The sequence below is a fragment of the Streptomyces sp. NPDC051740 genome, assembly GCF_044453165.1.
GTDB lineage: Bacteria > Actinomycetota > Actinomycetes > Streptomycetales > Streptomycetaceae > Streptomyces > Streptomyces atrovirens.
The window spans coordinates 173,015-288,357 of record NZ_JBITCL010000010.1 but is presented as its reverse complement, the minus strand read 5'-3'; the positions used below and the strand labels follow the sequence as shown (position 1 = coordinate 288,357).

Sequence of the window (115,343 nt, the reverse complement as noted above, 5' to 3'; positions counted from 1 at the left end):
GCGCGAGTCCCGGACGAGGGGGTGGGTGAGACGGGTGTAGGTCTTCGGGCTTCGGTCGCGTTGCCTGCGGGCGGGTTTCCTCATGCGGCGCTCCTCAGCGCGAGCAGGTCCGACAGGGCGTGCACGGTGCGCAGGGTGGGCACCGGGACACCGGTGATCCCCGCCAGCTCGACGACGGCCGCGAGCAGGACGTCGAGTTCGAGCGGCTTGCCGCGCTCCAGGTCCTGGAGCGTGGAGGTGCGGTGGTCGCCGACCTTCTCCGCGCCCGCCAGCCGGCGCTCGATGGAGACGCCGACCTCGCAGCCGAGGGACCCGGCGACCGCCAGCGTCTCGGCCATCATCGTCTCGATGACCTGCCGGGTGCCGCCGTGCAGGCACATCTGCCGCATGGTGGCGCGCGCCAGGGCGCTGATCGGGTTGAAGGAGATGTTGCCCAGCAGCTTCAGCCAGATGTCGCCCCGCAGATCCGGTTCGACCGGGCACTTCAGGCCCCGGCCCGCATCGCCTCGCCCAGGGCCAGACAGCGCGCGGAGACACTCCGGTCGGGCTCGCCGATGGAGAAGCGGGTGCCTTCCACATGGCGTACCACGCCGGGCTGTTCGAGTTCGGTGGCCGCGTAGACGACGCAGCCGACGGCCCGTTCGGGGGCGAGCACCGCACTGACCGCGCCGCCCGGGTCCACACTCTCCAGGCGGCGGCCGTCGTAGGGTCCGCCGTGCCGGTGGAAGTACCACCAGGGGATGCCGTTCTGGGCGGCCACGACGGTCGTGGTGTCGTGCAGCAGCGGCTCGATCAGCGGCCCGCACGCCGCGTACGAGTTGGCCTTCAGACCCAGGAACACATGGTCGACCGGGCCGACTTCGGCCGGGTCGTCGGTGGCACGGGGGTGCGCGGTGAAGTCACCGCGCGGACTGCGCACCCGTACTCCGTACTGCCTCATGGCCGCCAGATGCGGTCCACGGGCGATGAGATGCACGTCGGCGCCCGCACGGTGGAGCGCGGCACCGACGTAGGCGCCGATCGCCCCGGCGCCGAGGACTGCGACTTTCATGGCGAGGGTAGCTCCGTCCGGTCGAGGGACACCGAGGACCACGGGAACCGCCGAATCTCTGTCGACGAAATATTGTCTACAGTATGGAGATGGCCCCAGCAAGGGTTTGTGCAGTACCAGTGGTTGTCCGCTCAACCGTCTTCTCAACGGCCCCAGCCGTCCCTACGGTTGGGGACTCATGAGTCCCCCCGTCGCACCGCCGGGCTGGAGCCGCTGGCTCGTCCCGCCCGCCGCGCTCTCCGTCCACCTCTCCATCGGCCAGGCCTACGCGTGGAGCGTGTTCAAGCCGCCGCTGGAGTCCGCGCTCGACCTCAGCGGCACCCAGAGCGCACTGCCCTTCCAGCTCGGCATCGTCATGCTCGGCCTGTCCGCCGCGTTCGGCGGCACCCTCGTCGAACGCCGGGGCCCGCGCTGGGCGATGACCGTCGCCCTGATCTGCTTCTCCTCCGGCTTCCTGCTCTCCGCACTGGGCGCGGCCACCGAGCAGTACTGGCTGATCGTCCTCGGCTACGGCTTCGTCGGCGGCATCGGTCTCGGCATCGGCTACATCTCGCCCGTCTCGACCCTCATCAAGTGGTTCCCCGACCGGCCCGGCATGGCCACCGGCATCGCCATCATGGGCTTCGGCGGCGGCGCGCTGATCGCCTCGCCCTGGTCGGCGCAGATGCTCGACTCCTTCGGCGCCGACAACGCCGGCATCGCCCTCGCCTTCCTCGTGCACGGGCTGACGTACGCCGTGTTCATGCTGCTCGGCGTGGTGCTGGTGCGGGTGCCGCGCAGCGCGCGCCCGGGGGGCGGCGGGCCCGCCGTGGTCACGGGGCCGCAGGTCTCGGCCCGTTCGGCGGTGCGCACCCCGCAGTTCTGGCTGCTGTGGATCGTGCTCACCATGAACGTCACCGCGGGCATCGGCATCCTGGAGAAGGCCGCCCCGATGATCACCGACTTCTTCGCGGACACCTCCGCACCGGTGTCGGCGACCGCCGCCGCGGGATTCGTCGCCCTGCTGTCGGCGGCCAACATGGCGGGCCGCATCGGCTGGTCGACCACCTCCGACCTCATCGGCCGCAAGAACATCTACCGGGTCTACCTCGGCGCCGGCGCGCTGATGTACGCGCTCATCTGGCTGCTGGGCGACTCCTCCAAGCCGCTGTTCGTGCTGTGTGCCCTGGTGATCCTCTCCTTCTACGGCGGCGGCTTCGCCACGGTCCCGGCGTATCTGAAGGACCTCTTCGGCACTTACGAGGTCGGGGCGATCCACGGCCGGCTGCTCACCGCCTGGTCCACGGCCGGTGTGCTCGGACCGCTGATCGTGAACCGGGTCGCCGACCGCCAGGAGGAGGCGGGCCGGCACGGTCCGTCCCTGTACGGGCTGTCACTGGTCATCATGATCGGGCTGCTCGTCGTCGGCTTCGTCGCCAACGAACTGGTCCGGCCCGTCCACCCCCGCCACCACGTCCCCAGCCCCGAGACACCGAAGGAGGCCGCCGATGACCGGCGAGAGCAGCCAGAGTCCGCCTAGCAGCCCCGGCCGCCGCGGGCTCGTCACCTTCTCCTGGCTGTGGGTGGGAGTGCCGCTCGCCTACGGACTGTACGAACTCGTACGCAAGGCGACGCAACTGTTCACCGGGTGACCGCGGACGGCCGGGATTGTCCTTCGAGAGCTGATGGAAGCCGACAAGCGCGGCGCCCGTTTCCTGTCACTTCACCTGTCCTCGTACCCGTGAGTCACTGATCAGACTGGTGCATCCCGCAACCGAACCACTAGGGGGATCACCCATGATCGGCTCGCGCATCGTCGCCGTCGGCCACTACCAGCCCGCCCGGGTCCTCACCAACGAGGACCTGGCGGGCATGGTCGACACCAGCGACGAGTGGATCACGAGCCGCGTGGGCATCCGCACCCGTCACGTCGCGGGACCCGACGAACCGGTCGACGAGCTGGCCGCGCACGCCGCCGCCAAGGCACTGGCGGCGGCCGGCCGGACCCCCGCCGAGATCGACCTGGTCCTGGTCGCCACGTCCACCGCCATCGACCGCTCGCCCAACATGGCCGCCCGCGTCGCGGCCCGCCTCGGCATGCCCGGACCCGCCGTCATGGACATCAACGTGGTCTGCGCCGGCTTCACCCACGCCCTCGCCACCGCCGACCACGCCGTACGGGCCGGCGGCGCGAGCCGGGTGCTGGTCATCGGCGCCGACAAGATGTCCGACGTGGCCGACTGGACCGACCGCACCACCTGCGTGCTGGTCGGCGACGGGGCGGGGGCCGCCGTCGTGGAGGCCTGCGCCCCGGGCGCGGAGGCGGGGATCGGCCCGGTGCTGTGGGGGTCGGTGCCCGAGATGGGCCACGCGGTGCGGATCGAGGGGACACCGCCGCGGTTCGCGCAGGAGGGGCAGAGCGTCTACCGCTGGGCGGCCACCCAGCTGCCGGTCGTCGCCCGCCAGGCCTGCGAGAAGGCGGGACTGGCACCCGAGGACCTCGCCGCGGTGGTGCTGCACCAGGCCAACCTGCGGATCATCGAACCCCTCGCCCGCCGGCTCGGCGCCGTCAACGCCGTCGTCGCCCGCGATGTCACCGAGTCCGGCAACACCTCGGCCGCCAGCATCCCGCTCGCCTTCTCCAAACTCGTCGAACAGGGCGCGGTGACGGCCGGCGACCCGGTACTGCTCTTCGGCTTCGGCGGGAACCTGTCGTACGCGGGACAGGTCGTGCGCTGCCCCTGAGCCCGCCGCGAGTGTGACGAGGCCGACTCCCCGTTCCCCTGGTACCTGTGCGCCGTAGACTGTAGACGAAAGACAATCACTACGGGCGTTGCGGTGCACCGGTGTTCGCGGCGGTGCACGGCGCCGCCGAGGAGGGGGACCGCGATGCTGTCGACCGGACTGCCCCAGGGGGCGGTGCCCAAGCTCGAACGGCCGGGACCGCTGCGCGACCGGGTCTACGAGGCGCTGCTCGAACTCATCACCACCCGCGCCCTCCAGCCCGGCCAGCATCTCGTCGAGAGCGAACTCGCCGGCCACCTCGGTGTCTCCCGCCAGCCGGTGCGCGAGGCGCTGCAGCGGCTCGACACCGAGGGCTGGGTCGATCTGCGGCCCGCGCAGGGCGCGTTCGTGCACGAGCCGACGGAGGAGGAGGCCGACCAGCTCCTCACCGTCCGTACGCTGCTGGAGGCCGAGGCGGCCCGGCTGGCCGCGAGCAACGCCGACGGGGCGGGCGTGGCGGCCCTGGAGGAGATCCTGGCCGAGGGGCTCGAGGCCGTCGACGCCGACGACGTGGACGCCGCCGTCGCCCTCAACGCCCGTTTCCACGCCAAGATCATGGAGCTGGCCGGGAACGCCGTGCTCGCCGAGCTCGCCGCCCGGGTCGACCGGCGCGTGCGCTGGTACTACACACCCGTCGCCCGGCAGCGCGGCGGGCAGTCCTGGGTCGAGCACCGCGAGCTGATCGCGGCCGTCGCCGCCCATGACGAACAACTGGCCACCCGGCTCATGCGCGAACACACCGAGCACACCCGGCGCTCGTACCACGCCCGCACGAAGTCCTGAGTGCGCCTTTCCGGTTGCTTTGTGATGTCTCTCCCCGCACCCTCACGGGCTCCTTTGTCCTGTGAGTGGAAAAAGTAGGGGGCAATTCCTGCGCGACTTCTTCCCACCTCCGGCAGGCGCTGCTACTTTCCCATCCGAAGGAACGCCACACACGTGGCCGGAATCCGGCGCGCACAGACCGATCGGGGCAGGGAGGGGCTCGTGAGACGTATGACAGCGCGACCCGCCAACGCCCACCAGGCACGACTGCTCAGACTGCTGCGCGACGGCGGACCCAACTCCCGTGCCCAGCTGGGCGACCAGGTCGACCTCTCGCGGTCGAAACTGGCCGTGGAGGTGGACCGGCTGCTGGAGACGGATCTCGTCGTGGCCGACGGACTCGCCGCCTCGCGCGGCGGCCGGCGCTCCCACAACATCCGGCTCAACCCGCACCTGCGTTTCCTCGGCGTAGACATCGGCGCGACCTCGGTCGACGTCGCCGTCACCAACGCCGAGCTGGAGATCCTCGGGCACATCAACCAGCCCATGGACGTACGCGAGGGACCGGTCGCGGTCTTCGAGCAAGTACTCGCCATGGCGGCGAAGTTGAAGGCCTCGGGGCTCGCGGAGGGGTTCGACGGCGCCGGCATCGGCGTCCCGGGCCCGGTCCGCTTCCCCGAGGGCATCCCGGTGGCTCCGCCGATCATGCCGGGCTGGGACGGCTTCCCCGTGCGGGAGGCGCTCAGCCAGGACCTCGGCTGCCCGGTCATGGTCGACAACGACGTGAACCTGATGGCGATGGGAGAGCAGCACGCGGGCGTCGCCCGCACCGTCGCCGACTTCCTCTGCGTCAAGATCGGTACCGGCATCGGCTGCGGCATCGTCGTCGGCGGTGAGGTCTACCGCGGTACGACGGGCAGCGCGGGCGACATCGGGCACATCCAGGCCGTGCCCGACGGCCGCCCGTGCGCCTGTGGCAACCGGGGCTGCCTGGAGGCCCACTTCTCCGGCGCGGCCCTCGCCCGGGACGCCATGGAGGCCGCCGAACAGCGGCTCTCCGCCGAACTCGCCGGCCGGCTGGAGGCGAACGGCACGCTCAGCGCCGTCGACGTCGCCGCCGCGGCCGCGGCCGGTGACGCCACCGCCCTCGATCTGATCCGCGAGGGCGGCAACCGCACCGGCCAGGTCATCGCCGGCCTGGTCAGCTTCTTCAACCCCGGCCTGGTGGTGATCGGCGGCGGGGTGACCGGCCTCGGCCACACCCTGCTCGCCGCGATCCGCACCCAGGTCTACCGCGGCTCGCTGCCCCTGGCCACGGGCAACCTGCCCATCGTGCTGGGGGAGTTGGGACCCACCGCCGGAGTCATCGGCGCGGCCCGGCTCATCAGCGACCACCTGTTCTCACCCGCGTAAGCAGCCTTTCCCGCTCCTCCGCCTGCTCCTCCGCCGCACCCGCTCCAGGCACTACCGCATCCGCGTCACGGCACCTGCTCCGAGTACTACCGCACCCGCTCCAGGCACTACCGCATCCGCGTCACGGCACCTGCTCCGAGTACCACCGCACCCGCTCCAGGCACCACCGCATCCGCGTCACGGCACCTGCTCCACCGCACCGGCTTCCACCGCATCCTTCTCCGCACCGGAACAGCCCACCCGTACCGGGCACCGCCACCGCCCTACCCCGCCCTGCCTGAAAACGCCTGCCCCGCAAGGGGATCGCCCTGACACCGGCCCGTACGCCCGCCGAGGGGAATCCGCATGGCACCACAACCACCGCTGCTCAGCATGTCCGGCATCACCAAGTCGTTCCCCGGAGTCCGGGCCCTGGACGGCGTCGACCTCGACGTCCAGGCCGGCGAGGTGCACTGCCTGCTCGGCCAGAACGGCGCCGGCAAGTCCACCCTGATCAAGGTGCTGGCCGGCGCCCACCAGCCCGACACCGGCACCATCCGCTGGCGTGGCGAGGACGTCACCCTGCGCTCGCCCATCGCCGCCATGCGCCTCGGCATCGCCACCATCTACCAGGAACTCGACCTGGTGGAACACCTGTCGGTCGCCGAGAACGTCCACCTCGGCCATGAACCCACGGCCGCCGGTTTCGTCGTACGGGGAAGGGCCGCGAGGTCGTCGACCGCCGAACTCCTCAAGCGGCTCGGCCACCCCGAGGTCGACCCGGCCCGGCTGGTCGGCGAACTCTCGGCGGCGCAGCAGCAGATCGTGTCGATGGCGCGGGCGCTCTCCCACGACGTACGGCTCATCGTGATGGACGAGCCGTCCGCCGCCCTCGACCCGGACGAGGTCGACAACCTCTTCCGCATCGTCGGTGACCTCACCGCCGACGGCGTCGCCGTCGTCTACATCTCGCACCGCCTGGAGGAGATCCGGCGCATCGGCGACCGGGTGACCGTGCTGAAGGACGGCCGGGCCGTCGCCGGCGGGCTGCCCGCGAAGTCGACGCCGACCCGCGAGGTCGTCGCGCTGATGACGGGACGCAACGTCGAGTACGTCTTCCCGGAGCGGCCCACCACCGCCCCGCGGGGCGAACCGGTGCTCACCGTCGAAGGACTGTCCCGCAAGAGCGAGTTCGCCCCGCTCGACCTCCAGGTGCGGCCCGGGGAGATCGTCGGGCTGGCCGGACTCGTCGGCTCCGGGCGCTCCGAGATCCTGGAGACCGTCTACGGCGCCCGCAAGCCGGACACCGGCCGGGTCCTCGTCGACGGGCGCCCCCTGAGGCCGGGCAGCGTACGGGCCGCCGTGCGCGCCGGACTCGGGCTCGCCCCCGAGGAACGCAAGGCGCAGGCCCTGCTGATGCTGGAGTCCGTCACCCGCAACGTGTCGGTCTCCTCCATGTCCCGCTTCGCGAAGGCCGGCTGGATCGACCGCGGCGCCGAACTGGGGGCGGCACGCGCGGCGGTCCGCGAACTGTCGCTGCGGCCCGACAACCCGGACGTGCCCGTGCGCACCCTGTCCGGCGGCAACCAGCAGAAGGCCGTGCTCGCGCGCTGGCTGCTGCGCGGCTGCCGGGTGCTGCTGCTCGACGAACCCACCCGCGGCGTCGACGTCGGCGCCCGCGCCGAGCTCTACGCGGTCGTCCGCCGGCTGGCGGACGAGGGCCTCGCCGTGCTGCTGGTCTCCAGTGAGGTGCCCGAGGTGCTCGGCCTCGCCGACCGCGTCCTGGTACTGCGCGAGGGCAGCGTCGTCCACACGGCGCCCGCCCGCGAACTCGACGAACACCGTGTACTCGACCTGGTCATGGAAGGAAGCCCGGCGTCATGACGCAGCCCGTCTCCCCGCCGCGGGACAGCGCCCCCAAGGTGCCGTCGGCCGCCGAACCGCCCGCCTGGCGCGCCGTGTTGTTCCGCGCCGACGTCCGCACGCTGTCGCTGCTCGGCGTGCTCGCCGTACTGATCCTCATCGGCGGCATCACCAAACCGGACCAGTTCCTGGACACCCGCAACCTCCAGCTGGTCCTCACCCAGGCATCCGTCATCGGTGTCGTCACCGTCGGCATGACCTTCGTCATCATCTCCGGCGGCATCGACCTGTCGGTCGGCGCGATCGTCGCCCTCGCCTCGGTGTGGGCGACCACGGTCGCCACCCAGGAGTTCGGCTTCGCGGGCATCCTCTTCACCGCCGTCCTCGTCGGACTGGGGTGCGGGCTGGTCAACGGGGTGCTCATCGCGTACGGCGGGATGGTCCCGTTCATCGCCACCCTCGCCATGCTCGCCTCGGCCCGCGGTCTCGCCCTGCAGATCACCGACGGGCGGACCCAGATCGTCACCGTCGACGGCGTCCTCGACCTCGGCGAGCGCGACTCCTACGTGCTCGGCATCCCGCCGCTGGTCCTGGTGTTCGCCGCGGTCACCGTCGTCGGCTGGCTGCTTCTCAACCGGACCACCTTCGGCCGCCGCTCCGTCGCCGTCGGCGGCAACGCGGAGGCCGCCCGGCTCGCCGGCATCGACGTACGCCGCCAGCGGCTCTACCTCTACCTGCTGTCCGGGCTGTGCTGCGGCATCGCCGCCTTCCTGCTGATCGTGCTGGCCGGCTCCGGCCAGAACACCAACGGCAACCTCTACGAACTCGACGCCATCGCCGCCGCGATCATCGGCGGCACCCTGCTCACCGGAGGCCGCGGCACCATCGTCGGCTCCGTCCTCGGCGTCCTGATCTTCACCACCATCACCAACATCTTCGCCCTGAACAACCTGCAGAGCGACGTCCAGCAGATCGCCAAGGGCGCGATCATCGTCGCCGCCGTGCTGGTCCAGCGCCGTACCGCGAGCACGACCTGAGGAAAGGGTTCACCGCCATGCCAGAGACACCTTTCGCAAGCCGCAGAGGACTGCTCTTCGGAGCCGCCGCCGTATCCGCCGGCGTGTTCGTCACCGGCTGTACGAGCAACGAGTCCAGTGACGACGAGCCCGCTGCCAACGACCAGCCGGCCGCCGACGACAAGCCCGGCAAGCAGGTCACCATCGGCTTCGCCGGACCGCAGGCCGACCACGGCTGGCTCAACGCCATCAACGACAACGCCAAGAAGCGGGCGGAGAAGTACTCCGACGTCACCCTGGAGATCACCGAGGGCTCCAACGACACCGCCCAGCAGATCGGCCAGATCGAGACCCTCATCAACAAGAAGGTCGACGTCCTGGTGATCCTGCCCGCCGACGGCAAGGCCCTCACCCAGGTCGGACTGAAGGCGATGCGCGCCGGCATCCCCGTCGTCAACCTCGACCGGATCTTCAACTCCCCGCAGGCGTACCGCTGCTGGGTCGGCGGCGACAACTACGGCATGGGCCTCAACGCCGGTCACTACATCGGCGAGAAGCTCAAGGACAAGCAGGGCGCCAAGGTCGTCGAGCTGGCCGGACTGGACAACCTGGAGCTGACCAAGCAGCGCACCCAGGGCTTCGACGACGCGCTGAAGAACTACCCCAACATCCAGAAGGTGGCCCGCCAGGCCGCCGAGTTCACCGTCGAGTCCGGCCAGGCCAAGACGGCCCAGCTGCTCCAGGCGCAGTCGCGGATCGACGCGCTGTGGAACCACGACGACGACCAGGGCGTGGGCGCGCTGCGCGCCATCGAACAGGCCGGGCGCGACGAGTTCCTGATGGTGGGCGGCGCGGGCGCGCTCTCCGCGTTCGAGGCCATCAAGGCCGACAACGGTGTCCTGAAGGCCACCGTCCTGTACCCGCCGACGATGGCCGCCTCCGCGATCGACCTCGCCCGCGCCCTCGGCCAGGGCAAGGGCGTGAGCGGCCTCGCCGAGTTCGAGATCCCCTCGTCGGTGACCTGCTATTCGGCCGTCGTCGACAAGGAGAACGTGGACCAGTACATGTCCACGGGCTTCAAGTGAGGAGCCCCGCCCCACGGGCCTGACCAGCCCCCCGGGCGGGGCCCACCCCCGCCCGCCACGACGACGAGGAGGACATCCGAATGGCACAGCCGCAAGCGTCCGACGGGGCGGAGACGGGGAAGCCACCGCTGCGCATCGGCATGGTCGGTTACGCCTTCATGGGCGCCGCCCACTCCCAGGGCTGGCGCACCGCGCCACGCGTCTTCGACCTGCCGCTGAGCCCCGAACTGGCCGTGATCTGCGGCCGGGACGCCGACGCCGTGCGCGCGGCGGCCGACCGGCACGGCTGGGCGGAGACCGAGACGGACTGGCGCGCCCTGGTCGAACGGGACGACGTCGACCTCGTCGACATCTGCACCCCCGGCGACAGCCACGCCGAGATCGCCCTCGCCGCGCTCGCCGCGGGCAAGCACGTGCTGTGCGAAAAGCCCCTCGCCAACACCGTCGCGGAGGCCGAGGCGATGACCCGAGCCGCCGAAGAGGCGGCGGCACGCGGGCAGTTGGCGATGGTCGGCTTCAACTACCGCCGGGTCCCCGCGACCGCGCTGGCCCGGCGGATGGTGGCCGAGGGCCGGATCGGGAAACTGCGGCACGTGCGGGTCGCGTATCTGCAGGACTGGCTGGTGGACCCGGAGTTCCCGCTGACCTGGCGGCTGCGCCGCGAGCAGGCCGGCTCCGGTTCGCTCGGCGACCTCGGCGCGCACATCGTCGACCTGGCGCAGTACCTGTCCGGCGAGCGGCTCGCGGGGGTCTCCGCGCTCACCGAGACGTTCGTACGGGAGCGGCCGCTGCCCACCGCGCCCAGCAGCGGCCTGGCCGCCGTCACCGCCGCCGGCACCGGACAGGTCACCGTCGACGACGCCGCCCTGTTCACCGGCCGCTTCACCTCCGGCGCCCTCGCCTCCTTCGAGGCCACCCGGTACGCCACCGGACGCAAGAACGCCCTGCGCATCGAACTCAACGGCGAGCGCGGGTCGCTGGCCTTCGACCTGGAGCGGCTCAACGAGCTGGAGTTCCACGACGGCACCGAGCCCGGGACGCACGCGGGCTTCCGCCGCATCCTGGTCACCGAACCCGACCACCCCTACCTCGAGGCCTGGTGGCCGCCGGGCCACGGCCTCGGCTACGAGCACACCTTCGTGCACCAGGCCCGCGACCTGGTCCACGCGGTCGCCGAGGGCCGCGGTCCCGAACCCTCCTTCGCCGACGGGCTCCAGGTGCAGCGCGTCCTGGCCGCGGTGGAGGAGAGCGCCGAGAAGAACTCCGTCTACACACCGATCGCCGCCTGAGAGGACGGATACGCATGCCGCGCAACTTCACGCTGTTCACCGGCCAGTGGGCGGACCTGCCGCTGGAGGAGGTCTGCCGACTCGCCCGCGACTTCGGCTACGACGGCCTCGAACTCGCCTGCTGGGGAGACCACTTCGAGGTGGACAAGGCGCTCGCCGACCCGTCCTACGTCGCCGGCCGCCACCAGCTCCTGGAGAAGTACGGCCTCAAGTGCTGGGCCGTCTCCAACCACCTGGTCGGGCAGGCGGTGTGCGACGCCATCATCGACGAACGCCACCGGGCGATCCTGCCCGCCCGCATCTGGGGCGACGGCGAGGCCGAGGGAGTACGGCAGCGGGCCGCCGCCGAGATCGAGGACACCGCGCGCGCCGCGGCCCTCCTCGGCGTCGACACCGTCATCGGCTTCACCGGCTCCGCCATCTGGCACCTGGTCGCCATGTTCCCGCCCGCCCCCGAGTCGATGATCGAGCGCGGCTACGAGGACTTCGCCGAGCGGTGGAACCCGATCCTGGACGTCTTCGACGCCGAGGGCGTGCGGTTCGCGCACGAGGTCCACCCCAGCGAGATCGCCTACGACTACTGGACGACCGTACGCGCCCTGGAGGCGGTCGACCGCCGGCCGGCCTTCGGCCTCAACTTCGACCCCTCCCACTTCGTGTGGCAGGACCTCGACCCGGTCGGCTTCCTGTGGGACTTCCGCGACCGGATCTACCACGTCGACTGCAAGGAGGCCCGCAGGCGCCTCGACGGCCGCAACGGCCGCCTCGGCTCCCACCTGCCGTGGGGCGACCCGCGGCGCGGCTGGGACTTCGTCTCCGCCGGCCACGGCGACGTCCCCTGGGAGGACGTCTTCCGCATGCTGCGCTCCATCGACTACCGGGGCCCCGTCTCCGTCGAGTGGGAGGACGCCGGCATGGACCGGCTCCAGGGCGCCCCCGAGGCGCTCACCCGCCTCAAGGCGTTCGACTTCGAGCCGCCCAGCGCGTCCTTCGACGCCGCGTTCAACAGCTGATCCGCGCGCCCGACGGCAGGTCGGGGACGGGGACCGGAACATCCGCCGGTCCCCGGTCCGGCCTGCCCGGATCCCGCTTTGTCCTGAGTTGGGAAAAAGTTCAACCGGTCCTGTTCCAAGGGGTGTTCGCCCCGGAAGAACGCGGTTACCGTCCCTGAAGTGTCCAGGACACCCACGCCTCCGGGGTGACGGCGCACCCCGGCGCCCGCACGCACCGCACGTCTTCGCACCCGTTCCGTACGGCCCACCCGTTCCCGGAGGGACTTCGTGCACAGAAGCAGACTCACATCCACCCGGACCACGAGGCGTCCCAGACTCCGCACCACCCTCGCCCTGTTCACCGGCCTGTTGCTGGCCGTGGGCACCCCGGCGACCGTCGCCGGCGCCCACCCGGGCCACCCGGAGCATGACGGGACGGCAGCCGCCGAAGGGCAGTTCCAGCAGGTACCGCTCGCCAAGGGCGAACCCGAGATGGGCGAGCCGATGTCGCTCGCCGTGCTCCCGGACCGCAGCGTCCTGCACACCGCCCGCGACGGCACACTGCGCCTCACCGACCAGGGCGGTGTCACCAAGGTCGCCGGCAAGATCCCCGTCTACAACCACGACGAGGAGGGTCTGCAGGGCGTCGGCATCGACCCGGACTTCGAGAACAACCGGGCGATCTACCTCTACTACGCCCCGCCGCTCGACACCCCCGCCGGGGACGCCCCGGAGACCGGCACCGCCGAGGACTTCGAGAAGTTCGACGGCGTCAACCGCCTCTCCCGGTTCGTCCTCAACCCCAACGGCACGCTGGACCCGGCCAGCGAGAAGAAGGTCCTGGACGTCGCGGCCTCCCGCGGCACCTGCTGCCACGTCGGCGGCGACATCGCCTTCGACGCCGAGGGCAACCTCTACCTGTCCACCGGCGACGACACCAACCCCTTCTCCTCCGACGGCTTCACGCCGATCGACGAGCGGGCGGACCGCAACCCGGCCTTCGACGCCCGCCGCAGCTCCGGCAACACCAACGACCTGCGCGGCAAGATCCTCCGCATCAAGGTCGCCGAGGACGGCTCGTACACCGTCCCGGAGGGCAACCTCTTCGCCCCCGGCACCGAGAAGACCCGTCCCGAGATCTACGCGATGGGCTTCCGCAACCCGTTCCGGATGAACATCGACAAGAAGACCGGCACCATCTACGTGGGCGACTACGGCCCCGACGCCGGCGCCGCCGACCCGAACCGGGGTCCCGGGGGACAGGTCGAGTTCGCCAAGGTCACCGAGGCGGCCAACTTCGGCTGGCCGTTCTGCACCGGCGACAACGACGCCTACGTCGACTACGACTTCGCCACCGGCGCCTCCGGTGAGACGTTCGACTGCGCCGCCCCGAAGAACACCTCGCCGCACAACACCGGCCTGGTCGACCTGCCGCCCGCGCAGGCCGCCTGGATCCCCTACGACGGCGACTCCGTGCCCGAGTTCGGCACCGGCTCCGAGTCCCCGATGGGCGGCCCGGTCTACCGCTACGACCCCGAGCTCGACTCCAGCGTGAAGTTCCCCGAGGCGTACGACGGCGACTTCTTCGCCGGCGAGTTCGGCCGCCGCTGGATCAAGCGGATCGAGCAGAACGAGGACGGCACGGTCGCGACGATCAACGACTTCCCGTGGACCGGTACCCAGATCATGGACATGGAGTTCGGCCCCGACGGAGCGCTCTACGTCCTCGACTACGGCGTCTCCTGGTTCCAGGGTGACGAGAACTCCGCGCTGTACCGGATCGAGAACGCCGAGGACGGCTTCTCCCCGATCGCCGGGGTCAGCGCGGACAGGACGTCCGGCGCGGCCGGCCTGAAGGTCGGGTTCACCGGCACCGCCCATGACGCCGACTCCCCGGACCTCACCTACAGCTGGGACTTCGGCGACGGCACCACGGGCGAGGGACTCACCCCCACCCACAAGTACAAGAAGGTCGGCACCTACACCGCGACCTTCACCGCGAAGGACCCCGAGGGCAACACCGGCAGCGCCAGCACCCGGATCGTCGTCGGCAACACCGAGCCCACGGTGAGGATCACGGTGCCGGGCAACGGCAGCCTCGCGGCCTTCGGTGAGCCCGTCCCGTTCAAGGTGACCGTCACCGACCCCGAGGAGACCATCGACTGCTCCAGGGTCAAGGTCGCCTACAGCCTCGGCCACGACTCGCACGCCCACGAGCTGACCAGCGAGATGGGCTGTGAGGGCACCCTGAAGCCGCCCGCCGGGGACGGCGGTCACGACCCCAACGCCGACATCTACGGTGTCGTCGGTGCCAGCTACACCGACGGCGGGGCGAACGGCCAGGAGGCGCTGACCGGCACCGCGCGCACCGTGCTCCAGCCGCTGCACCGCCAGGCCGAGCACTTCTCCACCCAGCAGGGCGTGTCGGTGATCGACAAGACCGGCGCCAACGGCGGCAAGACCGTCGGCGACATCGACGACGGCGACTGGATCTCCTTCAGCCCCTACCTGTTCAAGGGCCAGAAGAAGATGACCGTACGGGCCTCCTCCGGCGGCGCGGGCGGCTTCATCGAGCTGCGCACCGGCTCGCCCACCGGCAAGCTGCACGGCTCGGCGTACATCCCGCCGACCGGTGGCTGGGAGACGTTCCAGGACGTCGACGTGCCGCTGCGGTCCCTGCCGAGGAAGACCACGGAGATCTACCTGGTCTTCCGGGGCGGCGACGGCGCGCTGTACGACGTGGACGACTTCGAGTTCTCCACCGAGCCGTTCAAGAAGGGCAAGAAGGTCCTGGTCTTCTCCAGGACGGCCGGCTTCCGCCACGACTCCATCCCGGAGGGCGTCGCCGCCCTGAAGGAACTCGGCGCCCCGGCCGGCATCTCGGTCACGGCGACCGAGGAGGCCCGGCAGTTCACCACCGCCAACCTCGCCAAGTACGACGCGGTCGCCTTCCTGTCCACCACCGGTGACGTCCTCGACGCCGACCAGCAGAAGGCGTTCGAGAACTACGTCAGGAACGGCGGCGGCTACATGGGCATCCACGCCGCCGCCGACACCGAGTACGACTGGGAGTTCTACGGCGGACTCGTCGGCGCCTACTTCGACTCGCACCCGGCCATCCAGAAGGCCACCGTGCGCGTCCACGACCACGACCACCCGTCCACCGCGCACCTCGGCGACACCTGGGAGCGCACCGACGAGTGGTACAACTACCGCACCAACCCGCGTGAGCAGGCCAAGGTCCTCGCCACCCTCGACGAGACCACCTACGACGGCGGCACCATGAAGGGCGACCACCCGATCGCCTGGTGCCAGAGCTACGGCGGCGGCCGCTCCTTCTACACCGGCGGCGGCCACACCAAGGAGTCGTACGCCGACGAGGCCTTCCGCACCCATCTGCTCGGCGGCATGCAGTACGCCACCGGCCAGGTGAAGGCGGACTGCAAGCCGGACAAGGGCTACCGGGAGATCTTCAACGGCCAGACCCTGGACGGCTGGAAGCAGGCCGGCCCCGGCACGTTCGACGTCAAGGACGGCACGCTGGAGTCCAAGGGCGGCATGGGCCTGCTCTGGTACCAGGCCAAGGAACTGAAGTCGTACTCCCTCACGCTCGACTGGAAGATGCGGGGCGACGACAACTCCGGGATCTTCGTGGGCTTCCCGGCCTCCGACGACCCCTGGTCCGCGGTGAACAAGGGCTACGAGATCCAGATCGACGCCACGGACGCGGCGGACCGCACCACGGGCTCCGTCTACTCCTTCAAGTCGGCGAACACCAAGGCCCGTGACCAGGTCCTGCGGCCGCCCGGCCAGTGGAACTCCTACGAGATCAAGGTCCAGGGCGAACGCCTCCAGGTGTTCCTCAACGGAGTCAAGATCAACGACTTCACCAACAAGGACCCCGAGCGGAGCCTGACCGACGGCTACATCGGTCTGCAGAACCACGGCGCCGACGACCAGGTCTCCTTCCGCGACATCCAGCTGAAGGAACTGCCCTCCTAGGGCGCCCCGCCCCCTGACGAGGGGGCGACCGGAACGGCGGCGGGCGGAGGACGCCGGACCTCCGCCCGCCGTCCCGCCGGGGCCGACGCACCCGGCACCCCGCTCGTCCCCCTCCGGCGCTCGCACCAGGTTCGCGTACGACAAGGAGGCTGCCCATGTCCGCCGAACCTTCCCTCCCCACCCCCTCCCCGGCCCCCCGCTTCGGCGTCTGGCTCATCGGGGCACGCGGCTCCGTCGCCACCACCGCGATCGCGGGCTGCGCCGCCGTCGCCGCCGGGCTCCACCCGCCGACCGGCATGGTCACCGAGACCGCTCCCTTCACCACATGCGGTCTGCCCCCGTTGTCGTCCCTCGTCTTCGGCGGTCACGACACCGTCGACTGCCCGCTGCCCAAGCGTGCCGAGCACCTCGCCGACGGCGGTGTCCTGCCGCACGGCCTGCCGTCCGCCGTGCACGCCGAACTCGTCGCCGCCGACCGGGAGATCAGGCCCGGCGGCCCCCCGCCCGGTGACACCGGCCGCACCCAGGACCAGTGGATCGACGTGTTCGCGGCCGACATCCGCGACTTCGTGCGCCGCCAGGACCTCGCGGGCGCCGTCGTGATCAACGTGGCCTCCACCGAGCCGGCCCCCACCGACGGCACCCTGCCGCCCAGCTCCCTCTACGCGGCGGCCGCCCTGCGCGCCGGCTGCCCCTACGTCAACTTCACCCCCTCCACGGGCCTGCACCACCCGGCGCTGGCCGCGCTCGCCGCGTCCTCGGGCCTGCCGTACGGGGGCCGCGACGGCAAGACCGGGCAGACCCTGCTGCGCTCCGTCCTCGGCCCGATGTTCCTGCAGCGCGCCCTCGCCGTGCGCGCCTGGTCCGGCACCAACCTCCTGGGCGGCGGCGACGGCGCGGCCCTGGCCGACCCGGCCGCGGCGGCGGCGAAGAACGCCGGCAAGGAACGCGTCCTCGCCGACACCCTCGGCACCGCCCCCGAGGGCGAGGTCCACATCGACGACGTACCGGCCCTCGGCGACTGGAAGACCGCCTGGGACCACATCGCCTTCGACGGCTTCCTCGGCGCCCGCATGATCCTCCAGACCACCTGGCAGGGCTGCGACTCGTCCCTGGCCGCCCCCCTCGTCCTCGACCTGGCCCGACTGACCGCCCGCGCCCGGCAGAAGGGCCTGACCGGCCCGCTGAGCGAGCTGGGCTTCTACTTCAAGGACCCGGTCGGCGACGGCCCGTCGTCACTGGCCGAGCAGTACACGGACCTGAGGCACTTCGCCGAACGACTGCGGCCCGACGCCACCGACCCCGAGGCCCACCGATGAGCCGCCCGACGCCCGGCGCCCCGGACACGCCCGCACGGGGGGAGCCCGCGCGGGACGTGCGCGGGCTGGGCGACTCCCCAGGGGCGCGGGGAACTGCGCGAACAACCACGACGGACCCGCACGGGCCCATGACGGGACGCGCCTACGACATGCCCGCGCGGGACGTGCGCGGGCTGGGCGACTCCCCAGGGGCGCGGGGAACTGCGCGAACAACCACGACGCACCCGCACGGGTCCACGACGGCACACGCACGGGGCGGGCCCGCAACCGCGTGGGCGGAACTGCTTCGCCTGCCCGCGCTGTTCACCGTCCCCGGCGACGCCCTGGCCGGTGCGGCGGCGGCCGGTGTGCGCCCCGGGCCCCGCACCCTGCTCGCCATCGGATCCTCGCTGTGCCTGTACGAGGCCGGCATGGCCCTGAACGACTGGGCGGACCGCGCCGAGGACGCCGTGGAGCGCCCGCACCGCCCGCTGCCGTCCGGCCGTGTCCGTCCGGCCGCCGCCCTCACCGCCGCCGGTGCCCTCACCGGCGCCGGACTGGCGCTCGCCGCCGGTGCGGGACGCCCCGCCCTCGCGGTGGCCGCGCCCCTGGCGGCGACCGTCTGGGCCTACGACCTCGTCCTGAAGCACACGCCCGCCGGTCCCGCGGCCATGGCCGCCGCCCGCGGACTCGACCTGCTCCTGGGCGCCGCGGCCACCGGCGGCGGCACCCGCGCCGCACTGCCCTCCGCCGCGCTGCTCGGCAGCCACACCCTCGCGGTCACGGCCGTCTCCCGCCGGGAGACCACCGGCGGCTCGGCCCTGGCCCCGCTGGCGGCCCTCGCGACGACGGGGGTGCTGACCCGGCTGGTCGCCCACCGCCGCACCCGACTCCCGGCAGGCCGGCGGGCAGCAGCCGCCCCCGGCCTGCCGGGCTCCGGCCCCGCAGGCGCCCTCGCCATCGCCCTGGGCGCCGCCTACGCCGCCACGGCCGCCCGCCCCTACTTCCACGCCACGCTCAACCCTTCACCTCCCCTCACCCAACGCGCCGTGGGCGGCGGCATCCGCGCCACGATCCCGCTCCAGGCCGCACTCGCCGCCCGATCCGGCGGGACCGCCACATCCCTCCTGGTCGCGGCCCTGGCCCCGGCCGGCCGGATGTTCGCGAGGAGGGCCGGTATGGGGAAGGTGAGCATCACATGAGCCGGAACCCGAACCAGGGCGCGAGCCGACAGGTGACCGAGGACGCTCGTGTCCCGGCCCCGGAGGCGAGCCGGGGCACGAGCGGCGACCCGGCTCGGTACGTGAGCCGGGACGCGACCGGGGACGGTCGTGTCCCGGCCGCGGAGGCGAGTCAGGACGTGGCGGGTCGCCCGGCCCGGCATGCGGGCCGGGAGGGGAGCGGCGACGGTCATGGCCTGGGCCGGGACGTGAGCCGGGCCGCACACGCGGACGGGGCCCGGGACGTGAGCCGGGCCGCACACGCGGACGGGGCCCGGGACGCGAACCGGAGCGCCCGCACCCCCCTCCGTTTCGGCTACGGCACCAACGGTCTCGCCGACCTCCGTCTCGACGACGCCCTCGCCCTCCTCGCCGACCTCGGCTACGACGGCGTGGGCCTGACCCTCGACCACATGCACCTCGATCCGCTCGCCCCGGACCTCGCCGCCCGCACCCGCCGGGTCGCGCACCGTCTCGACGAGCTGGGGCTCGGCGTGACCGTGGAGACCGGCGCCCGCTATGTGCTCGACCCCCGCCGCAAGCACGGCCCCTCGCTGCTGGACGCCGACCCGGACGACCGCGCCCGCCGCGTCGACCTCCTCCTGCGTGCCGTCCGCGTCGCCGCCGACCTCGGCGCGCACGCCGTGCACTGCTTCAGCGGCATCGTTCCCGACGGCACCGACGAGGCCACCGCCTGGAAACGCCTCGCCGAAACCCTCACTCCCGTCCTGGACGCCGCCGCCACCGCCGGCGTCCCCCTCGCCGTCGAACCCGAACCCGGCCACCTCCTCGCCACCCTCGCCGACTTCCACCATCTGCGCCGCACGCTCGGCGATCCCGAGCCCCTCGGCCTCACCCTGGACATCGGCCACTGCCAGTGCCTCGAACCCCTCCCTCCCGCCGACTGCGTACGCGACGCCGCCCCCTGGCTGCGCCACGTCCAGATCGAGGACATGCGCCGAGGCGTCCACGAACACCTCCCCTTCGGTGACGGCGAGATCGACTTCCCGCCCGTCCTCGCGGCCCTCGCCGCCACCGGCTACCAGGGCCTGACGGTCGTGGAACTGCCCCGCCACTCCCACGCGGGGCCCCACTTCGCCGCCCACTCCCTCCCGTTCCTCCGCCACGCCGCCCCTTCCGTCCCCGTCCCACCGCACGGCGATCCCTCCGCCACCCCCGAAGGGAGCAGAACCCCGTGACCCGCCCCCATGCCACCCCGGCCACCCCGGAGGCAGACACCACCGGCGGGCCGACGACCCCCGGTGACGGCACCACCCCCGCCCTCACCCCACCCGCCGAACTGCGCAGCCGCCTCGCCGGCCGGCTGGGCGGAGCCGCCCGAGCCTGGCTCGACCAGGCCCTGGACGAGGCCGCCGCCCACCCCGGCACCCACGGGCCCATCTCCGTGTGGGAGCTGCGCCTGGCCGAGGCCGGCCGCCGCTGCGGCCCCGCCCACGCCGACGCCGCCCGCGTCCTCATCCTGCACGCGGCCGACGCCGACGCCGACGCCCTGACCCGGGTCTACTTCCAGGGCACCGCCGACGAGCGCCGCGCCGTCCTGCACGCCCTGCCGCACCTCGTGCCCGACGAACCCGACGCCCTCCCGCTCGTCGAGGACGCCCTGCGCACCAACGACACCCGGCTCGTCGCCGCCGCCCTCGGCCCCTACGCCGCCCGGCACCTCGACGCCCACGCCTGGCGGCACGCGGTCCTGAAGTGCCTGTTCACCGGCGTCGGCCTCGACCACGTGGCGGACCTGGCCCGGCGCGCCCGGGGCGACGGCGAACTCGCCCGCATGCTCGGCGACTACGCCGCGGAACGCACCGCCGCCGGCCGCACCGTCCCCGAGGACCTGCACCGCGTCCTGGCCCTGACCGAGTCCGCCCCCGCCACCCCGCCGCACGGCACGGACGACCCCCACGGCAAGGAGTCCTGATGCGCATCTTCGACCCCCACATCCACATGACGTCGCGCACCACCGACGACTACGAGGCCATGTACACCGCGGGCGTCCGCGCCGTCGTCGAGCCCTCCTTCTGGCTCGGCCAGCCCCGCACCTCCCCGGCCTCCTTCCTCGACTACTTCGACGCCCTCCTCGGCTGGGAACCCTTCCGCGCCGCCCAGTACGGCATCGCCCACCACTGCACCCTCGCCCTCAACCCCAAGGAGGCCAACGACCCGCGCTGCACGCCCGTCCTCGACGCGCTGCCCCGGTATCTCGTCAAGGACAACGTGGTGGCCGTCGGCGAGATCGGCTACGACTCCATGACCCCCGCCGAGGACACCGCCCTCGCCGCCCAGCTCCAGCTCGCCGCCGACCACGGCCTGCCCGCGCTGGTGCACACCCCGCACCGCGACAAGCTCGCCGGGCTGCGCCGCACCCTGGACGTGGTCCGCGAGTCCGCCCTGCCCACCGACCGCGTCCTGGTCGACCACCTCAACGAGACCACCGTCAAGGAGGCCAAGGACAGCGGTGCCTGGCTCGGCTTCTCCGTCTATCCCGACACCAAGATGGACGAGGAACGGATGGTCGCCATCCTGCGCGCCCACGGCCCCGAACAGGTCCTGGTGAACTCCGCCGCCGACTGGGGCCGGAGCGACCCCCTCAAGACCCGCAAGGTCGCCGACCTGATGCTCGCCGAGGGCTTCACCGAGGACGACGTCGACCGGGTGCTGTGGCGCAACCCCGTCGCCTTCTACGGGCTCAGCGGCCGTCTCAACCTCGACGTCGACGCCACCGACGCCACCCACGAGGGCAACTCCGTCCTGCGCGGCGCACCGAGGGACGAGCCCCGGCCGGCCGGCGTCCCCGCCACGGAGGCGTGAGCCATGCGCTTCCGCCACCCCGACGGCTCCACCGTCCACCTCGCCTACTGCACCAACGTGCACCCCGCCGAAACCCTGGACGGTGTCCTCGCCCAGCTCCGCGACCACTGCGAACCGGTCCGCCGCCGTCTCGGCCGGGACAGGCTCGGCATCGGCCTGTGGCTCGCCAAGGACGCCGCGCACGCCCTCGTCACCGACCCCGCCGCCCTGCGCGGACTGCGCTGCGAACTCGACCGGCGCGGCCTGGAGGTCGTCACCCTCAACGGCTTCCCCTACGAGGGCTTCGGCGCCGAAGAGGTCAAGTACCGCGTCTACAAGCCGGACTGGGCCGACCCCGAGCGCCTGGAACACACCACCTCCCTGGCCCGTGTCCTCGCCGGACTCCTCCCCGACGACGTCACCGACGGCAGCATCTCCACCCTGCCGCTGGCCTGGCGCACCGCCTACGACGAGCAGCGCGCGCAGACGGCCCGCACCGCCCTGCGCACCCTCGCCGAACGCCTCGACGCCCTCCAGGAACTGACCGGGCGCTCCATCCGGGTCGCCCTGGAACCGGAACCCGGCTGTGTCGTCGAGACCACCCGTGACGCCATCGCCCCGCTCACCGCGATCGCCCACGACCGCGTCGGCATCTGTGTCGACACCTGCCACCTCGCCACCTCCTTCGAAGACCCGCACACCGCCCTGGACGACCTCGCCCGGGCCGGCGTACCCGTGGTCAAGTCCCAGCTCTCCGCAGCCCTGCACGCCGAACAGCCCCACCTCCCCGAGGTCCGCGAGGCACTGGCCGCCTTCGCCGAACCCCGCTTCCTGCACCAGACCCGCACAGCCCCCGCCCTCGACTCCGCTCGAGCGGGAGGGGCCCCCGTCCCGGCCGGCCTGCGCGGCACCGACGACCTCGACGAGGCCCTGGCCGGCGGCGCCCTGCCCGACACGGCGCCCTGGCGCTCCCACTTCCACGTCCCGCTGCACGCGGCCCCCACCGCGCCCCTCACCTCCACGCTGCCCGTCCTGAAGTCCGTCCTGACCCGGCTCGTCGGCGGCCCGCGCCCCCTCACCCGCCACCTCGAGGTCGAGACCTACACCTGGCAGGCCCTCCCGCCCGAGCTGCGCCCCCGCGGCCGCACCCAGCTCGCCGACGGCATCGCCGCCGAACTCACCCTGGCCCGCGACCTCCTGACGGACCTCGGCCTGAAGGAACTCCCATGACCGACCCCACCCCCCTGCTCGTCCTCGACGTCGTGGGCCTCACCTCCCGTCTCCTCGACCACATGCCCCACCTCAAGACGCTCGGCCGGTCCGGCTCCCGCGCCCCGCTCGGCACCGTCCTGCCCGCCGTCACCTGCGCCGCCCAGTCCACCTTCCTCACCGGCACCATGCCCTCGGAGCACGGCATCGTCGGCAACGGCTGGTACTTCCGCGAACTCGGCGACGTACTGCTGTGGCGGCAGCACAACGGCCTCGTCGCCGGCGACAAGCTCTGGGACGCCGCCCGCCGCGCCCACCCCGGCTACACCGTCGCCAACATCTGCTGGTGGTACGCCATGGGCGCCGACACCGACATCACCGTCACCCCCCGTCCCGTTTATTACGCCGACGGCCGCAAGGAACCCGACTGCTACACCCGGCCGCCCGCCCTGCACGACGAACTCACCGAGAAACTCGGCACCTTCCCCCTCTTCCACTTCTGGGGACCCGGCGCCGACCTGGTCTCCAGCCAGTGGATCATCGACGCCACCCGCCACATCATGCGCACCCGCCACCCCGACCTGACCCTCTGCTACCTCCCTCACCTCGACTACGACCTGCAGCGCTTCGGCCCCGACGACCCGCGCTCCCTGCAGGCGGCCGCCGACCTCGACGCCGCACTGGCCCCGCTGCTGGACGACGCCCGCGCCGAGGGCCGTACCGTCGTCGCCCTGTCCGAGTACGGCATCACCCGCGTGAACCGGCCCGTGGACATCAACCGCGCCCTGCGCCGCGCCGGCCTCCTCGAGGTCCACACCCAGGACGGCATGGAGTACCTCGACCCGATGGCCTCCCGTGCCTTCGCGGTCGCCGACCACCAGCTCGCCCACGTCTACGTGCGCCGCCCCGAGGACCTCGACGCCACCCGCGCCGCCCTCGACGGACTGCCCGGCGTCGAGCGACTCCTCGACGACGAGGGCAAGAAGGCCCACCACCTCGACCATCCGCGCGCCGGCGAACTCGTCGCCGTCGCCGAGCCCGACGCCTGGTTCACGTACTACTACTGGCTCGACGACGACCGCGCGCCCGACTTCGCGCAGCTCGTCGAGATCCACCGCAAACCCGGCTACGACCCGGTCGAACTGTTCATGGATCCCCTCGACCCCTACGTCAAGGTCAAGGCGGCCACCGCGCTGGCGCGCAAGAAACTCGGCATGCGCTACCGCATGGCGGTCGTGCCCCTGGACCCCTCACCTATTCGCGGCAGCCACGGCCGCCTCCCCGCGAGCGACGACGACGGTCCGCTCCTCATCTGCTCCACCCCCCGCGCTGTCGGAGACCGCGTCGCGGCCACCGACGTCAAACAACTCCTGCTCCGGCTGGCCGGACTCGACTGACGCACCACCCGGTACGGCCCCCGAGATCCGACTACCGAGAGTGAAACACACGGCACTGACAACGGCCGGTCCCGGCGGGACCGGAACCGGCCACGACCGAGAAGGCAGGCCACTCGTGACCCCGTACTCCGACCCTTCACGCACCGAAGCCGCCGACGCCCCGGACGAGGGACTGCGCCGCACCCTCGGTGTGGACCGGCGCCGTTTCCTCAGCACCTGCACCGCAGTGGCGGCCGGAGCCGTCGCCGCCCCCGTCTTCGGCGCCGCCCCCGCCCTGGCCCACGACCGGGGCAGAGACCACGACCACGGGCACGGACACGGGCGCGGACAGGTGCTCGTCCCGCCGCACAAGCGCGGCATCATCCTCTACACCGTCCGTGACGCCACCGCACGCGACCCCCTCGCGAGCGACCTGCCCTCCGGCTTCCGCGAGGTGTTCAAGCAGCTGGCCCGCCACGGCTACCGCCAGGTGGAGTTCGCCGGCTACCGCCAGCACGCGAACGCTCCCGGCGGCGCCGACCTGGAAACCGTCGAGGGCGCCAGGCTGCTGCGCTCCTGGCTCGACGACTACGGTCTGCGTGCCCAGGGCAACCACGGCTTCATCCCGCCGTCCTGGCCGCTGACCACCGCGGACCTGGACACCTTCAAGAAGCACCTCGAGATCGCCAACATCATCGGCATGGACCACATGGGCACCGGTGGCGACCCCACCGGCAGCTCCTACCGCGCCGACTGGGACGTGGCCGCCGACAAGTGGAACGCCCTCGGCGCGATCGCCCGCCGCGAGGGCATCAAGCTCTACACCCACAACCACGACAGCGCCTACGGCTTCCTGCTCGACGGCGGCCCGCTGGACGACCAGGGCCGGCCGACCCGCAGCTCCGGCATCCGGAAGCTGGAGTACTTCCTGAAGATCACCGACCCGAGGGCGGTCTGGCTGGAGATGGACATCTTCTGGGCGCACGTCGCCCAGTACAAGTTCCACACGTACACCGCCCACGACGGCTCCACCCAAAAGAGCGTCTTCGACCCGGCCGGCCTGGTCGCCCGCGACAACAAGCGCTACCCGCTGTTCCACGCCAAGGACGGTGTCGTCAGCACGACCAACGGCATGGGCTACGACATGGTGCCCTTCGGGACCGGCGTCATCGACTACACGACGTTCTTCTCGCGGGTCGGCGAGCGGAACTACCACAACCCGATGGTCGAGGACGACAACTCCCCGAGCGCCACCGACCCCGCGCAGTCGCTGCGCGAGGCCAAGATCAGCTACGACAACATGGCGGCCCTGCGCAAGCGGCGCCGCTGACCCGGAACACGGACCGGGCGGCCCCTCCCGCGTGCTGGGGGAGGGGCCGCCCGGTCCGTGCGGGGGAGCTTCGCCAGGTCATCCCTCGCCGAGCGGCCGGGGGTTGGGCGTGACGCGCTTGTCCTTCGGGCGTCCCGGTGGTTGCAGGAACAGCGCCACGAACCCGGCGAAGATCGAGATGCAGCCCGCCAGGGTGAAGGCGCCGTTGTGGCCCCAGGCGCCGACGACCACGGTCCCCATGCCCGCGCCCAGACCGGAGACGAGCTTGGAGCTGTAGACCATCCCGTAGTTGGTGGCGTTGTTGTCCTCGCCGAAGTAGTCCGCCGTCAGCGCCGCGAACATCGGGAAGATGGCACCGCCGCCGAAACCGGAGACGGCGGAGAAGAGCAGGAACAGCGGCAGGTTCCTGATCTCGGCCGACCAGATGATGCCGAACTGGGCGAGGCCGAGGATGGCGCACACGTGGAGCAGGCACTGCTTGCGGCCGTAGAGGTCGGAGAGCCAGCCGATGACGCCGCGCCCGGTGCCGTTGACGATCGCCTTCAGCGACATCGCGGTGGCCACGATGCCGGCCGCGAAGCCCGCGTCCTCACCGATGTCGACCTGGAAGGCGATACCGAAGATGTTCACGCCGGAGGTACAGGCGAGACAGAACCACATCAGCGCCACCCGGCCGGTCCTCCACGCCTCCATCGGGGAGTACTGCTTGACGGCCGGGGGGTTCTTCTCCAGCGAACGCCGGGCCCGCGGGTCGTCCGGCGGGTTCAGCGGGTCGACGGCGGCCGGCCACCAGTTCTTCGGCGGGTCCCGGAAGCAGAAGCCGGCGAGAGCCACCATGGCGGCGAGGAAGACACCCGCCGAGACCAGCACCCAGCGGAAGTTGGAGCCGTCCATGTAGCCGTGGAAGATGAAGACGAACGGCACCGAGCCGTAGGCGAAACCGCCGTTGACGAAGCCGGTCTTGCCGCCCCTGCGCTCCGGGTACCACTTGCCGACCATGTTGACGCAGGTCGCGTACACCATGCCCGCGCCCATGCCGCTGAACACGCCGAACCCGATGAAGGCGAACGCGACGTGCGGCGCGAACGCCAGCGACAGATAGCCGAGCAGCGTGCCGGCCGAGCCCAGCATCATCGCCCACCGCGCGGGCAGTCTGCCGCTCTCCCGCAGCCGCCCCGCCGGGAAGGCGACCGCGGCCTGGCAGAACACCCAGGCGGTCATCATCCAGTAGACGCTGCCGCTGGACCACTGGTGGGCCTCGTGGAGCGTGTCCTCGGCGGACGCGAACGCGTACTCGGCGGAGGAGATGCCCATCATGCCGATCCAGGGCAGGATCACCATCCACTTGCGCTTGCGCCCCATGATGTCGATGTCGGACTCGCCCACGCGGTAGACGCGCCCGTTCCTGTCGGTCACCTCCCGGTAGGCGGCGACCCGTGTGACATCGGTGGTTGTCATGTCGTTTGCACCCCTGGCGTCGAAAGTTCTGGCCAGCGCCCCCTGTCCAATGCCTTTCGTGCGCACGCGGGTTTCCGGGGCCGGCCGACGCGCACCCGTCGGCCGGCCCCTCGCCGCTCACCTCATGAGCCGCCCCCGGCATCCCGCCCGTCTCCCACCGCCGTCCTGGCGGCGGGGCCTTCGGCCCCCAGCTTCGACGCGGCCCGCGCCCACCGGTACTTGGCGCCCAGCACGGCCACCGGCTTCTCGGTGGTGTACGGGTACGCCACGACCCCGCGTTCGAAGAGGTACTGGCAGGCCTCCTCCACCTCCACGTCGCCCGCCAGGGACGCCACCACCGGCTTCTCGATCCCGCGCTCCCGGAACTCGGCCACCACCCGCGCGGTGAGTTCGGCGAACACCATGGGAGGAGTGACGATCGTGTGCCAGTAACCGAGCACCAGGGCGTGGATGCGCGGGTCCCCGAGACCCAGCCGGATCGTCGCCTCGTACGTCGACGGCGGCTCCCCGCCGGTGATGTCCACGGGGTTGCCCGCGGCCCCGAACGGCGGGATGAACTCCCTGAACGCCGCGTCCAGATCGGCCGGGATCTCCATCAGCGACAGCCCGTTGTCCGTCACCGCGTCCGACAGCAGCACCCCGCTGCCGCCGGCCCCGGTGATGATCACCACGTTGTCGCCCCGCGGCGTGGGCAGCACCGGCAAGGCGCGCGCGTACTCCAGCATGTCGTTCAGACCCGGTGCCCGGATGACGCCCGCCTGCCGCAGGACGTCGTCGTACACCGCGTCGTCGCCCGCCAGCGCGCCGGTGTGCGAGCCCGCGGCCTTCGCGCCCGCCGCCGTACGCCCCGCCTTCAGCACCACGACCGGTTTCTTCGGTACGGTCTCCCGCGCGGCCTCGACGAACGCGCGCCCGTCCTTGAGGTCCTCCAGGTGCATCGCGATGCACTCGGTGTGCGGGTCCTCGCCGAACCAGGTCAGCAGGTCGTCCTCGTCCAGGTCCGACTTGTTGCCGAGGCCGACGATCGCCGACACACCGGTTCCGGTAGTGCGCGCGAAGCCCAGGATCGCCATCCCGATGCCGCCCGACTGGCTGGTCAGCGCCACCCCGCCCTTGACGTCGTACGGCGTGCAGAACGTGGCGCACAGGTCCTGCCAGGTCGAGTAGTAGCCGTAGATGTTGGGCCCGAGCAGCCGGACGCCGTGCCGCTCGGCGACCGCCACGATCTCGTCCTGGAGTTCGTGTTCACCGGTCTCCGCGAACCCGGAGGGGATCAGTACGGCGTTCGGGATCCGCTTGCGCCCCACCTCCTCCAGCGCCGAGGCCACGAACCTGGCGGGGATCGCGAAGACCGCCACATCCACCTCACCGGGCACGTCGGTGACACTCCTGTACGCCTTGCGGCCGAGAATGTCATCGGCCTTGGGGTTCACCGGATGGATCTCCCCGGCGAAGCCGCCGTCGACGAGGTTGCGCATCACCGAGTTGCCGATCTTGCCCGGCTCGTTGGAGGCCCCGATCACGGCCACCGAACGCGGCTGCATCAGCCGGCGCATGGAGGCGAGGATCTCCTCGCGCGAGTAGCGGCGCCGCTCCTTCGGCTGCCCGGTGGAGAGGATCACGCGGATGTCGGCGGCGACCGCTCCGTCCGCGGTGGCGATCACCGGGTTGAGGTCCACCTCGGCGATCTCCGGGAAGTCCGCCACCAGTCGCGACACCCGCCGGATCTGCTCGGCGACCGCCCACCGGTCCACACCCTCCTGACCCCGCACCCCGCGCAGGATCTCCGCCGACCGGATCGAGTCCAGCATCGACAGCGCCTCGTCGGAGTCCACCGGCGCCAGCCGGAACGTGACGTCCTTCAGCACCTCGACGAGCACCCCGCCGAGCCCGAACGCCACCACCTTCCCGAACGTCGGATCGGTGACCGCGCCGACGATGACCTCCTGCCCCTTCGGCAGCAGCTCCTGCACCTGCACGCCCTCGATGCGCGCATCCGGGGCGTACGCCCGCGCGTTCTCGACGATCCGGCAGAACGCCGCCCGTACGTCCGCCGCCCCCTCCACCCCGACGATCACACCGCCGGCGTCGGTCTTGTGCAGGATGTCCGGTGACACGATCTTCATCACGACGGGCCCGCCGAACCGCGCCGCGTACGCCACGGCCTCGTCGACATCGGCGGCCAGCTCCTCGCCGGGTACGGCGATCCCGTACGCGTCGGCGATCATCTTGCCCTCGGGCGCGGTGAGCGCGGTACGGCCCTCGGCGCGCACCGAGTCCAGCAGCGCCCGGATCCTCGGCGCCCGGTCCTCGGCCATCACGTCAGATCACCCCGTTCGACTTGAGCAGGTGCAGCTCCTCGTCCCCGAGGCCCAGTTCACCGACGTAGACCTCCGCGTTGTGCTCGCCCAGCAGCGGGGAGGCGACCACGTCCACGGGGGAGTCGGAGAGCTTCAGCGGGCTGCCGACGGTGACGAACTCGCCGCGCTCGGGGTGCGGGACGGTGACGACCATCTCGTTGGCGACCAGTGAGCGGTCCTCGATGATCTCCCTGGTGGACAGGATCGGCCCGCACGGGATGTTGTGCGCGTTCAGCCGTTCCAGCACCTCCCACTTGGGCAGGGTCGAGGACCACTCCTCGATCAGCTGGAACATCTTGTTCAGCTTGGGCAGCCGGGCCTCCGGCGTCGCCCACTCGGGGTCGTCGGCCAGTTCCGGCCGGCCGATGAGCTCGCTGAGCGGCTTCCAGCCGACGGGCTGCACGATGACGTACACGTAGTCGTTCGGGCCGCCCGGAGCGCACTTCACCGCCCAGCCCGGCTGGCCCCCGCCGGACGCGTTCCCGGAGCGGGGAACCTCGTCGCCGAAGTCCTCGTTGGGATATTCGGCGAGTGGACCATGGGTCAGGCGCTGCTGGTCGCGCAGCTTCACCCGGCAGAGGTTGAGCACCGCGTGCTGCATGGCCACGTTCACCCGCTGCCCGCGCCCGGTGCGCTCCCGCTGGAACAGGGCGGCGAGGATGCCGGCCACCGCGTGCACACCCGTGCCCGAGTCCCCGATCTGGGCCCCCGTCGCCAGCGGCGGCCCGTCCTCGAAACCGGTGGTCGACATCGACCCGCCCATGGCCTGGGCGACGACCTCGTACGCCTTGAAGTTGGTGTACGGGCCGTCCCCGAACCCCTTGATGGAGGCGTAGACGATCCGTGGATTGATCTCCTTGACGCGGTCCCAGGTGAACCCCATCCGGTCGATCGCGCCCGGCCCGAAGTTCTCGACCATGACGTCCGAGCGCCGGATCAGCTCGGTGAGGATCTCCTTGCCGCGCTCGGTCTTGGTGTTGAGGGTGATGCTCCGTTTGTTGCAGTTGAGCATCGTGAAGTAGAGGGAGTCGACGTCCGGCAGGTCGCGCAGCTGCTTGCGCGTGATGTCGCCGGTCGGCGCCTCCAGCTTGACGACGTCCGCGCCGAGCCAGGCCAGCAGCTGGGTCGCGGAGGGGCCGGACTGGACATGCGTCATGTCGAGGACGCGGATGCCCTCAAGTGCCTTGGGGGTCATGGGCGTGCACCTCACTTGTACATGGTCTGGTTCATGGTTCCGGGGGCGTACGCGTCGGGGTCCACCCAGACGTTGATCAGCGAAGGCTTGCCGGACTCACGGGCCCGGCGCAGGGCGGGGCCGATGTCGGCGGGATCGCGGACCTCCTCGCCGTGACCGCCCAGCATCCGCGCGAACTCGTCGTACCGGACGTCGCCGAGGGTGTTGCCGACCCGCTCCCGGTCCTTGCCGTACTTGGCGGCCTGGCCGTAGCGGATCTGGTTCATCGAGGAGTTGTTGCCGACGACGCCGACGAAGGGGAGGTCGTAGCGGACGAGGGTCTCGAAGTCCCAGCCGGTGAGGGAGAAGGCGCCGTCGCCGAAGAGCGCGACGACCTCCTTGTCGGGCCGGGCCTGCTTGGCGGCGAGCACGAAGGGGACACCGACGCCGAGGGTGCCGAGCGGCCCCGGGTCCATCCAGTGCCCGGGTGACTTGGGCTGGACGACCTGCCCGGAGAAGGTGACGATGTCGCCGCCGTCGCCGATGTAGATCGAGTCCTCGGTGAGGAAGTCGTTGATCTCGCCGACCAGCCGGTACGGGTGGATGGGCGAGGCGTCCGACCGGAGCTGCGGCAGTCGCTTCTCCAGGGCGCTCTGCTCGGCGGCCCGCAGCTCGTCCAGCCACTCCTTGCGCCGGGACGCACCCCCGTTCACCCGCCCGGAGGCGGCTTCCGTCACCGACTTCAGCACCAGCCCCGCGTCGCCCACGATCCCGAGGTCGATGTCGCGGTTCTTGCCGACGGTGCGGTAGTCGAGGTCGATCTGCACGACGGTCGCGTCGGGGGAGAGCCGCTCGCCGTAGCCCATGCGGAAGTCGAAGGGCGTACCGACGATCACGATGACGTCGGCGTTGGAGAAGGCGTACCGCCGGGAGAGCTGGAAGTGGTGCGGGTCGCCGGGCGGGAGCGTGCCGCGTCCCGCGCCGTTCATGTACGCGGGGATGTTGAGCGTGCGCACCAGCTCGACGGCCGCCTCGGTGCCCCGGGTCGTCCATACCTGGCTGCCGAGCAGGATCGCCGGCTTCTCGGCGTGCACCAGCAGATCGGCCAGCTTCTCGACCGCCTCGGGATCGCCGGCCGACCGGGTCGAGGCGCGGTACGCGCCCTGCCGCGGCACGCGCGCCCTGGACACCGGCACCTTGGCGTCCAGCACATCGCGAGGGATCTCCAGGAAGGAGGGGCCGGGGGCGCCGTGGTAGCACTCGCGGAAGGCCATCGACACCATGTCCGCCGCCCGCGCCGTGTCGGGCACGGCCGCCGCGAACTTGGTGATGGGGTTCATCATGTCGACGTGCGGCAGGTCCTGCAGCGACCCCATCTTGTGCTGGGTGAGAGCCCCCTGACCGCCGATCAGCAGCATCGGGGACTCCGCGCGGAAGGCGTTGGCGACCCCGGTGACGGCGTCGGTCGTCCCCGGGCCTGCGGTGACGACCGCGCAGCCGGGCTTGCCGGTGACGCGCGCGTAGCCGTCGGCGGCATGGGCGGCCACCTGCTCGTGCCGTACGTCGACGACCTCGATGCCCTCGTCGACGCAGCCGTCGTAGATGTCGATGATGTGGCCGCCGCACAGGGTGTAGATGCGGTCGACGCCCTCGGCCTTGAGGGCCTTGGCGACGAGATGACCGCCTGAGATGACGTCCTGGGTGTCGTCGGGCATGGCGAAGTCCTTGTCCCTTCCTAGGGGGTGGGGAACGCTCTCGCGGTACATTGCATACAGTCGACGAATACTGTATGAAGCTTGTTATCCCGCATCCGATGGGTGGTGTCCAGGGGTGCGCGGCACTTTTCGGTCGCCCGTCTCCGGCCCTCCTCGGACCTTCCGGCGACTTCGCAGACAGGAGCCGAGATGGACCTGTACGAACACCAGGCAAGGGAACTCTTCGCGGAACACGGCATCGTGGTGCCGTCGGCCGAGGTCACCGACTCGCCCAGACAGGCCCGCGAGATCGCGCGCCGACTGGGCGGCCGAGTGGTCGTCAAGGCGCAGGTCAAGACCGGCGGACGGGGCAAGGCGGGCGGCGTCAGACTCGCCGTCGACCCGGCCGCCGCCGAACTCACGGCACGCCGGATCCTCGGCATGGACATCAAGGGCCACACGGTCGGCACGGTGATGCTGGCCCGGCCCGTCGACACGGAGGAGGAGTTCTACGTCTCCTACGTCCTCGACCGCGCCGCCGGACGCTTCCTCGCCATCGCCTCCGCCGAGGGTGGCATGGACATCGAGGAGGTCGCCGCGACCCGCCCCGGGGCGGTCGCCCGCGTCCCCGTCGACCCGGCCGAGGGAGTCACCCTGGCGACGGCGTCCCGTATCGCCGAGGCGGCCGGACTGCCACCACAGACGGTCGACACGCTCGTCCGGCTGTGGGACGTCCTCGTCCGCGAGGACGCCCTGCTCGTCGAGGTCAACCCGCTCGTCCGCACCCGCGACGGCCGGATCATGGCGCTCGACGGCAAGGTCACCCTCGACGACAACGCCGTCTTCCGTCAGGCACACCGGTACGCCGAGGACGACGGCCGCCACGACCCGCTGGAGGCCGCCGCGGCCGCGAAGGGCCTCAACTACGTCAAGCTCGACGGCGAGGTCGGCATCATCGGCAACGGCGCCGGACTCGTCATGTCACCCCTTGACGTGGTGGCCGGCTGCGGAGCCCGCCCCGCCGACTTCCTCGACATCGGCGGCGGCGCCTCCGCGCAGATCATGGCGGACGGACTGTCGGTCGTCCTCGCCGACCCGTCCGTGAAGTCCGTCTTCGTCAACGTCTTCGGCGGCATCACCGCCTGCGACGCGGTCGCCGACGGCATCGTCCGCGCCCTGGACACCGTACGGCTGACCAAGCCGCTCGTCGTACGGCTCGACGGCAACAACGCGGCCCGGGGACGGGCCGTTCTCGACGAGCACCAGCACCCGCTCGTCGAACAGGTCACCACCATGGACGGCGCCGCGAGCCGGGCCGCCCACCTCGCCACCACACCCTGAGGAGACCGGACGACATGGCGATCCACCTCACCAAGGAGAGCAAGGTCCTCGTCCAGGGCATGACCGGCGGCGAAGGCATGAAGCACACCCGGCGGATGCTCGCCGCCGGCACGAACGTCGTCGGCGGGGTGAACCCGCGCAAGGCCGGCCGCAGCGTCGACTTCGAGGTCCCCCGGAGCCCGAACGGTCCGGGAGGTGCCCCCGGCGCGGTCCCCGTCTTCGGCTCGGTCGCCGAGGGCATGGACGCGACGGGAGCCGACGTCACCGTCGTCTTCGTACCGCCCGCCTTCGCCAAGTACGCCGTCACCGAGGCCGCCGACGCCGGCATCGGCCTCGCGGTCGTCATCACCGAGGGCATCCCCGTCCACGACTCCGTCGCCTTCCTCGCCCACGCCCGGCACAAGGGCACCCGCGTCATCGGCCCCAACTGCCCCGGCCTGATCACCCCCGGCCAGTCCAACGCCGGCATCATCCCGGCCGACATCACCAAGCCGGGCCGTGTCGGACTGGTCTCCAAGTCCGGCACGCTCACCTACCAGCTCATGTACGAACTGCGGGACACCGGCTTCTCCACCTGCGTCGGCATCGGCGGCGACCCCGTCGTCGGCACCACCCACATCGACTGTCTCGCCGCCTTCCAGGACGACCCCGACACCGACCTGATCGTCCTCATCGGCGAGATCGGCGGCGACGCGGAGGAACGCGCGGCGGCCTACATCCGCGACCACGTCACCAAGCCCGTCGTCGGCTACATCGCCGGCTTCACCGCCCCCGAGGGCCGCACCATGGGCCACGCCGGCGCGATCGTCTCCGGATCGTCCGGTACGGCGCGGGCGAAGAAGGAGGCGCTGGAGGCGGCCGGGGTCAGGGTGGGCGCCACGCCCACGGAGACGGCCCGGCAGGTGCTCGCCGTCCTGAACGCCGACCACTGAGTCCCTTCGCCACGTCCCCTTTCTCTCGACCGTGCACCGAGAGCGGAGCGAACCACATGCCACCCACCCTCACCCTCAAGTCCGGCACCTCCTGGACCGACGCCTGGCAGCGCTGCCTCACCGTCGCCCCCGAGGCCTTCCGGGACGACCGCGTCCTCAACCTCTGGAACGCCGCCTGGCAGGCCGACGGCCGGGCGCTGCCCGCCGTCAGCCCCGTCGACGGCGGTCCCGTCGCGGGCCCGCCGCGCCTGGACCGGGTCACCGCCCGGCAGGCCGTGCGCGCCGCGCTCGACCGGCACCGCGCCTGGCGGCACGTCCCGCTGCCGGAGCGCCGCGCCCGCGTCGCCGCCACCCTCGACGCCCTCACCCAGCACCGCGAACTCCTCGCGCTCCTGCTGGTCCGGGAGATCGGCAAGCCCTGGCGGCTCGCCCGGGCGGACGTCGACCGCGCCGTCGACGGCGTGCGCTGGTACGTCGACGGCATCGACGGCATGCTCGCCGGCCGGGCCCCGCTCGACGGGCCCGTCTCCAACCATCGCGAGCTGGAACTACCCGATGAGCGTGCTCGTTCACGCATTGCTGGTACAGGCACTGGCAGGCAACGCGGTCATCGCCAAGACCCCGACCGACGGCGGCGTCGCCTGTCTCACCCTGGCCTCGGCGCTCGCCGCCCGCGAGGGGATACCCGTCACCCTCGTCAGCGGCAGCGGGGGCGAGCTGTCCGAGGCGCTGGTGCGGGCGCCCGAGGTCGGCTGCGTCTCCTTCGTCGGAGGCCGCGACACCGGCGCCGCCGTCGCCACGGCCGTCGCCGACCTCGGCAAACGGCACATCCTCGAACAGGAAGGACTCAACACCTGGGGCATCTGGAACCACTCGGACTGGGACACCCTGAGCGCGGTGATCCCCAGACTCTTCGACTACGGCAAGCAGCGCTGCACGGCCTACCCGCGCTTCGTCGTCCAGCGACGGCTCTTCGACGACTTCCTGGCCGCCTACCTCCCCGCGGTCCGCACACTCAGGGTCGGCCACCCGCTCGCCGTCGAACACCCCACCGACCCCCACCCGCGCCTGGACTTCGGGCCGGTGATCAACACGGCCAAGGCGAAGGAGCTCCACGACCAGGTCGCCGAGGCCATCGACCGCGGCGCCGTCCCGCTGCACCGGGGCACGCCGTCCGACGCCCGCTTCCTGCCCGGCCAGGACACCTCGGCGTACGTCCAGCCGGTCACGCTGCTGAACCCGCCCCGGTCCTCCCCGCTGCACCACGCGGAGCCGTTCGGCCCGGTCGACACCATCGTCCTGGTCGACACGGAGGCGGAACTGCTGGCCGCCATGAACGCGTCCAACGGCGCACTGGTGGCCACGCTCTCCACGGACGACCGGTCCACCTACGACCGGCTGGCCCCGCACATCCGCGCCTTCAAGGTCGGCCACGGCGTCCCGCGCTCCCGCGGCGACCGCGACGAACTGTTCGGCGGCTTCGGCGCGTCCTGGCGCGGCGCGTTCGTCGGCGGCGACCTCCTGGTCCGCGCCGTGACCCGGGGCCCGGCCGGAGAGCGCCTGCCCGGCAACTTCCCGGAGTACCAGCTCATGCCCTGACGCACGTGACCGCCCGGACACACACCGTGCACCCCGCCCGCCACCGCCCGGAGGGACGGAAAACGCAGGTGAAAGGCGCTGCGAAACCTTGGTATGGTTGTCCATGTCGCCGCGGGGGGAACACCCCGCCGAGGCGGCGGACACCTTGTCCGGGTGGCGGAATGGCAGACGCGCTAGCTTGAGGTGCTAGTGCCCTTTATCGGGCGTGGGGGTTCAAGTCCCCCCTCGGACACGCATTCCAGCGGTAAGCGTGCGAGGGCCTCGACCTGACGGTCGCGGTCCTCGTCGCGTTGTCGTGACTGACGGTGATCCCCAGGTCGCGCAGCAGCACGGCCAGGATGTCGCCCGGCGCCCGTGAGGTCGTGTCCGAGGCGCCGCGCAGGTCCACATACATCTGCCCGTCGGGGAAGTCGCGGGCCAGTTCATGTCCGAGCCGCACCGCCAACGCGGTCTTCCCGACTCCTCCACGGCCCCACAGCGTCACCACCCGCAGCCGGTCGGACCGTCCTGCGCCACGTCGCCTCCACCGCTTCGGCAGTCCAGGTCCCAGGACCAGCCTCCGGATGTGCTTGACCAGCTCCCATCTCCCGGTGAAGTGATCCGTCGCTGCCGGAAGCCGGCGAATCGCGGTAGGTGCCGCGTGATCGGGTGCCCCGCCGACGGCTCCGTCTCCCTGGAGCACGGTGGTCGCCGGCAGAGGCACCGCGCTCCGTTCGGGCCGCGGGAGGCCGGAGCCCGCACACCGCCGCCCCGCCGCGGCCGGTGCCGCCGGCAGGCCGGCTTCCGCTCGCCCGCAGGCGCCGCGCCACCTCGAGGGGCTTCGCCGAAGTCCACCCCGGCGAGCCGAAGTCGGTGGACACTTCCGTGATAGGTGGGGGTGCCGAACGACGGGGGGCGGGAGCGGTGCGCAGGCGGGGTGCGTGGACGGGGCCCGCAGTGGCGGGCGCTGCCGCGGTGGTGATGGCGGGGCTCGGGCTGGTGACCAACTACGCGAGTGCCTCGGTGCCCGGGTGGGCCACCGGGTCATGGGTGGTGTGGCTCGTGTTCGCGGTTCTGCTGGCAACCGCCGTGGGACTGCTGTTGTGGGGCCGGCACTTGGACGGCGAGGGGCCCGCGGCACGGCTGACGTCGGTGGACCGGCTGGCCGGGAGCCGGCACGGCTCACTGCGGTACCCGTATGTGGAGCGGGTACGCGGCCGGGAGGCGGAGTTGGCCGTCCTGACCAGGATGCTGCGCCGACCGCAGGACGAGTTCGCGGTGGTCTGTGGAGCCGGCGGGCTGGGCAAGACCACGGTGGCCGCGCAGCTGGCCGCCCAGGCGGAAGAAGACGGCCGGCAGGTGTTCTGGGTGCGCTGGCGCGACTCGGTGGATCTGGCACAGCAGATGACACGGGTGGCGGCGGCCCGCGGGCTGTCGGAGGCCGATCTGTATGGCAGCCTCCGGAGTGAGCTCAGTACCACGCCGTGACGCGCATGGGTGACGCCTGCGGACCCCAAGGCCACTGAGCAGTGGGGTGAGGACGCCCCGTTGAAGGTCGACGACCACGGCGGTGACGCCCTGCGCTCCGTCGTCCACTCCACCGCGCACGAATGGCGGAGTACCCTGCGGAACGCAATGCGCGCATCCGGGCGGACCCTCGCCTCATCCCTGACCGGGATGTGTCCCGAAGCTGAGCGAGCCCACGTTGCCGGCCTGAACCACCGGGCCGTGCTGCACGCCCCCGCTGATCACATTGCGGACATCCGCGACCTGTCGGTTTCTTCGATCGGGTGTCAACTCGTCAAGCATTGCCTGAAGTTCGGCGGCAGCGGCTGGATCGTCCAGCAGGGAACGCCGCAACCGCGTACGCCACTCCGCCTCGACATCCAAGGCGGTCCGCTCGTCGCCGGACTCCAGCGCCGCCACCAGTTCTCCGCGCGAGGTCTCCAGCTCTCCCTGGATCGCGCTCTCCTCACCGCCGTCACGGCGCGAGAGGAACGAGACGATGCGGTCGCGAGCCCGCGTCCAGGAGTCCGCCGCCATCTGCTCGACGAATGCCGTGGCGCCCGCGGCAGCGAGTGTCATCAACTCCGGTTCCACCAAACCCCCTTCGCGGCAGCTGAGGCGACCAGGGTACCCCTGGGGCCGATGCTCCACGGCGCCGATGCGCTGACGTACGTCGTGCGCTCATCGGCGCACGGGCGGCGACGCCTGCTCACCACATCCACCGGGATCGCGGAATCCTGATCGTTCGCCCCGACTCCGCCCTCTTGATGATCACGGAACAGTGGATCCAGCCGAACACGGATATGGTCGCGAACAGGAGTGCGAACGCCTCAAGGAGTGCTGCCGCAGCGAATACGCGCAGGTGCCCGAGCATCACGAGCACACTTTCAACCAGCAAGACCCACAGGTTCCAGCGTCGCTTCCTGCGGATGACTCGTACGTAGTCGGTTAATCTACGCTGATCTGCCACTCGCTGGGCGTCCTCCGCATCAAGGACGCGTCGTTGGCGCTCTTCCCAACGGCGTCGCAGCTCCGCTGACTCTCGGCTCATCGGGGCGGCGGGCGAGCTGAACACCACGTCGCCGTGGATGACCCCGGACTGCACCACGTGTCCTGCGACGTCGCCGCTCAACTCATTGTGTATGGACGGCTGTTCGCTCATGAGGCGAAAGATACGCCTGCGACTCACAAGATCACCATCGGAGGTGGCGGATGGTGCTGCCGGACAACGGTTCTCCCTGGCCGTTCCCGCAATGGGTACCGCGCTACGCCGCGATGCGCGTGGGAGACGCCTGCGGCTACGGCGCAGGGCTCCGGCGCCGCGCCGACGGGTGACGTGCGCTTCGCGGTGGCCCGTTCCACCGGGGTGCCCGCCGACACCGCCGTCGGTCGGCTTGCGAGAACGTTTCGCCGAACCGTTGAAACCGAGACGGTTGATGGTTGATGGTTCATCCAAAGCTCCGTCCCACCGGAGCTCTGACCGGAAGGAACCACGACCATGAAGAGCAGACCCGGGAAACTGGCGCTGGGCGCCATGGCGGCCGTCGCTATGAGCCTCGCGCTCCCGGCAGCCCCCGCCTTAGCCACCGAGGAGATCGACTGCGGCGCCGGCACGGATGCCGTGCGGCTGACGTACCTGGAGAACGGTACGGAGCACAGCCGGTGCTGGACCGGACCCGGTGACATCCCGCTCGGACAGGGCGGGGTCACTTCCTTCTCCTCGGGCGGCCACGAGGTGGTCGTCTTCTGGAGGACGAACTCGGGATGGGACGTCGCGGTCCTCCCGCCCCACACGCCGGCCCCGTTCACCGGCGCCGGCACCCACTACGTCTACGGTTTCCACGTCAGGTAACCGCTGACGGCGGCCGGCCGGTCCGTCCGCGCAGGGCGAGCCGGCCGGCCGCGACGCCCTCGCCGCTGGACAGGCGGGTTCCGTACGGGAGCGTCCGGACGCGGGGCGGACGTCAGACGCCGAGCGTGCGGAAGAAGGCGCGGACGTCGGCGACGAACGCCTCAGGCTGCTCCAGTGCGAGGAAGTTGCCGCCGTGCTCCAGCTCGGTCCAGTGGGTGATGTGGTGGTCCCGCTCGGCGAAGCGGCGGATGGCGACGTCGGTGTGCAGGGCGACGGCCACGCCGGTCGGGACGGTGCCGGGCGCCTTCGGGCCCCAGGCGCCGGCGTCGTGGCCCGCCTCGTAGTAGAGGCTCGCCGAGGAGCCGGCCGTGCCGCTGAACCAGTAGACGCTGACGTTGGTCAGCAGGCGGTCGCGGCCCACGGCGTCCTCGGGGAGCTCGGCGGCGGGGTCGGTCCATTCCTTGAACTTCTCCACGATCCAAGCGAGTTGGCCGACAGGCGAGTCGTGCAGTCCGTAGGAGAGGGTCTGCGGGCGGGTGGACTGGATGGCGTTGAAGCCCATCTTGTCCTGCTGGAAGTCCTCCAGCCGCGCCAGCCGCTCCTTCTCGGGCCCGGTCAGCCCTTCGACCTCGGCGGGATCTCCGGAGGGGAAGGTGACCAGACCGTTGACGTGGATGCCGACGATCCGGTCGGGTGCCCGGCGCCCCATCTCGGCGGCGATCCAGGCGCCGCCGCCCGTTCCTCCAGGCGTACATCGTGGCCGTGCCCTCCGACCGTCCGGTCCCGACCGTTTCCGCGGATGTGCTGACCACCCCGGTCTCCGCCTGCCGCGACCGGGAGCGGCTGCGCTTCGGCTACCCGGACCACGCCGGATCCCCCTCCCGCCGTGTGGTGGAGCCGTATCGTGCGGTGAACTGGGGACGGCGTTGGTACCTGGTGGCGTGGGACGTCGAGCGCGAGGACTGGCGGACCTTCAGGGCCGACCGGATCCAGCCCCGCACCCCGACCGGACCGCGCTTCGCCCCGCGTGAACCGCCCGGCGGCGACATCGCGGCGTACCTCTCCCGACGGGTGTCGAGCGCGGCCTGGCGCTACCGCACGCGGGTGACCGTCCGCGCCCCGGCGGCGGCGGTGGTCGAGAAGATCAACCCCGCGGTCGGCACGGTCGAGGCGATCGACGCCGACAGCTGTGTCCTGACCACCGGTGCGGACACGGTGCAGACCCTCGCCGTCCATCTGGGCATGCTCGACTTCGACTTCGACGTCACCGAGCCCGTGGAACTGGTCACCCACCTCCGTCGGCTCGCCGACCGCTACGCCCGCTCCACACCGCCTGCCCGCTGAGGCGGAAGGACCCGCCGGACCCGCGAGGACCGGTGTCAGCCGGATCCGCCGCCACCGGGGCGGATCCTCCGAGCCTGACGTTCGACGCCGGTGAGCTCGGTCTTCCTTGACCGGCTCAGCGCGTTCGGCGGTCCCGCCGACGTCGAGGGCGCGGCTGAGGCGTTCGGCGGGGTGCCGAAGACCTCCGCGCGCAGTCGCCCGCCGTCCGTCTCGGAGGTCGGCCGGACGGGGAGGTCCGGCCGGGGACGCGTCCGTGCCGGACGGCGTTGGCGCGCAGCTCGGCGGTATGGAGCGCATCCCGAGATCCGACCTGACCTGGCGCAACTCCGCAGGTGAGATCATTCCGTTCGACCAGCTGACGTACGAGCACCTGACACCGGTGGTCGATCACTGGAACGAGACGGGTTGCCGTTCCGACCGGGCCGTGCGCAACGACTTCCACAACGACCCGGACAACATGGAACCCATGACGCGAAGCGAGAACTCACGCGGTGGTGCGCTCATGGACGCCACCTACCGCCAGGACGTCCACCCCAACCTCTGCTCATGCAGCCAGGGACCCACCCCGGCACAGGAGCCACCCCATGAACCCCGCATCCGTCCTGCCCGCCATGCCCGGCGCGGCGCCCGTCCCCGGCCTGGAATCGGCGTGGTGCTGGTCGCCGAACCCGATGTTCACCTTCACCGCCGCGCTCTCCACCGACGGAGAACACAACCTGCAGGTCAACGTGCGGGGCCCCTACGACGAGGGACTCGTCACGGCGCTGCTCGCCCACGCGAGGGCGCACGACGGCGAGTTCGTAGGACAGGGGCGGCCCCTGGTGGGGATCGGGGGCTTCCGGCATCCCGGGTCCGCGTTCGACACCGCGGGCGCGGCGACGGCCGAGGTGCACGGCTACCACGCCGCGGAGAACCCCGGGCTCTCGGCCGTCACCTACGCCGTCTTCCCCGCCTACGCCAGTGAGATCTCCGGCCGGGAGAGCGAGGAGGAGGCCTGGGGCCGGTTCCGCAAGATGCTCCAGCCGAACAAGCTGGACCGCGCCCCCGTGCCGTTCGTCAAGATGCGCTACGCCAACACCCGCACCGGCAGCGCGAGCAAGGGCGACGCCCGCGGCTTCGCCCCCCTGGCGACCCTCGTACGGGAACTGGGGCTGCTCGAGGACGCCTCCGGCGGTTTCGTCGAGTGGGAGAACCGGCACGGCGGCCTCTGGCGCGCGGACAGCACCGGCGACGGCATCCTGCTGACGCACGACGGCACGCGGGAAGCGGTGGACACCGGGCGACTGCAGGGCGTGGGCCGCAGCAGCGTGCGGTGAGCTTCTCCGGCTTGCCCCCTGATCGGGCGGTGGGTGGCGGTGGGGCGCCCTGCCGGGCCGCTACGCCTTGCGGGCCAGCCCGGCGGCGATGAGGTGTTCCCAGACGGTGAGCTCCCGTCGCGCGCCGCCGGCGCCCCACGGGTTGCCGCCGACCGGGTCGGGACGCCACAGGGGTGCGGGGACGATCCCGGGGTCGAGGATCTCCAGGCCGTCCAGCAGGGAGGCGATCTCCTCGTCGGTGCGCCACCGGCCGCGGCCGAAGGTCTGCTGGAGGACCCGCTCGGCCTCCGCTGTCTCCGGGTTGTCGCCGGACCGGAAGTGGCTGACGAAGAAGTGGCTCCCGGAGGGCACGTGGTCGCGCCAGTGGCGGACGATCCCGGCCGGGTCCTCCGCGTCGTTGACGTGGTGGAGGACGGCGCTGAGGACGACGGCGACGGGGCGGTCGAAGTCGATCAGTTCCAGGGTGTCCGGGTGGGTGCGGACGCCCTCGGGGTCGCGTACGTCGGCCCGGACGACCCGGGTCCGGTCGTTCTGCTCCAGCAGCGCACAGCCGTGGACCAGCACCTGGGGGTCGTTGTCGACGTACACGATCCGGGACTCCGGGGCGTGCCGCTGCGCGACCTGGTGGACGTTGTCGGCGGTCGGCAGGCCGCTGCCCAGGTCGATGAACTGCCGCACGCCGGTGGTCGTCACGATCTGCGTGATGGCCCGTGTCAGGGCCGCGCGGTTGGCGAAGGCGATGGCCACCGAGCCGGGGAGGTCCCGGAAGAACACGTCGCCGACCTGCCGGTCGACGGCGTAGTTGTCCTTGCCGCCGAGCAGGTAGTCGTAGACGCGGGCGATGCTGGGCCTGGTGGAGTCGATGGAGGGGCCTTCAACCGTCATGACGCCCATCCTCCCCCGCGACGCCGTCCGCCCACCGGCGTTCCGCGATCCCCGGGCGGACGGATCCCGAGGCCGCGCCGGCCCCGGCCCGCGACCGCGCGGGGAGGGTCGCCCCGACCGCCGGGTACGGTCCGGCTGCGCCGAGGGCGCCGTGGACATCGGGGAACCCGGAAGCGCGCCGGTTCGCCACTGACGGGGCGGGCGAGTGACGTCCGGTTCTCAGTCGTCCAGCTCGGCGCAGAGGGTGGTCACCTTCTTGTAGGCCGCCTTCGCTTCGGCGCCCTCCAGGTCGTAGGTCTGCAGGCGCATGTGGATGTCCTGGAAGGCCTCGCCCAGAGCTTTGTAGCGGTCGTCCAGTTCGGCCGCGGTCCGGGCCAGGGAGGCGGCAGCGACGGCGCGGTTGAAGTGGGACGAGGCGTCCTTCTCGTCGTTGTACAGCGCGCTGAACGCCGGAACACGCTGCCACGCCTGGCAGGCGCCCGCCGCGTCGGCCGCCGCGTTGTCGAGGCCGGTCCCGGAGGCCGCGCTGTCCGGCCCGGACCACAGGAGCCAGCCGACGCCTATGCCCGCACCGGCGGCGACGACGGCCGCCACCACCGGCGCGATCCACCGGGAGGGAGCGCGACGGCCGGTGGCGGGAGTCGGCGGCTGGGAGGAAGAGGGCGGTGGGGGAGCGGACGTAGTCATCGCAACGGCTTCCTTCGGTATACGGGCAGGCGATCCCGGCACGGGAACCGGCAGCAAGTGAACCACCCCCTTCACCGGCCGGGATGCCGGGTTCCATACCGAGTTGGCGAGGCGTCAGGCTCGTTCCGGGGCCGGCTCGCGAGCAGGATCAGGTCTGCTCCGATCCGGCTTCCCGGTCGTCGTGGGGGCGCGGACCTCGCCCGGCGGAGCAGGGAGCGGGGAAGGCTTCGGAGGCTGGGCCGTCATGGCACAAGGACAAGCAGCCGGCGGTTCGAGCGTGGTTGTCGGCGAGTCGAGTTCCACGACGGACGTGCATGTGTTCCCCGACTTCACGGCGCGTTGAGCCCGTCCGGTCGGCCAGGACGCAAGGCGTCGGGTTCGCCCGGTCATGGCGGACCCGACGCCTGGGCCGTCGCAGCCGTTACCGCCGGCGCGGCGCCCACCGGCCCGCCGGCACCGCGGACATCACTTCACCACGACGTGGTCCCCGGACGACTTCGACGGTCCGGTGGTGGTGTTCCCGTTGTAGAGCCAGCGCCACGTACCCGTCTTGGAGGCCTTCACGGTCGTCTTGAGGTCGCCCGAGCCGTTCGCGTACACCTTCTTCACCGTGGTGTAGGAGGTGGTGCCGGCGGGCTTGAACTGCAGCCTCACCAGGCGGCCTCCGTAGGAGCCGTACTTCCTGGTCTCCCAGTTGGCCCGGGTGACCTTTCCGGTCACGGTGATGGTCCTGCCCTTGGCCACGGGTTCGGGCGAGGCGTTGACGGTGAGGCGGGAGTTGCGCTTGACGTGGACCGTCAGCCCCTTGTCGTCGACGTCACCGCCGCCGCCCTTGAAGTACACCTCGGCCCCGACCTTCCAGGCCCCGGCCTCGCTGTTGTGCATGTCCCACACGCTCGGGTCGAAGTACATCGTCTCGTCGAAGTCGCAGACGCCCGACTTCACCTTGACGCAGTCGCTCGTCTCGATGGCGTGCCACAGCCGGTCGGCCCCCTTGCGGTACAGGAACACCGCCGGCCACTTCCACTTGCGCGTGGTCGTCATCCGGAAGGATGCGGGCACCGCGACCTCCCCCGACACCCCGATCACAATCGGCTTGCCGCCGTTCACCTGGACACGGGAGAACGAGACCCCACCCTCGGCCGCCCCGGCCGGCACCGCGGCCACGGCCGTGAACGCCGCCGCCGCACCACCGGCCACGACGACTCTCCAGACCTGCTTCCCCACTTGATCCCCAATCTGCGCGGAAAGGCGCCGGAGGCTCATCCCTCCGGCGCCTTGAAGACAGCCGGCATCCACACGGGGTTGTGCGCCCGCTGATCACGATGGGGCATCGGACAATTCCCGCCGGGTGCGCAGCTCGCGCACCACATCGTGGACCGGGGCGGCACGGTCGCAGGCCGCGGTGCGCCCGCTTCCGTTCCCTGTCCGGACGGCACTCGACCCGAGATCGGCCGACCGGCATGGATGTGATTGCCGTGAAGGCGGCGCCGGCCTCGTGCGGTGCTACTTTCCGCGACATGACCGATCACGCGCTACGGCTGCTGCGGCAGGACCACCACCTGGCCGAACTGGCCGCCTTCCCCTTCGACTTCGACCTGGACCGCGCCGCCCACGGCCATGTCGAGGAGGTCCGCCTCGCCTCGGGCGGGCCGCTGGAGACGGTGGCAGGGGACGACACCGGCGGCACGTACTTCGTGTGCGCGGACGGCTCGGTGCTCTACGCCGACTCGGAGGGCGCCGCGGGGACCATCGGCTCCAGCGTCGACGAGGCCCTGGAGCTCGTGATCGGCCTGCCCGGCTGGCGCGGCTACACACGTCTGTCGCCGGACGACGGCGAGGAAAGGATCCTGGCGTGCGTCGCGGAGACCGAGGACGAGATCCGCGAGCACTACGGAATCGACGAGGAGCGGGCCGAGCTCCGTGCGGCGCTGGGCTTCCCCGAACGCTCCCCGGTCGAGCCGGTGGGCGGACTGCGTGCCGCGCTGCTGCGCACCGAGCCGGACTTCGTGCTGCTCGACGCGGACGAGGGGTGCGCCTACGACCGGCTGGGCCCGGCCGGGTCCCCGCTGTGGGAGCCCGTGCTCGCGGCGGGCCGCGCCGATCTCGCCCGCCTGCGGCAGGGCGACCGCACGGCATGGCGTGAGGTCGCCGAGGACCCGGTCCGGCGCCGGGTCACCCTGCGGGCCGCGCAGTTCGACCGTGCCGAGGGCGACCCGGAGCTGCTGCGGCACCTGCTGCGGCACGAGACACGGTCCTCGACACGTCCCACGGTTGCGGGTCAGGAGCACTCTCCGCTTATTCGATCAGGCCGCGGACGCCCCACCTCGTGAAGCGTGAGGCTGGCCCAGCAGCCGGACGCCATCCGGTACGTCGATCCCGAACTCCTCGTCAAGGAGGCGTCGTGCCTCCCTCTCGTCGGTCAACTCCCGCTCCGTGACCGTGCCGTCGGCGCGGGTCTCGGTGAGGTGGCGGCCGTCGAGGAGCAGGTGGCGACCGGGGGTGAGGCGCTGGACGTAGGGACGGCGGCTGAACGGGGAGCGGGGGTGGGTGGCGATGTGCCAGTTGATGACCTCGAGGTCGGGCTGCTCGAAGGGCTCCACCGTGAAGGCGTACTGCGCCTCCCAGCCGCCCGCCCCGTCTGTTCCGGTCGTGCCGTACGCCTCCAGCACCCACATCTCCAGTGGGCCGTCATGCGGTGCGTGCACCAGCCGGTGCCGGCGGCCCGCGTCGTGGAACTCCGTGCCGGCCACCAGCGGCACCGGCTCCAGCAGGGCGCCGACCGTGCCGAATCCCACATCCGCGAGGTGGGGCCGCTGCTCGCCGGGGACCTCGACGAGCAGCGCCATGTGCGTGCGCGGGCGGCTTTCGAAGCGGTCGGTGCCGACCACGACCCGCGCGACCAGCAGGGTCACCCGGAAGCCCAGCGCTTCCAGGGCGTCCGCGAACAGCGTGTTGTGCTCGTAGCAGTAGCCCCCACGGCGACCATGCACGAGCTTGGCCGTCAGGTCGGCCGGGTCGAGGGAGGGGACCACACCCCGCACGGGGTCCAGGTTCTCGAACGGGACGGTCAGCGTGTGGGCCGTGTGGATGCCCCGCAGCGTCGCGAGGCCGGCCCGCCGCTCGCCCTCCCACCCGATCCGCTTCAGGTAGGCGTCGAGGTCGAATGACTTCGTCGGTGCGATCTCAGGCATACCTCCACGGTACGGACGCACCGTCCAGGCCTGCCTGCCCCTGCGGCCGGAACCGCCACCGGCCTTTGGTCCTAGTACTCGGGCCTTGACCCGGAATCTTGGACACGGGCTATGCGGCTTGGGCCAGGGTAGGGGGCTTCCACCCTGATCGTGGACACCGGTTGCCATGCGGCGACGGCCACTGCAGTTGATCTCTGTTCGAAGAGGATCCCGCCGGGCGGTTCCTTCCGGAGGTTCCCCCTTTTCACCGCCCCGGCAGCGTGCTGGTGGGCAGGGGGCATGGGGGGGGCAGTCGGAGGAAGCGCTGCTTCGGGCGCGACAGCGGAACGTGGTCGTTCAGGTCATGCCGGTCGGGTGCGCGGAACCTGGGCCACCCAGCAGGTGGTGACCGCCAACGAGCAGGTCATGCACCGCTGGCTCGCCCAGGGGACCCGGGCCCGCCTCACCATTGAGGCCGCCCGGCCCTCCCGGGAGGAGCCCGTGGGCCGGGTCCAGCTGGAGGGCGACCTACTGGCAGGGCGCGGGCCCGTCGACGTCCGCGCGGCGCGCGTGGTGCTGCGCCGCGAGCCGTCGCGCCCGCACGGTTTCGTCGTCCACACGTCCGTACCGTTCTACCTGTAGGGGCCGTCCGCACATGTCCATGAAGCCCTTCGAACACGACCGTCGGTACGGCGAGCTCGACCAGGTGATGCGCGCCTACCCGGGACAGCCGGCCGACGACACCCCGGAGCGGCGCAGCCGCGCGCTGGACGCGTACCTCCGCCACACCTGGCACACCCGTCCGTGGGCCGTCGCGGAGGCGGAGCGCCAGCTGCGCGAGTACAGCCGTACCCCCCGGCCGCATCCGGCAGCAGCTGGGCGAGTCCTACGCGATCCCGGACATCGGGATGCCCGAGTCCGGGATCGGCGGCTGGCTGCTGGTACTGGCCGGCCACCTGAGGAAGAGCATCGAGGAGGCGCCGTCCCGGAACCGTCGTCCCCGCAGACGCACTGGGAGTGGCATGCCCGCTTCCCGGAAACGGCGCGGTTATTGGGCGGCTGGATCTCGCAGGACATCGTCGACGAGTTCCCCGACCATGACGCCGCCGCCGTCGCCGACTACGCCGCCACCACCGACCCCCACCTGGTCGCACGCCTCGTGGGCGAACTCCACGAGCTGCTCGCCCTCCCCTTGGACGAAGCGGACTACGCCTTTGGCAGCCACGGAACTCGGCATGGAGGCCGGCCCGCCGGAGCCGTTCTCCCACGGAGCCTGGTTCCAGTCGGTGGCGACAACCCTGTCCGGCGTCTGATCCGGCCCGGGCTTCTCCGTACGGGGTACCGGCGGTCAGGTCCAGCCCGTGAGGTCCCCGACGAAGCCGGAAGTGGTCACCGCCGAGGAAACGGCCGGGCCCGCGGCGACGATCGCGGCCCACCAGCGCTGGCCCGTGCCCAGGTGCCGCACCAGATCGAACAACGTCCACTCGGGGCAGGACGGCACCGGCTCGTCGAGGCCGGGCGCGGCGGCGACCGCACTCCGGAACGCGGCCGACCGCTCGTCGACCAGTCGCAGCAGGGCGGAATACTCAAGACTCTCCGTCACATCGCCTACCTGTCACCCGGCTCATTCGATGGCACCCCATTTCCCGGACCGTCAGCCGCTGCGGGAGTCGCAGCGGCTGACACAATGAACTGCTGAGGCACTGGTCAAAGGCGTCCCTGCTCGCCGTTGGCGACGAGCCGTGTCAGGGATCGCTCCAGCAGCTCGAGGAACTGCCGCAGGTCATCAGCTACCACCGATGACGGGACGGAGCCGTTCGCTTGACGGACCGGGGCCCGGTGGACACGATCCGGTGGGCAGAGCCGGTAGACGGGACGGAACATGGCAGCGGACGAGCTCGACTGGGCGGGCGATCAGATGTGCGTCACCTTCACCCGGGGCCTGGACCCCGCCGAGGTGTTCACCCGTTACGGCGCCGACCCGGCCCGTTCCCGCCTGCTCGACGCGGACGCCGCGTCCGACCTGCCCACAGGCCAGTTCGCTGCCGGAGCGGTGTCGCTCCTGCGGTCCGGAAGGCTCGGCGACTGGACGTTCTGCGTCGAGGAGGACGGCGTCATCGGCTCATGGCCCGAACTCCTCGCCGCGTTGTCCCGCGGCACCGAGACCTACAGCGTCCTGTCCACCGAGGGCCTCGCCGTCTTCCAGCACTGGCGCGACGGCCAGTGCCTGGAGGACTTCGAACCCGGCCCGGAACAATCCCGGCCCGAACACTCCGGCCCTTGGTGGGACAGGGCCCGGGAAGCCCTGGCCGAGCACGAGGGCTCCGGAATCGCCCCCGTGGTCGCCCTCGTCCTCGACCACCTCGGCCTCACCCTGGACGACGCGACCCTGGCCACCCCCTGGCCCACCCTGACCGTCGCGGAGGACGACGCCCCGACCGCACCACGCGGCGACTCCTACGCGGGCGAGGGCCCGGTCCCACCGGGCGCCGTCGAGATCCTGTAGGCCCCGGGTCGTCCTCGCCGCCCCGTGCCCGTCAGGAGTCCGGGAACGGGTTTCGGTCTCCGGTACAGGCCACTCCCTCCAGCACCGTGATGCCGGTGATCGGCGGCCGGCCGTACAGGGCGAGGATCTCGCCGGCGAGGGCGATGCCCCGCAACGCGTTGTCCCGCTGCCGGTGGGCCTCGCGCCGCCCGGCCGCGACGGGCGGCACTTCGCCTTCGCCGGGCGGGACGTTCTTCGCCCCCTTACCGACCGTCAGCGCGACGAGGACCACGCTGACGGTGCGGGAGATTCCGCAACCCGTGCGGCCCACCTCGTCCACTCGGTCCGCTTCTTCGTCACTCCGGTTCCTCGGCCCGCAGGGTGCCGTCGCGCAGGGCCCTGTCCGTGGCCCGTCCGATGATCGCGGTCGCTCCCGCGTCCACGGCGCCTCCGACGATGCCTCCCAGGATCGGGATCCCCTTGGCGAGCGTGATCGCGGCGCGCTGGGTTCCGTACTTCGCGACGAGGTGGGTTCCGGCCTTCTTGTTGATCGCCCGGATCACCGTGATCGGGATCTTTTTGATCATCTGCTCGCCGAGCTTCTGGCCGACCTTCACGCCGAAGGACGCCAGGACGTTCTGCGCGCTCATCCCGATCGCGAGCATCATCGCGACGGTCCGCACGTGCGGATCGCCGATGTCCCATCCCCGGAGGTGTGCGATGGAACCGGCCATCCGTATGTTGATGGCGAGGGACGCGGCCACGTTCGCGGGGATCGTCACGCCTGCGGTGATCAGCCCTCCGAGACCGGTGACGAACCCCTGGGTCCCGGCTGCGGCCACGGACTCCTTGATGAGGCGGGAGACGACCGCGTCGATGTCGTCCTTCATGTCCTCGGGAGAACGGCGCTCCTCGTCGTCAGGTGCCCGGTAGGCGTCGCCCTGCCGACGTGAAAGACGGTCTTCGGCCCAGGTCACCGACCCCGTGACCGGTCCCACGCCGTTCACCATGACCTTCTCCGCGAGATCGGCGAGCCACCGCCCGGCCTTCTCGACCGCTCCCTCCTCAGGAGTCTTCCCGTCGTCAGGAGTCTTCTCGTCGGCCATCGCACACCCCTTCCGCGAGCGCCCCGGCGGGGGCGTCCCGCACTGCTGCGAGCAGGAGGAGGAGAAGTCCGGTCACCGGCACCCCGGCAAAGCCGCGGGCGGCTCCCGCGCGGACCCGGCTGGCGGGGATCCCGGCCGCGATCAGACGGTCCTTGGCCTTCTCGCAGGTCTTGTTGAACCGCGCGCAGACCCCGATCTCCCCGTACGCGGCGCCGCCCTCCACCCACGCGCGCACCTGCTCGACCAGGGCGTCGAGTTCGGCCTCCTCCGTCTGAGCCTCGTGGACGCGCGGCCCGGAGCCGTGCAGGGCGGAGCCGTACCCGACCAGGGTGTCGTGCCGTCCGCTGTCGGCCAGTTCGGCGTAGGGACGGCCGAGCAGGAGCCCCGTCGCCCAGCTCAGGATCTCCTGGGTGGAGCGGTAGTTCTTGCGCAGCTTGGTCGAACGGCCGGCGACGTTGATACCGAGGGACTTCAGCGACACCCGGTTGTCGTAGATCCGCTGGTGCGGGTCGCCCGCGACGAACAGGTCGTCGGGACGCCGCGGGGCGGCCGCGCGCAGCATCCGCCACTGGGCCGGATGGAGATCCTGGGCCTCGTCGACGACGACGTGCCGGTAGCACGGCCCCTGCTCGGTCAGCAGGTCGGTGGCCTCCACACAGGTGCCGAGGTAGGTGCGCAGCCCGTCCCCGTCCAGCCGCCCGGTGAACTCCTCCACGGTCCGCCACACCAGCGGCCGGGCGGAGGCCGGCAGCGCGCTGCCCCGGCCCCGGCGCTCGCAGCGCTCGTACGCCTCCCGGCCACGGATGTCCTGGGCGAGGACGACGTGCTTGTACTCCTGGGCGAGGAACTGCGGGGTGCCGGTGAAGCCGGTGGCCTCCGCGGCCTGCTCCCACCGGGCGGTCTCCTCGTACCCGGTGAGCGGCCGGCGCGAGGTGTTGACCACGCGTCCGGCGAAGGCGTCCACGGTCATGACGTCGACCCGGTCGCGCAGGTCCGGGTCGTCGACGAGCAGGCGGAGTCCTTCGGTGAGGGAGTCCACGAGGGCGTTGGTGAAGGTGGTGAGGAGGATGCGGTCGCCGTCGCGCAGGTGCCGCAGCAGGTGCCGCACCCGGTGGAGGGCGACGACGGACTTCCCGGTGCCGGGCCCGCCGGTCACCTGCGCGGGGCCGGAGTACGACGGGCGGTAGGCGACCTTGTGCTGGGCGGGGTGCAGGAAGATCCGCCAGGCGGTGAACGGCTTGTCGAGGATGTCGCGCAGTTCGTCGGCGTCCGTGACGGCTGCCGTCCGGGTTCCGCCGGTCACCCACCGCCGAGTTCCCGGCTGCCCGGAGGCGTCTTCGGACCGTCTGGTGGTTGGCCGGGGCCGCCGGCGGGAGAGTCGGTCGCGGTGCCGGTCGTGGCGCACGCGGCGGCGCGGAGGGATTCCCCGAGGGCTCACTGGACCAGTTCGATGTGGGGGTGGGAGGGGTCGGCCGGGCAGGCGTGGAGCTGGAGGTGGTAGCCGCCGACGATGTCGATCAGGGTGAAGTTGCCGTCCCGGGCGCCCAGGGGAGGCGGGGCCGGGTTCGCCGGTTCCTCCTCGGCGGTCCAGGACGCGCCGATGCCGTCCCATTCCGAGGAGGCGATGGTGAGGAGCGGGACCGCCTCGGTGCCGCACTCGGGGCAGGGGCGGTCGACGGGGTCGATGTCGCCCCAGCTGGTCCAGCCGCCGGTCTTCCAGCCGGGGGCGGTGGAGAGGCTACCCAGGTAGAGCTCGCCCAGATCGTCCATGCCGTACCGCGCGGGGTCGATCGTCCCCCAGCGGCTCTCGTCCTCCAGCTGGGTCCGGAGCTCCTCGTCCAGCTCTCCGGGGTGGGGGAAGTCGGTGACCTGCTCCGGGGAGAGCAGGCACGGCTCCGGGAGGTAGGAGCCGTCCTGGACGACCGGCGGCTCGGGCGGTGCGTCGAGGACGTCGGTGACGGTGGCGGAGGAGCGCCAGAAGAGCGCGGTCCTGGGGTGGGGGCGTTCCGCGTGGTCGAAGGGGCACCACAGGACCTGGAGGAGGTCCGCGTCGGCCGGGCGGGGGAAGGGGACGTCGCGGGCGTGGAGCTGGGCGACGGGCAGGAGGGGGATCGGGCCGTCGAACCACGGGCGGCCCGCCCCGATCCGCTCCCAGGTCGCCTGTTCCTCGGGGGTCCGCTGGGGTGCCTCGGGGTCGAGGCGCAGCCGCTCGGCCGCCGCGGCACGGACGCGGCGCAGGAGCCGGATGTCGTCCGGGGAGTGGACCGTCCGCGCCGCGTGCCGGTCGTGCGGCTCGTCGCAGTACGGCCACGGCTCGCCGGCGGGCCACAGCAGCGGTCCGCCGACGGAACTGTCGTGCACGGTCGGCGCTCCGGGTCGCGGGTGCAGCCGGGTCGCCGTGCGTGCCAGCGGAGCCAGTCGGGGAAAGAGCGCGGTCACGTCGACCGGCCGCGGCGGGGTGGTGAAGGTGGTGTTCACAGCGGTGATGCTGCCAGCAGCGTCTGACAACGGGTGCACCGATCCACGTCGGCCGGTACCACACGGCTTCCCGGGTCGGCGGTTCCTCGGCCGGAGCGAGGAAGTGCGGGCCGTGACGGCGGTGTTCGCCGCAGTGGTTCCGCCGGCCGGCCTTCCCGGTGCGGCACTGGGGCTCACGCGCTCACCGCACTGAGCGTTCCAGGTCCCGGGCCCGGGTGCGGACGACGAACCGGGCGGGCAGCAGGCGTCCGTCGGCCGGCTGCCGACCGGGCCGTACCGGTCACGCGCCGTCGGGTTCCCGGCGGAGCATGGCCAGGACCTCCGCGGCCTCGACGGCCACGTCGTGGTGCGGGCCGTGGACGAGCACGACGTCCTCGTACAGGGCCTCCAGGCAAGCCTGGGCCTCCTGTGGGTTGCCCTGGCCGATCAGCAGCACGCCGATGTCACGGCGCAGCTCCACGGCCGCGTCGCTGACGTCGCTCTCGACGGCCCGTTCCACCTCGAGGACGGCTCGGAGCTCCGCCAGCGCCTCGGTCACCTGGCCGAGTTCGCCGCGGCAGCGGGCGGCCTGGGCGCGGCAGTCGCGGGCGGCCTCGTCGGTCGGCCCGTTGATGCGGCCGTACGCCTCGGCCAGCGCCTCGAACTCGGGCAGGGCCGCCCGGTGGTCGCCCGCGAGCTGACGGCTGACCGCCCGGCGGCGCCGCAGCCGCAGGACGGCCTTGTTCTCGGTGCCCAGGGCCCGCGCCAGCGGCTCGATCATCTCGCCCGCGACCTCGGCGGCCTGCGTGTAGCGCTCCTCCTCCATGAGGGCGATGTAGTGCTCGTCGACCTCCCGCAACCGGGCCCGCAGCAGCTCCCGCTCGGGCGGCGAGACCACGTGCTCCGCGACCCGGCCGGGCGCCGCCGCGTCCGGGGCGGCACCGGGACGGCTCTCGACCCGGGCGCGGGGCGCGTAGGGGCGCCGGTAGAGCCCGGTCGGGTCCGGCGTCCCGGGCGGCCCGGCCTCCCCGAGGGCGGAGGACTCCCCGGGCGCGGGCAGGAAGGGCGTCAGCCGCTCGTACACCTCCTGCACGTCCACCGGCCGGCTCTCCGGGGTCTTGCGGAGCAGGTGCAGGACCAGCGCCTCCAGTTCCTCCGGCACGTCGGCGCGCAGGTGGCGCAGCGGGGTGGGCGCGGCGCGGACGTGCCGGTCCATCAGCTCGAAGTCGCTGCGCGCGCTGAACAGCGCCGTGCCGCAGAGGAGTTCGTGGAGCACACAGCCGAGGGCGTAGAGGTCGGTGCGCGGGGTGACCCTGGTCCCGCGCACCTGCTCGGGCGCCATGTACCGGTGCGTGCCGATGAGCCGGCCGGAGGCCGTCAGCCGGGTGACGTCGGTCTGCAGGATCGCCGCGACGCCGAAGTCGAGGACCTTCACCGTGCCGTCCCGCGCGACCAGGATGTTGGACGGCTTGAGGTCGCGGTGCACCACGGGCACGTCGTGCGCGTACGACAGCACGGTGGCGACCTGTGCGGCGACCGCCACCGCCCAGCTGACCGGGAGGGGCCGTTCCTCGTGCACGTACCGGGTGAGGGGGACGCCCTCCACCAGCTCCATGACGAGGAACAGGTGCGCGTGGCCGCTGTCGAGGACGGCGTCGTACACCTGCGGCACGCCCGGGTGCTGGATGCGGGCGGTGATCCGCGCCTCGCGGCGGAAGCGCCGCTCGAACTCCTCGGCCATCTGCGGCGTGGCGGCGACGGCCTGCGGCCGGATCCGCTTCACGGCGACGGGCCGGTCCAGCACCGCGTCGTAGCCCCGCCACACGTCGCCCATGCCACCGTGGCCGAGCCGCTCCAGCAGCTCGTAGCGGCCCGCGATCGGTCTGTCCGGCACCCCTGTCCCCGCCCCGCGTCCTCACCGGCGCTCGCCCGTTCCCCCGAGCCCCGTCGACCGCGGCCAGTTTCCCCGGAAAGGGATCACTGCGTCCAGCCGGGTCCTACGAGGGTGCGGCGGACGGGCCGGATCGCGCCACCGCATCCAGCGTGTCCACCGTGTGTTCGGCCCAGACCGTCTTGCCCGGGCCGTCCGGGCGCGGTGCGCAGCCCCAGCGGTCGGCCAGCGCCGCGACGAGCAGCAGACCGCGTCCGCCCTCGCCGTCGTCCGTCGCGGTGGCGGGGAGGCGGGGGAGGCTCTCGCCCCGGGTGTCGGTGACCTCGATCCGTACGGTGCGGGTGGCCGGGGTGGCGGTCAGGCGCAGGCGGAAGTCCCGGCCCGTCACGTGTCCGTGCCGCACGGCGTTGGCGCACAGCTCCGCGGCCACGAGCGTGAGGGCGTCGTGCGCGTCGCTGTCGTACGGGACGCCCCAGGCGTCGAGGCAGTGCTCGCACATGCGCCGGGCGAGGCGGGCGCCGCGCGGGGTGGAGCTGAAGCGCATCGTGAACCGGTGCACCGTGACGGGTGATTGTGTTGCGGTCATGCACTCACGGTGGCGTGATGTGGCATAGCGTGACCAGTGGTGACGCGCTGCTTCCGGGGGTTCGTACGGGGTGGGCGCGGGCGCTGTACGGGACGGTACGCGGGGAGAGGCGGCAGGGCGATGACCGAGGTGCGGGACGAGGAGACGGTACGGCAGCAGCGGCGGCCGGAGGACGAGCCCGGGACGGGCGTGGTGACCGCGTTCGGGCGGCAGTTGAAGCTGTTGCGGACGCGGGCGGGGCTGGAGCGGGCGGAGTTCGGGAAGCGGCTGGGGTACTCGGCGGACACGGTGGCTTCGATTGAGCAGGGGAGGCGGATTCCGCAGGCCTCGTTCATCGACAAGGCGGATGAAGTGCTGGGGGCGGGGGGTGTGCTCCGTGCGCTGAAGGAAGAGGTGGGGAAGGCCCAGTACCCGGCAATGTTCAGAGACATGGCTCGGATTGAGGCCAAAGCCACGGCCTTGAACCTGTACGCCATGTACGCCGTGCCTGGTCTGTTGCAGACCGAAGGCTACGCACGTGCGGTCTTCCACATGCAGCGGCCGTTGCTGGAAGATGACGTGATCGAGCAGCGGCTTGAGGCACGCATGGCACGTCAGGAGATCTTCCTCCGTCGCCCCGCACCCTTGATGAGCTTCGTGATCGAGGAAGCCGTGCTGCGCAGGCCGTTCGGCGGCGCGAAAGTCATGCGCGAGACACTGGAACACATCCTCGTTACGGGCCAGTCTAGGAACGTGGAGGTGCAGGTCATGCCGATCGAACGGGAAGACAACGGCGCGCTGGGCGGTCCCTTCTCGTTGATCGACACCGACAAGGGACAGCGGATCGCGTATGCGGAAGTACAGGATCACAGCAGCATCTACACCGACGCTGGATACGTGCGTACGTTGGAAGCACGCTATGGCATCCTCCGATCACAAGCCCTGACACCGAGCGAGTCAGCGGCGTTCATCAAGCAACTGATGGGAGAGACATGAGCGTGCAGCACAGCAAGGCGGCTGTGCCCGAGGCCGCATGGACCAAGAGCAGCTACAGCACGGGTAACGGTGGCGAATGCATCGAGGTCGCTGTTGCGCCTGGCGCCGTTCTTGTCAGGGACTCGAAGCAGCCCGCAGCGGCCAGGCTCGCGTTCGGCCGCGATGCATGGGACGGCTTCGTGCGGATGGCCGCCGAGCGTTGAACGGGCGGGCGTAAGACGAGCGGGCCCGGTGCGCACGTCGCATCGGGCCCGCTCGCCTTGTCAGAAGTCGTCCAGCCCTTCCTCGCGGCGGATCATCCGCCAGGCCGCGCGGCGGGCACTGCGGTCGAGGTTGGACTTGAAGTCCCGGTCCGTGCCGAAGTACCGCTTGCCGAGCGTGTCGATCGTGGAGACGTGGTCCATCATGTTCTCCTCGAACTTCTTGTCGAAGACGACGCCGAAGTTCTCCTCGTCGTTGACGAGGGCGGCGGCCCGGACCTTCGGGTCCTTCTTCGTCGCGTTGAAGGCCGGGATGACGTCCTCCTCGGTGAACTCCGTGCCGAACTTCGCGTTGAACTTCTCGATCAGGTCGGACAGCAGTGACTTCTCGGCGTCCTTGCCGCCGCCGACGCCGTCGCCGAAGCCCTTGAGCTCGGCGGGGCCGTCGGGCACGAGGGACTTGTCGTGCTCGCCGGTCTTCTCGACGCGCAGGTGACTGAGGTCGACCTCGCCTATGTCGACACCGCCGTCCGCGAGGCGGGGGAGCCGGTTGAGCAGGTAACGCCCGTACAGGTACAGGCGCTCCAGGTCGGCGTCCTGGTAGGGGACGATCTGTGCGAGGAAGCCGTACTTGCGGACGTAGTCGTTGAGGTTCGCCCGGAACTCCTCGGCGGCCTCGACGTCGTCCTCCTCCTCGCTCTCCAGGAGGACGCTGAAGCGGGTGACGGCGGGGGAGAGGAGCCGGTACAGCTCGGCGTGCAGCTTCTCCCACTTGGCCTGGGAACCGCCGGCCTTCTCCTGCGCCTCGAAGTACGCGGCGACGAACCCGTCCATGTCCTGCTCCGAGATGATCGGCGCGGACATGACCCGACTTTGGGCCGTGTAGAGGAGGTTCGGGTCGGAGGGCAGGGTGTGCGCCTCCTCGAAGTAGGGGCGGAACGCGTCCTGGATGTCCTCGGCGTCGTTGACGAAGTCCAGGACGGCCAGGTCGGCCTGCGACTTGCGGTCGGCGGTGCGGTTGAGGCGCGAGAGCGTCTGGACGGCGGCGATGCCGGTCAGCGTCTTGTTGACGTACATCGTCGTGAGGAGCGGCTGGTCGAAGCCGGTCTGGTACTTCTCGGCGACGACGAGGATCCGGTACTCCTGCTGCCCCTTGCCGCCGGCCTTCGCGGCCTTGTCGTCGGCGCGGGTGTAGCCGAACGCCTTGGGCAGCGCGCTCTCGGAGAGGCCGCCGTTCTCCTTGCTCTCGGTGGTCTCCTCGCCGTCGATGGTGAGGGAGCCGGAGAAGGCGACCAGGACGCCGAGGTCCGGGTACTTGGTGTCGTACTCGCGGTCCTTGATGTAACTCCGGATGGCGCGGGCCATCTGCACGGCGGAGTGGCGGGACCCCGTGACCACCATGGCCTTGGCTCGTCCGCCGAGCCGGCCGCGGGTGTGGGCGACGAAGTGCTCGACGATCACCTGGGCGTGCTGGGACACCGTGTGCTCGTGCATGAGCGCGAACCGGGCGAGCAGGCTGTTCGCCTTCGAGGGGTCGACCTCCTTCTCGTCGTGGTTGAGGTTCGCGAGCTTCCAGTAGGTGTTGTAGGTGACGTAGTTGCGCAGCGGGTCGAGGATGAAGCCCTCCTCGATGGCCTGGCGCATGGAGTAGGTGTGGAAGGGGCGGTAGACGGTCTTGCCGTTCTCGACGCCTTCCGTGCCGAAGAGTTCGAGGGTCTTGGACTTGGGGGTGGCCGTGAAGGCGAAGTAGGAGAGGTTGGCGGCCTGGGAGCGCTCGACCGCCTTCGCCTTCAGCTTGTCGTCGACGGTGACGGTGGTCGCACCCTCGTCGTCCGAGTCGGCGTCCAGGCCGAGGTCGCGCAGGGCCGACTTCACGGCGGTGGCGGCGTCGCCGGACTGGGAGGAGTGCGCCTCGTCGACGATGATCGCGAAGCGGGTGCCCTTGATCTCGGTCGGGTTGCCCTTGATGTAGTTCAGCAGCGCCGGGAAGGAGTGCAGGGTGACTGTGACGATCTTGCCGGTGTCCCGGGAGAGGGCACGGGCGAGCTGCTCGCTCTTCGCCCCGTGCTTCTCGTCGATCTTCACGACCAGGCCGTCGGTCTGCGAGAAGCTGCCGACGGTCGCCGAGAGCTGGGCGTCCAGCGCACGGCGGTCGGTGATGACGATGACCTTGTCGAAGACGGGCTCGCCCGGCTTGATACGGCCATCGGCGAGGGCGTCGGGTCGCAGGACGGCGGGATCGCGGCGGGCGTGCAGGTCGCTGAGGCGGTGGGCCAGCCAACCGATGGTGTTCGACTTGCCGGAGCCGGCGGAGGCCATGATCAGGTAGTTCTGGCCTGCACCGTGCACGGAGGCGTGCGCGGTGAGCTTCCGGACCACGTCCCACTGGTGGAAGCGGGGGAAGATCGTCGACTTGGTGGTGCCGCCGCCGGGCGTCTTGTGCTTCTGCTGGTGTACGAAGCGCTGGAGGAGGTCGAGCCAGTTGTCCCGCTGCCAGACCTGTTCCCAGAGGTAGGAAGTGGAGTACTTCCCGTGGGCGGTGGGCGCCGGGTTGCCGGCCCCGCCGGGCTGGCCGGCACCGTTCGAGCCGGTGTTGAACGGCAGGAAGCGGGTGCTCTTGCCGCGCAGTTGGGTGGTGACGAAGACCAGGTCCGGGTCGACCGCGAAGTTGGCGATCACGCGACGCGTGAAGATCAGCTCGGTCGGGTCCCGGTCGGTCCGGTACTGCTCCTTGGCCTGCTCGACGCCCTGACCGGTGAGCGGGTTCTTCAGCTCGGCTGTCGCGACGGGGATGCCGTTGAGGAACAGGGTCAGGTCGAGCCGGTGACCCCAGTCGGCCTGCTTGGTGGCGTAGGGCAGCTCGCGGACGACGGTGAGGCGGTTGGCCCGGTAACCGTCGAGGACGGAGTCGGCGGAGATGAGGTTGGGCTTGAAGTAGGCGACGCGGAGACGGACCCCGCGGTCCTTCACGCCGTTGCGGAGGACGTGGAGCAGCCCGTCGTCGGCGATGGCCCGGTCGAGGCGCTGAGCGAAGCCGCGCTGGGCTTCGTTGGGGTTGCCGCCGTAGACGGTGAGAAGTTCGTCCCACTCGTCGGGCTGTGTCGCGCCGATGAAGGTGAACAGCTCGTTGGTGTCCAGGCCGAGGTCGGCTTGGTAGTCCTCGGGGGTCACCTCCCGCCAGCCGCGCTCGCAGAGGGCGGCGACGATGGCGGAACCGAAGGACGACTCGTCGTGCACGGGGCTCATGCGGAGACTCCTTCGGTTACGTTGCGACCGCTGGCGTTTGAGACGTCGAACTGGCCGGTTACCGCTGCGGTGATGAGGGCTTGACGCCGTTCGCTGAGCAGGGCGAGCTGACGACTCAACAGTCGTTGAACCTCAGCATCCCGAGTTGCTGCCTTATCGAGCTCAGCAACCAGACGAGCCTGCGTTGGTACCTCGGGGAAGGGGAATCTTTGGGGCCGCAACTGCTCACGCGTAAGGTGTGTCATTGTCGCTGTATTCCCCTGGGTCTGGAATACTCGCATGCGCTCAGCCGTGACCAAGCAATAGTAGAGCCAACGTGGGAGCTCTCTACCACGCGCTCTGATACGGTGGAGCGCCTTCTGGTAGTAGATCTCCGGAATCTCGCCGTTCCATACAGCCGCACGCCCCGGCCAACTGCCGCCCTCATTTACAAGCAGGTCGCCTGGCTGCAGGCGATATCGGATCTGTTCTTCGGGCGGGAAATTCATCATCGCTAGATCAGTGACGTCGATTTGGTCCCATTGTACATTCGCAACCCGAAGGTACGGGCGAAGGTAATCACCCTGTGCTCGCTCCTGGTTCAGCATTTTGCCGAGCTCTACCTCGAAGTAGTGCGAAACGGCACCAACTCGCCAGTGAGCAGGAACGGTGCCGAGCCAATCCAGCCCGCTATTCTTGCGTTCTCCCTCTTCGTGTATGCCTCGCACTGCATCGTAGACCCGGCGAAACGCAGCTTCCTCGATCAGCTTCTGCTGTCGAATGCGCCGCTCACGGATCTGGTCGATGCGGGTGGTCTCGGCGTCGAGGAAGTCGGCGATACGGCGTTGCTCGTGCAAGGGGGGCAGAAGCACCGGCAACTGCCTGAAATCATCGAAAGGCAGGTCCCACTGGTTGGGGCGAATTCCTTTAGATGCCGCCCGGTAAAGATGGATGTAGGGCTCGGAGCGTAGCAAGTGGTGTGCGTACAGTGCGTCGATGTCGGGTGACATCTCGCACACGAAGTAGGCCGGACTGACAATCCCTTCATGCTGGGACACACCGAGGGAGCCTTGCCAGGTCTTCATCTTATTCAGCACAAGGTCTCCGGGACGTACATACCGGTACGCGGCGAGGTCTTCGCTCGGCTTGTTGAAATTATCCTCACGGCTCTTCCGAGGAATAACCCCGTGATCGCGGTAAACTGAGAGGAGTTCTGCCTCTGGCCGTCCGGTGATGTCATGGCGCCGCACGATTGTCCACATAGGGCGCCGCTCCCAGTGGGGCGGTGCCGAGTTCAAGACGTCGAAATCTAGGCGGAACGCATTACTCATTCCGTCACCTCACTCAAGAGTCCCTGGATCTCCGCCTCCAGTGCCTTCAACTCCGCGTCGATCTCCGTCAATGGTCGCGGCGGCTCGTACACGTAGAAGTGTCGCGTGAACGGGATCTCATGCCCGATCTTTGACTTGCTGTGGTCGATCCACGCGTCCGGTACATGCGGGTGGACCTCGCGCACCAGGTACTCCTCGACGTCTTCACCCAGCGGAACGTTCTCGTAGTCCCGCAGCTCCGTATCCGGCTCCGGCTCGCCCTTGATGAGCTGGACCTCGCCTTTCGGGTCTCGCACGCCGACGATCTCACGCAGCGCCTTGTTGAATGGTGCTCCCGTCGGCCATGTCCCGCCGGCCTGCACCACCGCGTCCTTCAATGCAAGCCAAGCCTCCTGCTTCGTACCCCAGCTCGTACCGACCAGAGACTTGCACGCATCCGCCAGCGCCGAAGCTTGCGGCAGCTTCTGGATCGCCTTGGACGCCTCAAGCGCTGCCAGCGTCTCCTCCGTCACTTCGAACCGCAGCTTCAGTGGGCGTTCCACCGTGATCCGCTGGTAGCCGAAGTCCTCGTTTGCGAAGACTTTCACCATGCCGTGCAGCGGGTGCTCCGTATCGCCCACCACGGCCAGCGCCTCGCCGTACAGCTTGACGATCTCCGCGATGTGTTCCTTGCCCAGTTCTTTGCGCTTGTCGCCCAGTGACTTCCTCATCTTCTGCCACTGGTCGCGGGCGTCCAGCAGGACGACCTTGCCCTTGTGATCCGGGCTCTTGCGGTTGGTCAGGATCCAGAAGTACGTCGAGATGCCGGTGTTGTAGAAGAGTTGGTCCGGCAGGGCGACGATGCCCTCCAGCCAGTCGTTCTCCAGGATCCAGCGACGGATCTCCGACTCACCCGAGCCGGCCGCGCCGGTGAACAGCGGCGAGCCGTTGAAGACGATCGCCAGGCGCGAGCCGCCCCCACCGTCCACGTCGACCGGCTTCATCTTGTCGATCATGTGCTGGAGGAACAGCAGTGAACCGTCGTTGATGCGCGGCAGCCCCGCGCCGAAGCGGCCGGCCTCGCCGAGCTCCTTGTGCTCGGCCTCGACAGCGTCCTTGACCTTCTTCCACTCCACGCCGAACGGCGGGTTGGCCAGCATGTAGTCGAAGGTCTTGCGCTTGTGGCCGTCGTCGGAGAAGGAGTTGCCGAAGGCGATGTTCTCCGGGTCCTGGCCCTTGATCATGAGGTCGGACCGGCAGATCGCCCACGACTCCGGGTTGAGCTCCTGCCCGTACACCTCCACCGTGGCGTCCTCGTTGAACTCGGTGATGAGGTCGTCCATCGCGGAGAGCATGCCGCCCGTGCCGCAGGCCGGGTCGAGGACCGTGCGCACCACGCCCGGAAGCTGGAGCGCGTCGCCGTCCGGGGCGACGAGCAGCCGCACCATGAGCTGGATGACCTCGCGCGGCGTGAAGTGCTCACCGGCCGTCTCGTTGGACTGCTCGGAGAAGCGGCGGATCAGCTCCTCGAAGATGTAGCCCATGTTGTGGTTGGGCACGACCTCGGGGCGCAGGTCCAGGTCGGTGAACTTGCCGATGACCTGGTAGAGCAGCCCCGCACCGTCCAGCCGCTTGATCTGCTGGGCGAATTCGAAGCGGTCCAGCACGCCGCGGGCGTTGTCGGAGAACGCCCCGACGTACACCGCGAGGTTCTTCGCCGCGTTCTGCGGGTCCGCCGCGATCTTCTTCAGGGTGAGCGTGGACGTGTTGTAGAAGGCGTGTCCGGAGGCCTTGCGGAGGAACTTGTCCGCGACGATGTCCTGGCCCTCGAACTTCGTCACGGTCTCCGCGACCTTCTCGCGGGTCGGTTCCAGCACGCACTCCAGTCGCCGCAGCACCGTGAACGGCAGGATGACCTTGCCGTAGTCGGACTGCTTGTAGTCCCCCCGCAGGAGGTCGGCGACGGACCACGCGTGGTTCGCCAACTCCGTGTGCTTGCTGCTGTTCAAGACTTCTTCCGTTTCCCTTCCGGGGCCGGTACGGATGACTGTGTGCGCGGAGGGAGGGAGGGGTGGTTCGTTCCTCATCCGTCCGCATCAAGAGTGGGGGTGGCTCCGGAACCTAGGTCGGCTCCGGCACCAACTGACCGCCCGTGAGCCCCCCGCTCACGAGCCGTGCCGTCTCCTCGGCCAGGTCCCGCGCGCGCTGCGCCTGTTCGCGCAGTACCTCCACGTGCCGGAAGGCCTCGCCGTACCGGCGCTGCTCCGCCAGCGGAAGCAGCGGTACGCGCAGCCGCCCCGGGGTGAGGTGGAGCGTCGAGCTGCCGGTCGAGGCACCGGCCAGGTTGGCCTCGGAGCTGAGGAAGCCGAAGAGGAACCAGGGGTCCAGCCGCGCCGGGTCCGGCCGGAACAGGTGGACGCCGGCTCCCAACAGGGCGCCGGCCTCCGCCTCGCCCGCGACCCGGGCCACGGGACCGGTGCCGCCGACCAGGTTGCGGACCAGGACATCACCCTTGGCGATCTCGGGCATCTGCTCGGCCTGCACGTCCAGGACCTGTCCTGTCGGCCCGGTCCTCCGGGCGATGTCGCCGCCCGTCAGAACGGGCGGACGTTCCCCGCCGTCGGCGCCAGCCTCCGCAGTCTCCGCTTCGGCGGCCATCGCCCGCGGCGGGACCGGAACCGCACGCAGCACCTTCAGCGCCCCGCCCCGCGCCAGGTCCGCCACCGTGGCCGTGCGCCACTCGCGGGCCGAAGCCCCCGCGGCGTCCCACGACGCCGTGCCGGCCAGCCCGGCCACCGTCCGCACCGCCGCCGCCAGCCCCTCGCGGGCCGCCGCGGCCTCGCGGGCCAGTTCCCGCGGGTCGACGTCCGCCTGCGAAGCGCGCACCTGCCGGGCCGGGGTCACGTCGACGACCTCGTCGAGCAGGTCGACCACGCTCACCGCCCGCGCCACGCCGGCCCGCGCCTCGAACCCGTCCGGGTCCCCGGCGTACGCCGTCCACGCGGAGACGATCTGCTCCGTCACCCGCGCCCAGTCCACCGAAGCCGAACGGGTACCGCCGCGCCCCGGAGCCGAGGGCTCGCCCGCCGTGTCGACGAAGAGCACCGTCTGGTACGCCGGCCGGGTCGGCTCCGGGCGTTGCAGCACCCACACCTGCAGGCCGATGTGGAGCGGGATCGCCGCCCCCGGCGGCAGGGCCGCCACCGCCCGCAGCGCGCCGCTGCGGATCAGCTCGGCGCGGATGCGGCGGCCGGAGGAGCGGGACGCCGTGGCCGGCGGGAGGAGCAGCACGGCGTGGCCGCCCGGTTCGAGGTGGGCCAGTGCGTGCTGGACCCAGGCCAGTTCGGACTCGGCGCGGGGCGGGAAACCGTACGCCCAGCGCGAGTCGTAGGCCAGTTCGTCGTGGCCCCAGTCCCGGTCGCCGTAGGGCGGGTTGCACAGCACGGCGTCGACGGTGAGGTCCGGGAAGGCGTCGGCGCGCAGGCTGTCGCCCGTGCGCACGGTGACGTCCGCACCGTCCCCGGCCGTCAGGGTCAGGCCGACCGCGGTGCGCCGTGCCTGGACGGGGACGCTGTCCTGCCCGTACAGCTCGCGCGCGCCGCGCCCTGCTGCGGCCGTGAGCAGGGTGCCGCTGCCGCAGGCGGGGTCGAGAACGCGGGCCGGGGAGCCCGGGAGCAGGCGGGCCAGCAGGTCGGCGAGCGGGGCCGGGGTGCGGTAGGCGCCGCTGGCGGCGCTGTCCTCCAGCTCCCGCTCCGCCAGGACGCCCAGCGCCGTCTGCGCGCCCTCGTCGCGGACGCAGAGCAGCAGGGCGCGCAGGACCGCGGTGTCGGCGTCGGTGAACCGGACGGGTTCCGTGTCCGGTACCACGTCCGCGACGTCGGCCGCCGCGTCGTTCGCCTGCTTCACCAGGTCGGCGTCGGGCAGCGCGAGCAGACCGGTGAGGTCGTCGGCGGGGCGGCGGGCCGCCGCCAGGACCAGCACGAGCAGATCGGACGCGCCGGCTCCGGCCCGCTCGCGGAGGCGCAGGGTGGTGCGCAGCTCCCCGCTGGGCGTGGCCGCCGTGTGCTGTCCGCGCGAGGCGAGCCAGGCGCGGACCTCCTCCAGGTCGTACAGCGGGCTGCTGTCCGTGCCGCCCGAGGGCGTGGGGAAGTCGTCGTGCCGGCGTCGCCAGTTGCTGACGGTGGCGCGCGTGACGCCCGCGATGCGGGAGATCTCGGCGGCTGTCACCTGGGCGGACGGCGGGGGTGGCTGCGGCATGGAGGAGTCCTGGCTTCGATGGTCGGCGTGGTCACACCCTACAGCACGCGTCAACTCCTGCAAGCTGTTGGACAACGCTTTCATGCGCGTGCTTACATGTAGTCGCTTCCGCTGGTGAGCGACTCTCCCCGGCGTGAAGCGTCACTTTTCTTGCCACAGCCATGTCCTTGAGCGCCCGACCCCCCTCGTTCTGCCCCACCCCCCTTCCGGCGGGACGCAGGACGGAGGACGTGCGGCGCCCCGGGGGCCGGGCGGCGGCCGATCGCCCACCACCGAGGGGGAAACCCATGCGCCTGACCATGCCGAGCGGCACCCCGGAAGGAATCCCGCTCACCGTCATGCCGTTCCGCGAGGACGCGGTCATCGGCACCATGTCCCTCGCGACGCTGGTGCGCCTCGTGCCGTCACCGCGTCAGGAGGAGGACCCGCGCGCCCTCAAGGCCGCGTCCGGGCACGACCGGCGCCGCGCCGAACTGCGCGCGACCGTGCAGCGGACGCTGAAGTCCCAGAAGGGCAGGAACATCCCGGACTACGCCGAGTACATCGCCGCCGGCATCCTCGGCAAGCACGGCTCCGCCTGGTCCACGCCCCCGATCACGCTCTGGCACCCGGGCGAGATCGCCGCGATGAGCGACGAGCTGGTCCCCGGCTCGGGCCTGCGGACGCTGACCGTCGCCCCGGACGCCATGGTGATCGCCATCGACGGCGAGACCCAGACCACCGCCTGGCACGACATCTACCGGGACCCGGAGTCCTTCGGCCTCACCTACACCGAGCTCGGCCGACGGATCCGCATCCCCTTCGAGCTCTACCTGGGAATCTCCCCGGCGGACGCGCGACAGATCTTCTACGACCGCAACGTCAAGGGCGTCGACGTCGCCAAGAACCTGGCCATGTCCATGGACCAGCGCGACCTCGCCACCCGTCTCGCCCACACCGTCGGCGAGAAGCTCGAGGTCGAGTCGGACGGCCGGCGGATGCCGTTCGGCACGCTGGTCAACGCCGGCAAGCGGCAGCTCACCAGGACCGACAAGGAGGTCGTGACGCTGTCCGCGCTGCGGGCGCTGATCGTCACCACCGTCTTCGGCGGCAAGGGCGTGGAGTACTCGGCGGCCAACGTCGACGAGGGCGACCTGCCGTCCAACACCGACGCCGACGAGGTGGAGGCAGTGGTCGTCCGGCTGGTGTCCCGGCTGATCGGGGGCCGTTTCCCGGAGTTCGCCCGGCGCAGCGCGATCACCGCCCCGGCCGTGATGGCGGGCCTCGGCGTCCTGCTGCACCGCGCGACCCCCTGGTGCGCCCCCGGCGACGCCATGAGCTACGAGAGGGTCGATCAGATGCTTGCCGACGTCCGCTGGGAGCGCGAACCCGTCTACTGGGACGGCGTCTGCGCCAGCGTCGGCTCCACCGGCCGGCTCAACTTCAGCGGCGGCGTGAAGGACTCCGCCGGCCGCGTCGCGGGCGCGCTCCTCGACCCGTACAGCGAGCTGGGCCGAAAGATCCGAGGGGTGCGGAGCTGAACAGGCCCACGGTGCGGATCACCTGACGCCGAGACCTTCCCAGCCGAACGCTCCTCCCCGGACGAGGCCCCACCCGCGGGCACGGCCCCCGGCTCCCGCACCCGGTGTGCGTGGCGACCAAGGTGCATGCCGCGCCCGGAGTCGGCCCGGTCCGGCCGGTCCAGCCCCGGGCGCGGCGGTGCGGCCCTGCTTCCGTCAGCATGCGCGCCCCTCCTCCCGTCACCCGTCAGTCCCCTTCCCTCCCCATCCGTACAAGGAATGGCCCCATGAGCTACCCGAACATCTCCGGCACGCCCTCCTCCCCCTCCCCTTCGTTCCCGCGTTCCGTCTCCGCCGCCTCCACGGACACGCCGGAGGCGACGTCGCAGACGCCCCCCGCTCCCGCGCGGTCGTCGGACGGGCGGAAGCCGTCGTGGCGCGGAGCACGGCTCACCCGCGGCGCCTCGACGCTCCGCACGCTGATCACGGCGCCCCTGGCCCGCCCGCGCAGGGCCGTCCTCGCCGCGGCCGCGGCAGCCGTGGGCTGCTCCCTGTCCGCCTGCTCCACCACCGGCGGCACCCAGACCGACACCGCGCCACCGGCGGCCACCGTCAGCGCCTCGCAGGACACCCGGAGCGCCGAGGACGCGCAGGAGACCCAGGACGCCCAGGACGACTCCGACGGCGACACCTTCGTCGTAGCGCTGGACAAGACCGCCACGTGGAACAACGGCGTCAAGGCGCACCTGAGCGGCTTCGGCCGGGGCACCTCCGGCGAGTACGCCAGCCCGGCCGGCGAGCCCTACCTGGCCTTCTCCGTCACCCTGCGGAACGGCTCCGAGTCCACGATCGACTTGGCCCTGGTCAGCCTGTCCTGCCCGGACGGCGCCGAGGAGATCTTCGACACGGACGCGGGCTTCGACGGCGCGCCGGACACGCACCTGCTGCCGGGCAAGTCGCAGACCTGGAAGGCGGCCTGCGTGTTCCCCAAGACGGCCAGGAGCGCCCAGATCGAGATCACGCCGACCGACAGCTCCGACTCCGGCTGGTACCGCACCGCCATCTTCACCGGCCAGGTGCGGTAGCCCGGACCGCGGACGGGACCCCGCCGGGTGCCGTCGTCGCCTCCGCACGGCGGCGGGCCCACGTCTCCACCGGCATCGAACGCACCCCGGTGCCGGGCCCACGGGCCCGCCCGCACACCTTGTACGGCCCCGCTCACCACCACCCGCGACCTGGGAGGTCACCGTGACGATCACCGAGCAGACCGAGCTGCCCCGCCGCCTCGCCGACGACTTCACCGCCCTGCAGGAGGCCGTCCTCGCCCGCATGAACGGGACCTGCGCTCCGGAGACGGCCGCAGCCCTGGAGCACGCCTCGCTCGCCGGTCCCGTCACCGTCGTCCTCGCCCACGCCGACGTCCTCGCCCGCGGCGCCGTCCGGCGCGCGGAACTCTCGGTGCAGCCCCCCGAGCGGCTGCGACGGCTGCGCGCACACGCGCGCAGGGTGCGACGCGCCCGGTCGCAGGCGGAGGCCCGGTACAAGGAGCAGCGCGCCCGTCGCCTCGCCGGCCGCTCCCGGCCGGTGGACACACTGGAGCTGAGGGTGGCGCGCACGGCGTTCGCGACGGCCTTCGACGAGGCCCTGCGGCAGGAACTCCGCGACAGGGGACTGCCGGACGGCGCACCGCAGGCGCCGGAGAGCGACCTCGCGCAGTGGGCCTGGGACCGGAAGACGGCAGGCGGTGAACCACCGGCACCGGTGCGCGACCTGCGGGACTGCGACGACGACGCCTTCGTGCAGGCCCTCCTGCGCGACGCCCGGGAGGAGGAGAACCCGTACCTCCCGCACGACGCGGTGGTCGAACGGTGGAGCCGCCACGCCCGCGCCGCGCTGGCCTGGGGCCGTTACGCGATCGGCCGGGCCGAGCGGGACGCACTCGCCTGCCCTCTCCCCGCACGGCGCACCCGGCTCGACGCCCTGGACGACGCCTACCAGGACACCGCGGTCCTCGCCGCCCGTTCCCGCGAAGCCCTGCTGCGGGCCGCGGACCTCCACGACCGGATGCGGGACTGCGTCACCACGGGACCCTTCGCGGAGCTCGTCGCGCAGTGCCGCGCCGCGGCCCTCGCGCGCTTCGCCGACGCCGAGCCCGAGATGTGGCACGGCGTGCGCGGACTGACCGCGAGGCACCGCGCGCACTGCCCCGAGCGGGCCGACGGCTGCCCGCACTGTCACCGCGCTCTCGCCGCCGTCCTCGCCGACGCCCCTCCCGCCGACACGGACGAGGAGGGTGACGGCGAACAGCCGACGGCGACGCTCCCGGCCGACGTGGACCGCTACGCCCTGCTCGCCGACCTTCCCGACACCGCCGTCGTGGCCGTCGCCGACGCCGCCGTCGGTGACGAGTCCGCACGGTGCGGCTACGGCTGGGCGGCCGAGGACGGGACCACCGGACACGGCGACTCCCTGGCCTCGAGCAGCGGTGAGGCCGAAGTCATCGGTGTCTGCGCGGCTGCCCTCAGCCTCCTCGAACACCACGAGGAGGCACCCGTGGTGCTGCTGTGCGACAGCACCGAGGCGGTCGGCGCGGTCGACGCGGCCCTGCGCTCCGCCGACCCGTCGGCCGCCCACCGCACCCTCCTCTTCCCGGAGAGCCGGCAGCTGATGGCCCGCCTGGTGCGCCACCGCCACCGTGTCCAGGTCCGCTGGCTGAAGGGCCACATCGGACACGACCTCAACGAGACCGCCGACGCCTTCGCCCGCCTCGCCCTCCGCCGCGCCACCGGCCGGATCCTTCCCGCCGCCGCCCGCAAGGAGGAGGCACGGATCCTGCGCTCGCTCGGCGCCGCGGCCGGTCCCCTCCCGGCCGCCGCCTGAGTCCACGGCCCGAGGCGGCAGTCACCGAGCCCCACGGCCTCCTTCGCCCCTCGTACCCGCACATCGACACGGACGGCGCCGCCGGCGGGCCGCGGCGCTCACGAACCACCGCCCGCCGCGGTGTCGAAGGCCGCGAGGCCGTACTCGTCGGACGAGTTGACCTGGACGACGAGGCCACCGGAGGCGAGCAGCCGGTCGGGGTGGTTCCGCTGGTAGGCGGCGGGAAGCCCGCCGGTCCCGGTCACGGAGCCGTCGGCCAGGGAGCGGCGCCGTACGGCGAACAACCAGTCGCCGAGGTCCTCCGTGTCCTCACCCTCCACGGCGTACAGCGAGTCGCCCTGGATCCGCAGCGGGGCGAGTTCGAGGACCTCCTCCCGCAGGGCGGTGTGCCAGCGGACCTTTCCCGTGCCGAGGTCGATCGCCGCCAGTCCCCGGGCGAGGCCGGCCGGGCCCGACCGCGCCTCCAGCACCAGCACGTTCCGCCCGACGAGGGGCCTGGAGAGCCGCAGGGTGCCGAAGGACTGCTCGACCGGCAGGTCGAGCGGCTTCCCGCCGGCGGATCCGAGGACGCTCAGGTACTCGTCGCCGGACGGGTCGGCGTAGTGGGCCACGACGGGCTCGGCCGTCACGATCCCCACGGGTGTGGCCCCGCTCCGCTCGATCCCATGGGTGGCGCGGACCTCGCCGGTGACGACGTCGAGTTCGACGACGCGTCTGGTGTCGAGGTCCTCCTGGTCGCACGTGTCGGACACGGCGATCGTGCGCACGCCGGGGACCACGTCGTCCACTTCGCAGTTCCCCCGGGTCCAGGGGTACGTCCAGACCGGCTTGCCGGTGGCCCGGTCGAGCCCGAGGAGGCCCTTCTCGCCGGACACCACCATCACGTCGCCGGAGACCGAGGCGACGTGCCGCGGGGCCTCACCGACCCGCCGGTGCCACAGCAGTCTGCCGGTGCCGCTGTCCAGGGCCGCGGCGACGTCGCAGACGGCGGGCGAGGTGTAGGCCCTGCCGAACCTGACGAGTCCCACGCCGCCGCTGGTCGCCGTCCCGGCGTCCGAGGCCCCGCAGGGAACGAGGCCCTTGGCGGGCGGTGGGACGGTCCACTCGGAGGTTCCGGTGCGTGGGGCGAAGCCCCGGATCCCGGAGGCGTCGATGCGTACCAGCGCCTCGGGTGTCAGCCAGGCACCCATGATTTCCGAGTCGACCTCGGAAACCCCCGGCTGCGCGGTCCACGCGACCCGGCGGTCGCCCTTCGCGGTGACGTCGGGGAGCGGGTCGGCGCCGTCGGCGGCGGGACCGACGCCGGACGGCTTGCCGGTCGCGCCGCCCGCGCTCCGGTTCTCCTCGACCAGGTCCGGCAGGTGGATCACGCCCGCGACGGCCAGCGCGACGACAGCCGCCGCGGCCGTCGCGGTGGTGAGCGCCCTGCGACGGCGCCGCGGACGCGGTGGCGGCCCGGCGGCCGCCCCCGGATCCGGGCGGGAGCCGGGGACGGCCGGGGGCGCGGGCGGGGCGATGCGGTACGACGTGGGCTCCCCGGCCGTGCGGGCGGGAACCGGACCGGAGCCGACGCGCAGGCGCGACTGCGCGGCACGGGCGGCGGCGATCACCTCGCGCGGAGCGGGCCTCAACGCGGGGTCCTTGGCCAGGCAGCGCCGTACGAGCGCGGTCAGCTCCCCGGGCAGGCCGTCGAATTCCGGTTCCTCGTACACGGTCCGGTACGCCAGCACGGCCGGCGGGCCCTCGCCGAAGGGGTCACGGCCGGTCGCCGCGAACAGCAGCACGCCGCCGAGGGAGAAGAGGTCGTGGGCGAACCGGGCGCGTACGACCTTCAGCGCCACCGGGGGGCCGCCGCCCGAGTCGGCCCTCCGGGCGAGGTGGACCTCCCCCATCCCCCCTTCGCCGAGCAGCCGTTCCAGGACGTACGGTCCGACGCGGCGTGGCGTGGCGTCGCCTCCGCCACGCCGCTCCCTCTCTCCCTCACGCACGGCTCAGGCTCCCCCCCCGTCGCTCGTCGACGGGTGATCGTAGCCGCTTCTGCGTCATCCGGGGGGAGGTGAGGAAGCCGGGCGGTACGGGGCGTACGGTCCCGCGACCGCCACGACGAGCGCTCGCCGGTCCCTGGAAGCCGGCCGGGGCCGTCCGGGCCGCACTGGGCCCGGGTCGCTCGACGCACGGCCGGCGACGCGCCACCGGACGGAACCGCGTGGCCGGCCGGCCACGGACCACGCCCCTGTCCGCCCGCGTGCGGGGGCGGACACACCGAGGCCCTCCGTGCCCGTGCAGCGGGCGCGGAGGGCCTCGGCGGGACCGCCGACGGTTCAGGGGGCCGCGGTGGCGGCGGGGGCCTCGTCCCGGCCGGGGTCGCCGGCGGCTTCGCCCTCGTCGAGCCCCACGTCCTTCGTCTCCTTGCCCAGCAGCAGCGCCACCAGGGTCAGCAGCGCCATCGAGGAGAGGTAGACGCCGACCAGCCACGGCGAGCCGTCACCGGCCTCCCACAGGGCGACCGCTATGAACGGGGCGACGGCCGCGCCGAGGATCGAGCTGACGTTGTAGGAGATCCCGGAGCCCGTGTAGCGCACGCTCGTCGGGAAGAGCTCCGGCAGCAGCGCGCCCATCGGGCCGAACGTCATGCCCATCAGCGTGAAGCCGAGCACCAGCCACAGCACCACGCCGAGCGTGCCCATGCCGATCAGCGGCACCCACGCCAGCCCGAAGACCAGGATCCCGGCGGTGACCAGGATCAGCGTGGAGCGCCGGCCGTACTTGTCGGCGAGCGGGCCGGAGACCAGGGTGAACACGGCGAAGAACAGCACCCCGAAGATCATCATCAGGACGAAGGTGGTGTAGCTGTACCCCAGGCCGGGCACGGCGGCGTCCTCCGGCGTACGGCCGTAGCTCAGCGAGAACGTGGTCATCAGGTAGAAGAGCACGTACGTCGCCAGCATGAAGAAGGTGCCGAGGACCAGCTGCTTCCAGTGGCCGCGGAAGACGGTGGCCAGCGGCAGCTTCCGCACCAGCCCGGCCTCGCGGGTCCTGGAGAAGACCGGCGCCTCCACCAGGCGCATCCGCACCCACAGGCCGATCGCGACCATCACGGCGGAGAACAGGAACGGGATGCGCCAGCCCCAGCTCAGGAAGGCGTCCGAGGGCTGGGACGGGTCGGCGCCCGCCGCGGACGGCAGCAGCGCGCCGATGATCAGGAAGAGGCCGTTGCCGATGATGAAGCCGAGCGGGGCGCCCAGCTGCGGGAACGTGCCGTAGAGGGCGCGCTTGCCCTTCGGGGCGTTCTCGGTGGCGACCAGGGCCGCGCCGCTCCACTCGCCGCCGAGCGCGAAGCCCTGCGCGAGCCGCATCAGCACCAGCAGCGCGGTGGCGGCCCAGCCGGCCTGGGCGTAGGTGGGCAGCACGCCGATGAGGAAGGTGGCGATGCCCATGGTGAGGAGCGAGGCCACCAGTGTGCCCTTGCGGCCGAGCCGGTCGCCGAGGTGTCCGAAGACCACGGCGCCGATCGGGCGGGCGACCATCGCGGCGCCGAACACCGCGAAGGACGACAGCAGCGCCGTCGTCGGGTCGCTGCTCGGGAAGAAGAGCTTGGGGAAGACCAGGACGGCGGCGGTCGCGTAGATGTAGAAGTCGTAGAACTCGATCGTCGTGCCGATGAGGCTCGCGATGAGGACCCGGGACCGAGAGTTGACGGGGGCCGGGCCGGTGGTTGGTGCGGGCATTTCACGGTCTTTCCGGGGAGGAACGGTCACCGGCGGCGTACACCGGCGGCCCGCACCGCGCCACGCGTCCACCTCGCGGGAGGCCGCACGAACAGTGTGGGCCATACAACGATCTCAGACATCTCACTGGCCAGAAACGTCGTACCGACATGTGAGACGTGAATATTGCGTGGCCCGGCCCTCCCCTTCCTTCCTACACTCACCGCACAGACGCCGCCCGCCGTCGGGCCGCGCATCCATGACCAGTGAGGGGAGACCGGCCGTGCGCGACCACGCCACCGCTGCCGCTCCCCGTTCCCGGTCCCGCCGGTCCGTGGTGATCCTGGTGTCTCCCGCCCTCCGGTGCCCGCCGCGCGGCCGGTACCGGATGCCCGCGACGCACGTCTGAGCCTCGTACGCCCCACGGACCAGGGGCGCACGACGCCGTGCGCCGGGACATCGCGCCGCCCTTCTCCGGAACATCCGAAAGGCCACGGGCCATGCGCACCGACTCCCTCACCACCGTCCGCAACCTGGGCATCCTCGCCCACGTCGACGCCGGCAAGACCACCGTCACCGAGCGGATCCTGTTCGCCACCGGCACCACGCACAAGCGCGGTGAGGTGCACGACGGCACCACCGTCACCGACTTCGACCCGCAGGAACGCGACCGGGGCATCACCATCTTCGCCGCCGCCGTCAGCTGCGCCTGGGAGGGACACCGGATCAACCTCATCGACACCCCGGGCCACGTCGACTTCGCCGACGAGGTGGAGCGCGCGCTGCGCGTCCTCGACGGCGCGGTCGCCGTGTTCGACGCGGTCGCCGGTGTGGAGCCGCAGAGCGAGTCGGTGTGGCGGCAGGCGGACCGGCACGGTGTGCCGCGGATCGCGTTCGTCAACAAGATGGACCGGGCCGGCGCCGACCTGGACGCCGCCGTCGCCTCCGTCCGGGAGCGGCTGCACCCCGCACCCCTGGCGGTGCAGCTGCCGATCGGCGCGGAGGACACCTTCACCGGCGTCGTCGACCTGCTGCACATGCGCGCCCTGACCTGGACCGACGAGGGCCGGGCCCGCGACGCCGCACCGGTGCCGGACGAACTGCGCGAGGAGGCGCGCAGACGGCGCCGGCTGCTGGAGGAGGCCGTAGCCGAGCTGCATCCGGGCGCGCTGGAGGAGTTCTGCGACACCGGCGCGCTCGGCACCGGCACGCTCACCGGAGCCCTGCGGGACCTGACCCGCACCGGTGACGCCGTCGTCGTCCTGTGCGGCTCCGCCTACCGCAACCGCGGCGTCGAACCCCTGCTGGACGCCGTACTCGCCTACCTGCCGTCACCCCTCGACGTGCCGCCGGTACGCGGTACGCACGAGGGCGACGGCACCGAACAGCGGCGGGCCGCCGACCCGGCGGCACCGCTGGCCGCCCTCGCGTTCAAGGTGAACGCCACCGCCACCGGGCGGCTGACCTACCTGCGGGTGTACTCGGGAACGATCGAGAAGGGGGACACGGTGTGGGACGCCACCGCGCGGCGCTCCGAACGCATCGGGCGCATCCTGCGCGTACAGGCCGACCGGCACGCCCCGCTGGACCGGGCGGTCGCCGGGGACATCGTCGCCGTGGTCGGGCTCAGGTCCGCCCGCGCCGGCTCCACGCTGTGCGCACCGGACGCCCCGCTCGTCCTGGAGCCCTTGGGGGTCGCCGAGCCGGTCGTCTCCGTGGCCGTCGAGGCACTGAAGGGCACCGACACCGGGCGTCTGGCGTCGGCACTCGCGCGGCTCGCCGAGGAGGACCCCTCGCTGGTCGTGCGCACCGACCCGGAGACCGGCCAGACGGTGCTCTCCGGCATGGGCGAACTGCACCTGGAGGTCGCGGTGGAGAGGATCCGGCGTGAGCAGGGGCTGGGCGTCAACGTCGGTCGTCCCCGGGTGAGTCACCGGGAGACCGTCGGCCGGGGTGTGTCCGGGTTCGTGTACCGGCACGTCAAACAGGACGGCGGGGCGGGGCAGTTCGCCCATGTGGTCCTCGACGTCGAACCGCTGGACTCCCCGGAGTCCGGCTTCGAGTTCCGCTCCACCGTCGTCGGCGGGCGCGTGCCGCAGGAGTACGTCCGTGCCGTCGAGGCGGGCTGCCGGGACGCCCTGGCCGAGGGGCCGTCGGGCGGCCACCCGGTGACCGGGCTCCGTGTCACGCTCACCGACGGATCGACCCATGTGAAGGACTCGTCGGACACCGCGTTCCGCACCGCCGGCCGGTTCGGACTGCGGGACGCCCTGCGGGCCTGCGCGATGGTGCTCCTTGAGCCGGTCGTCGAGGTCACGGTCACCGTGCCCGAGGACGCGGTGGGCGGGGTGCTCGGCGATCTGGCCGCGCGTCGCGGCAGGGTGACCGGTTCGGTCGTCCGGGCCTGCGCGACGGTCGTCACCGCCACCGTGCCGCTGGCCGAACTGTTCGGCTACGCGACCCGGTTGCGCAGCCGCACCCAGGGCCGCGGCACCTTCACCACCCGGCCCACCGGTTACGCCCCCGCGCCGGCCCCCGCGCCCGCGCGGTAAGTGGTAAGGAGTGAACGGCGGCCCCTCCCGCAACTCGGCCGGGAGGGGCCGCCACCACCGCCGTACGCACACACCCGGACCGCCGGCGTCGGCCATCGGCGTGCCCCCGGCGCCGGGATCAGGGGTACGACACCACCGTGGACGGCACCGTGCCGGTGCCGGACGTCGGTGCGCCGGTGTCGTTGATGACGCACTCGTACCGACGCCGTCGCCGTGGTCGGCGCGCCGGACCCAGGTGTGGTCGACGATGGTGCGCCGGGCGCTGACCACCATGCCGGTGGCCGCCGCGGTCCCGGGCGACCGGAAGCGCCGGGACTTCCGCGGCCCGCCGTTCTTCCTGCGTGCGGAGCACCGCTCGAACCAGTGCCGTGACCGGGAGGGTTCGCCGGGCCGGTGGAGCGACACCGGGAGTCCGGGCCGTTCGATAGTGTGTTTGTTCGGGGAAGGGCTGAACGGCTGCTGCCGACGGGCAACGGCGACCACCATCGTGACGCGCTCCACGACCACGGGCGTCGGTACGCTCTTCGGTCCCCCGGGGGACGGCTCACGAGACGGCTGGAGGGAGACCGATGACGACCGCTCACGTCTCGTCCGGGGCGGGGAACAGCCCGCCGTCGGAGAGCGACACGGTCATCGACGTACGGGACCTGCGGATGCGCTACCGCGACCAAGAGGTTCTGAAAGGCGTGGACTTCATGGCCCGGCAGGGTGAGGTCCTCGTGCTGCTCGGCCCGAACGGCGCGGGCAAGACGACCACGATCGAGGTTCTGGAAGGCTTCCGGATGAGGTCGGCCGGCGACGTGACCGTCCTCGGTGCCGATCCGGCCCGCGGGGACGAGCGGTGGCGCGCACGCCTGGGCATCGTGCTGCAGTCCTGGCGCGACCACGGCAAGTGGCGGGTGCGGGAGCTGCTGGCCCACCTCGGCTCGTACTATGCGCCGTACTCCACCGCCCTCGTCCGGCGGCCGTGGGACACCGACGAGCTCATCGCCGCGGTGGGACTGACCGCGCAGGCGGGCAAGCGGGTCGGCACCCTGTCGGGTGGCCAGCGCAGGCGTCTCGACGTGGCCGTCGGCATCGTGGGCAGGCCCGAGCTGCTGTTCCTGGACGAGCCGACCGCCGGTCTGGACCCGGAGGCCAGGAACGAGTTCCACGGCCTGGTGCGCGGGCTCGCGGACGAGAGGACCACCGTCCTGCTGACCACGCACGACCTCGCCGAGGCGGAGAAGCTCGCCGACCGGATCCTCATCCTGGCCGGTGGCCGGATCGTCGCCGACGGCTCGGCCGAGGAGCTGTCCCGGCAGGCGTCGGGGGAGGCCACCGTGCGCTGGACCCGGGACGGGCGGCCCTTCGAGCGGGCGACGGCCGAACCCACCCGGTTCGTCCGCCGGCTGTTCGAGGAGCACGGTGAGGCGATCGGCGGTCTCGAGGTGCGCCGGGCGAGCCTGGAGGACACCTACCTGACGATGGTGCGGGAGCTGGAGACGGGAAGCGGCCCCGGCGAGCCGGCGGCACGCGCTTTCGGGGAGGGATCGTGACGAGTCCGGTGTGGTACGCGGCGAGGCTGGGGGTGCGGCGCGGCCGGACGGAACTCCGGCAGACCTTCACCTCGGGCCAGGACGTGTTCGGGTACGTGCTCTGGACGGTCCTGCTCATGGTGCCGCTGTTCCTGGCCAGGGACGAGCGGCTGAAGGGCGCGGGCATCTCGGCCGGTGCGTTCATGCTGCCGAGCATGGTGGGCATGACGCTCGCGTTCACCGGGATGATGACCACGGCGCAGCTGCTCGCGACCGAGCGCGAGGACGGCACGCTGCTGCGGGCCAAGGCCGTGCCCCACGGCATGGTCGGCCACCTGGTCGGCAAGATCGTCATGGTGTCGGGCACGGCCCTCGTCTCCATGGCGCTCCCCTTCGTCGTCGGCGTGTTCCTGGTGGACGGGGTGGCCCGGCAGGGCGGCGGAGCGTTGCTGACGCTGGTGTGGGTGGTGCCGCTGGGCCTCCTGGCGACCCTGCCGATGGGCGCCGTCATCGGCTCGCTCGTCGACAGCCCGCGCACCGTCGGCCTGCTGATGCTTCCGGTGATGGGGCTGATCGTGATCTCCGGGATCTACTTCCCGCTGTCGAAGCTGCCCGAGTGGCTGCAGATCGTGGGGCAGGTCTTCCCCGTGTACTGGCTCGGCCTCGGTCTGCGGGCCGCGCTGCTGCCGGCCGGGGCGGTCGCCGCCGAGGTCGGCGGATCCTGGCGGTACCTGGAGACGGCGGGCGTGCTGGGCGCCTGGGCGGTCGCCGGGCTGCTCCTCGCTCCGTCCGTCCTGCGCAGGACGGCCCGCCGGGAGTCCGGGGCCACGATGGCGGAGCGGCACCTGAAGGCGATGCGGCGGGTCGGTTAGCGCCGGGCGGGGAATGCCGGACCGGCTCCCGGCCGGACCGCGCACGCAGGTGCCGACGGCGCGGTGCGTCCGGAGCCGCCACCACGGAGGTCCGCGTCACCCGGCCCCGGAATCGGAGGCGGTACGGCATGTTCCGCTGTGTGGGGCGGAACAACGCAGACATGTCAAAGGGGACGCGCTCGACGCTTGTCGTCGTCTTTCTGGTCTGGAGCCTGTTCGCCTTCCCGTGGTTCGACAAGGGCTGCGACATCGCGGAGGCGTACACGGCGGTCATCAAGTACGGGGCGCCGGAGGGCCTGGAGCCCTTGCCCGCCTGTTACGGCTGAGGGCTTGCCGCGAGGGGCGCCGTCCCGCTCGGGCGGACCGGAAGGATATTTGGTCATAGGTATGAAGACGTACTAAGGTGAGGGGATGCCCGGTTCCCACGCGTCCGACCAGGACCTCAGCCACGTAGCCCGTGCGCTGACGGCGATCCTGCCGACGCTGAACCGGGCGGTGGACCGGCGCCTCGCCCAGGACGTCGCGATCCCCAAGCCCCCCGAGGGGCAGCTGGCGCTGCTGCGGCTCGTCGCGGAGCGGGACGGCATCGCCGTACGCGAAGCCGCCGACGTGATGCTGATGAAGCCGAACAACGTCAGTGCCCTGGTCTCCCAGATGACCAGTCAGGGACTGCTGGAACGCCGGCAGGACACCCGCGACAAGCGAGTGGCGCACCTGCACCTGACGGCGCGCGCACGGCAGGACCTGACCCGGGTGGACGACCTCAGGCACGGTTACGTCATCGAGGCGCTGCACACCCTCACCGACGGAGATCTCGACGCCATCGGATCGGCCCTCGCCGCTCTGAACAACCTCGCACAGCGTCTCCACCCCGCCCACTGACGGCAACACCGCGGAACCCGCCCGGCCGATCCGGCCCGGCGGGCGCCGCCCCCTGTTCTCTTAGCACCCGGGAATCACCTTCATGTCCTCCACTGCCGTGGATCACTCACCCCTGTCCGCCGCCACCCCTGAGGGAGTCCGGCGCGGCCGCCGGAGCAATCCGTGGCTGACCCTGATCGCTGTCGCCTTCGGCCTGTTCATGGTCGGGCTCGACGGCAGCGTCGTGTCCATCGCCAACCCCGAGATCGGACGTGACCTCGACGCGTCCACCGCCGATCTGCAGTGGGTCACCAACTCCTACCTCCTCGCCCTTGCCGCCGCGTTGATCCTCGGCGGCAAGCTGGGCGACCGCTTCGGCCGGCGGACGTACTACCTGATCGGCGTCGCCGGCTTCACGGCGGCCTCCGTGGCGATCGGCCTGGCCGGCTCGATCGAGGGCGTCATCGCCTTCCGCGCCCTGCAGGGCTTCTTCGGAGCCCTGCTCATGCCCAACACCCTGGGAATGCTGCGGGCGGTCTTCCCGCCGAAGAAGTTCGGCATGGCCGTGGGCATCTGGGCGATGGTGTCGTCCGTGTCGACCGCGCTCGGCCCCATCGTCGGCGGCCTGCTCGTCGAACACGTCAACTGGGAGTCGGTCTTCTACATCAACGCCCCCATCGGCGTCATCGCGCTCGTGTTCAGCGCGCTCGTCCTGCCGCAGAGCAGGAACTCCACCGGCCACCACCGCTTCGACATCCCCGGTGTCGTCCTGCTGGCGCTCGGACTGCTCGCGGTCGTCTTCGGCGTGGTCAAGGGCGAGACCTGGGGCTGGACCTCCGCCGGCACCCTGGGCACCATCGCCGCGGGCATCGTGATCCTGCTGGCCTTCGGCCGGTACGAGACGCGCGTCGAGCACCCGCTGCTCCCCATGCGCATGTTCCGCAGCCCCGCGCTGACGATCGGCACGATCATCACCGCCGTCAACTTCTTCGTCCTGCTCGGCGTGATCTTCTTCGTCATGCTGTACCTGCAGAACGTCCGCGGCTTCACCCCCGTCGAGGCCGGTGTGCGCACCCTGCCGCTCAGTCTCGCCTCCGTCGTCGCCTCGCCGATCGGCGCCGCGCTCACCGAGCGCTTCGGCGCGCGGCTGTCGATGCCGCTGGGCATGGCCCTCCAGGCCGCCGCGTCCTTCTGGATGCTCACCTGGGACGCGCACTCCTCCTACGGCGTGCTGTGGCCGCCGTTCATCGCCCTCGGCCTGGGCGTCGGCATGGTGATGGCGGCCTCCTCCGACGCCATCGTCGGCAACGCCCCCGTCAAGGACGCCGGTGTCGCCGGCGGCCTGCAGGCCACCGCGCTGCAGATCGGCGGCGCGCTCGGCACCTCCGTCCTCGTCTCACTGATCAGCAGCCGTGTCGGCGCGACGCTCCACGGGGAACTGACCGCCGGCGGAGTGCCCGCCCCCGTGGCACAGGGCCTGGCGGAGGCCAAGGACGCGGTGGCGATGGGCGTCTCCCCGGTCTCCGGTGACATGCCCGACCGGCTGAGGGCCGCGGTCGTCGAGGGCAGTGGCCAGGCCTTCATGAACGGGGTCCACAGCGCCGTGCTCGTCACCGGCGTGCTGTGCGTGGTGGGTGCCGTGCTCGCCGCCGTCGGCGTACGGCGCACCGCGCAGGCCCCCGCCCGTCACTGAGGGACGGGGAACGGGTGACGTGCCCGGCCGGACCGCAGGGCTCCCGTGGAGACGACGGCCCGTCCGACCGGCCGGGCCGTCCCACGGTGGGCGGGGGCGCGTGGGGGGTGAGGGCGCGTGGTGGCCGCAGGGCTCCCGTGGAGACGACGGCCCGTCCGACCGGCCGGGCCGTCCCACGGTGGGCGGGGGCGCGTGGGGGGTGAGGGCGCGTGGTGGGCGGTGGCACGTGGCGGGCCGATCGGGGCGTCGCGCCGAACCGTCATCCACCGGGCGGATGAACCCCATCCGGAATACCGATCACAGGGCCCCTGGGCAGCGCCGGTGACCTGCTTCATAGTCGTGCTCAGTTCCTGAGGCCCGGCTTTCCCGGGCCGTTCCCCTCCGGGCGCGACGAGGCCCCCTTCCGCACGGCGGACGTGTGCGCTCGTCACCCGTGACCGCCACGTGGAGTGACCCGCATGACCGGATCCGCCCCTCCGCCTCCCCCCGTCGCCCTCACGGCCGCCGCCCCCGACGACGAAGCCCCGGACGGCCTGCCCGCCACCGGAGCCGCGCACCGGCTGCGGATCACGCTCCTGATGGCCGGCAGCTGCCTGCCCATCCTGGGCGCCGTCCTCATCGCCCCGGTGCTGCCGAAGATGCAGGACCACTTCGCGACGGTGCCCGGAGCCGAGACCCTGGTACCGGTCGCACTCACCGTTCCCGCCCTCTCGCTCGCCCTGCTCGCCCCCTTCGCGGGCGTGATCGTCGACCGGCTCGGCCGCAAGCGCCTGCTGCTGGTCGCCACGGTGCTGTACGCCCTCTTCGGCACCGCCCCGCTGTGGCTGGACTCGCTGCCCGCCATCGTCGCCAGCCGCGCCCTGGTCGGCGTCGTCGAAGCAGCGATCATGATCTGCTGCACCACACTGATCGGCGACTACTACAGCGGTCGCCTGCGCGACCGCTACCTCGCCCTGCAGACCATGTGCTCCGCCGCCTCCGCGACCGTCTTCTTCGTGATCGGCGGAGCGGCGGGTTCGGCCGGCTGGCGGGCCCCGTTCTGGATCTACGCCGTCAGTCTGCTGATCGCCCCCGCCATGGCCGCCGCCCTGCCCACCCCCCGCACCGGCGGCACGAGCACCACCGCGCGCGCCGAGGAGGACAGGCGCCCCTTCCCGGTGCGGCCGCTGGCCGGGATCTGCGCCCTCACCGTGTTCGGCGCCCTGGTCTTCTACACCGTCCCGGTCGAGATGGCCTACCTGCTGGACGACCTGGGCGTGGGCTCCACCGGCGTCATCGGCCTGGCCACCGCGGTCGCCAGCGCCGCCACCGTAGCCGGCTCGATCGCCTTCACCCGGCTGCCCGGCGACCCGGTCCGCCGACTGCCCGCGGTGCTCGCGCTGTGCGCGGCCGGATTCGCGGTGATGTCCCTGGCCGGCAACACCACCGTCCTGATCACCGGAGCCGTCCTCAACTGCCTGGGCACCGGCATCCTGCTGCCCTCCCTGCTGACCGCCGCGATGTCCCGGCTCGACTACGCCGACCGGGGCCGGGGGACCGGACTGTGGATGGCGGCCTTCTTCGGCGGCGAGTTCCTCTGCCCCCTGGCGCTGATCGCCGCCGAGTCCGCCGTCGGCACGCTGGCCGCCGCCGTGGGCCTGCTCGCCCTGGCGACCGCGGCCGTCGCCCTGGCCCTCCTCGCCGTCACCCGCCGCTCCCGGGCGGTCGGGGCGGAACCCGCGGCAGGGTGACCCACGGGGCGCCGAAACCCGCTCGCGGCAGCACCGCGGCGGACCCGCACCCCGGAACACCAAGTCGTACCGGGCTTCGTGGTTCTCCCTTCCCGGGGTTACGACCCCGGGGAGGGAGGACAAGAAGTTCCTGCTCGTGCCGCACCGTATGTGGGACGTTGTCCGCGAAGCGTTCGGCGCCCCGGCAGGCAGACCCCTGGCCCAAGGGCGTCAGCCGGGCCGCCGAGGCCGACGACGCGGTTCAGCAGCCGGAGGAGTACGAGGTCGGGACGGGCATGCCGTGCGTGTTCGGGCGGCAGTTGAAGCTGTTCCGGGAGCGGGCGGGCCTGGACCGTGCGAGGCTCGGGTCCCTGACCGGGTACTCGGCCTCGACATACGCGTGGACATGGCCCGACCCGGTTGGCGAGAACGACCTCCGGGAAGCGGACGTGAGGTTCGACATCGCGGACTTCGACTTCACGAAGAATCCGACGAGCACCTGCAACGGCCTGTACCACGATGTACTCAACACCGGCACGCACGAGGCCGGTCACATCTTCGGGCTGGGCCACGTGGGTTCCGGGCACTCGAATCTCACCGTGTACACCGAGGCGAACCGCTGCGAAGTGAAGAAGAGGATACTCGGTGAGGGCGACGTCATGGGGCTTCGCGGCATCTATCAGGAGGACTCCGTGAGCTGGGTCGGACCACGTGCGATCGCGGCGGGATTGGCAGCCGTGGCGTTCACCGCGGTCGGGTGTGGATCAAAAGGGTCCGAAGGTGCCGACGCGAACAGCGAGAGTGTGTGCGCGAGCGACGTCATCTACGAAGGTCGCACGTATACAAGGCTCTCGAATGTCGAGTTCGAGGCCGGACGGAAGCTCGGTACCGCCACGAGTCCGCCGTGCCGTGACACCAATGACCAAGGCGCCGAAGTGCCGGAGACCTCGGAGAACGCCTATGCGGTGAGCGGCATCTCTCCGGACCTGGCCATAGCGATCGGACCATCTCCTGAACAGGCGGAAGCCTTCAGGGCCCTCCGCTCCGACAAGAAGATTCCCCCCGAGGTGCAAGAGTTGATCGACGGATCGTGTTCCGGCTCCACCGGCTCTGGCGTCACCGCTGATCACGTATCCGCCGACAACCTCCGGTCCGTTGCAAGGAGCTCACTGTGCCACCCCGCTTCGAGACAGCCCGCTTCCACGTCGAGTCGGGCCCCGACTCCCTCTTCACAAGGGTTCGGCACATCCTGAGCGAACCGGTGCGGCTGAAAGCCCACGGCACACACGTGACCGACCGACTGGAGCAGCGGGGTGCGCCCCTGGACATGTTGACCCGCTTCGAACCGGAAAGTTGGGAGCTGGTCTCGGCCGAGGTACGCACGGACACCGGGAAATGGGTGAAGTCGACCTGGCGGGTGTGGGCCGACGAGCGGAGCTGGTGGGTGGTGGTCGGACTGGGCAACGCGCTCGTCACCGTGATCGACGTGGACCCGCGGCGTCGGGGCATGGGGGAGGGCATCGTCACCGGAGGGCCCCTGTACGCACGGGTCGACGCCGTCAACGCGGAACTCATGTGCGGTACGTGAGAACTGTGCGGCGGGGCCACCGCTTCCCGTCCCCCTCCGCCGGCTCCGACGAAGGACGGACGGGAACGGCGGCCGACAGTGGGGGACGATCCTCAGGCAGGGGGTGCCGGAGGGCCGGCCCCTCTGCCGGCCTGTCACGGCTGAGGGGCCGGCCGCCGAACCGGAGGCGACCGTCCTGACCGACGAGAGCCGGCGAGGAGCCGATGAGAAGGTGAGGCCGAGCCCGGGGTCCAGGACCCGGCCTGCGCCGTGGGGGCCCAGGACCCGGCCTGCGCCGTCATACGCGCGCGAGCAGCGACTCCAGGGCCTCCGATGTGGCTGGATGGCGCGTCGTGAGCGCGGCGCCCGCCGGGGACGGACCGGCGGTCCGTGCCCAAGCACCGTCGCAGCCCAGCAGTTCCGCGACCGCGTCGCACGTCGCCGGGTGCTCGGCCAGCAGCCCCACGCCCGCCGGGGCCGGGACGCCGGACGGCGCCCACCCCTCCGTGCAGCCCAGCAGCCCCGCGACCGCGTCGCACGTCGCCGGGTGTGCCGTGAGCAGTGCCGCGCCGTGGCGGACAGTGGCCGCGGGCTTGGCGGCGAACGGGTCCGTCTCCGGCATCCGCCACGGCGGCACCCACGCGTCCAGTTCCGCCAGCCGGCCCGGGAAGATCCGCCCGGCCTCGCGGACCATCAGCGGGGCGAGGTCCGCCGCGCCGGAGCGCAGGGTGGTGATCAACAGCGGCAGCCACGGCAGCAGCACCGTGTCCGGCAGCCGCCCGAACGCGTTCGACACCGCTTCCACGACCACGTCCGCCAGCCCCGGCACGGGCTCCAGCGCGTGCACGAAACCGCTGAGGTAGCGCGGGTAGGCGGGCACCACCAGCGGGTTGTCCAGCAGCTCGTCGCACCGCGCCCGCAGCTCGGCCCGGGACAGGGTGCCCAGCTGCACCTGCGCCGCCCACAGCAGCGCCGTCTTCGACGGGTCGTCGGGGTGCGACTGGGCGACCGCGAGCTCCAGCTGGTTCCGGTCGCAGCCCAGCGACAGCGCGAGGCTCTCCATGGAGAACAGGAAGCCGAGCATCGCCGCGACCTGCCCCACCGTCGCGTCCTCGTCCCGGAACGCCGTCGGCAGCAGCGTGCAGTAGTGGGCGTAGCCGGTCTTGACGAACGACTCGATCCACGCCGGCAGCACCGGCTCACTGGTGCGGTAGTACGCCAGCAGCGCACGCACCCGGCGCAGTACCTCCGGCGCCCCGTCGACACCGCGCTCGGCGGCGAGCACCTTCAGCGCGTGCGTGCCGAGCTCGTCGGCGAGCCGGCGGCCGCCCAGGTACAGGAGCGTGTCCTCGACGGCCGCCAGCACGGTCGCCGTGGTCGCCCGCGGCCCGTACGCGTCGCGCCGCAGCCGCTGTTCAAGGACCTGCTCCAGGCTGACACCCTCGTAGCCCAGCTCGATCAGAGCCCGCTGGTGTGTCCCGAGCGCCAGGTCCCACGACTCCTGGATCGACCGCTCACCGAGCCGCCGCTCACCCATGATCGGCCGTGCCGCGCCCTGCGGCAGCAGGCGCCGCAGCATCCACAGCACGTCGGAACACGCCCGCAGTTCCGGCCGGGAGGCCATGTCGAGCAGCGCCCGGCGCACCCCGCGCTGCTCGAGCCTCAGCTCCAGCGGTGCGAGCCGGTCGTACACGTCACGGGCGAGCGGCGGCAGCGAGTCGTACCCGACCTGGCCGATCCGGTCGCCGCCCATCATGATCTCGACGAGGCGCCGCACGTCCCGCCGCCCCGGGACGCCGTCCTTCTCGATGCAGGTGACCGCCGCGTCCTGGAAGTCGTACGGCGTCGGCTTGGCCCGGTCCCGCATGCCGGCGAGCAGGATCGACGTCTCGAAGACGGCGATGGCGTCGGCGGTGGAGGCGAGATAGCCGTTGCGCCGGGCCGCGCGCACGATCTCCACCGACCAGCCGAGCAGCTCGGCCTCGTCGAGCCCGTCGAGCACGGGCGGCCTGCGCAGGAAGCCCGACAGCTTGTCCGCGGCGGCCTCGGACGGTGGAGCGGGGACGACGGCCGCCTTCTCGGCCGCGGACTTCCTCTTCCCGGCCTGGCCCTCCAGCACGTACGGCTTCACCCGGGTCCGCTTCAGGCCCTTCGCCCACTCCGTCGCCGCGATCGACACCGAGCCCGCGGCGAGGCCGAACTGCGCCTCGATCGCCGCGTGGCTGGACGGGATCAGCCCGTACTGCCAGGTGGTGGCGGTACGCGGGGAGACGGTGAACGTGTCCGAGCTGCCGTGCACGCCGAACTCCTCGACGCGGCTGGCCGCGTGGAACGCCCCGCACACGTACAGGCAGTCCTCCGGGTCCGTGCCGCTCGCCGCCAGGTGCTCGCGCATCCGGGTCCACATGTACCGCTCGCGGTCCTCGTCCACCCGGAGCCGGGACCCCTCTCCGGGGGCGAGCCGCCGGAACAGGCTGCCGATGAGGAACATCACCTGGCGGTAGGTGTCGTGGTCGCTGTCCCCGAGCGGGACCTCGACGTACTGGTGCCACCACTCCGACCAGTGCCGCACCCTGCCGTGGCGCAGCAGGTGCTCCTCCAGCTCGGCGAAGCGCGGCCGCAGGTCGCCGATCTCGACGCCGACGGCCTCACCGTGCAGCGCGGCCTCCGTCTCCTGCGGTGTCCCGGTCTCCTCCTGGGCCTGCTCGTCACCCCTTCTGTCCCACTGGAAGACGTGGTCCGAGGAGCGGTCGACGAGCACCAGCTCGACGCCCGGCGTGTCCAGGGCGTACGCGATCGCCTGGTACTCGGCGGACGCCTCCGTGACCGGTGCCACCACCGACAGCGGGGCCCAGTCGGCCGGGAAGCCGTCGACGTCGCCGGCGAACGCCTGCACCGCCACCGGCAGCCGGCAGTTGCGCAGCTCGGTCAGGAGCGGCGCCATGTCCTCGCACAGCTCCAGGTACACCACCTTGGGCTGCTTCTCGCGCAGCCGGCGGGCCATGGCGAGCGCCGAGGCGGGGGAGTGGTGACAGACGGGGAAGATCTCCAGCGGCTCGCGCACCGCCCGGTCGACGTCGTCGACCATGCCGAGGAGGATGCCCTCCAGGGCGTCCGGGCCGCCCGCGAACTCGGCTGCGGCTTCCTGCAGTTGTCCGCGCAGCGCGGCGAACGACGTGCTCTCGTGGGACCCGCTCATGACAGGGTGGCGATCGCGTCGCGGCCGCCCTCGAGGAACTCGGGCCAGGAGCCGCCCTCTTCCTTGCTGCGCGGCTCGACGACACCGTGCAGGTACTTGTTGAGGATGGCCAGGTCCTCGGGCTCGCGCCGGGTGAGCGAACCGACCAGCGAGGAGGCGAGGGCGCGGGCGGTCAGGGTGCGCTCGCCGAAGAAGTTGCCGTGCAGGACGGCGTCCTCCAGCACACCGATCTGCTCGGCCGTCGACAGCGCGGACTCCAGCTTCTCGTCGTCGCTGCCGGCCGCGGCGGCGGACGCCCGCAGGTCGGCGAAGCTCTGCAGCAGCACGTCCAGCAGGGTCGGCGGCACGTCCAGGTCGATCGAGTGCCGGCGCAGCAGCTCCTCGGTGCGGAAGCGGACGATCTCCGCCTCGCTCTTCCTGTTCGTCACGACCGGGATGCGGACGAAGTTGAAGCGCCGCTTCAGCGCGGACGACAGGTCGTTGACGCCCCGGTCGCGGCTGTTGGCCGTGGCGATGATCGAGAAGCCGGGCTTGGCGAAGACGATGTTGTCGTCACCGCCGCCGCTCTCCAGCTCGGGAACCGAGATGTACTTCTCGGAGAGGATCGAGATCAGCGCGTCCTGGACGTCGCTCGTGGAACGGGTCAGCTCCTCGAAACGGCCGATGGCGCCCGCCTCCATCGCGGTCATGATCGGCGAGGGGATCATCGACTCCCGCGACTGGCCCTTGGCGATGACCATCGACACGTTCCACGAGTACTTGATGTGGTCCTCGGTGGTGCCGGCCGTGCCCTGCACCACCAGCGTGGAGTTGCGGCTGATCGCCGCGGACAGCAGCTCCGCCAGCCAGCTCTTGCCCGTGCCGGGGTCACCGATGAGCAGCAGACCGCGGTCGGAGGCGAGCGTGACGATCGACCGCTCCACGAAGCTGCGGTCGCCGAACCACTTCTGCGACACCTCCCGGTCCAGGCCGTCGGCACGCTCGGAGCCGAGGATGAACAGACGGACCATCTTCGGGGACAGGCGCCACGAGAACGGCTTGGGGTTGTCGTCGATCGACTCCAGCCAGTCGAGCTCCTCGGCGTACTTGATCTCGGCGGGGGCGCGCAGCAGGTCGGACATGAGGGGAAGGCCTTTCCGTACGGGGTTGATCACGGCGAGGGTGCGTCCGGTGATCAGGTGAGGAACGTCTTGAGTTCGTGCACGAGCTTCTTGATGTGGCCGGAGATCACCGGCGTACCGAGGTCCTTGAACTTCTCCCGGAACCAGGGGTTGACGCTGCCGCGCCCGGAGCTGGTCACCGAACCCACCGGGATGAACTTCGCCCCCGAGCGGTGAACGGCGGCCATGCTCTCGAACAGCTCGTCGGTGCGCCATTCGTAGAAGTCGGAGATCCACACCACGACGGTGTTGCGCGGCTCGGCGATCTTCGGCTGGGCGAGCGCCATGGCGACGGTGCCGTCGGTGCCGCCGCCGAGCTTGGTCCGCAGCAGCGTCTCGAACGGGTCGTGCGCCCAGGGCGTGAGGTCCAGCGCCTGTGTGTCGTACGCGATCAGGTGGACGTCCACCTTCGGCAGCCCGGCGAAGATGGACGCCAGGATGGTGCAGTTGACCATCGAGTCGACCATCGAACCCGACTGGTCCACGACCACGATCAGCCGCTGGGGCGTCGTCTTGCGGCTGGTGTGCCGGTAGTAGAGCCGGTCGACGTAGAGCCGCTCCTCCTCCGGGTCCCAGTTGGTGAGGTTCTTCCAGATGGTGCGGTCGAGATCGAGGTTGCGGTAGACACGCTTGGGCGGGACGGACCGGTCGAGTTCACCGACCGTGGCCTTCTCCACCTGGGTGCGCAGCACCTCGGTGACCTCGTCGACGTAACGCCGGATCAGCGCCTTGGCGTTGGCGAGGGCGACACCGGAGAGGTTGTCCTTGTCGCGCAGCAACTGCTCGATCAGGGACATGCTCGGCGTCAGCCGGGAGGCCAGCGCGGAGTCGGCCAGCACCTCCCGCAGCCGCATGCGCTTGACGAGACCGGCCTCGATGGAGCCCAGCTCCGGCCCGATCCCGGGGATGAGCCGGCTGAGGTCGGGCGTCGGGCCGCCGAAGCCGGTGCCGGTCGGGCTGACGCCCTGCCCGCCTCCCGCGCGGTCGACACCGCCGCGTCCGCCGCGCAGCTCGCCGGGCCCGCAGCCCAGCGCCCGCTCCAGCCAGCCCGCGTCGGACTGCCAGCGCGCCAGCTGCTCGGCGGTGACGGTGCCGGAGCCGGAGGCGAAGACATTCAGCAGCACCTTCGACGCGAGTGCCGCGCGCCGCACCTCGGCGGCCCGGTCACGCGCGCCGTCCTCGTCCGGCTCGGGCGTCATCAGCCCGTCGAACTCGGCGGCCAGCTCCGGGTGCCGCTGCACCACGGAGTCGACGGACGCCTGTGGGTCCAGCAGCGCGGACGGCAGGCCGACGTCCTCGACCACGGCCAGGCTCGCCGACTCCAGGGACGCCTGCTCCTCGGGATCGAAGAGGCGGGCCAGCAGACGCCAGTACAGCACCTGCCGCCGGTTCTCGTCCGGATCGGGCGCCGGGGCGCCTCCAACGGTCTGCTCGCTCATTTCCGCAGCAGCTTTCCGGCGCGCTCGCGCAGTACCTTCACGGCATCGGTGGCGGCCTTCTCGGCACGCACACCGGCCTTGTCGGTCGTACCCCCGGCCCAGGCCCCGGCGTGCACGGCGACGCTCTTCTTCCGCACCGTCCTCTCCACGGCGAGCGGCTGGAGCAGGAACTCCCCGGCGTCCCACCGCAGCAGCCCGACACACGCACCGGACGAGGCGACGACCTCGGGGGTGAGCGGACCGGCGGCCGGAACCCGGTCGGTGTCGACGGCGAGCCGCTGCCCGGCGACCTGGAACGCCACCCCGTCCCCGTCCTCCTCCACGGCGTACCCCTCCAGCAGGACGGGCACGGCGATCCGGGCCGGATGCCGGTCGAGCGGAGCGGTCGCGAAGGCCGCGGCGGCGGGCAGCGCCACCCGCGCGGTGGCGAAGACCTCGGCGGGCTCGCCCGTACGGGCCCGTGCGTCGTCCCAGATCAGATCGCCCTCACCGGTGACGGGCATCGCGTCGAGCTCCATGGCACGCCCCTCGCTCACGGCGGCCAGCAGGGACAGGTGCGGCCGGAGCAGCTGCCACAGCCCCGCCCCGACGACGGTGTCGGGCTTCGGCGCGGACACCGAGGCCCGCACCAGCCGCGGCGTGCCGCCGTCCGCCGGCTCGAACACCGCGTGCACCTGCGCCTGTACGGCGGTGGCGTGCTCCTGCACGTCGACACCGAGCGGCAGCAGACGACCGGTCGCCCCGCCGACCGCGGGGGCGGACGCCGCGCCGGGCAGGGTCAGCAGCATGGCGCGTGACCACAGGTCGGCCCACCGTCGTACGGGAACGTGCTCCAGCGTCGCGCCGGGGCAGGACGCGGCGAGTTCGGCGGCGAAGCCGTCGAGCAGCGTGGCCAGGCGGCGCAGTGCCGGGTCGGGCAGCATGGCGGACACGACGGGCGCGGCACCGGCGATCGTCTCCTGGTCGATACCGCGCCAGCCTGCCCGCGCGAGATCGCACAGCCAGCTCCGGGCGGCGGCACACAGGTTGACCGCGTGCTCCTCCCCACCGGCCGCGGCCGTGCCGCTCTCCCCGTCCCGCGCCCGCCCGACGGCCTCCTCGACCCGCGCGACGAGCGCGTCGTGCACGGAGCCGAGCAGCGCGGCGCGCGCGGCGGCGAGTGCGACGAAGTGGTCCTCGCCGGCGGCCCCGGCGGCCGTCTTCTCGGCCGCTTCGGCGACCCGCCCGGCCAGCGGTGACCCGGCGACGGCCTCGGCGAGAGCGGCCAGCCCCACGGCCTGAGCGGGACCCGGACGCAGCAGACCGGCGACGAGAACCTCGTCGAACCCGTCCACGGCCGCGAGGGCCTCGTCGAGCCCGTCGACGGTGTCGTTCAGCAGATCGGCACGCATCACGCCACCGCCCTCGTCGTCGGGAACCACTGCATCTCGGGCAACGGAGCGGTGGTCGGCTCGAATTCGAGATAGGCCAGGTGCCGCAGGAACCGGCTGAACACCTGCGCCGCCGCCGAACTGTCGGCGTTCACGGGCCGCGTGGCGGTCATCGCGTCGGTGACGTCGTCCCCGTCGGACGCCTCTCCGCCGACCTCGACCTTCAAGTACCGGGTCACCCGCTCGAGGCCGTACTGCAGTACGGCCTCGAAGACGAGCGCCCGTATGTGATTGCAGAACCACCCCCGCGCCCCGCCGCAGGGCCGGTTGTTGTTGGTGCTGCACGCGAACGCGTACGTCGCCGCCTCGACGGACGACACGTACACCCGCCCGATGTCCGACCCGCTGGACACCACCCCCTGCAACCGGCCGTCGGCCAGCTCCACGAACGGCACCTTCGCGAGCTTCCGCGGCCGCGCGGGCGGCACCACCCGCGCCGTACTCGACTTCTCCCGGACCGACAACGCACCATCTCCCATGCATGCGAAAGGGGACGTCAACGCCAGAACGGCGCAACGAGATCAAGCTATCGGCAGCCACTGACAACGCCCTCGACGCGAGGGACATCAGGGAACGCCGGTGCGGACCCGGTGACTCCGCCGGGGAACACGTGCCGTGCGGGGCCCCGGTGCGGCATGCTGTCCACAGGGAGAGGTGCGGACGCCCGAGGGACGTTCCCGCTCCTTGCCCGAAGGAGACGTCCGATCCCGGGGGGACCATGCGGCTTGTCGTGACGGTGCACGACGACGAGAACGGTACGGGCGACACGGCGGGCGCCGCCGCGGAACTCAGGACGTGGCTGACGGACGTGCCCCGGCTCAGGGGACGCGTCGACCGCGCCGAGCGGGACGACCGCGTCGGACGGGACGAGCGCGTCGGACGGGACGAGCGCGTCGGACGGGACGGCGGCGCCCCGGCGCGGACGATGGGGCCGGCCGTCGACGCGCTGGTGGCGGTCCTGGAGCCCGGCGGCGTCGCCGCGGTCTTCGCGGGAGCGCTGGTGGCGTGGCTGCAGACCCGCCGCAGCAGCCACACGATCAGCGTGACCCGGCCCGACGGCACCCGGATCACCCTGTCCTCCCGCCAGGCCCGCGCGCTGAGCCCGCAGGAGGCGGCCGACCTGGCCGAACGCCTGGCGCGCCCGCCGGCGGACGGGGCCCGGCAGGACGACGGCGACGGAGACACGCAGGACGGCGACCCGTCGGACTCCCGCACGACATGACGGCCGGCGGTCTCGCCGCTCCCGGCGCGCGTGCGGTGCTGTGCGGCACCGGGAGCCACGTCCGCGGGTCGGAACTGCCCGACCTGCCCTCGGTCGACACGACGCTCGACGACCTGCGGCGCACCCTGATCGACGTGTGCGGCATGGACCCCGGGCACGTCGTGCGCGTCCCGGCCCACGCCGGGGCCGCCGAGGTGGTCGACGCGGTCGAGGAGGCGTCGGCCACCGCCGGCGGACCCGTTCTCTTCTACTACGTCGGACACGGACTGCTGGGCCCGCGCGACGACCTGTACCTCGCCACCCGGGACAGCCGGTCCGCCCGGCACATCGCACGGTCCGTCTCCTACCGGACCGTCCGCGACCTGCTGGGCGCCGGAGGCAACGGCAGCCTCGTCGTCCTCGACTGCTGCTTCTCCGGCCGTGGCGGCACACCGCCGTCCGAGGGCGGAGCACGCCGGGCCTTCGCCTCCGCCGCACCCCGCGGCAGCTTCCTGCTCTCGTCGGCCTCGCACTACGCGCTCTCCTTCGCCCCCGAGGGCGAACCGCACACCCTGTTCACCGGCCGGCTGCTCGGACTGCTCAACGAGGGAGACCCGGCCGGACCGCCCCTGCTGAACGCCGACCGGCTGCACGCCGCGCTCGACGAGGCCTTCGCCGACGACGCGCGGGTCGATCCGGCCCGGCGGAGCGAGGGCACGCTGGGCTCCCTGGTCCTCGCCCGCAACCGCGCCTACCCGCCGCACCCCACCGGAGCGGGGACGGCCGAGCGGCCCGCCGACCTGCCGTGCCCCTACCCGGGGCTGGAGCCGTACCGGGCGGAGGACAGCGCCCACTTCTTCGGGCGTGAGGAACTCACCGACCGGCTGATCGAACTGGTCGAGGAGATACCGGACGGCGGCCAGGCCGTGCTGGTGGGCGCCTCCGGCGCGGGCAAGTCGTCGCTGCTGCGCGCCGGCCTGCTCGCCGGACTGGAGGCCCGTACGGCCTCACCAGGGCCCGCACTGCTGCTGCCCGCCCCCGGACCGCACCCCTTCCGCACCCTGGCCGAGGCATGGGCGGGAGCCACCGGACGGGACACGGACGAGGTGCGGGCGGAGCTGGAACGCGGTCGCTTCCCCGCCCCGGCGCACGGACGGCCCGTCTGCCGGCTGCTGGTGGTGGACCAGTTCGAGGAGATCTTCACCCGGTGCGACGTTCCCGACGAGCGCGCCGCGTTCGTCTCCCTGCTCACCGGGGACGGACCCGGCCCGAGACCCCGGATCGTCCTCGGTCTGCGGGCGGACCACTATGGAAGCTGCCTGGAGCATCCGGGACTCGAACGCGCGCTGGCACGGGCCCAGTTCACCGTGCCGCCGCTGCACGAACGGGAGTTGCGCGCCACCGTGGAGCGCCCGGCGGCAGCCGTCGGGATGACCGTCGAACCGGGCCTGACGGACCTGCTGCTGCACGACCTCCGCGCGGGCCGCTCCGCGAACGACACGGCGACGGCGCTGCCGTTCCTGGCCCACGCGCTGCGGGAGACATGGCGCGGGCGCAGCGGAGCCGTGCTCACCCTCGCCGGGTACCGGGCGACGGGAGGCATCTGGCAGTCGGTCGCCACCGCGACCCGGCGCGTCTACGAGTCCCTGGACGACGACGGGCGGACGATGATGCGCCGGCTGCTGCTGTGCCTGGTCCACCTCCCCCCGGACGGCGGAGCCGCCGTCCTGCGCCACCGCGTCCCGCTCGGTGCGCTGCCATCCGGGTCGGACGCGATCCGTGACCGGCTCGCCGGAGAACGGCTGCTGACGGTGGACCAGGACACGGCGCAGATCGCTCACGAGGCGCTGCTCCGGGCCTGGCCCCTGCTGCGCGAGTGGATCCAGGAGGACGCCGCCGTCCTGCTGCTGCGCCAGCAACTGGGCGCCGCCGCCGGGGAATGGGAGGCCGCGGGCCGTGACGCCGCCTTCCTCTACCGGGGGAGCCGGCTCCAGGCGGCGGCCGAACTCGACGACCAGGACGAACTGTCCGTAACGGAGCGTGAGTTCCTCGCGGCCGGACAGGCGGCGGCCACGAGCGAACTGCGCCGGGAGCGGCGCCGGACCACACTGCTGAAGCGAGCCCTGGCCGCCGTGGCCGTCGCACTGTGCCTCGTCCTCGTCGCCGCCGCCGTCGCGGTCCGTCAGCAACGCTCCGCTGAACGGCAGCAACGCATCGCCGTCGCACGGGCGTTGCTGGCCGAGGCCAACGAGGTCGGCACCTCCGACCCACGTGCCGCCCTGCGGCTGGGGCTCGCCGCGTACGCCCTGCGCCCCAGTGCTGAGGCCCGCCGGTCGCTCTTCGACACCCTGGCAGGCAGCGCGTTCCGCGGGGTGTCCGAGGTGCCCGCGACGACCGATCCCGTACTCGCTCCCGGCGGAGGGATGCTGGCGGCGAGGGACGAGGACGAGGGCGGGCTGACGGTCTGGGACGCCGGTCGTGATCCCGTTCCCCGCGCTCCGCTGGCACGGCCGGTCTGTCCCTGGCCGGAGTACGACACGGAGGACTCCGTGACGTTCGGCGGCCCCGGTGGCCGCATGCTCGCAGCCGTGTGCGGGGACGGCGAGGTGCGCCTGTGGAACCTCGCCCCGAAGGACGGCGGCGCCCGACCCCTGGCCACGCTTCGCGCGCAGGGGGTCGAGGCCGCCACCGCCGGGCCGACCGCGCTCGCCCTGAGCCCGGACGGAAGGACGCTGGCGGCCATCGGCTGGTCCCCGTACGTCGCCCACGGCGCGGTCGTCCTGTGGGACGTGAGCGATCCGCGCACCCCGCGACAGCTCCCCTTCACGAAGGCCACCTGGCCGCCCGACGGTTCGATGCAAGGCGACCGCGCGGCGTTCAGCCCGGACGGCCGTCTGCTGGCCACCGCCGACACCTATGGCGACGTACGGCTGTGGGACGTATCGGATCCGCGCGGCCCCCGCCCCCGCGGCACGGTGGAGGGCGGCGGCGGGGCGCTGGCGTTCCGCCCGGACGGTGAACTGCTGGCGGTGGGCCACGAACGCGTGGTCGCCCTGGTCGACATCCGCGACCCCGGCTCCCCGAAGGTCCTCGGCGAACGCACGGCCCACAGCGACCTCGTCAGGTCCCTCGACTTCTCCCCGGGCGGCCGCAAGCTGGCCAGCGGCGGCTGGGACAAGAGCGTCGCGTTGTGGGACGTGACCGCCCCCCGGGACATCACTCAAGAGGCCCGCCTGTACGGGCACTCGGGGTTCGTTGGCGCGGCGAGGTACGGCGCGGACGGCCGGTCGGTGGTGTCGGTGAGCCACGGCGAGGTCATCCACCGTGACCTGTCGGACGTCCCCCTGCCGCACGTCCTCGACGTGCTGCCGGACGGCGACGAACTGGCGCTGGCGGCGGACGGCACCACCCTGGCCGTCGCCCGGGGCGCCCGGATCGCCTTGTGGGACCTCTCCGACCCGTCCGAGCCACGGCGGCTGGCCAGGGTCGACAACCCCGTGGAGGACCGCTACGACGCCGTCGGCGGCGGAACCGCCATCGGCACCGGCGACGTCCTCGCCGACCTCGACTTCAGCTCCGACGGCCGTCTCCTCGCGGCCATGAACCACGATCGCAAGGTCACCCTCTGGGACGTCTCCGACCCCGCCCACCCACGCGTCGCCGGCACGTTGAGCGGCGCCCACCAGGGCGCGGTGAACCCCACGCTCGACTTCGCCCCCGGCCGGCCTCTCCTCGCCGTCAACGACCTGAAGAGCGTGGCGGTCTGGGACGTCTCCGACCCCGCCCGGCCCGCATTGGCCGCCTCCACCACGCCCACGTTTCACCAGGACGTCCTCTTCGCCCCGGACAGCCGCCGACTCCTGCTGGTGGGAACGGGGTTGAGCCTCTGGGACCTGAACACCGACAGGACCACCTCCCTGTCGGCCCCCCGCTACGGAGGCGCTGCGAGAGCGGCGTTCTCCCCGCACGGCGACGTGGTGGCGGCCGTCGCCACGGTGTCCTCGTCCGACGAGTCCGAGGTCGGTGTGGACCTCTGGCACGCCGCAGAGGACGGCGGGGGAAAGACGCTCGGCACGACCGAGCCCGTGGACATGGGCCAGGCGTACTTCACCCACCTGGCCTTCGACCCCGACGGCAGCCTCCTGGCCGGCGCGGGGGAGGACGGCGTCGTACGCCTCTGGAGCGTCGCCGACCCTGAACAGCCGTACCTGGCCTACACGTTCAGCGGTCACAAGGAAGCCGTCGACGAGGTGGTCCTGGCCGGGCGTACCATGATCACGACGAGTGCCGGCGTCGCTTACGTCATCGACCTGGGCGCCTACCCTGAGCTGGCCGCCGACACCCTCGGCATGGCGTGCAGGGCCACGGGCGGTGGCTTCACCCGCGAGGACTGGGAGAAGCGGGTGCCGGAGACAGAGTTCGTGGAGACGTGCCCGGACAACTCCGACAAGTGACCGGTTGACGTCGTCAACGGCCGTCTTCCATTGAAACGTGGTCGTAGGCCTGTGTACCTTAGAGGGTATGCCACAGACCCCGGCCACACCGTCGAACCCGTCGGTCACCGGTTCCGAGATCGCCCGTATCGCGGGGGTCACCCGTGCCGCCGTGTCGAACTGGCGACGGCGGTACGACGACTTCCCGGCGCCGGTCGGAGGTGGCGCCAACAGCCCGCTCTTCGACCTGGCCGAGGTCCGGGCCTGGCTGGACAAGCAGAGCAAGGGACAGGACGTCACCGACGAGGTCCAGCTCTGGCAGGTGCTGCGGGGGGCCTATGGCGACGACATCCTCGGCGGACTCGCGGACATCGCGCACGCCCTCGCCGCCCCCGGGGAGAAGCCCCCCGCCGCGCTGCCCGACCAGGCGGTCCGGATCGCCCGCCACATGGCCGACAGCGGTTCCGCCGCGGACGTGGTGAACGGCCTCGCCGAGCGTTTCACGGAGTCCGTACGGCGAGCGGGCTCGGACCAGGTGACCTCTCCCCGAGTGGTCCGGGCCGTCCGGCACTTCGCGGGTGACGTGGCGGCCGACGCGGTGCTGTTCGACCCGGCCTGCGGAATCGGCACTCTCCTGCTCACCATCGGCGCCGAACAGGGCGCGCGACGGTACGGCCAGGAAGCGGACGCCCGTAGCGCCCGGCTCGCGCGGTCGCGCGCCGGCCTCGCCGGACTTCCCCGTACCGAGATCGAGCAGGGCGACTCCCTGCGCGCGGACCGGTGGCCCGGCCTCAAGGCCGACCTCGTCGTCTGCGATCCGCCGGTCAGCGACACCGACTGGGGGCGGGAGGACCTCCTCCTCGACCCCCGCTGGGAGCTCGGCACGCCCTCCCGCGCGGAGGGCGAACTCGCCTGGCTCCAGCACGCCTACGCGCACACCGCGCCCGGTGGCCGTCTCGTCATGGTCATGCCCGCCTCGGTGGCCTACCGCAAGGCCGGCCGCCGCATCCGGGCCGAGCTGGTCCGCCGCGGCATCCTCACCCAGGTCACCGCGCTGGCCCCCGGCACGGCCGCCGCGCACTCCCTCCCCGTGCACCTGTGGCATCTGCGCCGCCCGCGGACCCCGGACGACGCGGCCACCGCCGTACGCATGGTGGACCTCACCTCCAACGACCCGGACGACCCCCTGGAGCCGCGGCCCCAGCAGATCACCGAGGTCCCCCAGGTCGATCTGCTCGACGACCTGGTCGACCTCACCCCGAGCCGTCACGTCGAGGAGTCCCACCGCGACTACGTGACCGAGTACGACACCTTGCGCCAGGAGCTGACCGAGCAGGTGCGGCGCCTGGCCGAACTGCTCCCCGCCCTGATCGCCGGCGAAGGCGCCGGTGCCCTGGACGGCCCGAGCGTCGGCGTCGCCGACCTGATCAGGGCCGGGCTGGTCGAGTACGCGGACCCGGAACCGGTCTCGGTCAGCGACCAGCTCGACACGGACTTCCTCCAGGGCTTCCTGCACAGCGCCGCCAACAGCCGCCGCTCCACCACCGCCAGCGGTACCTTCCGGCTCGACAGCAAGGGCGCCCGCATCCCGCAGATGGACATCACCGCGCAGCGCGGCTACGGGGCCGCGTTCCACGCGCTGAGGGAGTTCGAGGAGCGGTCGCGGAGGGTGGCGGAACTCAGCCGGCAGATCGCGGCACTGGCGCGGGACGGCCTCGGCAACGGTGCCCTGAAACCCGACGCCTGACGTCTCTGTCGAAAACGTGTACGCGCATCCCCCGGGTGTCTGGCACCATGAGTCGCTGCACCGACGTGTCTTCACGCGGGTCGGGCGTCCTACCGAAGGGGATTCCATGGCGGACTGGATCTACATCCTCGATCCGCGCAGGGACACGCTGGACGGGGAACCGTCCGACAAGGAGACGATGCTCCGACTCGCCGAGGAGGAACCGGAGCTGGAGCTCTGGCTCAGCCGCCGCAACCGCATGGAACCGGGCGACCGCCTCTGGTTCTTCTTCGCCCGGCCCGAGTCGGCGGTCGCCGCGGTGGCCGAGGTCGACGCGGAACCCCGCCCGGACGACGAGGACCCCGACATCCCCTACGTGGTCCCCGTGACCCTGGTGACCGAGGCGACGAAGGCGCTGTACCGCGACCCGGTGAGCCGCGAGGAGCTGGGCCTGGGGCAGGTGCGGTCGGTCCAGAAGGTGAAACCGGAGGCCCTGCCGGTCCTGCTGGCGCGGGCGGGGCTGTAGGCGGCGCGGCGGCGCCTGTCAGGGAAGCCGGGTGACGGTACGGCCGCCCGCGGCGCGAATCCTCTCTCCCGGTCCGCGGTGCGGCGCGTCCTGCCGCTGATGACCTCCACCCCGTTCGCCACCGGCCACGACGCTCCGGGCCGCCACCTCGCCGACGTCGTCCCCGGCGGCAGCGAGGCGCCGGCCGGCTCCCACGCCGACCGCCCCGCGCGGACCGCCCGTCGGAGGAGCCGTACGACTCCGGCGTGAACGCGAGCTCTGGGACGCCCTGGAACTCCTCACCGACGGTCACCGGTAAGGAGCCGAGCGGCTCAAGTCGGTCCCCGTGTACCTGTCCTGCGGCGACGGCACCACCGGCCCCCTGGACGCACCCGGCGGCACCAGCGCCCTCGAGGCCGACTTCGACCGGCAGAACCACGCCCTCGCCGCCGAGCTGGAACGTGTGGGCGCGAAGCGCGTGACCACCCACTTCTACGGCCCGGGAACCCACACCTGGGCGTACTGGGAACGCGAACTGCACGCCTCACGGCCGATGCCGCTGGACGCCCTCGGCATCGACGGCTGAGTGCCGGTACCGGCGACGCAAGGGCGTGGACGACCCGGTGCGGGCCGGGCGTCATGTCCGACGCCGCTCATTCGCGTGCCCGGAGGTACGCCTCCAGTTCGGCGGCCCCGCTCAGCATCGCCCGTCCGCGGGCGGACAGCCGACCGTGCCAGTCGCGCAGGGCGCCCTCCAGCGGCTCCAGCCCGCCGGCCGTCCGCACCTGCGCGATCAGCGGGGCGATCTGCTCCAGCAGGTGGCCGCCGCGCCTGAGTTGGTGGACCAGCCGGGCGTCGCGCACGTCGGCCTCGTCGTAGACGCGGTAACCGGTCAGCGGGTCGCGGCGCGGGCGCACGAGCCCGGCCTCCTCCCACTTGCGCAGCGTCGCGGGCCGGATGCCGAGCTCCCCGGCCAGCGGCCCGATGAACGTACGGCGGGGGCGGGACGCCGTGGTGTCCGCGAGGGGCGAGAGGTCACGGAGGGCCCTCTCCACGGCCCGGAGTGTCTCCCGGTCGCGGAGCAGTTGGGCGTGGCTCTCGTCGATCAGGCGGAACGCCTCGTCGGCCGCGCCCTCGTTCACGGCCCGCATGACCGCCGTCGCCGTCCGGTGACCGTGGCCGGGTGCCAGGGCGAGGAACGCGCGCAGGGCCCGCGCGTGCAGCGGGGTGTAGGTCCGGTAACCGTGGGCCGTGCGGCCGGCGGCAGGGAGGATGCCGGCCTCCTCGTAGTTCCTGACCGCCTGGGTGGACAGACCGTGCCGCCGTGCCAGGTCGATCGGCCTGAGCTTCTCACCGCTTTGAAGGTTCCGCCCCATGCGACGGACGATATCGCGCCCAAGTCTCCACCGAAAGTTCAACGATACCGTTGAAGGCATGGCAACCGACATCACGGATATCACCCATGCCGTCGAGGCCGCGGCCGTCATGAAGCTGCTTCCGGCCCGCCCGCGACTCCTCGCCCTGGGCGAGCCCACCCACGGCGAGGACACGCTGCTCGGCCTGCGCAACGAGCTCTTCCGGCAGCTCGTCGAGCAGGAGGGCTACCGGACGATCGCGATCGAGAGCGACTGCGTGAGGGGCCTGGTCGTGGACGCCTACGTCACGTCGGGCACGGGCACCCTCGACGAGGTCATGGAGCGCGGATTCAGCCACGAGTGGGGAGCGTTCCCGGGCAACCGCGAACTCGTCCGCTGGATGCGGGCGTACAACGAGGACCGGCCCGCGTCCGAGCGGATCCGCTTCGCCGGCTTCGACGGCCCGCTGGAGATCACCGGAGCAGCGAGCCCCCGGCAGTCACTCACCGCACTCCACGACCACCTCGCGGCCCACGTCGACGCGGACCTGCTGCCCTGCACCGCGGAGACCCTCGACCGCCTGCTCGGCGCCGACGAGCCGTGGACGGACCAGACCGTGATGACGGACCCGTCCCGGTCCGTGGGCCGCTCGGCCGAGGCCAGGGAGCTGCGGCTGCTCGCCGACGACCTGGTGGCGCTGCTCGACACACAGACGCCGCACCTGACCACCACGACCTCGCGGGACGACCGGGACCGTGCGCGCCTGTACGGCCGTACCGCCATCGGCCTGCTGCGCTACCACTCCTGGATGGCCGACACCTCACCGGCACGCATGACGCGGCTGCTGGCCACGCGGGACGGGATGATGGCCGGCAACCTCCTCGCCCTCGCCGACCGGGGCCCGGCACTCGTCCACGCCCACAACAGCCACCTCCAGCGGGACAAGAGCACGATGCGCATGTGGGACCACCCGCTGCTGGAGTGGTGGAGCGCCGGCGCGCTCGTCGGCGCCCGGCTCGGCGAGCGGTACGCCTTCCTGGCCACGGCCCTCGGCACGATCCACCACCACGGAGTGGGCACCCCGCCCCCGGACACCCTCGAAGGACTCCTGTACGCCCTCCCGGAGGACCGCCGCCTCATCGACGCCCCCCGACTGGCCACCGCCCTCGCCGACGCGCGCCCCGCTCCCCGGGTGTCCCCGTACTTCGGCTACGCCCCGTTCGACCCGGCCCACCTGCCCCGGACCGACGGGGTCGTGTACGTCAGGGACGTCCCGCGGGGCTAGGGTCCTTGCGACAGGGGAGCCAAGGGGGAGTGACGGGCGTGCTGGTGGGTCTGGGTCTGTTCGCGGCCTGTGCCGCCGCCCTGCTCGTCATCGGCGCGGGCTTCGCGACCGAGTTCCGTGCCCGGAAGACCGCGGACGTGTCATGACGCTGCTCCCGGTCTTCGTCGGGCTCGTGGTCGGCCGGGTCGCGCTGCGCGGGCTGCTGGCGCATCCGCTGCTGCCGCTGTGGGTGCGGACCGCGGTGTTCTGGGCGGTGCCGTCCGGCGCCCTCACCTGGGTCGTGATCATGACGGCGGACGACCCCTTCCTCTTCCCGGAGACCGCCCCCTGTCCCAGGGAGCCGATGCGCAAGGGCATCCTCGGGGACGGCGAGGTCTCGGGTATCTCCACCCCGTTCCCGCCGCGCGCCTACTGCCGGTGGGAGGACGGCACCGTCTACGACCTCGCGCCCGGCGCCGAGTTCCTGTTCTGGGTCTTCCTCGCCCTGACGGCCGTACCGCTCGCGGCGGGACTGTGGCACGCCCTGCGGGACCCGGAGTCGCTCCTGCGCCGGACGCGTTGACCCGCAGCGGTGGCGGTCGGCTCCGCCGCGCGCCCTCGACCGCTCGGTTCCGCCACAGGCGGTACACGGCGGCCGGATCCTCCCACGACCGGGACAGGCGGGGGAGAGACGGAGCACCACCCGTTCCAACGGACGGCACCGGGGAACTGCGGCAGACGGAAGGCCGGAAGGCGCACGGGTGGCGCGTCCGTGCGGTACACCGCCTTCTCGACCTCGCCGTTCGCCTCCTTCGGCTTGGACGATCCGCGCAGGCCCAGGCAGTCGATCACCTGCTCGACCGGGAGGGGGTGGTACCCGTCGCCCTTCGCGCCGTCGATCTCGACGGGTACCAGGCTGCCGGCCGCCCGCAGCGGTTCGTCCCCGAAGCGTTCGATGACGCGCCGGCTGGGCACGGGAGCGCCCGGACAGCCGGAGGGGAAGTCGCCCTCGGACCAGTACCGTTCCCCCATCCATTCCGCACGGAACCGGACGGGACGGTCCTCGTCGGTCCCCAGACGCTGCCGGCGCGTGAGCCGGCGCAGATCCCAGCCGTTCAGGCCGAGCAGTCGACGATCGGCCAGGCTCGGCAGAAGCCGGTACACCGCCGGGCTCCTGTCCGGCGTACCGGCCACCATGTCACCGTCCTTGTTCGTCGTCGTGCCGCCTGTCATGCGCTCCCTCATGGTGGCGTCCGTGCCGGGTCCGTGCCCCGGGGACCCTGGCCGCCAGGGCACGGGCCCGAGGAGCGGAGCGAAAGGTACTGTTCCGGCGCGTGCGGTGGCTACACTCGTTGCCCACTCGCACGGCCCGGGAGCCGTAACGGCTTCCGTGTCCGTGTCCGGTGACGGGGGAGGGACCCAGACGTGGAAGCGGGGCCGCAGGCGCTGCGCGGGTACGAGCCGCTGCTGCACGACACGAGAGTTCCGGAAGCGGCAGGTGACGGTGGAACCGGGCAGTGCCGACTGGAGTTCGCCTCGGGCACCCCACTGCCCGAACTGATCGAGGTACTCAGGCATGTGTTCGCCTCCGCGCCCGAGTCGGAGAGCGTCCTCCTCGTCCCGGACGGGCAGCCGGTCGGCAGCACCGCGAGGACCCGGTTCCAGCAACAGGTACTCACACCGGACGCGTGCGACGAGGACTTCTCCGTACGTGCCGGGCTGGGCGCCGGGGACCACGGCACGCTCCCCGGCGCCCCGACGCGGTTCACGGTGTACTGCTACCGGTGCGGCGAGTGCGGACAGGTCTGCTACCGGATCGCCGCCGACGAGGATCCGCCTCTGTGCCCGGTGGCCGGTCACGGCGCGATGCGGATGGACCAGTGAGCCTGACGGCGGTGGGGCGTCCGGCCGGCGAGATGCTGGGCGGCCGGTTCTTCGTCATCGGCTACGTACCGGTGTGCGCCGGCTTCCTGTTCGTGCTGCTGCTGGTGTGGGCGGGAGCGCCCGGTACCACCCTGGAGTGGAGCGAGGCCTGGCGGCGCGTCGGCGCGCTGGGCGCGGGCGAGGCCCTGCTGCTCGTCTTCGGCACGGTCGTGGCGGCACTGGCGCTCCACCCCTTCCAACTGCCCTTCGTCAGGCTGCTGGAAGGGTACTGGCCTTCCTGGTGCGGAGGGCCGGCCCGATGGGGCACAAGCCGTCAGAGGAGCGGCATGGAACGGCTGAAGCAGGCGAGCCGAGATCTGACCGACGGCGACCCCAGCGGTCCGGCAGCCCGCCGGGCAGGGCTGGCCCACGATGCGCTGCGCGTCCGCTTCCCGAAGCAGCCGCACTTGGTGCGCCCCACCCGGCTGGGCAACGTGCTCGCCGCCGCGGAGGACCGGTGCGGCGATCCCTACGGGTGGGACGGGCCGGTCGTGTGGCCCCGCCTGTACACGGTCCTCGGCGGCGTGGCCAAGGCCACCGTGGAGGACCGGCGCAACGCGCTCGACGCCGCCTGCCGCCTGAGCGTCGTCTCGGCCCTGTGCTCCGCCGCCGGCACCGTACTGCTGGCCCGCACCGGTTGGTGGCTGCTGCTCGCGCTTGCGCCGCTGCTGCTGTCGCGGCTGGCGTACCGGGCCGCCGTCCACGCCGCGCTGGCCTACGGGCAGGCCGTGCGCGTCTGCTTCGACGTGCACCGTTTCGATCTCTACCCCGTACTGCACCTGCCTCTGCCCGAAGACCCGGACCAGGAACGCCAGTTCAACGAAACACTGTCGGCGTTCTGGCGGCAGGGCGGACCGATGAGGACACGGTACGAGCATCCGGAGCCCGCGCCGGAGCAGTGCTGCCGCCGTCCGCGCCCGGGGGAGCCGCCGCCCGACGGGGCAGGAGGGTGAGGCACGTGACCGTACTGGACGACCGGATCGACGCGGCTCGGGCCGCCGCGGGACACCCCGGAACCGCCCGGCCGGAACGCGCCGGGGTTCTGGTCACCCTGTGCGCCCTTCTCCTCGAGCGGTACCTGCTCGCCGGAGCGCCGGGCGACCTCGACGAAGCGATCCGAACCGGCCGGAACGCCGTCGGAGCGACAGGACCGGCCCACGGGTCCTACGCGGGTGCCTGCAACAACCTGGCCCTCGGACTGCGCAACCGGTACGAACGTCAGGGGAACCGGGCCGACATCGACGAGGCCGTCACCCATGCGCGGACCGGAGCGGGAGCCGCCGCGGACGGGTTCATGCGCGCCGTCTGCCTGAGCACCCTGGCCGGCGCACTGATCGCACAGTACGACCGCCAGGGCGATCCGCGTATGCTCGACGAATCCATCGAGGCGGGACGGGCGGCCCTCGCCGCAGGCGGCCTGTCCTTACCCCTCGCCGCGGACGAGGACGGCGCCGACGGGCCGGAACCGCCGGTGGGCGGGGCTCCCGCCGCCGTGCCCGTACTGATCAACCTGACCCTGGCACTGCGCCGCCGGTACGAACGCACCGGCGGCGTCCGCGACCTCGACGAGTCCGTCACCGCCGCCCGCTGGGCCCTGCGGGTCTCGCCCCCACGCGACGCGAACCACCAGGGCTGCCTCGATCAGCTCGCCGTCGTGCTGCAGATCCGCTTCCACCTGACAGGCGACGCGGAGGACCTGTACGAGGCCGTCGACGCGGGGCGCAAGGCACTCCGGCGCTGCCCCGTCCGGCACCCTTCGCGCTGGGCGCTGCTCAACAACCACGCCCGGGCCCTGCGCCTGCGATTCGAGTGGGACGGCGACGCCGCGGACCTCGACGAGGCGATCGACACGGTCGAACGAGCCCTGCACGGCATGAGACCCGCAGACGTCGGATACGCACCGTGTCACGCGCAGTTGAGTACCCTGGCGCTGCTGCGCAACCGGATCACCACCGATCCCGCCGACGGCGACACGGCGGTGGGGGCCGCGGAGGAGGCCGTGGCGGCCACCGCACCGGGCGAGCCGTACGAGGGCATGTACCTGAATTCCCTGGGCATCGCCTACCAGGAGCGGTTCACCCAGCGCATGGATCCCGCCGACATCGACGCGGCCGTCCGCGCCGGCCGGCAGGCGGCGGACGCCACCCCACCGGGCCACCCGCTGTACGCGACATGTCTGCAGAACCTGGGCAACACCCTCCTCACCCGCTGGATCTGGCGACTGGAGCACGGCGACGGAAGCGGGCCGGGCCGCGGCGGCGGGGAATCCGCCTCCCACGAGGCCGGGGACCTGACGGACCTGGACGACGCCATCGCGGCCTACCGCGCCGCCCTCGCCGAGGCGGTCGGCCTCGCCGATCGGACGCTGTGCCTGGCCAACCTGGGTACGGCACTGCGCCGGCGCCACCAGCGGACGGGCAGGCGGGGCGACGAGCGGGAAGGAGAAACCCACCTGAGGGAGGCGGTGCGCCTCAGCCCGGACGGCAGCCCCGTGCGCTGCCGCCACCTGTCCGCACTGGCCGAGCTGCTGAACGCACGCCATGAGCGCACCGGCGACCGGGGCGGCGCGACCGAGGCCGTCGCGCTCTGGCGGGAGGCGGCGCTGCTGCCGGGCGCCGCGGCCGCCGACCGGGTCGCGGCGGCCACCTCATGGGGCGGGCTCGCGCTCCGGCTCGGCCAGGACCGGGACCAGGCCGTGGAAGGCATGGCCACGGCCGTCGACCTGCTGCCCCTGCTCGCCTGGCGTGGCCTGCACCGCGCGCAACGCGAACGGCTGCTCGCCGACTGTGCCGGCCTCGCCCAGGACGCCGCCGCTGCCGCACTGGCCGCGGGCCGGCCGGAGGAGGCCGTAGAACTCCTCGAGCGGGGACGGTCCGTACTCTGGTCGCAGTCGCTCGATCAGAACACCGAACTCGACGACCTGCGCGCGGCGGCACCCGCGCTGGCGGCCCGCCTGGACCGGGTCCGCTCCGCGCTGGACGCGTCGGGGGCGACCCAGCCGGCCGACCCGTCACGGTCCGGCTGGCTGGAGCACCACGAAGCCACGGGCCGCCGTATGGCACCGGCCCGCGAGTGGGACGCACTGATCGAAGAAGTACGTGATCTCCCCGGTTTCGGGAACTTCCTGCGCCCGCCGCGTCTGGCCGAACTACGGGCCGGGCTGCCCGGCCCGGTGGTTCTCGTCAACGTCAGCACCGTGCGCTGCGACGCCCTGATCGTGACGGGCGACGCCGTGCGGGTGGTGCCGCTGCCAGGACTGACCGCCCGCGACACGCACACGCGTGTGGTCGGGCTCCTCACCGCCCTCCACGAGGCCGACCGTGCCACAGGCGTCGCCGGTACGGCCGCACGCATGGTCCGTGAGCAGGTGCTCCTGGACGTGCTGGAGTGGTTGTGGGAGGTGGTCGCCTCTCCCGTACTGGAGGCGTTGCGCCTCACCGCCCCCGTACCCTCACACGGCTCCTGGACACGGCTGTGGTGGTGTCCCACGGGTCTGCTGGCCCTGTTGCCCCTCCACGCGGCGGGCCGCCCCGCCGATCCGGGTTCGGACCGGCCCCGTTCCGGCGACAGCGTCCTGGACCGCGTCGTCAGCTCCTACACCCCGACGCTGCGCAGCCTGGTGCGCGAGCCGGCCCGGTCCGGTGTCCGGCACGCGAGCCGTGGCGCGCGTGGAACCGGACTGCTCGCCGTCACCGTCGCCGAAGCGCCCGGCCTGCCCGTCCTGCGCGGTGTGCGCCGTGAGGCCGAAGCCGTGACACGGCTCTTCCCCGGCCGGCTCCACAGACTGCTCGACGGACCGGATGCCACCCGCGACGCCGTCCGCACCGCACTCGCCGGGCACACCTGGGCGCACATCGCCTGCCACGCCGGCCAGGACCTCACCGCTCCGTCCCGCGCCGGACTCCATCTGCACGACGGCCTGCTGACGGTCACCGAACTCGCCACCGTCCACCCCGAAGGGCCGGGAGAGCTCGCCTACCTGTCCGCCTGCGAGACGGCCATGGGAGGAGCCGACACCCCCGACGAGGCGATCACACTCGCCCATGCCCTGCAGTTCACCGGTTACCGGCAGGTGGTCGCCGCTCTGTGGAGCGTCGAGGACACCGTCGCGGTCCGGGCGGCCGAGGACTTCTACACCCGCGTGGCCGGTGCCGCCGGTCCGGACCCGGCGCGGGCCGCGGAGGCCCTCCACCACTCGGTCCGCGCCCTGCGCGCGCGGATGCCCCACGCACCCGGACGGTGGGCCTCGTACGTGCACGTGGGCGCTTGAACGGCGTCACTTCCACACGCCCCGCCCACCGGCAGTGGAGCCACCGGGTCGCCGTACGCCGTCCGGAGAGTCCGCGTACGGGACTCCGAGAACGTCCAGCGCCCGTCCTTCACGGTGGGGCGTGAAGGACGGTCGTGCTCCGCGGAGTTCGGCGCGGCTCAGTTGGCCAGCGCGACGCGCTCGACGTAGGCGACCTTCACGGACGCGATGTCGGACAGCTCGCGCTTGTCCTCGAACTCGCTGTACTCGCTGAACTCACTCTTGTCGGCGTCGGTCTTGCCGGCGGCAAGGTGGGCCGACCCGATGTAGGTCTGGCCGATGAAGTCACCGTCCTCGTCGAAGGCGTTGACGATGACCGAGTAGTTGGCGGGCCCGTCCCCCCTGTTGGTGATCTTGTAGACGAACTCGTAGGTCTCGTCGGTGTCCGAGTCGCAGTCGTTGTAGCTGTACTCGTCGGTGTCGTCGCAGTCTTCGTACGCGTCGCCGTCATCGGTGACGAGCCTGCCGCCCGAGACCTCGACGTGGTCGATGGGGTCCCCCTCGTCGGTCAGCGCCCACCAGGTGACGCCGCCACCGGCGAGGAGCAACGCGACGACGACGGCGACCATCAGGGTGCGCCTGGCCGTACCGCCGCGCCCTGTCGCGGTCGTGGGGAAGGTCTGGGGGACGGCGGGCGGCGCCGCCGGGGGCGGCGGGAGCGTGGTGTCCGGTCTCTCGGGAGTGCTCTCGGTCATGAGACGGCTCCATTTCGGGACGGTGGCCGGAGGCGGTACCGGTGAACGGTCGGCCAGGTGGTTTCAGCGAAGGTTCTCGCCGGTGCGGTCGTCTGCCTCAACAATGCGGCCACCGGTGCCCGCCAGGAAGAGCACTGCGGCAAGGACCGACACGACACAGGCGGCCCCGGACACCACGTACGCCGGTTCCGCACCCTTCCGCCGCGGCCGGTCCCCGGCCCGCCGCGGCAGCGGGTCCGGCATCTTGTAGCCGATGATCAGCACGTCCGGCGGCGCCCGACGCGTCTCCTCACGCCGCGTCACCACCCTCCGCCCACAGGCCAGGAACCCGGTCCACCCCACGCTGCGCACCGGTGTGAGGAGCGCACGGCACGGCGGGACGCGGGTGTCGGCCATGCCGGTGCGGCGGGCACCGGCCGGAGGCCGGTCCCCGCCGCCGGTCCTCGCCGGTTCAGCCGTAGGGGATCACCAGCACGGACCTGTCCGTGCCCGTCCGGAGCTTCGAGGTGCCGTTGCCGATGGCGCTCCACACCTCCAGGCGTACGGTGCCGCCGGCGAGATCGCCCGGTGTGCCCGTGGTCGCCTGGAGACCGCGTGCCTGCGTGTACTCCTCCCATCCGGCGACCGGGTCGGTCGCGAAGTAGTGGTACGTCTCGGTCCGGTCGAAGCTGCCGTCGCCGGTGAGGTCGTAGCTGATCCGGGCCTGCTGACCCAGCCCGACCGCGGTGCCCGCGTCCACCTGGAGCCGGAAGGCGGTCTGTGCGCCCGGGGTGAGCGTGCCGTTGACGCCGCGTACCTCGTAGACGAGGGGCTGGTACGGGGTGCCGTCGTGGTTGGTACCGCCGGCGGAGGCGATGGTGTCGCTGCCCTCCGTGCCGTCGGTCGCCGTGGTCAGGGCGCCATCACTGCGCAGCCGGAAGGTGTTGCCGGTCGGCGGTTCCGGGTCGGGGTCGGGTTCTCCCGAGCCGGTTCCGGTGCCGGTCGCGGTGGAACGGGCCGGTACGGAGAGGGTCTTGCCGTCCGAGAAGGTGACGGTGCGGGCCGACGCCCCGTGGTTGTGGGCCGCGTAGGTCCGGGTCGTTCCCTTGGTGAAGACGGCGGAGGTGGGGATGTCACCGGTCACGGTGGCGTCCGGGGCGCCGAGGGTGTCGAGGGTGTTGATCCAGTGGTAGGTGTGCGCCTTCGACTCCCCCTGCTCCGGGGTGTAGCCGGAGTGGCCCGCGTCCCACTTCGCCTTGGCCGTGCCCGGGTCGGCGAAGGACTGGAACTCCCACAGGATGTCGCGCCATTCGACGGCCGGGCCGCCGTTCTCCCGTTCCATCTCGGCGATGTTGCGCCGGATCGCGGCCTTCTCGCCGCCGAGGTGGAGCGAACCGCCGGTCACGGGCAGGACGTTGATGCCGTGGATCTCCTCGGGGTTGGCGGTCCACCAGGTGGCGTAGGCGGCGCCGCTGCCCCACACCATGCCGGCCGTGTCGTGACCGAAGGAGGACGGGAAGACCTGCTCGTCGGCGTCGAACCAGTACTGGGCGATCGACTCCGACTCGGTGGTCAGCAGGAAGGTGCCGAGGTCACGCAGCGAGGTGTCGCCGGTGGCGGAGCCCCACAGGACGAGGGCCGCGCTGAGGTTGGTGGACTCGGAGGAGGACTCCTGGTTGTTGCCGGCCGCGAAACCCTGGTGCCCGGAGGCCCAGCTGTGGCCCGCGTAGACGTCGAAGCCGCGCAGGAAGGGGAAGGCGGTGTCGGTGCGGCTGGGGTTGGCGGTGTCCCGTACGAGGGTCTCGACCATGCCGCCCCAGGCGGAGTCGGCGGCCCATGCCTGGTCGTACTGGGCGACGATCGCCGCCGCGTAGACGTAGTAACCGTAGTGGAAGTGGTGGTCGTTGAGTTCGGTGTCGCTGCCGTAGGAGGCGGGGTAGCCGGTGAGCGTCCTCCAGTCCTTGTCGTAGCTGAACTCGTTCGCGCCTCCCGCCGTGAACCAGTCCTGGAGCCTGCCCTTCATCAGGCCGAGCATCCGGTCACGGATGCCGGTCTCACCGATCTGGTCGGCCACCGGGACGAGTTGGGCGAGACGGCCGAGGGCCTTGCCGGTCCAGTAGGTGTCGGAGGCTCCGGAGAAGGGGTCGGCGGCGTTCACGACCTCGTTCAGGTAACCGCGGAGTCGGGCGGCGTCCACACCGCTCGACTCCGGCAGCGCGGGCAGCACCGCCGACGCCTTCTGGCTCGTGGTGAAGGAGGCCGACTCGCGGACCTTCATGGTGCCGCGCGGCGAGACGTAGGTGTAGGAGGTGAGGGGGTCCGTGGTGTGCAGCCACTGGTGGCGGTAGAGGGCCTGGAGCGTGCCGCGCTCGGTGCCTTCCTTCGCTTCGGTGGTGAGCGTGTAGGTGGCGCCGACGGTGCCCCCGGTGTAGTTCCAGGTGACCTTGGAACCGGTGACGAAGCTGTAGGCGTACTTCTTGAACGTCGCCAGCGCTCCGGTGGACGGCAGTACGGCGACGGAGAAGTAGTCCTTGGAACCGAGGCCCGCGGTGACGGTGGAGCCGGCGACGTTCCAGTCGCTGCCGGTCGGCGCGAAGAGGGCGTAGTGGTGCCCGGCGACGGTGATGCCGAGGACGTTGCCCTGGTCGGCGAAGACGGCGGGCGTACCGGCGGTGGTGATCTGGGCGTTGCCGCCGGAGCCCTTGGCGTACACGAACGGGGAGCCGTGGCCGATGGTGGTGCGCAGGGTGCGGGCGCCGTCGGACCAGTAGGGGGTGACCGTCCAGTCGGACCAGTCGTCGGCTCTGGTGTCGGGGGAGTTGAGGCCGGTCAGTCCGATGGTGAGGTCGCGCTTGTGGGCGTACTCGTACTGGCGGCCGTCACCGACGATCGCGGGGGTCGTCGGGTAGCCGACGTCGAGCCCGCCCGCCGTGGCCTGGTAGGTGAGGGGGTGCCCGTACATGGGGGTCGAGTACGGGTTGTCGCCGTAGCGCTGGAAGGCGAGGGAGGACCACCAGTCGTTGGTGGGCACGGGCCGGTCCTTGGCGGCGGCGGTCACCTTGGGAGTGACCGGCGTTCCCGTGTTGGTGGTGGGGCCCGACGTACCGGAGGGCCGGGTGTCGGAGTAACTGCCGGAGCCTACGGGAACGGTGGCGGCGGCCGCCGGTGCGGCGGCCGGGCCCAGGCCGACGACGGCGAGGGCTGAGGCCAGCAGCAGAACAGTCGCGGGTCTGGTGCGTGGGGATGGCATGCGTCACCTCAAGTCGTGACAGGAAGAGGTCCTGAGAGCGCTCTCAGATGGCCGGAACGTAAAGCCCATGTAATGCACGTGTCAATGCATTGAACGCAACGGATGGCCGGCGGGCCCGTAATCCGTCATGTCTTCGCGTCTTGACGGTGTGAGCGTCCTGCGACCGGCTCCGATGGCGGGGGCGCATGGACGGGGACTCTCCCCACCGCGTTGCCTCCCTCCCCGTGTTCCCCCTGCTCACGCCTTGTTTCCCGGCCGGCCGTCCCGGCGGGCAACAGGAAACCCGTCGACCGCTGCCGGCAGCGGGGCGACTCTGGGTCCGTCGGCAGGCGGCAGCGAAGGAGGCGGAGTTCATGAGACGGGTACTCGTGTCCTTGTGCGCGGTCGTGGCGGTTGTCACGACCGGGTGCGCCGACAGCGGCGACGGCGGCGGCGGCCGGGCACCACAGGATCCGCGTCCGCGTCCCCAGGCGCTGACCTGGCAGCAGGAACTGCGCGTCGCCGACGCGCAACAACGCCTGATCAAGCGGTGCATGAACCGCCAGGGCTTCACCTACCGGGAGGACCGTGGCCTGACGCTCCAGGAGAGCCGCCCGGTGCGCTTCGTACAGGACGACGTGGCCTGGGCCCGCACGCACGGTTACGGGGGACGTATCGAGGCGAAGAGCCTGCGGGTCCACGAGCGCAACCCCAACGGCACCTACCGGCAGAGCCTTTCCGCCACCCGGCGCGCCGCCTTCGACACCGCGCTGGACGGCGGCGACGACGCGAAGACGCTCCGGGCGCCGCTGCCCGTCGGCGGAGAGATCCGCAAACGCCTCGGCGGCTGCACGGAGGAGGCCGAGCGCACGCTCTACGGCGACCCGGCCGTCTGGTTCCGCACGAGCAAGACCGTCTCGGGACTCAACGCCCTGTACGGCGAGGAACTCATGGAGGACCGCCGGCTGACCTCCGCGATCAAGGCGTGGGCGCGGTGCATGAAGCAGGCGGGACAGCCCTACGAGGACCCCGGGGCGGCCCGCGAAGCCGTCCGCGTCCGCACCAGCCGGCTGGGCGCGGCACGCACGGACGAGGCGTTCGCCGCCGAGCGGAAGACCGCCGTGGCGGACGCGACCTGCGCCGGCGAGACCTCCCTGCGTGCCGTGGCCACGGCACGGGAGACGTACTACCAGGACCGCCTGCGCGACCGGTTCGGCAAGGACATCGACACCTACCGGCACCTCGGCCGGCAGGCCTACGACCGGGCGGTGCGCGTCGTCCCGGAGCGCGACTGACCACGTCGCGCCCGGGCGGACACCGCCCCACGGCGCCGGTGCGCGCCGGGCAACCGGCCCGGCACACCGGCTCCGACGCACCACCGACGCACCACCAGTGAAACCAACGAGGGGAAACAGCATGCGCAAGTTCATCGTCACCGCAGCGGTCCTCGGGCTCGCCGCCCTGGGTCTCGCCGCACCCGCCACCGCCGCGCAGGCGTCCGAGAACGCCGTCGCCGGCCCCGGCTGCGACAGCAAGTGGGGGCCGCGCAACGGCAACGTGTACGCCTGGGACGGCTTCGACTGCCAGGGCACCCAGCTGGTGGCCACGCCGGGCAACAGCAGCAACTGGGGCTCCGCCAACGACAGGGCCTCGTCGGTCATGAACCGCGGATTCACCGGCAGCCTGTCGATCGTCGCGTTCTACTTCCTGGAGAACTACGAGGGAGGCCACGCCTGCCTCCAGCCGGGCGAGCTGTACGCCGACAACCTCTCCGACAACTTCTTCAACACCGGTCCGACGGTGAACGACAACATCAGGTCGCACCGGTGGGTGAACGGCGGCTGCGCGGTCAACCTGACCTGACCCGCCCGGCAGTCCGTCCGCCCGCCCGCCCGCCCGGCAACGAACGCCCGGAACCGCCCCACGGTTCCGGGCGTTCGTGTTTTCGCCACATCGGGTGAAAGGTTTGGCTGCCCTTACCACCCCGGCAGTAACCTGGGTGTCCACCGTCTCACGGCCGCACCGCATGGGGGACTCCGTGGGAGATCCGCAGCACGCGCATGAAGCAGACCACGGGAACGGGCGGGACCGGAACGCGCTGACCACGCACTCCTTCCCCGCGCAACTGAGGCGACTCAGACAGGCGCGCGGCCTGTCGCTGACCGACCTGGCACGGCAGACGCATTACAGCAAGGGCTACCTCAGCAAGATCGAGACCGGCACGAAACGGGCGACCGCCGACATCGCCCGTATCTGTGACCGAGTACTGGGCGCCGAGGGGGAGTTGCTCAGGCTCGTACAGGAGGGACCGCCCGCCGACAGGGGAAGCGGCACCGAGGCCGCCGCTTCCGAGCGGCAGTCCGACGGGGCGTGTCCGTACCGCGGCCTGTCGGCGTTCACCCCGCAGGACGCGGACTGGTTCTTCGGCCGGGAGCGCGCGACGGCCGCACTCGTGGAACGGGCCTTCGAACGGGTGGGAAGCGGCCCGCTGATGCTCGTCGCCCCCTCGGGGGCGGGCAAGTCGTCCCTGCTCAACGCCGGACTGGTGCCCGCCCTGCGGCGCGGCGACTTCCCCATGCCGGGCGCCGACCGGTGGCCGGTGGTGACGTTCACCCCCACCTCACGGCCCCTGGACGAACTCCTGGAGCGCACCGCGAAAGCGGTGGGCGGGGACCTCACGGTCACCGTCGAGGAGGCGCGCGGGAATCCCGGCGCGGTGCCGGACGCCGTACGCGCGATGGTGGACGACCCACCGGCGCCGCCCGGGGAACGCCGGCCCCCGCCCTGCCGGCCGGTGCTGATCGTCGACCAGTTCGAGGAGCTCTTCACCCTCTGCGCGGACCAGGACGAGCGGCGCTCCTTCGTCCGGGTGCTCTGCGCCCTGGCGGCCCCCCGGCCGGAGGGGAGCGGACACGGCCCCGCCGTCGTGGTGCTCGGCGTCCGGGCCGACTTCACCGGTGACTGTCTGGACCTTCCCGAACTGGCCCCGGTCCTCACCGACGGGCTGTTCGTGCTGCCGCCCATGTCCGTGGTGGAGCTGCGGGAATCCATCACCCGCCCGGCGGAACTCGCCGGACTGACCCTCCAACCGGGCCTGGTGCCCCTGCTCCTGCGCGACGCGGGGCTGCGCGACGAGCAGGGCGGCACGCAGCCGGGAGACACGCGGCGGGGCAGCGGGACGGACGCCGGTCCCGGAGCCGACGTGACACCCTCCGGCGTGCTCCCCCTCGTCTCCCACGCCCTGCTGGCCACCTGGCAGCGGCGCGAGGGGTCCGTGCTGACCGTCGCCGGGTACGAGCGGGCCGGCGGGATCCGGGGTGCGATCGCGCGGACCGCCGAGAGCGTCTTCGCCCGGCTGTACCCGGCCGAGCAGAGGACGATCCGCCGCGTCCTG

General features: G+C 71.9%; 87 protein-coding genes, 1 tRNA gene and 5 pseudogenes (2 of these 93 running past the window's edge). 58 read left to right on the top strand and 35 right to left on the bottom strand.

Going from position 1 to position 115,343, the window contains the following annotated elements; translation table 11 throughout:
* Both ACIA6T_RS19430 and ACIA6T_RS19425 read right to left on the bottom strand, forming a co-directional pair.
* Positions 1 to 84: the 5' end (the start) of a molybdopterin oxidoreductase family protein gene (locus ACIA6T_RS19430; protein ID WP_399447701.1), read on the bottom strand. It extends 1,860 nt beyond the left edge of the window; only the first 84 of its 1,944 coding nucleotides appear in the window; the start codon lies at positions 82 to 84; the stop codon falls past the left edge of the window.
* A pseudogene (locus ACIA6T_RS19425) lies at positions 81 to 1,051 on the bottom strand (2-dehydropantoate 2-reductase). The gene ACIA6T_RS19430 and the pseudogene ACIA6T_RS19425 overlap by 4 nt, the downstream one beginning before the upstream one ends.
* Positions 1,052 to 1,229: 178 nt before the next feature.
* On the opposite strand from ACIA6T_RS19425, the gene ACIA6T_RS19420 reads away from it, so the two are divergent.
* The 18 genes from ACIA6T_RS19420 (at position 1,230) to ACIA6T_RS19335 (ending at position 25,453) form a co-directional block, all read left to right on the top strand.
* Positions 1,230 to 2,570, top strand: coding sequence for an OFA family MFS transporter (locus tag ACIA6T_RS19420; RefSeq protein ID WP_399447700.1), 1,341 nt, complete (start codon positions 1,230 to 1,232; stop codon positions 2,568 to 2,570).
* 257 nt (positions 2,571 to 2,827) lie between these two features.
* Positions 2,828 to 3,775: a beta-ketoacyl-ACP synthase III gene (locus tag ACIA6T_RS19415; protein WP_399447699.1), complete on the top strand. Its 948-nt coding sequence runs from the start codon at positions 2,828 to 2,830 to the stop codon at positions 3,773 to 3,775.
* 144 nt (positions 3,776 to 3,919) lie between these two features.
* The gene (locus ACIA6T_RS19410) at positions 3,920 to 4,597 is read left to right on the top strand and encodes a GntR family transcriptional regulator (protein WP_399447698.1); all 678 of its coding nucleotides are present in this window, start codon (positions 3,920 to 3,922) and stop codon (positions 4,595 to 4,597) included.
* A gap of 210 nt (positions 4,598 to 4,807) precedes the next feature.
* Positions 4,808 to 5,989 carry an ROK family protein gene (locus ACIA6T_RS19405; protein WP_073931305.1) on the top strand — a complete coding sequence of 394 codons (1,182 nt, stop codon included), beginning with the start codon at positions 4,808 to 4,810 and terminating at the stop codon, positions 5,987 to 5,989.
* 345 nt (positions 5,990 to 6,334) lie between these two features.
* Positions 6,335 to 7,852: a sugar ABC transporter ATP-binding protein gene (locus ACIA6T_RS19400; RefSeq protein ID WP_399447697.1), complete on the top strand. Its 1,518-nt coding sequence runs from the start codon at positions 6,335 to 6,337 to the stop codon at positions 7,850 to 7,852.
* Entirely contained in the window at positions 7,849 to 8,868 is a 1,020-nt protein-coding gene (locus tag ACIA6T_RS19395) for an ABC transporter permease (protein ID WP_399447696.1), read from the top strand. The genes ACIA6T_RS19400 and ACIA6T_RS19395 overlap by 4 nt, the downstream gene beginning before the upstream one ends.
* 17 nt (positions 8,869 to 8,885) lie before the next feature.
* A complete protein-coding gene (locus tag ACIA6T_RS19390; RefSeq protein ID WP_399447695.1) occupies positions 8,886 to 9,932 on the top strand; it encodes a substrate-binding domain-containing protein in 1,047 nt (348 codons plus the stop codon).
* A gap of 80 nt (positions 9,933 to 10,012) precedes the next feature.
* On the top strand, positions 10,013 to 11,221 hold the full coding sequence (locus ACIA6T_RS19385; protein ID WP_399447694.1) for a Gfo/Idh/MocA family protein: 1,209 nt from the start codon (positions 10,013 to 10,015) through the stop codon (positions 11,219 to 11,221).
* A 14-nt stretch (positions 11,222 to 11,235) separates the two neighbouring features.
* Positions 11,236 to 12,234, top strand: a complete 999-nt coding sequence (locus tag ACIA6T_RS19380; RefSeq protein WP_399447693.1) for a sugar phosphate isomerase/epimerase family protein — start codon at positions 11,236 to 11,238, stop codon at positions 12,232 to 12,234.
* Between the two features lie 267 nt (positions 12,235 to 12,501).
* On the top strand, positions 12,502 to 16,215 hold the full coding sequence (locus ACIA6T_RS19375; RefSeq protein WP_399447692.1) for a ThuA domain-containing protein: 3,714 nt from the start codon (positions 12,502 to 12,504) through the stop codon (positions 16,213 to 16,215).
* A gap of 155 nt (positions 16,216 to 16,370) precedes the next feature.
* Entirely contained in the window at positions 16,371 to 17,534 is a 1,164-nt protein-coding gene (locus ACIA6T_RS19370; protein WP_399447691.1) for an inositol-3-phosphate synthase, read from the top strand.
* Positions 17,535 to 17,662: 128 nt separating this feature from the next.
* On the top strand, positions 17,663 to 18,715 hold the full coding sequence (locus tag ACIA6T_RS19365) for an SCO3242 family prenyltransferase (protein ID WP_399447690.1): 1,053 nt from the start codon (positions 17,663 to 17,665) through the stop codon (positions 18,713 to 18,715).
* Positions 18,716 to 18,978: 263 nt separating this feature from the next.
* Entirely contained in the window at positions 18,979 to 19,932 is a 954-nt protein-coding gene (locus tag ACIA6T_RS19360; RefSeq protein WP_399447716.1) for a sugar phosphate isomerase/epimerase family protein, read from the top strand.
* Positions 19,929 to 20,669, top strand: a complete 741-nt coding sequence (locus tag ACIA6T_RS19355) for an EboA domain-containing protein (RefSeq protein ID WP_399447689.1) — start codon at positions 19,929 to 19,931, stop codon at positions 20,667 to 20,669. Before ACIA6T_RS19360 ends, ACIA6T_RS19355 begins: the two co-directional genes overlap by 4 nt.
* Complete coding sequence (locus ACIA6T_RS19350) at positions 20,669 to 21,559, top strand: TatD family hydrolase (RefSeq protein ID WP_399447688.1); 891 nt, start codon at positions 20,669 to 20,671, stop codon at positions 21,557 to 21,559. Before ACIA6T_RS19355 ends, ACIA6T_RS19350 begins: the two co-directional genes overlap by 1 nt.
* A 3-nt stretch (positions 21,560 to 21,562) precedes the next feature.
* Positions 21,563 to 22,768: a metabolite traffic protein EboE gene (gene eboE / locus ACIA6T_RS19345; RefSeq protein WP_399447687.1), complete on the top strand. Its 1,206-nt coding sequence runs from the start codon at positions 21,563 to 21,565 to the stop codon at positions 22,766 to 22,768.
* Complete coding sequence (locus tag ACIA6T_RS19340; protein ID WP_399447686.1) at positions 22,765 to 24,144, top strand: nucleotide pyrophosphatase/phosphodiesterase family protein; 1,380 nt, start codon at positions 22,765 to 22,767, stop codon at positions 24,142 to 24,144. Before eboE ends, ACIA6T_RS19340 begins: the two co-directional genes overlap by 4 nt.
* 115 nt (positions 24,145 to 24,259) lie before the next feature.
* Entirely contained in the window at positions 24,260 to 25,453 is a 1,194-nt protein-coding gene (locus ACIA6T_RS19335) for a sugar phosphate isomerase/epimerase family protein (protein ID WP_399447685.1), read from the top strand.
* A gap of 78 nt (positions 25,454 to 25,531) precedes the next feature.
* Here ACIA6T_RS19335 and ACIA6T_RS19330 read toward each other — a convergent pair whose 3' ends face one another.
* The 4 genes from ACIA6T_RS19330 to ACIA6T_RS19315 all read right to left on the bottom strand — a co-directional run bounded on the left by ACIA6T_RS19330 (position 25,532) and on the right by ACIA6T_RS19315 (position 32,160).
* Entirely contained in the window at positions 25,532 to 26,911 is a 1,380-nt protein-coding gene (locus ACIA6T_RS19330) for an OFA family MFS transporter (RefSeq protein ID WP_399447684.1), read from the bottom strand.
* 122 nt (positions 26,912 to 27,033) lie between these two features.
* Entirely contained in the window at positions 27,034 to 29,229 is a 2,196-nt protein-coding gene (locus ACIA6T_RS19325; protein WP_399447683.1) for an acetate--CoA ligase family protein, read from the bottom strand.
* Positions 29,230 to 29,233: 4 nt separating this feature from the next.
* Positions 29,234 to 30,466, bottom strand: a complete 1,233-nt coding sequence (gene frc, locus ACIA6T_RS19320) for a formyl-CoA transferase (RefSeq protein WP_399447682.1) — start codon at positions 30,464 to 30,466, stop codon at positions 29,234 to 29,236.
* An 11-nt stretch (positions 30,467 to 30,477) separates the two neighbouring features.
* Complete coding sequence (locus ACIA6T_RS19315) at positions 30,478 to 32,160, bottom strand: thiamine pyrophosphate-binding protein (protein ID WP_399447681.1); 1,683 nt, start codon at positions 32,158 to 32,160, stop codon at positions 30,478 to 30,480.
* A 189-nt stretch (positions 32,161 to 32,349) separates the two neighbouring features.
* On the opposite strand from ACIA6T_RS19315, the gene sucC reads away from it, so the two are divergent.
* The 5 genes and pseudogenes from sucC (at position 32,350) to ACIA6T_RS19290 (ending at position 37,478) form a co-directional block, all read left to right on the top strand.
* Entirely contained in the window at positions 32,350 to 33,480 is a 1,131-nt protein-coding gene (sucC, locus tag ACIA6T_RS19310; protein ID WP_399447680.1) for an ADP-forming succinate--CoA ligase subunit beta, read from the top strand.
* Positions 33,481 to 33,494: 14 nt separating this feature from the next.
* Complete coding sequence (gene sucD, locus ACIA6T_RS19305) at positions 33,495 to 34,412, top strand: succinate--CoA ligase subunit alpha (RefSeq protein WP_399447679.1); 918 nt, start codon at positions 33,495 to 33,497, stop codon at positions 34,410 to 34,412.
* A gap of 56 nt (positions 34,413 to 34,468) precedes the next feature.
* Positions 34,469 to 36,011 (top strand): annotated as a pseudogene (locus ACIA6T_RS19300) (aldehyde dehydrogenase family protein).
* Positions 36,012 to 36,158: 147 nt separating this feature from the next.
* A tRNA-Leu gene (locus ACIA6T_RS19295) sits at positions 36,159 to 36,243 on the top strand.
* A gap of 704 nt (positions 36,244 to 36,947) precedes the next feature.
* Entirely contained in the window at positions 36,948 to 37,478 is a 531-nt protein-coding gene (locus ACIA6T_RS19290; protein ID WP_399447678.1) for an AAA family ATPase, read from the top strand.
* A gap of 174 nt (positions 37,479 to 37,652) precedes the next feature.
* Here ACIA6T_RS19290 and ACIA6T_RS19285 read toward each other — a convergent pair whose 3' ends face one another.
* Together ACIA6T_RS19285 and ACIA6T_RS19280 are read right to left on the bottom strand one after the other, a co-directional pair.
* A complete protein-coding gene (locus tag ACIA6T_RS19285) occupies positions 37,653 to 38,090 on the bottom strand; it encodes a hypothetical protein (RefSeq protein ID WP_399447677.1) in 438 nt (145 codons plus the stop codon).
* A gap of 115 nt (positions 38,091 to 38,205) precedes the next feature.
* The gene (locus ACIA6T_RS19280; protein WP_399447676.1) at positions 38,206 to 38,658 is read right to left on the bottom strand and encodes a hypothetical protein; all 453 of its coding nucleotides are present in this window, start codon (positions 38,656 to 38,658) and stop codon (positions 38,206 to 38,208) included.
* A 336-nt stretch (positions 38,659 to 38,994) separates the two neighbouring features.
* On the opposite strand from ACIA6T_RS19280, the gene ACIA6T_RS19275 reads away from it, so the two are divergent.
* Positions 38,995 to 39,348 (top strand): hypothetical protein, encoded by a 354-nt coding sequence (locus tag ACIA6T_RS19275; protein ID WP_399447675.1) that lies wholly within the window; start codon positions 38,995 to 38,997, stop codon positions 39,346 to 39,348.
* 112 nt (positions 39,349 to 39,460) lie between these two features.
* On the opposite strand, the gene ACIA6T_RS19270 is transcribed toward ACIA6T_RS19275, so the two are convergent.
* Positions 39,461 to 40,057, bottom strand: coding sequence for a hypothetical protein (locus ACIA6T_RS19270; protein WP_399447674.1), 597 nt, complete (start codon positions 40,055 to 40,057; stop codon positions 39,461 to 39,463).
* Between the two features lie 53 nt (positions 40,058 to 40,110).
* Here ACIA6T_RS19270 and ACIA6T_RS19265 point away from each other — a divergent pair, with 53 nt between their 5' ends.
* Positions 40,111 to 40,692, top strand: a complete 582-nt coding sequence (locus ACIA6T_RS19265) for a helix-turn-helix transcriptional regulator (protein WP_399447673.1) — start codon at positions 40,111 to 40,113, stop codon at positions 40,690 to 40,692.
* Between the two features lie 584 nt (positions 40,693 to 41,276).
* Positions 41,277 to 42,008, top strand: a complete 732-nt coding sequence (locus ACIA6T_RS19260; protein WP_399447672.1) for a hypothetical protein — start codon at positions 41,277 to 41,279, stop codon at positions 42,006 to 42,008.
* Positions 42,009 to 42,068: 60 nt separating this feature from the next.
* On the opposite strand, the gene ACIA6T_RS19255 is transcribed toward ACIA6T_RS19260, so the two are convergent.
* The 3 genes from ACIA6T_RS19255 to ACIA6T_RS19245 all read right to left on the bottom strand — a co-directional run bounded on the left by ACIA6T_RS19255 (position 42,069) and on the right by ACIA6T_RS19245 (position 44,807).
* Positions 42,069 to 42,902 (bottom strand): SAM-dependent methyltransferase, encoded by an 834-nt coding sequence (locus ACIA6T_RS19255; protein WP_399447671.1) that lies wholly within the window; start codon positions 42,900 to 42,902, stop codon positions 42,069 to 42,071.
* A 210-nt stretch (positions 42,903 to 43,112) separates the two neighbouring features.
* Positions 43,113 to 43,580, bottom strand: a complete 468-nt coding sequence (locus ACIA6T_RS19250; RefSeq protein ID WP_399447670.1) for a hypothetical protein — start codon at positions 43,578 to 43,580, stop codon at positions 43,113 to 43,115.
* A gap of 465 nt (positions 43,581 to 44,045) precedes the next feature.
* Positions 44,046 to 44,807, bottom strand: coding sequence for a hypothetical protein (locus ACIA6T_RS19245; RefSeq protein ID WP_399447669.1), 762 nt, complete (start codon positions 44,805 to 44,807; stop codon positions 44,046 to 44,048).
* 293 nt (positions 44,808 to 45,100) lie between these two features.
* Between ACIA6T_RS19245 and ACIA6T_RS19240 the strand changes: the two genes are divergently transcribed.
* Positions 45,101 to 45,913, top strand: coding sequence for a hypothetical protein (locus ACIA6T_RS19240; protein ID WP_399447668.1), 813 nt, complete (start codon positions 45,101 to 45,103; stop codon positions 45,911 to 45,913).
* On the opposite strand, the gene ACIA6T_RS19235 is transcribed toward ACIA6T_RS19240, so the two are convergent.
* The gene (locus ACIA6T_RS19235; RefSeq protein WP_399447667.1) at positions 45,887 to 46,774 is read right to left on the bottom strand and encodes an arylamine N-acetyltransferase; all 888 of its coding nucleotides are present in this window, start codon (positions 46,772 to 46,774) and stop codon (positions 45,887 to 45,889) included. The genes ACIA6T_RS19240 and ACIA6T_RS19235 overlap by 27 nt on opposite strands.
* Positions 46,775 to 47,179: 405 nt before the next feature.
* Between ACIA6T_RS19235 and ACIA6T_RS19230 the strand changes: the two genes are divergently transcribed.
* Both ACIA6T_RS19230 and ACIA6T_RS19225 read left to right on the top strand, forming a co-directional pair.
* Complete coding sequence (locus tag ACIA6T_RS19230; RefSeq protein WP_399447715.1) at positions 47,180 to 47,395, top strand: hypothetical protein; 216 nt, start codon at positions 47,180 to 47,182, stop codon at positions 47,393 to 47,395.
* Between the two features lie 13 nt (positions 47,396 to 47,408).
* Positions 47,409 to 48,066 (top strand): annotated as a pseudogene (locus ACIA6T_RS19225) (contact-dependent growth inhibition system immunity protein).
* Between the two features lie 65 nt (positions 48,067 to 48,131).
* Here ACIA6T_RS19225 and ACIA6T_RS19220 read toward each other — a convergent pair.
* Positions 48,132 to 48,356, bottom strand: a pseudogene (locus ACIA6T_RS19220) (maleylpyruvate isomerase N-terminal domain-containing protein); the annotation flags it as partial.
* A 279-nt stretch (positions 48,357 to 48,635) separates the two neighbouring features.
* Here ACIA6T_RS19220 and ACIA6T_RS19215 point away from each other — a divergent pair.
* Positions 48,636 to 49,259: a DUF6461 domain-containing protein gene (locus ACIA6T_RS19215; protein WP_399447666.1), complete on the top strand. Its 624-nt coding sequence runs from the start codon at positions 48,636 to 48,638 to the stop codon at positions 49,257 to 49,259.
* Positions 49,260 to 49,290: 31 nt separating this feature from the next.
* Here the strand turns inward: ACIA6T_RS19215 and ACIA6T_RS19210 are convergent, their stop codons facing one another.
* The 6 genes and pseudogenes from ACIA6T_RS19210 to ACIA6T_RS19185 all read right to left on the bottom strand — a co-directional run bounded on the left by ACIA6T_RS19210 (position 49,291) and on the right by ACIA6T_RS19185 (position 55,278).
* A complete protein-coding gene (locus tag ACIA6T_RS19210) occupies positions 49,291 to 49,578 on the bottom strand; it encodes a hypothetical protein (protein ID WP_399447665.1) in 288 nt (95 codons plus the stop codon).
* 16 nt (positions 49,579 to 49,594) lie between these two features.
* A complete protein-coding gene (locus ACIA6T_RS19205; RefSeq protein ID WP_399447663.1) occupies positions 49,595 to 50,344 on the bottom strand; it encodes an EcsC family protein in 750 nt (249 codons plus the stop codon).
* Positions 50,345 to 50,435: 91 nt separating this feature from the next.
* Positions 50,436 to 51,635: pseudogene (locus ACIA6T_RS19200) on the bottom strand (UvrD-helicase domain-containing protein); the annotation flags it as partial.
* Between the two features lie 143 nt (positions 51,636 to 51,778).
* A complete protein-coding gene (locus tag ACIA6T_RS19195) occupies positions 51,779 to 52,822 on the bottom strand; it encodes a hypothetical protein (RefSeq protein WP_399447662.1) in 1,044 nt (347 codons plus the stop codon).
* Between the two features lie 280 nt (positions 52,823 to 53,102).
* Positions 53,103 to 54,695, bottom strand: a complete 1,593-nt coding sequence (locus ACIA6T_RS19190) for a protein kinase (RefSeq protein WP_399447661.1) — start codon at positions 54,693 to 54,695, stop codon at positions 53,103 to 53,105.
* 103 nt (positions 54,696 to 54,798) lie between these two features.
* Positions 54,799 to 55,278 (bottom strand): ATP-binding protein, encoded by a 480-nt coding sequence (locus tag ACIA6T_RS19185; protein WP_399447660.1) that lies wholly within the window; start codon positions 55,276 to 55,278, stop codon positions 54,799 to 54,801.
* 120 nt (positions 55,279 to 55,398) lie between these two features.
* On the opposite strand from ACIA6T_RS19185, the gene ACIA6T_RS19180 reads away from it, so the two are divergent.
* Positions 55,399 to 56,253, top strand: coding sequence for a helix-turn-helix domain-containing protein (locus ACIA6T_RS19180; protein WP_390817105.1), 855 nt, complete (start codon positions 55,399 to 55,401; stop codon positions 56,251 to 56,253).
* Entirely contained in the window at positions 56,250 to 56,456 is a 207-nt protein-coding gene (locus ACIA6T_RS19175) for a DUF397 domain-containing protein (protein WP_399447659.1), read from the top strand. The genes ACIA6T_RS19180 and ACIA6T_RS19175 overlap by 4 nt, the downstream gene beginning before the upstream one ends.
* 60 nt (positions 56,457 to 56,516) lie before the next feature.
* On the opposite strand, the gene ACIA6T_RS19170 is transcribed toward ACIA6T_RS19175, so the two are convergent.
* The 4 genes from ACIA6T_RS19170 to ACIA6T_RS19155 form a co-directional block, all read right to left on the bottom strand.
* Positions 56,517 to 59,699, bottom strand: a complete 3,183-nt coding sequence (locus ACIA6T_RS19170; RefSeq protein WP_399447658.1) for a type I restriction endonuclease subunit R — start codon at positions 59,697 to 59,699, stop codon at positions 56,517 to 56,519.
* Entirely contained in the window at positions 59,696 to 60,940 is a 1,245-nt protein-coding gene (locus ACIA6T_RS19165; protein WP_399447657.1) for a hypothetical protein, read from the bottom strand. The genes ACIA6T_RS19170 and ACIA6T_RS19165 overlap by 4 nt, the downstream gene beginning before the upstream one ends.
* Before the next feature lie 65 nt (positions 60,941 to 61,005).
* Positions 61,006 to 62,997, bottom strand: a complete 1,992-nt coding sequence (locus ACIA6T_RS19160) for an N-6 DNA methylase (protein WP_399447656.1) — start codon at positions 62,995 to 62,997, stop codon at positions 61,006 to 61,008.
* Between the two features lie 112 nt (positions 62,998 to 63,109).
* Positions 63,110 to 65,245 carry an N-6 DNA methylase gene (locus ACIA6T_RS19155; protein WP_399447655.1) on the bottom strand — a complete coding sequence of 712 codons (2,136 nt, stop codon included), beginning with the start codon at positions 65,243 to 65,245 and terminating at the stop codon, positions 63,110 to 63,112.
* Between the two features lie 287 nt (positions 65,246 to 65,532).
* Between ACIA6T_RS19155 and ACIA6T_RS19150 the strand changes: the two genes are divergently transcribed.
* From ACIA6T_RS19150 to ACIA6T_RS19140, 3 genes are all read left to right on the top strand, one after another.
* Positions 65,533 to 66,765, top strand: a complete 1,233-nt coding sequence (locus ACIA6T_RS19150; RefSeq protein WP_399447654.1) for a DNA sulfur modification protein DndB — start codon at positions 65,533 to 65,535, stop codon at positions 66,763 to 66,765.
* Positions 66,766 to 67,031: 266 nt separating this feature from the next.
* Positions 67,032 to 67,829: a hypothetical protein gene (locus ACIA6T_RS19145; protein ID WP_399447653.1), complete on the top strand. Its 798-nt coding sequence runs from the start codon at positions 67,032 to 67,034 to the stop codon at positions 67,827 to 67,829.
* A 163-nt stretch (positions 67,830 to 67,992) separates the two neighbouring features.
* Entirely contained in the window at positions 67,993 to 69,624 is a 1,632-nt protein-coding gene (locus ACIA6T_RS19140) for an RNase H family protein (protein ID WP_399447652.1), read from the top strand.
* Positions 69,625 to 69,722: 98 nt separating this feature from the next.
* Here the strand turns inward: ACIA6T_RS19140 and ACIA6T_RS19135 are convergent, their stop codons facing one another.
* Both ACIA6T_RS19135 and ACIA6T_RS19130 read right to left on the bottom strand, forming a co-directional pair.
* Complete coding sequence (locus ACIA6T_RS19135) at positions 69,723 to 71,612, bottom strand: PQQ-binding-like beta-propeller repeat protein (RefSeq protein ID WP_399447651.1); 1,890 nt, start codon at positions 71,610 to 71,612, stop codon at positions 69,723 to 69,725.
* Between the two features lie 333 nt (positions 71,613 to 71,945).
* Complete coding sequence (locus ACIA6T_RS19130) at positions 71,946 to 73,352, bottom strand: MFS transporter (protein WP_399447650.1); 1,407 nt, start codon at positions 73,350 to 73,352, stop codon at positions 71,946 to 71,948.
* 479 nt (positions 73,353 to 73,831) lie between these two features.
* Here ACIA6T_RS19130 and fusA point away from each other — a divergent pair, with 479 nt between their 5' ends.
* The 9 genes from fusA (at position 73,832) to ACIA6T_RS19085 (ending at position 84,123) form a co-directional block, all read left to right on the top strand.
* Entirely contained in the window at positions 73,832 to 75,883 is a 2,052-nt protein-coding gene (fusA, locus tag ACIA6T_RS19125) for an elongation factor G (RefSeq protein ID WP_399447649.1), read from the top strand.
* 569 nt (positions 75,884 to 76,452) lie between these two features.
* The gene (locus ACIA6T_RS19120) at positions 76,453 to 77,421 is read left to right on the top strand and encodes an ABC transporter ATP-binding protein (RefSeq protein WP_399447648.1); all 969 of its coding nucleotides are present in this window, start codon (positions 76,453 to 76,455) and stop codon (positions 77,419 to 77,421) included.
* A gap of 32 nt (positions 77,422 to 77,453) precedes the next feature.
* Positions 77,454 to 78,272: an ABC transporter permease gene (locus ACIA6T_RS19115; RefSeq protein ID WP_399447713.1), complete on the top strand. Its 819-nt coding sequence runs from the start codon at positions 77,454 to 77,456 to the stop codon at positions 78,270 to 78,272.
* A 161-nt stretch (positions 78,273 to 78,433) separates the two neighbouring features.
* Positions 78,434 to 78,598, top strand: coding sequence for a hypothetical protein (locus tag ACIA6T_RS19110; RefSeq protein ID WP_399447647.1), 165 nt, complete (start codon positions 78,434 to 78,436; stop codon positions 78,596 to 78,598).
* Between the two features lie 85 nt (positions 78,599 to 78,683).
* Positions 78,684 to 79,154, top strand: coding sequence for a MarR family winged helix-turn-helix transcriptional regulator (locus ACIA6T_RS19105; protein WP_399447646.1), 471 nt, complete (start codon positions 78,684 to 78,686; stop codon positions 79,152 to 79,154).
* Positions 79,155 to 79,236: 82 nt separating this feature from the next.
* Positions 79,237 to 80,826 (top strand): MFS transporter, encoded by a 1,590-nt coding sequence (locus tag ACIA6T_RS19100; protein ID WP_399447645.1) that lies wholly within the window; start codon positions 79,237 to 79,239, stop codon positions 80,824 to 80,826.
* Between the two features lie 458 nt (positions 80,827 to 81,284).
* Positions 81,285 to 82,556 (top strand): MFS transporter, encoded by a 1,272-nt coding sequence (locus tag ACIA6T_RS19095; protein WP_399447644.1) that lies wholly within the window; start codon positions 81,285 to 81,287, stop codon positions 82,554 to 82,556.
* Positions 82,557 to 82,831: 275 nt separating this feature from the next.
* Complete coding sequence (locus ACIA6T_RS19090) at positions 82,832 to 83,788, top strand: DUF6281 family protein (RefSeq protein ID WP_399447712.1); 957 nt, start codon at positions 82,832 to 82,834, stop codon at positions 83,786 to 83,788.
* Between the two features lie 35 nt (positions 83,789 to 83,823).
* Complete coding sequence (locus ACIA6T_RS19085) at positions 83,824 to 84,123, top strand: hypothetical protein (protein WP_399447643.1); 300 nt, start codon at positions 83,824 to 83,826, stop codon at positions 84,121 to 84,123.
* Between the two features lie 277 nt (positions 84,124 to 84,400).
* On the opposite strand, the gene ACIA6T_RS19080 is transcribed toward ACIA6T_RS19085, so the two are convergent.
* From ACIA6T_RS19080 to ACIA6T_RS19060, 5 genes are read right to left on the bottom strand one after another with little or no spacing between them, the layout of a single operon-like run.
* Positions 84,401 to 87,301 carry a hypothetical protein gene (locus ACIA6T_RS19080; protein WP_399447642.1) on the bottom strand — a complete coding sequence of 967 codons (2,901 nt, stop codon included), beginning with the start codon at positions 87,299 to 87,301 and terminating at the stop codon, positions 84,401 to 84,403.
* Positions 87,298 to 88,422, bottom strand: a complete 1,125-nt coding sequence (locus ACIA6T_RS19075) for an AAA family ATPase (protein ID WP_399447641.1) — start codon at positions 88,420 to 88,422, stop codon at positions 87,298 to 87,300. The genes ACIA6T_RS19080 and ACIA6T_RS19075 overlap by 4 nt, the downstream gene beginning before the upstream one ends.
* Positions 88,423 to 88,475: 53 nt before the next feature.
* A complete protein-coding gene (locus ACIA6T_RS19070; RefSeq protein ID WP_399447640.1) occupies positions 88,476 to 89,900 on the bottom strand; it encodes a VWA domain-containing protein in 1,425 nt (474 codons plus the stop codon).
* Positions 89,897 to 91,291, bottom strand: coding sequence for a hypothetical protein (locus tag ACIA6T_RS19065; RefSeq protein ID WP_399447639.1), 1,395 nt, complete (start codon positions 91,289 to 91,291; stop codon positions 89,897 to 89,899). The genes ACIA6T_RS19070 and ACIA6T_RS19065 overlap by 4 nt, the downstream gene beginning before the upstream one ends.
* Positions 91,291 to 91,809 (bottom strand): hypothetical protein, encoded by a 519-nt coding sequence (locus ACIA6T_RS19060; protein WP_399447638.1) that lies wholly within the window; start codon positions 91,807 to 91,809, stop codon positions 91,291 to 91,293. The genes ACIA6T_RS19065 and ACIA6T_RS19060 overlap by 1 nt, the downstream gene beginning before the upstream one ends.
* A gap of 239 nt (positions 91,810 to 92,048) precedes the next feature.
* Here ACIA6T_RS19060 and ACIA6T_RS19055 point away from each other — a divergent pair, with 239 nt between their 5' ends.
* The 6 genes from ACIA6T_RS19055 (at position 92,049) to ACIA6T_RS19030 (ending at position 99,781) form a co-directional block, all read left to right on the top strand.
* Positions 92,049 to 92,552 (top strand): hypothetical protein, encoded by a 504-nt coding sequence (locus ACIA6T_RS19055; protein WP_399447637.1) that lies wholly within the window; start codon positions 92,049 to 92,051, stop codon positions 92,550 to 92,552.
* Positions 92,549 to 96,985 carry a caspase family protein gene (locus tag ACIA6T_RS19050; protein ID WP_399447636.1) on the top strand — a complete coding sequence of 1,479 codons (4,437 nt, stop codon included), beginning with the start codon at positions 92,549 to 92,551 and terminating at the stop codon, positions 96,983 to 96,985. The genes ACIA6T_RS19055 and ACIA6T_RS19050 overlap by 4 nt, the downstream gene beginning before the upstream one ends.
* A gap of 67 nt (positions 96,986 to 97,052) precedes the next feature.
* Positions 97,053 to 98,711 carry an N-6 DNA methylase gene (locus ACIA6T_RS19045; protein WP_399447635.1) on the top strand — a complete coding sequence of 553 codons (1,659 nt, stop codon included), beginning with the start codon at positions 97,053 to 97,055 and terminating at the stop codon, positions 98,709 to 98,711.
* Positions 98,712 to 98,817: 106 nt separating this feature from the next.
* On the top strand, positions 98,818 to 99,216 hold the full coding sequence (locus ACIA6T_RS19040) for a hypothetical protein (RefSeq protein ID WP_399447634.1): 399 nt from the start codon (positions 98,818 to 98,820) through the stop codon (positions 99,214 to 99,216).
* 99 nt (positions 99,217 to 99,315) lie between these two features.
* Complete coding sequence (locus tag ACIA6T_RS19035) at positions 99,316 to 99,465, top strand: hypothetical protein (protein ID WP_399447633.1); 150 nt, start codon at positions 99,316 to 99,318, stop codon at positions 99,463 to 99,465.
* Positions 99,466 to 99,541: 76 nt separating this feature from the next.
* Entirely contained in the window at positions 99,542 to 99,781 is a 240-nt protein-coding gene (locus tag ACIA6T_RS19030) for a hypothetical protein (protein WP_399447632.1), read from the top strand.
* Positions 99,782 to 99,848: 67 nt separating this feature from the next.
* Here ACIA6T_RS19030 and ACIA6T_RS19025 read toward each other — a convergent pair whose 3' ends face one another.
* On the bottom strand, positions 99,849 to 100,571 hold the full coding sequence (locus tag ACIA6T_RS19025) for a TioE family transcriptional regulator (protein WP_399447631.1): 723 nt from the start codon (positions 100,569 to 100,571) through the stop codon (positions 99,849 to 99,851).
* 58 nt (positions 100,572 to 100,629) lie between these two features.
* On the opposite strand from ACIA6T_RS19025, the gene ACIA6T_RS19020 reads away from it, so the two are divergent.
* The 5 genes from ACIA6T_RS19020 (at position 100,630) to ACIA6T_RS19000 (ending at position 108,007) form a co-directional block, all read left to right on the top strand.
* The gene (locus ACIA6T_RS19020; protein ID WP_399447630.1) at positions 100,630 to 101,835 is read left to right on the top strand and encodes an erythromycin esterase family protein; all 1,206 of its coding nucleotides are present in this window, start codon (positions 100,630 to 100,632) and stop codon (positions 101,833 to 101,835) included.
* Positions 101,836 to 101,977: 142 nt separating this feature from the next.
* Positions 101,978 to 102,397 (top strand): hypothetical protein, encoded by a 420-nt coding sequence (locus ACIA6T_RS19015; protein ID WP_399447629.1) that lies wholly within the window; start codon positions 101,978 to 101,980, stop codon positions 102,395 to 102,397.
* Between the two features lie 842 nt (positions 102,398 to 103,239).
* Positions 103,240 to 103,698 (top strand): hypothetical protein, encoded by a 459-nt coding sequence (locus tag ACIA6T_RS19010; protein WP_399447628.1) that lies wholly within the window; start codon positions 103,240 to 103,242, stop codon positions 103,696 to 103,698.
* Positions 103,695 to 104,690, top strand: coding sequence for a hypothetical protein (locus tag ACIA6T_RS19005; protein WP_399447627.1), 996 nt, complete (start codon positions 103,695 to 103,697; stop codon positions 104,688 to 104,690). The genes ACIA6T_RS19010 and ACIA6T_RS19005 overlap by 4 nt, the downstream gene beginning before the upstream one ends.
* A 5-nt stretch (positions 104,691 to 104,695) precedes the next feature.
* Positions 104,696 to 108,007: a CHAT domain-containing protein gene (locus ACIA6T_RS19000; RefSeq protein WP_399447626.1), complete on the top strand. Its 3,312-nt coding sequence runs from the start codon at positions 104,696 to 104,698 to the stop codon at positions 108,005 to 108,007.
* A 158-nt stretch (positions 108,008 to 108,165) separates the two neighbouring features.
* Here ACIA6T_RS19000 and ACIA6T_RS18995 read toward each other — a convergent pair whose 3' ends face one another.
* From ACIA6T_RS18995 to ACIA6T_RS18985, 3 genes are all read right to left on the bottom strand, one after another.
* Positions 108,166 to 108,741, bottom strand: a complete 576-nt coding sequence (locus ACIA6T_RS18995; RefSeq protein ID WP_399447625.1) for a hypothetical protein — start codon at positions 108,739 to 108,741, stop codon at positions 108,166 to 108,168.
* 63 nt (positions 108,742 to 108,804) lie between these two features.
* A complete protein-coding gene (locus ACIA6T_RS18990; RefSeq protein WP_399447624.1) occupies positions 108,805 to 109,137 on the bottom strand; it encodes a hypothetical protein in 333 nt (110 codons plus the stop codon).
* A 55-nt stretch (positions 109,138 to 109,192) separates the two neighbouring features.
* Positions 109,193 to 111,970 carry a glycosyl hydrolase gene (locus tag ACIA6T_RS18985; protein WP_399447623.1) on the bottom strand — a complete coding sequence of 926 codons (2,778 nt, stop codon included), beginning with the start codon at positions 111,968 to 111,970 and terminating at the stop codon, positions 109,193 to 109,195.
* Between the two features lie 353 nt (positions 111,971 to 112,323).
* Between ACIA6T_RS18985 and ACIA6T_RS18980 the strand changes: the two genes are divergently transcribed.
* The 3 genes from ACIA6T_RS18980 to ACIA6T_RS18970 all read left to right on the top strand — a co-directional run.
* Positions 112,324 to 113,244, top strand: coding sequence for a hypothetical protein (locus ACIA6T_RS18980; protein WP_399447622.1), 921 nt, complete (start codon positions 112,324 to 112,326; stop codon positions 113,242 to 113,244).
* Positions 113,245 to 113,365: 121 nt separating this feature from the next.
* Positions 113,366 to 113,812: a peptidase inhibitor family I36 protein gene (locus tag ACIA6T_RS18975; RefSeq protein ID WP_399447621.1), complete on the top strand. Its 447-nt coding sequence runs from the start codon at positions 113,366 to 113,368 to the stop codon at positions 113,810 to 113,812.
* 175 nt (positions 113,813 to 113,987) lie between these two features.
* Positions 113,988 to 115,343, top strand: the start of a protein-coding gene (locus tag ACIA6T_RS18970; protein ID WP_399447620.1) for a helix-turn-helix domain-containing protein. Its footprint extends 2,568 nt past the window's final position; only the first 1,356 of its 3,924 coding nucleotides appear in the window; it begins with the start codon at positions 113,988 to 113,990; the stop codon falls past the right edge of the window.

Bases quoted from the DNA above. Each gene is read 5' to 3' on its own strand.
- ACIA6T_RS19095 (WP_399447644.1), top strand. From the start codon at position 81,285: ATGACCGGATCCGCCCCTCCGCCTCCCCCCGTCGCCCTCACGGCCGCC.
- ACIA6T_RS19400 (WP_399447697.1), top strand. From the start codon at position 6,335: ATGGCACCACAACCACCGCTGCTCAGCATGTCCGGCATCACCAAGTCG.
- ACIA6T_RS19110 (WP_399447647.1), top strand. From the start codon at position 78,434: ATGTCAAAGGGGACGCGCTCGACGCTTGTCGTCGTCTTTCTGGTCTGG.
- ACIA6T_RS19075 (WP_399447641.1), bottom strand. From the start codon at position 88,422: ATGTCCGACCTGCTGCGCGCCCCCGCCGAGATCAAGTACGCCGAGGAG.
- ACIA6T_RS19100 (WP_399447645.1), top strand. From the start codon at position 79,237: ATGTCCTCCACTGCCGTGGATCACTCACCCCTGTCCGCCGCCACCCCT.
- ACIA6T_RS19175 (WP_399447659.1), top strand. From the start codon at position 56,250: ATGAGCGTGCAGCACAGCAAGGCGGCTGTGCCCGAGGCCGCATGGACC.
- ACIA6T_RS19185 (WP_399447660.1), bottom strand. From the start codon at position 55,278: ATGACCGCAACACAATCACCCGTCACGGTGCACCGGTTCACGATGCGC.
- ACIA6T_RS19215 (WP_399447666.1), top strand. From the start codon at position 48,636: ATGGCAGCGGACGAGCTCGACTGGGCGGGCGATCAGATGTGCGTCACC.
- ACIA6T_RS19050 (WP_399447636.1), top strand. From the start codon at position 92,549: ATGACGGCCGGCGGTCTCGCCGCTCCCGGCGCGCGTGCGGTGCTGTGC.
- ACIA6T_RS19055 (WP_399447637.1), top strand. From the start codon at position 92,049: ATGCGGCTTGTCGTGACGGTGCACGACGACGAGAACGGTACGGGCGAC.
- ACIA6T_RS19280 (WP_399447676.1), bottom strand. From the start codon at position 38,658: ATGAGCGAACAGCCGTCCATACACAATGAGTTGAGCGGCGACGTCGCA.
- ACIA6T_RS19410 (WP_399447698.1), top strand. From the start codon at position 3,920: ATGCTGTCGACCGGACTGCCCCAGGGGGCGGTGCCCAAGCTCGAACGG.
- ACIA6T_RS19275 (WP_399447675.1), top strand. From the start codon at position 38,995: ATGAAGAGCAGACCCGGGAAACTGGCGCTGGGCGCCATGGCGGCCGTC.
- ACIA6T_RS19065 (WP_399447639.1), bottom strand. From the start codon at position 91,291: ATGCGTGCCGATCTGCTGAACGACACCGTCGACGGGCTCGACGAGGCC.
- ACIA6T_RS19365 (WP_399447690.1), top strand. From the start codon at position 17,663: ATGACGGGACGCGCCTACGACATGCCCGCGCGGGACGTGCGCGGGCTG.
- ACIA6T_RS19045 (WP_399447635.1), top strand. From the start codon at position 97,053: ATGCCACAGACCCCGGCCACACCGTCGAACCCGTCGGTCACCGGTTCC.
- ACIA6T_RS19315 (WP_399447681.1), bottom strand. From the start codon at position 32,160: ATGCCCGACGACACCCAGGACGTCATCTCAGGCGGTCATCTCGTCGCC.
- ACIA6T_RS19260 (WP_399447672.1), top strand. From the start codon at position 41,277: ATGAACCCCGCATCCGTCCTGCCCGCCATGCCCGGCGCGGCGCCCGTC.
- ACIA6T_RS18985 (WP_399447623.1), bottom strand. From the start codon at position 111,970: ATGCCATCCCCACGCACCAGACCCGCGACTGTTCTGCTGCTGGCCTCA.
- ACIA6T_RS19105 (WP_399447646.1), top strand. From the start codon at position 78,684: ATGCCCGGTTCCCACGCGTCCGACCAGGACCTCAGCCACGTAGCCCGT.
- ACIA6T_RS18990 (WP_399447624.1), bottom strand. From the start codon at position 109,137: ATGGCCGACACCCGCGTCCCGCCGTGCCGTGCGCTCCTCACACCGGTG.
- ACIA6T_RS19255 (WP_399447671.1), bottom strand. From the start codon at position 42,902: ATGGGCGTCATGACGGTTGAAGGCCCCTCCATCGACTCCACCAGGCCC.
- ACIA6T_RS19395 (WP_399447696.1), top strand. From the start codon at position 7,849: ATGACGCAGCCCGTCTCCCCGCCGCGGGACAGCGCCCCCAAGGTGCCG.
- ACIA6T_RS19405 (WP_073931305.1), top strand. From the start codon at position 4,808: ATGACAGCGCGACCCGCCAACGCCCACCAGGCACGACTGCTCAGACTG.
- ACIA6T_RS19235 (WP_399447667.1), bottom strand. From the start codon at position 46,774: ATGCCTGAGATCGCACCGACGAAGTCATTCGACCTCGACGCCTACCTG.
- ACIA6T_RS18980 (WP_399447622.1), top strand. From the start codon at position 112,324: ATGAGACGGGTACTCGTGTCCTTGTGCGCGGTCGTGGCGGTTGTCACG.
- eboE (WP_399447687.1), top strand. From the start codon at position 21,563: ATGCGCTTCCGCCACCCCGACGGCTCCACCGTCCACCTCGCCTACTGC.
- ACIA6T_RS19340 (WP_399447686.1), top strand. From the start codon at position 22,765: ATGACCGACCCCACCCCCCTGCTCGTCCTCGACGTCGTGGGCCTCACC.
- ACIA6T_RS19020 (WP_399447630.1), top strand. From the start codon at position 100,630: ATGGCAACCGACATCACGGATATCACCCATGCCGTCGAGGCCGCGGCC.
- ACIA6T_RS19015 (WP_399447629.1), top strand. From the start codon at position 101,978: ATGACGCTGCTCCCGGTCTTCGTCGGGCTCGTGGTCGGCCGGGTCGCG.
- ACIA6T_RS19025 (WP_399447631.1), bottom strand. From the start codon at position 100,571: ATGGGGCGGAACCTTCAAAGCGGTGAGAAGCTCAGGCCGATCGACCTG.
- ACIA6T_RS19155 (WP_399447655.1), bottom strand. From the start codon at position 65,245: ATGCCGCAGCCACCCCCGCCGTCCGCCCAGGTGACAGCCGCCGAGATC.
- ACIA6T_RS19150 (WP_399447654.1), top strand. From the start codon at position 65,533: ATGCGCCTGACCATGCCGAGCGGCACCCCGGAAGGAATCCCGCTCACC.
- ACIA6T_RS19035 (WP_399447633.1), top strand. From the start codon at position 99,316: ATGACCTCCACCCCGTTCGCCACCGGCCACGACGCTCCGGGCCGCCAC.
- ACIA6T_RS19380 (WP_399447693.1), top strand. From the start codon at position 11,236: ATGCCGCGCAACTTCACGCTGTTCACCGGCCAGTGGGCGGACCTGCCG.
- ACIA6T_RS19180 (WP_390817105.1), top strand. From the start codon at position 55,399: ATGACCGAGGTGCGGGACGAGGAGACGGTACGGCAGCAGCGGCGGCCG.
- ACIA6T_RS19040 (WP_399447634.1), top strand. From the start codon at position 98,818: ATGGCGGACTGGATCTACATCCTCGATCCGCGCAGGGACACGCTGGAC.
- ACIA6T_RS19330 (WP_399447684.1), bottom strand. From the start codon at position 26,911: ATGACAACCACCGATGTCACACGGGTCGCCGCCTACCGGGAGGTGACC.
- fusA (WP_399447649.1), top strand. From the start codon at position 73,832: ATGCGCACCGACTCCCTCACCACCGTCCGCAACCTGGGCATCCTCGCC.
- ACIA6T_RS19250 (WP_399447670.1), bottom strand. From the start codon at position 43,580: ATGACTACGTCCGCTCCCCCACCGCCCTCTTCCTCCCAGCCGCCGACT.
- ACIA6T_RS19370 (WP_399447691.1), top strand. From the start codon at position 16,371: ATGTCCGCCGAACCTTCCCTCCCCACCCCCTCCCCGGCCCCCCGCTTC.
- ACIA6T_RS19240 (WP_399447668.1), top strand. From the start codon at position 45,101: ATGACCGATCACGCGCTACGGCTGCTGCGGCAGGACCACCACCTGGCC.
- ACIA6T_RS19120 (WP_399447648.1), top strand. From the start codon at position 76,453: ATGACGACCGCTCACGTCTCGTCCGGGGCGGGGAACAGCCCGCCGTCG.
- ACIA6T_RS19205 (WP_399447663.1), bottom strand. From the start codon at position 50,344: ATGGCCGACGAGAAGACTCCTGACGACGGGAAGACTCCTGAGGAGGGA.
- ACIA6T_RS19325 (WP_399447683.1), bottom strand. From the start codon at position 29,229: ATGGCCGAGGACCGGGCGCCGAGGATCCGGGCGCTGCTGGACTCGGTG.
- sucC (WP_399447680.1), top strand. From the start codon at position 32,350: ATGGACCTGTACGAACACCAGGCAAGGGAACTCTTCGCGGAACACGGC.
- ACIA6T_RS19385 (WP_399447694.1), top strand. From the start codon at position 10,013: ATGGCACAGCCGCAAGCGTCCGACGGGGCGGAGACGGGGAAGCCACCG.
- ACIA6T_RS19390 (WP_399447695.1), top strand. From the start codon at position 8,886: ATGCCAGAGACACCTTTCGCAAGCCGCAGAGGACTGCTCTTCGGAGCC.
- ACIA6T_RS19420 (WP_399447700.1), top strand. From the start codon at position 1,230: ATGAGTCCCCCCGTCGCACCGCCGGGCTGGAGCCGCTGGCTCGTCCCG.
- ACIA6T_RS19070 (WP_399447640.1), bottom strand. From the start codon at position 89,900: ATGAGCGAGCAGACCGTTGGAGGCGCCCCGGCGCCCGATCCGGACGAG.
- ACIA6T_RS19145 (WP_399447653.1), top strand. From the start codon at position 67,032: ATGAGCTACCCGAACATCTCCGGCACGCCCTCCTCCCCCTCCCCTTCG.
- ACIA6T_RS19060 (WP_399447638.1), bottom strand. From the start codon at position 91,809: ATGGGAGATGGTGCGTTGTCGGTCCGGGAGAAGTCGAGTACGGCGCGG.
- frc (WP_399447682.1), bottom strand. From the start codon at position 30,466: ATGACCCCCAAGGCACTTGAGGGCATCCGCGTCCTCGACATGACGCAT.
- ACIA6T_RS19130 (WP_399447650.1), bottom strand. From the start codon at position 73,352: ATGCCCGCACCAACCACCGGCCCGGCCCCCGTCAACTCTCGGTCCCGG.
- ACIA6T_RS19080 (WP_399447642.1), bottom strand. From the start codon at position 87,301: ATGAGCGGGTCCCACGAGAGCACGTCGTTCGCCGCGCTGCGCGGACAA.
- ACIA6T_RS19350 (WP_399447688.1), top strand. From the start codon at position 20,669: ATGCGCATCTTCGACCCCCACATCCACATGACGTCGCGCACCACCGAC.
- ACIA6T_RS19270 (WP_399447674.1), bottom strand. From the start codon at position 40,057: ATGGGGCGCCGGGCACCCGACCGGATCGTCGGCATCCACGTCAACGGT.
- ACIA6T_RS19230 (WP_399447715.1), top strand. From the start codon at position 47,180: ATGCACCGCTGGCTCGCCCAGGGGACCCGGGCCCGCCTCACCATTGAG.
- ACIA6T_RS18975 (WP_399447621.1), top strand. From the start codon at position 113,366: ATGCGCAAGTTCATCGTCACCGCAGCGGTCCTCGGGCTCGCCGCCCTG.
- sucD (WP_399447679.1), top strand. From the start codon at position 33,495: ATGGCGATCCACCTCACCAAGGAGAGCAAGGTCCTCGTCCAGGGCATG.
- ACIA6T_RS19090 (WP_399447712.1), top strand. From the start codon at position 82,832: ATGCCGTGCGTGTTCGGGCGGCAGTTGAAGCTGTTCCGGGAGCGGGCG.
- ACIA6T_RS19415 (WP_399447699.1), top strand. From the start codon at position 2,828: ATGATCGGCTCGCGCATCGTCGCCGTCGGCCACTACCAGCCCGCCCGG.
- ACIA6T_RS18995 (WP_399447625.1), bottom strand. From the start codon at position 108,741: ATGACCGAGAGCACTCCCGAGAGACCGGACACCACGCTCCCGCCGCCC.
- ACIA6T_RS19170 (WP_399447658.1), bottom strand. From the start codon at position 59,699: ATGAGCCCCGTGCACGACGAGTCGTCCTTCGGTTCCGCCATCGTCGCC.
- ACIA6T_RS19165 (WP_399447657.1), bottom strand. From the start codon at position 60,940: ATGTGGACAATCGTGCGGCGCCATGACATCACCGGACGGCCAGAGGCA.